Below are 113,962 nucleotides of genomic sequence, written 5' to 3' on the forward strand. Positions count from 1 at the left end.
TGGCGTCGAACACCAGCATGCTGGGTACCTCGCTGCCGCCGCTGCACGAGGGCGAGACGACGACCGTCGAGATCGACGTCGACAGCGCCCGCTTCAACCCCGGCAGCTACTGGGTCAACGCGAACCTGCACGGCATCAGCGAGTCGACCTCGCACGCCCTCATGCAGGGCGCGGAGTTCACGGTGCACGGCCGGTCGGACTCGCTGGGGTCGGTCCCCGCCGAGGTGCGCTTCCGCTGAGCTCCCGCCGACCCGCACCCGCGGGTCAGCGTCGCGGCTGCGCCTCCGAGGCGCGCACGGCGGCGTCGAGCAGGGTGCGCGCCCGCGCGTCGAACGAGTGCTCGGCGCGGACGCGCGCGCCGGCCGCGGCCAGCACATCGGCGTCGGGGAAGACGGCATCCACGTCGTGCGAGAGCATTCGGATGAGCTCGGGCACCTCGTCGTAGGTGGCGACGGCGCCGCCGAACAGCTCGTCGATCCCCTCGACCCGGTCGCTGATGGCCCGGCCGCCCGCGGCGACCACGTCGAAGAGGCGGTTGCCGATGAACCCCCGCTGCTGCATGGCGGGCCAGTGGTCGTTCAGCACCACGCCGGCGCTCTCGTACAGTCCCGGCAGGTCGTCGTTCGAGACGCCGGTGGCGCGGATGTGCGAGGCCGGGATCCAGCCGCGCCAATCCGGACCGATGACGGTGACGGGGATGCCGGCGCGGATGGGCTCGACGATCGAGGGGCGCAGGATGCCACGCGCCGTGCCCACGAAGAGGATGTCGCCGCCGCGCTCGCGCCCCTCGGGGCGGAAGCGCGTCGCATCGGTGCACTGCAGCAGGGGCGTGATGGCGACGCCGAGCTCGGCGCCGGTGGCGGCGGCCCAGGGGGCGGAGGCCGCGAAGACCCGGTCGAAGCCCGCGACGTCGGTCGCGGTGATCTCGTCGGGGTGGCTGATGACCCACAGCAGGGAGACGCCGAAGGGGGAGGCCTCGAGGGGCTCGGGGCCCCTCAGGGCGACCGTGACGTCGTCGAGGTGCCGCGTGGAGCGCGTGCGAGCGGCGTAGGAGTCGATCACGACCTCCTGCCCCAGCCGGCGGAGCGCCCCGGCCAGGGCGCGGGCGAAGTGCGTGTCGCCCCATCCCTCGGCCCGGACGCCGACCGGCGTCGCGGTCCGCAGCGCCCAGCGCAGCACGGGGACCTCAGTGCCGTCGGCGAGCTCGATCGTGCGCCCGGGGCGCCGCACCCGGGGGAGCGGACCGGAGAGCGTGCGCTCCCACCCCGCGCGGCGGAGGAGGTCGTCGGCACCGGCGAGGGGCCGCGGCGCCTCGGCAGACGCCGCGTCGCGGCCGGCGGATCCGGGAGTGCGGGAACCGGCATCCGGGGTCTGCGCGGTGGGGTCGGCGACGCGCGAGCGCGTGCGCGTCTCGATGTCGAGGGCGACGAGCGCGCGCGTGCCGAGGCGTCCCGCGGCATCCGAGCCCCGCAGCGCGGTGTCGATGTCGGCGCGACGGACGGCGACGGTGAGGCCCGCCAGGGCCGGGACCTCGAGCATCGTGGCGGGGGAGAGGGCGGTGAGGTCCTCCACGGGGTGCCCGGCGAGGAAGCGCCCCTCGGAGGTCGCTCCGACCGCGGCGATCGTGCCGTCGCCGTCGCGCCAGACCGGGGCGACGGCCGTTCCCGACGGCTCCGCGGCGACGCGCGCTGTCAGGACGACCGCGTCGGCGGCGGTCAGCGTCTCGTTGGGGCCGCGCAGCACCAGCACCTCGGCGGTCGAGGTCTGCACGAGTTCGTCGAGGGCGCGCGCGGCGTCGTCATGCCTCCGCCGACTGATACGGACGCGCGGGTGCGACGCGGCCATGATCGAGGCGAGCGTCCAGTCCTCGGGGCGGTCGTCGAGCACGGCGATCGCCACTCCCTGACCGTCGACGTCGGCGAAGCGCACGGCCTCGGCGATCGACTCGTCGAAATCCCACTCCTCGGGGCCGAGGGCGAGCAGCAGCTCGCGGGACAGGGGAGTACGGCCCGCCGTCGCGGCGACCTCTCCGCCGACGCGGGCGCGGGACGCCGCCGCGGTGATCGTGCGCGACAGCTCGGACCACGTCGCGACCGCGGGTTCCGCCGCGGGGCCGTAGGGCAGGGAGTGGGCCTCGCGCCGGCGCCACGCGTGTCCGACCGGTCCTCCCGGGGCGTCCCACGCGTCGGGATGACGGGTGCCGTACGCGACGGCATCCCACAGGGGGCTCACCTGCAGACCTCGCGGATCGGCGACGAGATAGGCGTACAGCGCGGGAACACGCCACGCCTCGGGGAGGTGGTCGCCGACCGCGGTGTCGACGAACAGCGGCGACAGACGCAGGCCGTCGCGATATCCGCCGTTGACATAGCGGCGCACGGCGGCGGCCTCGGAGAGCGGCGAACCCGTCTGCGCGCGGACGTAGTCGAGGTCGACGATGCCCGCCCGCCGGATGACGCGCGCCCACCAGACGCGGTCGAGGCGCGCGACCAGGGGGCGCAGGGGAGCGAGGTCGCGCGCGGCGCGCACGCGCGAGCGGAGAGCGGACAGCATGCGTCCGATTTTACGGAGCGACCGGCGATGCGGCCGACGGGGTCAGGCGCGCCCGGCCCAGTAGCCGTCGCCGCGCATGCGCAGCGAGGTGCGCAGATCGATCGTCGCGTCGACGGCGTCGAGCGGCAGGGGGAGTCGGGGCGCCCGCGCACCGCGGCGCCATCCCTCGATGCGGCCGCGCAGCGACACCAGGTCGCGCCGCAGCACGAGGCGCGCGACCGACACCACCGCTTCGACGGCGACGGCACGCAGTCCCCACCGCGAACGCAGCACGCCGTACTTGCGCAGCAGGTAGCCGCGGGCGAACCCTGACAACCGGCGCTGGCGCTCCGACTCGGTGCCCGCGCTCGCCCCGCCGAGGTGCGTGCCCACCGGCTCGGTGATCGCGACGCAGCCCCAGCGCGCCGCGCGCAGGCGGAAGGCCAGGTCGAGCTCTTCGCCGTACATGAAGATGTTCGTGTCGAACGTGCCCACCTCGTCGAGCGCGGCGCGGCGGTAGACCGCGACCGCGCCGTACGGACCGAGAACGGGCGGAACGCTGGCGTGCACCGCCGAGAGGGGCGCGCCGTGGAAGCGCACGAAGCCGGCGCCGGTGACGTCGGCGACGATGCCGTACGAGTCGACGGAGCCGTCGGGGGCGAGCAGCAGGGTCGCGGCGCTGCCGATGCGGGATGCCGGGTCGTCGGGTAGCGCGGTGATCGCCGCAGCGACCGCACCGGGCTCGAGCACGACGTCGCTGTTGACGAGCATGACCAGCCGCGCGTCTCCCGCCTCCATGCCCACGTTGCACGTGCGGGCGAAGCCGAGGTTGACCTCGTTGCGCAGCAGCGTGACCTCGGGGAAGGCCTTCTCGATGCGGTCGGCGGTGTCGTCGGGCGAGCGGTCGTCGACGACGATGACGCGTGCCGCGACGCTCTGGTCCAGCGCCGCGCGCACGCACGTGCGCACGAAGTCCCAGCCCCCGTACACGGGGATCACGATGTCGATCTCGGGATCGGCACTCATGCGCGACCGGCCTTTCGTTCGGACACCGGCACCCGGAGGGCAGCACGGGCGGGATGAGCCCCCAGTGTACGGCCGCACCCGTGGTCGACCCGGGTCGGTACGATGGGACCGCCTCCCCGGCGCACCCGCCCATGACCCCCACCGACCCCGCCGCCGCCCCGATCGAGGGGTACATCGTGCTGGCGGCGTACCGGCCCCCGGCGGAGCTGTTCGCCCGGCAGCTGCGCTCGCTCCAGGCGCAGACGCTCGGCGCGTTCCGCTGCCTCGTCGTCGCCGACGGCGGCTCCGACGCGGTGCGCGCGCAGATGATCGACGCCGTCGGCGACGACGACAGGTTCGAGGTCATCGGGTTCGAGGAGCGCGTCGGCTTCTACCGCAACTTCGAACGCGGACTGGCCGCGGTGCCCGCTGACGCCGCGTGGGTCGCGCTGAGCGATCAGGACGACGTCTGGATGCCGGACAAGCTCGCCACCCTCGTGCCGGCGCTGCAGGACGCAGCGCTCGTCAGCGGGCAGGCGCGGGTGGTGACGTATCCCGAGGGTGTGGTGGTCACGGCATCCACGGCGCGGCGCGAGGTGGACGCGGCCTCGCTGGTGCTGGAGAACCAGTTCTCGGGCGCCCTGTGCGTTCTGCGTCGTTCGCTGCTCGACGTGGCCCTGCCCTTCCCCGCCCTCCCCGGTCCCGCGCAGGTGCACGATCACTGGCTGGCCGTGTGCGCCGCCGCGACCGACGGCACCCGCGTGGTCGACCGGGTCGTGCAGGACTACGTGCAGCACACCGCCAACGTGCTCGGCGAGGCCGATGCCGCGCGCCTCGGCTGGCGCGAGACGCTGAGACGGCGCCGCGCGGCGCTCCCCGCCGAGGGCGGTGGTCCGCGCGCCCTCGCCCGCTCGCTCTACGTCGTCAACGCCGGCTGGGCCGAAGCCATGACCGACGCTCTGCGCGCTCGGGTCGACACCCCCGTCGCGCGCGCGCTCGCCGCCGCCTTCGGCCGTCGCCGGCGGGCCGGGGCGACGGTGCGCGCCGTTCTCGGGGCCGTCGGTCGCTCGGAGGCGACCCCGCGCACCGCCGTCGTTCACCTGCTCGGGGCGGCGCTTTGGAGCGTCACGGGCGGTCGGCGCGGAAACGCCGCGCGCTGAGCCGCCGCGGTCGGTGCGTCTGCCCGCGCCGTGCCCTCAGCCGCGGGTGAGGAGCCTGCGCTGCGCGCGGATCTCGCGGGTCGCGGCGATGCCGACGACCGTGAGCACCACGACCTCCGACACGGCCAGACCCCAGACGATCGCGGTCGCGCCGAGGGTCGCGCCGAGCACGAACATGGCCGGAAGGCCGACGCTCGCCGAAGCGACGATCGCCAGCAGCACGACGCGGTTGCGGCCCGCGGGCACCAGGACGTTGCGGATGAGCGGCGTCGTCAGCGAGATGATCAGGTACGTCACGCCGTAGGCGGGGAACATGGATGCCGGAGGGGCCACCGCCTCACCGAGGAACGCCGCCGTGAGCCAGGGTCCGAGCAGCACGAGCACCAGCAGGCCGATCACGCCGACCACGAGGTGCAGCGCGAGCGCGACGAGGTGGCGGCGGGTGCGGCCGGCCTCCCACGAGGCTTCGAGCACCCATTTCTGCAGGGTGTTGCCCACGATGAGGATGGCCGTGAGGCCGACCCGGTACAGCTTGTCGGCCGAGGTGAGCTCGGCCGCGGCCTGCGTGCCCACGACCCCCTGCGCGATCGGCACCGGCGCGGTGGTGTAGCTGCCGCCGAGGCCGTCGGCGCTGGCGAGGGGCAGGTTCTCGCGGAAGCTGCGCCCGATGCCGCCGACGTGGAACGGGGGGACGACGCGGCCGTACATGTGCACGTGCAGCGCGGCGAGACCGACGAGTACGCCCGCGATCATCATCAGCGGATACGCCACAAGCTGACCGGTGAGCTGCATGATCGCGGCGCTCGCGGCCGTGAACACGGCCATGGGGATCGCCTCGAACCACAGCACCATCCGCGCCCGGCCGGTGCCGACGGCGTACCACGACATCGTCAGGCCGGTGAGCCCCGTCGCGAGCACCACGAGAGCGGCCACCCCGCCGAACGCCCCGCCGACGAGGGCCGCGGCGATCGCGGCCGTCACGCCGCCGACGACGGCGAAGACGGCCAGACGCGACCAGAAGCTGTGCGCGTAGACGTCGCGACGCGCCTCGTCGTGCTCGGCCATCGCGATCCGGGCGCCGCCGGCGACGTTCCAGCCGTAGCTCGAGATCATCGCCAACAGGCTGCCGAGCGCCTGACCCGTTCCGATCGCCGCCCATCCCTCGGCGCCCTGGATGCGCGCCGCGATCGGCAGCACGAGCAGCGGTACGACCGCGACGATCATCGGGGCGGTGCCGAAACCGATCAGGCGCGCGAGCAGGACCTTCACCGTCGTCGCTCCCCGCGCGTGCGATCCAGCACCTCGGCCGTGGCGTCGGCCGCGTCGTCCCACGTGAAGCGCGACGCCCACCGCTGGGCGTCGGCCCGCGTGGCGGCATCCGGCGGCGCCGTCAGCGCGGAGGTGATCGCGGCGCCGAAGGCGGCGGCATCCGTCGCATCGGCGTACCGGGCGGCGTCGCCGCCGACCTCGCGCAGCACGGGCACGTCGTGGGCGAGCACGGCGACGCCGCGCCGCAGCGCATCGACCACCGGCAGCCCGAAGCCCTCGACCAGCGAGGGGCACGCGTACAGGTCGGCGATCTGGAACAGCGCCTCGAGCTGATCGTCGCTCACCCACCCGGGCAGCACCACGTCGCGCTCGAGGCCGAGTCGCCGCACGTCTTCGGCGAGCGGGTCGGGCAGGCGGCTGCCCGCGACGACCACGACGGGGCGCACGGCCGGGTCGATGGTGGCGCAGGCGGCGAGCAGGCCGGGGAAGTTCTTGTGCGGCATGCGATTACCCACGCTCAGCACGATCGGCCGGTCATCGGGCAGGCCGAGCGGAGCCAGGATGCCGGCGGGATCGGCGACCGGACGCGGTACGGTGCTGCCGTTGTGCACGACGTCGATGCGCGTGGCGTCGACGTCGAGGTGCGCCGAGATGCTGGCCGCGGCCGCGTGCGAGACGGTGAGGACGCGGTCGGCCGTGCGGGCCGACCGGCGCATGAGCGTCGAGGTCACCGCGCGCTGTGCCCGCTGGGCCAGGCCGCCCGGCACTTCGTCGTAGATGGCGTCGTGCACGGTCACCACGCGCGGGACGCCGCGGAACACCGGCCCGAAATTCGCCGGCGCCCACACGAGGTCGGCGCGGCCGCGACGGGCGACGGGGCCGGTGACGGCGACGGCGCCCAGCGCCCACGTCGCGGGGTCGGCGCCCACCCACGGCACCGTCTGCACGTGCCCCGGGAAGAACGACGACACGCGCTCGGCGCCGACGCGGCCCGTCAGGGCGGCGAAGCGCACGTGCGGCAGGCGCTCCGCCAGGCGCGGCAGAAGCTCGCGCACGTACGTCTCGGTGCCTCCGCGCGACCCGGTGAAGCCGAGCAGATCGACGAGGATGCGTCGGTCGGCCATCAGCTCTCGATGACGGCTTCGGGGCGCTGCTCGCGCCGGGGCGTGGTGAGTACGCCCGAGAAGAAGCTCATCATCACCGTCTGGAAGCCCAGGACGATCGTCAGGGCGCTGGGCACGGCGATGCGCACCGCCTGGGCGGCGTTCTGCGTGCCGAAGTCGAGGCTGCCCCACAGCGAGACCTGCACGATGGCGATCACGATGCCGAGCAGGAACAGGCCGACGCCGATGAGGAGGCCGCGCTCGGCGGACCACCTCGCCACGATCCGCCGATACCGCTCACTGGTGGGGAGGAAGCCCTCTTGCGTGGCGTAGAGCTTGGTCAGCCAGAAGAACAGCAGGGATTGGAACCCCGTCACGCACAGCGCGCTCGCGTAGACCATGGTCGTCACGTCGAACCCGACCCCGGCGATCTCGATGCCGCCGAACGACAGCACGCCGACGGTGATGGCCCCCAGGAAGAACGCCACCAGGCCCGGGTAGACGAAGAGCCAGCGCGGGGCGAACAGCAGCAGGAAGCGCAGGTGGCGCCAGCCGTCGTGCCAGCTGCGCAGGTGGGGAGGACGCGAACGCCCGTCCTTCTTCAGCGTGGTGGGCACCTCTTCGATGCGGTATCGCGCGAGCGACGCGCGCACCACCATCTCGGAGGCGAACTCCATCCCCGTGGTCTGCAAATCGAGCTCGCGGATGCGCGCGCGGTTGAAGCCGCGCAGACCGCAGTGGAAGTCGCGGATGCCCGGTCGGAAGAACAGCTGTCCGATGAACGACAGGACCGGGTTGCCGAGGTACTTGTGCAGCGGCGGCATGGCGCCCGGGGCGATGCCGCCGAGGAACCGGTTGCCCATCACCAGGTCGGCTCCCGCGCGCAGGCGCTCGACGAACGGCTCGAGGTTCTCGAAGTCGTAGCTGTCGTCGGCGTCGGCCATGATGACGTACTGCCCGCGCGCGGTCTCGATGCCGTTGATGAGAGCCGCGCCGTAGCCGCGCCGCGGCGCGTGCGAGACGCGGGCGCCCAGGCGCTCGGCGAGGGCCTGCGAGCCGTCGGTGCTGCCGTTGTCGGAGATCAGCACCTCGCCCCGGATGCCGCTGCGGGCGAGGAAGCCCTGCGCCTTGCGGATGCAGACCTCCAGCGTCTCGGCCTCGTTGAGGCACGGCATGAGGATCGTCAGCTCGACGTCCGTCGAGTCGGGAGTGGTCACGGGGTGTCTTCTTTCGTCTTCACCGCGGCGGGGGTCGGCAGCGGCAGTGCCGAGAGGATCCCTTCCACGGTGCGGCGGATGGTGCGGGTGCCCACGGCGGTGTCGTACCAGGCGCGCGAGGTGCGGCGCAGGTCGTCACCCCCGTCGGCGACGGCCCGGATCGCCCGGGCGAGGTCGTCGGGTCGGGTGGAGGGGGCGACGACGCCGTTGACGCCGTCGTCGATGAGTTCGGTGGCGGCGTTTCCCTCGTCGGCCACGAGCACGACGGGCGTGCCGTGGGCGTTGGCCTCGACGACGACGAGCCCGTACCCCTCGCGACGCGACGGGTTCGCGAGGCACAGGGCGCCGTGCAGGAGCGTGTCGAGCTCGGCATCCGAGACGAAGCCGGGGAAGTCGGTCCACTCGTCGCCCCCGACGCGGCGCACCTCGGCGCGGACGGCGTCGGAACTGGGTCCGGTGCCCAGCACGATCAGGCGCAGGTCGGGGATTCCCGCGCGGGCGGCGGCGACGGCGGCGGGCAGGGCCTCGACGCGCTTGTCGGGGATGTGACGACCGACGTACAGCACGTAGGGCGGCGTGGTCGCGGAGGAGGGGGCCGCCACGTCGACGGCGCCGTCGATGAGGCCCGGGCTCACCACGGGCGGGCGGCGGAGCCCTTCGCGGCGCAGGCGCGTGGCGCTGAGCTGCGAGTGACAGGTCGCGAGGGGCGTGATCGCGATCGCCGCGCGCTGCAGCACCCAGGCGATCGTGCCGGTGACGGTGCCGGAGTACTCGACCCACTGGCGGCGGTGCCACACCTCGAGGTAGTCGACCACCAGGCGCGTGCCGGAGCCGAGCAGCGCCAGGCGCGCGGCGAAGACGTTGAAGATCGGCAACCCGCTCACGATGACGGCGGCGTAGCGCCGGCGTCGACGCACGAGGGCGCGGAAGAGTGCGGCGGCGTAGCGCAGGGCCGCCGGGATGCGGCGCACGCCGTCGGCGGAGTACAGCGACAGGCGGCCGGTGACGGGACGGATGCGGAAGCGCTCCTCGACGGGGGTCGCGCCCTCCCACTGCACGGCGGTGAGGTAGTCGACCTCGAGGCCCCGCCGCCCCAGCTCGTCGGCGAACGCGCGGTACTGCCGCTCGCCCCCGCCCGTGGAGTACGGGAAGAGGCAGTCGTAGGCGACGGCGACCGTCGAGGAGCGGGGCACCTCAGCAGCCCTCGATACGGAACAGGCGCGCGGCGGGTCCCTGCTGGTCGACGAGCACGAGGTGCTCCGACGGGGTGAGGCCGTACAGTCCCTGGCGGTCGAGTCCGACGCCGGGGTTGTTCCACACGTTCTGCGCACCGAAGTCGAGGACGTAGTCGACGCCGAGGCGATCGACCGCCTCGCACACCCGGGGGTCGCTGTCGATGTCGCGCAGGGCGTTGTTGATGAGCTCTTCGTCGGGCCCGAACGCGCCGAAGACGTGCTTGCGCAGCACCTCGCGCTCGCCGATCGCGTAGGCGAGCGACGTGCCGGTCCAGGGGCTGCCCGCGATGACGGCGTCGGCGGGGGTGGTCTCGGGCAGGCGCTCGAGCAGGGCCTCTTCGTCGGCCGTGAGCAGGGGCGAACCCGCGTCGAGCGCGTAGGCGCCGCGGGCGTCCTGCACCGCGCGGACGATGTTGGGGCTCACCCCGACCGAGAAGACGACGACGGCAGCGACCGCGGCGATGGCCACGCGCAGGCCGCGTGACGCGCGGGCGCGCTGGAGCGATCGCGCCGCGAGGTCGACCAGCGTGATCGCGCCGAGCACCGCGACGGGGATCCCCGCGGCGGGGAGCAGTGCGGCCAAGCGGAAGGAGTCGTTGTACCAGGGGTTGGTGAGCAGCTCGCGCACCGGGTTGCCCGCGGCGGTGCCCGACACCAGCACGAACAGCACGGTGGCGACCACCATGGGGCCGGCGACCACCAGGCGGCGCGGGCGCCGGACGATCGCGACCACGCCGACGAGCAGCAGGAGCGAGATCGTCACGGTGACGGTGTAGCCGTGGGGCGACAGCAGCAGCGCCTCGCCGAGGGCCTGCGCGGTGGTCTGCCACGGCAGCCAGCGCGACATCTCGGCGTTGGTTCGCATGACCCGCCACAGCACCGCGAGCACGAGCAGCAGTCCGAGCAGCATCGCCGCCGTCGCCATCCACCGGCGGCGGGTGGGGAACGAGATCGCCGTGGTCAGCAGCTCGACGACGACGATCGCCGCGCCGAGGGCGACCATGCCGAGGAACGCGTTCGGGTGCGACAACCCGACCCCCGCCGAGGCGACGAGCAGCAGCACGGTGGCGCGGGCGCGGGCGGGCAGGCCGCGGCTGCGCAGCAGGTGCACCACGACGGCGACGCCGCCGGGCAGCACCGCGTAGCCCATGGCGTTCGGGTAGAGCACGCCGAAGAACATCAGCAGGATCGGGAAGGCGCCGAATCCGGTCGACAGCGCCGCGGAGCTCACCACGACCGCGGTGCGCTCCGACAGCAGGGCCGTGCTGAGCGCGACGACCGACAGCGGCCAGGCCACGGCCGACAGCGCGATGTTGGCCGCGTTGACGGCGAGGGGGACCGAGACCCCCGTGACGTTGGCCGCGAGGGCGGCGACGGTGTGCCAGCCGTTCGGGTAGAACCCGATGTCGGATGTCGCGCCGATGTGGAAGGCCGAGGCGTTGTCGGTGTCGACGGCGAAGGCGACGGTGTTGAGGTGGACGATCGCGTCGAAGGTCTGCGAGATGTGCGCCGGCCCGCCGAAGACGACCGCGAGCTGCAGCGCGATCACGACGGCTGCGATGCCGAGCGCCACCATGCCCCACACCGCGGTGGACGGAGGGGTGCGGTCGTCGCGTTCGGGGCCGACCCAGCGGCCCAGGCCGAAGGCGGCGGCGGCGGCGACGACCGTGAGGATCACCACCGGCAGCGGCGACCACCCCAGACCGATGAAGGGCGCCACGGTGGCGGAGACCGCGAGGATCGCGATCGACACGACCGGGGCCAGAGCCAGGATGCGCAGGCGACGCACGCCCCACCCGGCCGCGAGGACGACGATTCCGGGGACGGTGAGAGCGAGGATCGAGACGATGACGGGCATCACGATCACCGACCAGGAATCGCTCATGCACTCCCATTTCTCGCTGGACGACAGTCAGTCATGCTAACGGACGGTCCCTGACCCGCCCCTGAAGGCGTCGGCGAGGCCGCCGTTTAGACTGGACGGGTCGCGGCACCGTCTCCGCGCATCCGTCGACACGAAAGACGCTTCTCCGCATGGATCTTCTCATCGTCGGCTCGGGTTTCTACGGCCTGACCATCGCCGAGCGCGCGGCCGCCGCAGGTCGCAAGGTGACGGTCATCGACCGCCGCCACCACATCGGCGGCAACGCCTACTCCGAGAACGAGCCCGAGACGGGCATCGAGGTGCACCGCTACGGTGCCCACCTCTTCCACACGTCGAACCCGACGGTGTGGGAGTACGTCAACCGCTTCACGCGGTTCACCGACTACGTGCACCGCGTGTACACGACCCACAAGGGCGTCGTGTTCCCGCTGCCGATCAACCTCGGCACGATCAACCAGTTCTTCCAGGCCGCGTATACGCCCGATCAGGCGCGGGCGCTCGTGCACGAGCTCGCCGGCGAGTTCGAGGCCAAGGACGCCACGAACCTCGAGGAGCGCGGGATCGCCCTGATCGGCCGCCCCCTGTACGAGGCGTTCATCCGCGACTACACCGCGAAGCAGTGGCAGACCGACCCCAAAGACCTGCCGGCCGAGGTCATCTCGCGCCTCCCGGTGCGCTACACGTACGACAACCGCTACTTCAACGACACGTGGGAGGGTCTGCCGGTCGACGGCTACACCGCGTGGTTGGAGCGCATGGCCGATCACCCGAACATCGACGTGAAGCTGTCGACCGACTACTTCGACGAGTCGCAGCCCCTGAACAAGAAGGCCACCGTCGGCCAGGTGCCCGTGGTCTACACCGGCCCGGTCGACCGGTACTTCGACTACGCCGAGGGAGAGCTGTCGTGGCGCACGCTCGACTTCGAGCAGGAGGTGCTGCCGATCGGCGACTTCCAGGGCACCAGCGTCATGAACTACGCCGACGCCGACACCCCGTACACGCGCATCCACGAGTTCAAGCACTTCCACCCCGAGCGCGCCGACACCTACCCGACCGACAAGACCGTCATCGTGCGGGAGTACTCCCGCTTCGCCACGCGCGCCGACGAGCCGTACTACCCGGTCAACACGGCCGACGACCGCACCGGTCTGCTCGCGTACCGCGAGCTGACCAAGGGCGAGCGCGACGTGCACTTCGGCGGACGACTGGGCACCTACCAGTACCTCGACATGCACATGGCGATCGGCTCGGCGCTGACGATGTGGAACAACCAGCTCGCGTGACGTCGCCGTGCCTCTGACCCTCGGGTCGCGCACCCGCCCGGCACGCGCCGGACGGGCGGACGAGGGGCGCTGGGCGTATCGGCCCGACATCGACGGGCTGCGTGCCGTGGCCATCCTGCTGGTCGTCTCGTACCACGTGTGGTTCGGACGGGTCTCGGGCGGCGTCGACGTCTTCCTGATGCTCTCGGCGTTCTTCCTCACCCGCGGTTTCGTCCGGCGAATGGCCGGACATCACCCCGTGCGCCCGATCCGCCACCTGCTGGGAACCTTCCGCCGGCTCCTGCCGGCCGCCGCGGTGACCCTCGTCGGCGTGCTCGCGCTGGTGTGGACGCTGTACCCGCCCACCGCGTGGCGCATGGTGTGGGAGCAGACGTGGGCCTCGCTCGCCTACGTGCAGAACCGGGTGCTCGCGGCGGATGCCGTGGACTACTACGCGCGCACCGAGGTCCCGAGCCCGCTGCAGCACTTCTGGTCGCTGTCGGTGCAGGGGCAGGCGTTCCTGCTGTGGGTCGCGCTGCTGGCGCTGTGCCAGGTGCTCGTCCGTCGCCGGGGGCTGTCACCCGATCGCGTCGTCGGGGTGGTCTTCGGCGCGGTGTTCCTCGTCTCGTTCGTCTACTCGGTCATCCGCACCGCGGCCGCGCAGGAGGCGGCCTACTTCGACACCGGCGCTCGGCTCTGGGAGTTCGCGGCGGGCTCCCTGCTCGTGCTCTTGCTGCCGCACGTGCGCCTGGGCCGGGTGGCGCGCGCCGTCGTGGGGTGGACGGGGCTGGCGGGCCTGCTCGTGCTCGGCATGGTCCTCGATGTCCGCGGCGGTTTCCCGGGCTTCCTCGCGCTATGGCCGGTGCTCTGCGCCGCCGCGATCGTGGTCTCGGGCTCGACCTCCGACGGGGAACGCGATCTCGGTCCCGGGCGGCTGCTGGCATCCCGACCGCTGCGGGCGGTGGGACGCGACGCGTACGCCCTCTACCTCGTGCACTGGCCGATCCTGGTGACCTTCCTCGTCGTGAACGACCGCGTCGAGGTCGGGCTGGTCGGGGGCGCGGGCATCATCGTGCTGTCGCTGCTGCTGGCGCGCGCGCTCACCTGGGCCGTCGACCGCCCGGTCCGGGCGTGGCGGCGTTCCGATCCCTCCGCGCTCGTTCCGATCGCCGTGCTGGCGGTGGCCACCACGGTGGTCGCGGTGCCGGTGGCGAGCTGGCAGATCGCGTCGTGGAGCGAGCAACGCGTGATCGCTGCGCGCGCGGAGGTCGCCAACCCCGGCGCGGCCGTGCTCCGCGACCCGACCCTGCCCCGGACGCCCGCCGACGCGATGCTGCTGCCGCTTCCCACCCTGCTCGACGACGAGTGGACCCAGCTCGAGCAGGTGTGCTCGTCGGACCGGCTCGTCACCGAGCAGATCCTCGAGGGGACGTGCTTCGAGACCGCGGGCACCTCCCGCGCGTCGCGGACCGTCGCCGTCATCGGCGACTCGCACGCCCAGCAGATCACGGCCGCGCTGCTGCCGGTCGCCGACGCGCAGCGCTGGGGCGTGGTGTCGTTGGTGAAGGGCGGATGTTCGATGGGCCTCGACGAGCCGGGGCTCGATCCGACCTGCGACGACTGGCGCGAGGCCGCCATCGCGCACGTCGAGCGGATCGCGCCGGACGCCGTGATGACGGTGGTCACGCGCTCCGACGCCGGCGACGACGACGAGATGGTGCGGGCCGGCATCGAGGGGTTCCTCGACCGCATGGGCGATGCCGGGATCGAGGTCCTCGGCATCCGCGACAACCCGCGGTTCGCCTTCGACATGTTCGGCTGCGTGAACGAGTCCGCCGACCCGCTCGAGTGCGCGGTTCCCCGCTCGGCGTCCCTCGCCGACCGCAACCCGGCCGACGACCTCGATCGACCGGGGCTGAGCCTGGTCGATCTCACCCCGTGGATCTGCCCCGACGACCTCTGCGTCGGTGTCATCGGCAACGTCGCGGTGTACCGCGACGACAACCACCTGACCCGCATGTACGCCCGATCGCTCGGCCCGTCGCTGGCCGAGCAGCTCCCGGCCAGGCTCGGATGAGCGCCCCGCGTAGGATTTCCCCGTGACCCCCGCCGCCGTCGGCGCCCCCGGATCGGCGCGGCGCTCCCTCCACTCGCTGTGGCTGCTGTCGGCGCGCGATCTGCGCGTGCGCTACTCGACCAGCGCGTTGGGATACCTGTGGTCGGTGCTGGATCCCCTCGTGATGAGTGGCATCTACTGGTTCGTCTTCACCCAGGTCTTCCACCGCTCGGTGGGGGAGGAGCCCTACATCGTCTTTCTCATCACGGCCCTGTTGCCGTGGGTGTGGTTCAACTCCGCCGTGACGGATTTCACGAAGGCGTTCAAGAAGGACTCCCGCCTGGTGCGCTCGACATCGATCCCGCGGTGGATCTGGGTGAACCGCATCGTGGTGAGCAAGGGCGTGGAGTTCCTCTTCTCGCTCCCGGTGCTCGTGCTGTTCGCGGTCTTCGGCGGGGCGCAGGTGTCGTGGGCGCTGCTGGCCTTCCCGCTCGCCGTGCTGCTGCAGACGACGCTCCTGGTGGGGCTCGGTCTGATCGTCGCCCCGCTGTGCGTGATGTTCGGCGACCTCGAACGCACCACTCGTCTGGTGCTGCGCGCCCTGTTCTACGCGTCGCCCATCATCTACGGCGTCGGCAACCTCCCCGGCGTCTTCGCGGACATCGCGGCGTTCAACCCGCTCGCGGGGATCTTCACGCTCTACCGCGTCGGGTTCTTCCCCGACCAGTGGGACACCCTCACGGTCGTGGTGGGTGCGGCGGTGAGCCTCGGCATCCTGGGTCTGGGCCTGGTGGTCTTCCCGCGGCTCGAGCGTCCGGTGTTGAAGGAGCTGTGATGGCCGGTCCCGCGATCGACGTCCAGGGATTGGGGGTGCGCTTCCGCCGCAACCGCCGGGGCGGCCGCAGCCTCAAGGACATCTTCGGCGGCGCGGCGCGCCGTTCGCGCCCCGACGAGTTCTGGGCGCTGCGCGACGTGTCGTTCCGGGTGCAGCCGGGGGAGTCGATCGGCGTGGTCGGCCGCAACGGCCAGGGCAAGTCGACGCTGCTCAAACTCGTCGCGGGCGTCCTTCTCCCCGACGAGGGAGGGGTGTCCGTCGACGGCGGGGTCGCGCCGCTCATCGAGATCACCGGGGGCTTCGTCGGCGACCTCACCGTCCGCGAGAACGTGCGGTTGACCGCCGGGTTGCACGGGATGCCACGGGCCGAGGTCTCCCGACGCTTCGACGACATGATCGCCTTCGCCGAGATCGGCGACTTCGTCGACACCCCGTACAAGCACCTGTCGAACGGGATGAAGGTGCGCCTGGCGTTCTCGGTGGTCTCGCAGCTCGACGAGCCGATCCTGCTGGTCGACGAGGTGCTCGCCGTCGGCGACCGGTCGTTCCGCGAGAAGTGCTATCGCCGCATCGACGAGTTGCTCGCCGAGGGGCGCACCCTGTTCTTCGTCAGCCACAACGAGAAGGACCTGCGCCGGTTCTGCACGCGGGGGCTCTACCTCGACGGCGGCGAGCTGAAGCTCGACGCCCCGATCGCCGAGGTGCTCGACCGGTACAACGCCGACTACGCGACGGGCTGAGCGGGCTCCAGGGGAGGCATCGGCTTCCACGACGCGTCGCGGGTGATGCGGCGCCCGTCGCGGAGGCCGCGGAACAGGTGGCTCGTGCCGCGGAGCTTGCGCTCCACCACCACGAGGCGGATCAGTTCCTTCACGAAGGTCAGGGTGGTCCCCGCGCTGAACGGCAGGGCCCGGTAGACGCCGAGCTGGCGGTAGTACTTCTGCAGATACGCGCGGTTGCGCATGATGTAGTACCGGTACGCGTCGCTGGAGGCGTTCATGTGGCGGATGCCCATGTCCCACTGCTTGATCTCGCGGGTGCGGCGCAGCACGAACTCGTTCACGATCACCGAGGGCGTCTGGCGGGAGGCGAGCCACCCGTAGAGCTGGTCGTCCCAGTAGATGAAGAAGCGGGGATCGGGCAGGCCGATCTTCGCGACGATGTCGCGGTGGATGAACATCCCCTCGAAGCAGCCCGAGTTCATCGGTTTGAAGCCGGACTCGTCGAAGCCGGCGGGGGCGAAGGGGATGGGGATCGCCATCGACTCGGCGACGCGGTACTGCCAGTAGAACTCGCTGCCGTCGTAGTCGTAGCGCCGCCCCTGGATACTGCGGAATCGCGGTGCCCACCGGCCCATGCGGGCGAGACCGTCGGAGACGACCTCGACGTCGTCGTCCATGAGCCAGATCCACTCGGATCCGAGCTCGTACGCGACGCGCATGCCCTCGCTGAAGCCGCCGGAGCCACCGGTGTTCGTGTCGAGTCGCCGGTACACCAGCTCGGTGGGGAGGCGGTCCCGGAACGATTCGACGACGGCGGTCGTGTCATCGGTCGAGGCGTTGTCGATGACGACGAGGTGGCCGGGCGCCGGCTCCATCTGCGTGATGCTCTCGAGCAGGCGCGTCAGCAGGTGCGTGCGGTTGTAGGTGACGACGACGATCGTCGCCGTGGCCGGGTCGAACGCGTTCACGAGCGCTCCTCGAAGGTCGCGCGCCACTGGGCCTCGGAGACGAGGTCGGGAAGAGCCCGGCGGTACTGGGCGGACAGGCGGGGCCACTCGCGCTGCAGGCGTCGGTGCAGGCGCACGCTGTCGACGAGCATGCGGCGGAACTGAGCGCGATCGCGGGTGTAGATGTTCTTGCCCGAGCCGTCGGCGGCGCTCACGAGCGCGCTGTCGTACGTCGGGATGCGCCACCAGTGCGCGTCGTTCTTGCCGAACTCGACCTCGGGCTGGTCGACGTTGGCCGGATCGGGGGTGTGGAACCAGTGCGAGAGCAGGGTGCGCACGGTGAAGGTGCGCAGGGCGAGGCCGCGCGGGCTGTCGAACTCGTGCTTCTTCAGACGCTTGAACACCTGCCGGCCGCGACGGGCCCGCAGCGGAACGCCCGAGTCCTTGTGGACGACGGTCTCGGGGTGCTTCCGGGCGACGGCGCGGGCGTCGGGCATGGCGGTGGCCAGACCCGCGCGCATGTGCTCGGGGCCCGACAGGATGTCGCGCAGTGCCCGGTGCCGGAGTTCCACCGGGTAGTACTGCATCATCATGAGGTGCTTCAGATCGACACGTCGACTGTGGCGGATGAGGGTTCCGCCCAGCGGTGAGCGGGAGTGCAGTAGGGCCGCGACGATGCGGTTGCGGGCGTGGAAGTACGCCTGCCAGTCGATGGAATCGTCCTTGCCGATCCACGACACGTGCCACAACGCCACACCCGGCATCGACACGGTCGGGTACCCGGCATCCCGAGCCCGCACGCAGAACTCGGCGTCGTCCCACTTGATGAACGCAGGCAGCGACAGGCCGATGTCGCGCAGGATGCTCGTGGGGATGAGGCACATCCACCAGCCGTTGTAGTCGGCGTCGAGGCGCATGTGCAGCATGGGGCTCTGGCGCAGGTTGGCGACGCTGAAGTCGTGAGGGAGGCGCTCCTGGTAGAGCGCCCGCCACATGAAGGGGGCGTCGTCGACGACCTCGGCCCACGCGTGCAGCTTCGGGCGGTCGAGCAGATCGAACATGTGCGCGCCGACGATCGTGGGAACCGAGGCGTAGCGGCCGAACACCACCGAGCGGCGGATGGATTCCGGCTCGATGCGCACGTCGTCGTCGAGCAGCTGCACGAAGTCGCTGCCCGAGCGGGCGAGGGTCTCGACCATGGCCCGGGCGAACCCGCCCGACCCGCCGAGGTTCGGCTGACGCAGCACCTGCAGGGTCTCGCCCAGGCGTTCCGCCACCGCGGGGTAGGCGTCCTGATCCTCGACGAGGTCGGTGCCCTGGTCGATGATGAACACGCGGTCGACGACGTCGAGCACGTCGGGGGCGTCGGCGAGGGCCTGGAGCGTCTCGACGCAGTAGTCGGGCTTGTTGTAGGTCGTGACGCCGATGCTGGCCTTGCCGCCGCGCGCCGGCTCCTGCTCGGTGGTCCACTCGGCGCCCTCGAACATCGCGTCCGCGCGGTCGGCGGCGACGTCGAACCAGATCCACCCGCCGTCGCTGTACTGGTCGAGCACGAGGTCGAATGATGTCGCGACCTCGTCGCCCTTCACCTCGCGGGTCTCGATGCGCTGCTTCGTGCCGCTGCCGTTGGAGCGGTACACCAGGATCGTGGCGTTGCCCGAGGTGTGCACGGTCAGGCGCACCTGGCGGACGGCCGTCCAGTGCTGCCAGTACGAGGCGGGGAAGGCGTTGAAGTAGGTGCCGAACGACACGCGGCGCCCCGCGACGATGCGGGCGCGGTGGCGGTCGAGGATGTTGCTGAGCTGGGCGACGTTCGTGACGCGCACGGGCTCTTCGTCGATCGTCGACCAGGTCTCGGGGTCGACGTACAGCGGGAGAAGGTCGGGGTCGCGATCGAGCGGAAGCACGGCGTTCTGCAGGGTGTACGTCACGAAGAGGTCTTTCGTTCAGGGGCCGCGGCCGCGGGCGGCCAGCTAGCCAGCGGGAAGTCTACCCGGCGCGTCGCGGGCCGTCCTGAGCGTCGGCATCGCCGTCGGTCCCGTCGCCGGGGTCGTCGGTGCGGGGGGTGCGCGGGCCCGCCGCGGGGTTCTCGCCGGCCGCAGCGCCCGGCGGTGCGGCGGCGGCCATGCGCTGGTCGAGCTGCTCGCGCCACGAGCGGGACTGCCCCGCCCGCACCGCGCACAGCGCGAGCAGCAGCCACCCGGCCCCCGTCAGCGTGAAGCTCTCGAACACCGAGACGGTGAGCAGGGCGACCAGCGTCAACGGGGCCCACGCGTGCACGACCGCGCGGCGGGAGCCCGCGACGAGCCACCCGCGGGCCAGGCCGAGGCCGCCGAGGGCGCCGAAGAGCAGCAGCCCCACCCACCCGAGCTGCAGCAGCACGTCGAGGAAGGCGCTGAGCGCGGAGGCATGCCACGCGCCGAGCGCCAGGGTGATCAGGTCGAACGGCACGATGCCGGGTACCCACGCCCCGAACCAGCCGAACCCCTGCACCGGACGCAGCTCGGCCACGTCGAGCACGCGCACCCACAGATCGGTGCGCAGCGACAGGTCGGCGCTCGCGCCGAGCGCGGCGACGAGGGGAGCGCGCAGCGCGAAGACCGCCCCCGTCGCGACGACGACGCCCGCGCCCAGCAGCGTCTGCGCCGTGCGACGGCGAGCGGCAGGAACGCGCCGCACGGCCCACAGGGCCCCCGCGGCCAGCCCCGTCACGGCGGCGACGACGATGACGGTGGGCGAGCCGCTGAGCGCCGCGAGCACGCCGCCGAGCAGCACCGAGCCGATCGCGACCCCGGTCCCGACCGACCGGGTGCGCCACTCCACGAGGAAGGTGATCAGGGCCACGACCGTGACGAAACCGAGGGCGTTGCGCGTTCCGAACACGCCCTGCACGGGACCCAGGTCGGCGATCGCCCCCTGGATCTGCAGGAAGGGGATCGGAAGATCCAGCAGGATGCCGCTGAGCACCTCGAGCGCGAGCGACAGGCCCAGCAGCCACCGCAGCACGTCGCCGAGCGACCGCACCGTCTGCACCGCGTCGCGCACGAGCCCGATGACCACCGCGAGGAACGCCAGCGCGGCGAAGGAGAGCCATCCGCCGAGCGCCTCGGCGGGGGCCGTGCTCCAGAACACGCTCGCCCCCGCCCAGGCGACGAGCAGCACGAGTGTCGTGGGAGCCAGGCGCACGAGGTCGATCTCGTCGCGCCGGGCCCAGAGGATCGCGCCGCCGAGGGCGCAGAGCCCCGCGAACACCGTCGCGAGCGTCACCGACCCGGCGGCCGCCGCGATCGCGAAGCCGCCGAAGGCGGCGGCGAACACCGCGAGGGTGAAGGCGCGGGCCAGGGCCGGGGAGGCGAGCAGGGGGAGCGGCGCGGCCGGCGCCGAGGTCACGGCGCGGGTCTCTGCAGCTCGCCGCGTTCGATCGACAGGCTCTGCTCGCTGGGGCCGACCCCCACGAGCGGCGTCTGCTTGATCTTCGCGCCGAAGAGCACGACGAACATCCATCCCCACAGCAGCAGCGGCCCGGATTCGGTCAGGCCGAGCACGACCAGCAGTGCTCCGATCAGGGTCGGGAGCAGTGTGAGGGGCGAGTGCGGGCGATCGGCGCGCAGGTCCCACCGCGGTCGATCGACGGCGAAGAACCACGAGCGCCAGACGTACGCGAGGTACACCAGCGCGAGCAGCAGGACGCCGATGCCCCCCAGCTGCAGATACGCGTCGAACCACATGCTGTGCGCCTGCACGACGGTCTGCCCGTGGTCGACGATCCAGCCGTCGATGAGCGGTTCCGAGGCGATCCAGGGCGTCGAGAAGCCCCACCCGACGATCGGGTGCTGGTCGGCGCGCGCCACGACGTCGGCCCAGATGCCCTCGCGGCCCGTGAGGTCTGCGCCGCGGCCGAGAAGCCCGAACAGGGCGTCGCGGCCGAACCACAGCGCGGCGCCCGCGCCGAGCCCGACGGCGGCGTACAGCAGGTACCACCGCGTGCGTTCGCCGGGGCGACGGGCCGTGCGCATCACCAGCACCGTGCCGAGCACGAGGGCGACGAAGGCCGCCGCGATGAAGGCCGTCGCCGACCCGGCACGGACGAAGAGGAAGGCGGCGACCGCCATCCAGCCGATGAGAAGAGTGCGGCGGGGGGCTCCGGCGGCGAGGCGCACCGCGAAGACGATGAGGGCGACGAGCATGACCGCGGCCAGCAGGTTGGCGTTGCCGAACACGCCCTGGATGCGACCGCCGTCGAAGAGGTTGTCGCGCGACCAGTAGACGATCGGATCGACCCGTTCCGAGGGCACGACGAAGCCGGGCAGCAGCGGGCCGCGCACGAACACCGAGACCACGACCTCGAACAGCAGCGACAGGCCCACGATCCATTTGGCGGCCGACGCGACCGCCCGCACGACGTCGCGCCAGGTGAGCACGGCGCCGATGAACAGCGCCTGGAAGGTCGTGATGGCCAGCAGTAGCCACGTGAGCACGGATGCCGCGGGCCACGCGCTCCACGAGATCGAGGCCGCCGCCCAGGCGACGTATCCGAAGGCGAGCCAGGGCAGGCGGCGCACCGCCACCGGGGGACGCACCACGATCCACACGATCGCCGAGACCACGGCGGAGCAGGCGACGACGATCGCGGCGACGAGGGGACCGACCGCGTTGACGAGCCCGACGCCACCCAGGGCGAGCACGAGCACGAGCACGCACCAGGCGCGCAGCAGCAGGTGCCCGGTCGTCTCGCGCGGCGGTGCCGTCGGCAGCGCCGACACGGGGTGATTCGTGTACATCGCCATGGTGTGTTCAGGGTACCGGTCGGCATCCGGGGGCGCGGGGTGCTGCCACTAGGCTGACGCCCGTGCTTGTTGCGATCTCGAACACGCCCCGCGACTACGCCTGGGGCAGCCCGACGCTCATCGCCGACCTCGAGGGCCGCGAGCCCACCGGCGCCCCCGAGGCCGAGGTGTGGTTCGGCGACCACCCCGGCTGGCCCGCCGAGGTGCACGACGGCTCCGACCGCACGCTCGACGCCTGGCTCCCGGCCGAGGCCGCGGCGCACGGTGTCCCGGCGAAACTCCCGTACCTGCTCAAGCTGCTCGCCGCCGGCGCGCCCCTGTCGATCCAGGTGCACCCCTCGAAGGATCAGGCCGTCGAGGGCTTCGCCCGCGAAGAGGCCGCCGGTGTTCCCCGCGACGCGGGGTCGCGCAACTACAAGGACGACAACCACAAGCCCGAGGTCATCGTCGCCCTCAGCGACACGTTCACCGCTCTGGCGGGCCTGCGCGACATCGCGCGCACCCGGGCCCTGGTCGCCGCTCTCGGCGACGCGCCCGCGGTCACGGCGCTGCGCGAGCGCCTGGCCGCCGACGATGCGAGCGCGGCCCTGCGCTCGACGATCGGCTGGCTGCTGGGAGACGCCGATGCGGCGGAGATCGGGGAGATCGTCGACGCCGCGGCCTCGGCGCACTCCGACGAGTTCGCCGCGGAGCTGGCGTTGGCGGGCTCGCTCCACTCGGCGTACCCGGCCGACCCGGGCATCGTGGTGGCGCTGCTGATGAACCTCGTCGAACTGCGCCGCGGCGAGGCGATCTTCGTGCCCGCCGGCGTGCTGCACGCGTACGTCGCGGGTCTCGGCGTGGAGATCATGGCCGCCAGCGACAACGTGCTGCGCGGGGGGCTGACCCCCAAGCACATCGACGTCGCGGAGCTGCTCTCGCTCGTCGACTTCCGTCCGGCCGAGCCGCCGTTCCTGCCTCCGACCGTCGCGGACGGTGTCGAGGTGTTCGCCCCGGGGATCGCGGACTTCGCCCTCGGACACCTCCTGCCCGGCGCCGCGGCGCCGCTGGAGCTGCGCGGGGTGGCGATCGCCCTGGGTATCTCGGGTGAGACGGTGCTCACCGGCGCTGCCGGCGGCACGGTGACCCTGACGGCGGGTCAGGCGGCGCTCATCACGCCCGACGAGTCGCCGGTCTCGACGGACGGCGGCGGCGAGGTCTTCGTCGCGATGCCCGGAGCCTGACGACCCGACACGCCGTGGCGCGTCGTGAAGGTTCATCTCGGCCTTGAGGGTTTACGATCCGCGACTTGACCAAATCGAATGACACGGGTGTAATTACTTATGCGCGGCACCGCGCGTCACGGGGTTCGAACCAGGCGGAGGACGATATGGCGACATCGCAGTACCGGTCCGGTGTCCCGGACAACTGGTTCGTCGATCCGGTCGATCTCGGTGTTCCCGGAGTCCGTCGTGACATCGACTCCGCCGAAGAGAACACCCTCTCGTGGCAGACCGATGCGCTGTGCTCGCAGACCGATCCCGAGGCGTTCTTCCCCGAGAAGGGCGGCTCGACGCGTGACGCCAAGCGCATCTGCACCTCGTGCGACGTGAAGTCCGAGTGCCTCGAATACGCGCTGCAGAACGACGAGCGCTTCGGCATCTGGGGCGGTCTCAGCGAGCGCGAGCGCCGCAAACTCAAGCGCCGCGCCTGATCTCCGGCCGGCTTCACCCGCAACCGAGCGATCCCGTCGCCGACGGCGCGGCGTGCGTCATCGCGCAGGACCGCGCTTAGGCTGATCCGCGTCATGCCCGCTCGTGTACACGCCATCCTCGTCGTCCGCCCCGAAGGACGCACTCCCGCCGCGAACCATCTGCAGCGGACGCTCGCCGCGCTCGCCGCGCAAACGCGTCCCGTCGACGCCCTCACCATCGTGCTGTGCGGCGCCGATCCGGCACTGACCCAGCTCGCCGCCACCTCGGGCGCCGAGGGCGTGATCACCGCCCCCGCGGGAACCTCCTTCGCCGCCGCGACCGCACTCGCGACCCCACGCCTCACCGGTGACGCGGTGTGGCTGCTCGCGCAGGACACCGCGCCCGACCCCGACGCCCTCGTGCGACTAGCCGGTGCCCTCGAGCTGTCGCCCTCGCTCGTGGTCGCCGCCCCCAAGCTCGTGGCGTGGGACGAGCGCGACATGATCCTCTCGCTCGGCGTCAGCATGAACCACTACGGCAGCACCGTCGAGCTCGCCGCGGGCGAACTCGACCAGGGCCAGCACGACGGCGACGCCGACGTGCTCGGCACCGACGTGCGCGGCGTGCTCGTCCGACGCGACGCGTGGACCTCGCTCGGGGGCCTGGATCCCGCCCTGGGCGGCGCCGACGAGGGGCTCGACCTGGGCGTGCGCGCCCGCCTCGCCGGCACCCTCGTCTCGGTCGTGCCCGCGGCCCGCGTCGCGGTCGCCGGTGACGGTGTCGCGGCGATGGCCCGCGGCCGTCGACGGGCCCGACGACGCGCCTTCGCCACGCGCACCGCGCAGTTGCACCGTCGTCTCGCCTACGCACCGGCGCCCGCGGTGCCCCTGCACTGGTTGTCGTTCCTGCCGTTGGCGCTCTGGCGCACCGTGCTGCACCTCGTGACGAAGATGCCCTACCGGGTCCTTCCCGAGTGGGGCGCGACCCTGCTGGTCATGGCCCGGGTGGCCGCGGTCGCCCGCGCTCGCCGCCGCATCCGAGCCGTCCGCACGGTGGGGTGGTCGCGCATCGCCCCCCTGCGGGTCTCCCGTGCAGAGATGCGCCTGCGGTGGGAGGGTGACGGGGCCGACCCCGACGCCCCCGTGCGCTCGGAGCTGCGCTTCTTCGTCGGCGGGGGCGCGTGGACGGTCCTCGGCGCCCTCGCGGTGTCGGCGGCGCTGTTCGCCCCCCTCCTCGCCTGGCCGGTGCTCGGCGGGGGCGCCCTCGTGCCGCTGCGGGCCAACATCGCCCAGCTCTGGCAGGACGCCGCCTGGGGAGCGCGCCCCCTGGGCCTGGATGCCGTGGGCCCCGCCGATCCGTTCTCGGCCCTCGTCGCGCTGATCGGCACCCTGTCGCCCGGCGACCCCTCGCGGGCCTTCGTGGTGCTGTGGGTGCTGGCCCTGCCGCTCGCCGTGCTCGGCGCGTGGTTCGCCGCCACGCGCGTGACCGAGTCGTCGCTGCTGCGCATCACGGCCGCCCTCGCCTGGGCGCTCGCCCCGACGTTCCTCGCCTCGCTCGTCGAGGGTCGCCCGGCCGGGGTGCTGCTGCACCTGCTGCTGCCGTGGCTGTTCTACGCCGCGAGCGTCGCCCACCGTTCGTGGGCGCCCGCCGGGGCGGCATCCGTTCTGCTGGTGGGCGTGCTCGCGTGCGCCCCCTCGCTCGCTCCGGCCGTGGTCGTGCTCTGGTCGGCGGCCCTGGTCGTCGTGGCCCTCGTCGCCGGTCGCGGCGTGGCGCGCGTGGTCTGGCTGCTGGTGCCCTCGATCGTCGTGTTCGCGCCGCTGGTGTGGACGCAGGTGCGCACGGGCAATGTCTGGGGCCTGCTCGCCGACCCCGGCGTGCCCTACGCCGGCGCCGAGGTCCCGTCCGATCCCCTCGGGCGGGCGCTCCTGGCCGTCGGCTTCCCCACCTCCGACCCCGGCGGGTGGGCGTCGCTCACCGGCGGTCCCGTCTGGTGGGTGGGTCTTCTCGTGGCCCCGTTGGCGGTCCTCGCCGTGCTGTCGGTGCTCACCCCGCGGTGGGTCACCGGCTCCGCTCTGATCGTGGTCACCGCCGCCGGGCTGGCCACCGCCTTCGCCGCCGTCGGCGTGGCCGTCTCGTTCGATCACGCCGTCGCGGTGCCGCTCTGGCCCGGCGCCGGCCTGAGCCTGGCGTGGGTGGGGGTGGTCGGTGCGGCGGTCGTCGCGCTCGACGCCGGCATCGTGCCCCGCGTCTCGGCGCTGCGACCGATCGGCGCCCTGGTGGTGCTCGCCGCGCTGCTTGTCGCCGTCGCGCCCGCCCTGACGGCGCAGACGGGTAACGGCGACTCCGGGCGCTCCGTCGTGACCAACGGTCCCGTCTCGACCCTGCCGGCCTTCGTCGCCGCCGAGGGGCGCGGATCCACCGACGTCGGGACCATCGTGCTCGACCCGCGCGCCGACGGGCTGCGGGTCGACGTCGTCTGGGGCGGAAGCGCGACGTTGTCGGGGCAGAGCACCGTGCAGTCCACGCGCACGACCCCCGGCCCGGGCGACGTCGAGCTCGCCGCCCTCGCGGCGGATCTCGTATCGCCCTCGGCCGACGACGTCGTCTCGCGGCTGGCCGCACGCGGCATCGGTTTCGTGCTGCTGGAATCCGCCCCCGCGGGGGAGGACGACGTCATCCGCGGGGCGCGCCTGGGGGCGGCCACCTCGCTCGATCAGCGCGACCTGCTCGACCCGGTCGGGGCGACCTCCCGGGGCGACCTGTGGCGCGTCAACGCCCCGCTGCAGCCGCGCGCCGAGATAGACGCCCACCAGGTCGCCCTGCAACGGCTGGTGACGTTCGGATCGATCGGCGTGCTGCTGGTCGCCCTGCTGCTCGCCGTTCCCACCGCCGCGTCGCGCCGCGTCGCGCGCCGCACGCCGCGCATCGTCGGCCCGACACCGGGAGGATCCCGATGAGCAACCGTCGCTTGGCCCGCGTGGCGGCCACCAGCGCCCGCGTCGTGGCCGGCGCCGCCGTCGCCACGGCGGCGGTGGTGGGAACCGTGGTCGGCATCGCCGCCCCCTGGCCCGAGTACACAGCCACTCCCGTGCGTGTGGAGGCGACGCCCGCTCCCTCCGACACCGTGCTCGCGTGCGACGGCCCCCTGCTCGCCCTGGGGCGCAGCGCCGACGCCGCCGGAAACCTCAGCGCCGCCGCCGCCCAGCAGGTCGTCAGCGGACCCGCCGACAGTGCCGCGGCGGTCACCACGCTCACCGGTGCCACGGCCGACGCCTCCGGCGACGCCGAGGCCCTCCGCGCGGCACCGCTCGACGAGACGCAGACCCCTCTGGCCGCCGCGGGGTCGGCGACCGCCGTCTCGGACGATCTGACCGGGTTCGCGGCATCCGCGTGCCGCGCCCCCCTCGCGGAGTCGTGGTTGGTCGGAGGCGCGACGACCACCGGCGCGAACGACCTGGTCGTGCTCGCCAACCCCGGCGAGGTTCCCGCGACGGTGCAGCTGTCGGTCTACGGAGCGCAGGGCGTGTCGACGCCTCCCGGCGGGCGCAACCTCGTCGTGCCCCCCGCCGGTCGCCGCGTGGTGCCCCTGGCGGGGCTCCTGCTGGGCGAGGAGAGCCCGGTCGTGCGCGTGGTCGCCTCGGGCGCTCCGGTGCACGCGTCGCTGCAGTCTGCCCTCACCCGCGTGCTGCTGCCCGGCGGGAGCGACCAGGTCGCGCCGATCGCGCAGGCCGACACGCGGCTGGTGATCCCGGGCGTCGAGGTGCTCACCACCGGTCAGGGGCAGGCCGGCACGGTGCTGCGTCTGCTGTCGCCCGGCGCCGACGCCACCGCCAGGGTGACCCTGTCGCCGCTGGACGCCGCGGTCGCCGCCCCCGCTCCGAGTCAGGTTCCGCTGAGTGTCGGCAAACCCACCTCGCTCGACCTGTCGGGTCTGGCCGCCGGCGCGTACACCGTCGAGGTCGACGCCTCGGCTCCGGTCGTGGGCGCGACGTGGTCGACCACGGGATTCGGCGAGGGCGACGACTTCGCCTGGTACTCCCCGGCACCGCGCTTCATCTCGGCGAGCACCATCGCCGTGGCTCCCGGCGTGGGCGCCGCGGTCGTGCTGACCGCCGAAGCCCAAGACGTCACGGTGACCCTCGCCCCGACCGACGGGGGAGCGCCGATCGTGGCGACGGTCGCCGCGGGAACGAGCGTCGCGGTCCCCGCGGCGGCGGGTGCCTATCGTCTCGAGACGAGCGCCGCGGTGCATGCCGCGGTGACCTACTCGGGAGCGGGCGCGCTCGCGTCGTACCCGCTGTGGCCGGCGGATGCCGCCGCTTCGGCGCTGACGATCCTGCCCTGACGCGTCGCCGCGACGTCGCGCCCGTGCGGCGTGCGCGCGTAGATCAGAAGAAGCGGAAGCGCTCGGGGCCGAGGTCCCACGGGTCGCGGTCGAGGAACTCGGCCGCGGCGCGGAAGACGGCGCCCTCGATCACCATGCGGCGGTGCAGGTCGTCGTCGTGATGCGGATGCCCGAGGCGCTCGATGGGCACGCGGTAGAGGATGATGCGTTTCTCTTCGCGCAGCACCGTCCACCGGGGGATGCCATCGGTCGCGGCCGGCGGCATGATGCCGATCTCGAACGACACGTCGCGCAGCTCGGTCCAGGCCGAGCGCAGGAACTCCGCGGCGGCCCCCACGGCGACGTCGAAGCGCTCGACGCGCGTGTCGACCGGCGGCAGCGGCGGACGCACGACGGGACTGCGGTTCTCGCGCCCGTGGCGGCCGTGCCGCGACGGACGGACGACCGGCCGGGCTTCGCGGGATCGTCGACGCACCATGCGTTCATCCTATGGTTGCGGTGCGCGACGTCGGCAGCTCCGTCGGTACCGTCTGCATGATCCGCGGGCACCGCCACCGTTCGTTTCGACGCATGAAGTCGACGCATAAACGCGGATCCTGCGCATGAACACGCTGCCGTCACGTTTATACGCAGGATGAGCGTTTATGCGTGTGGGGGCGATGCGGGCCCGGAGCAGAGGGCGCGATGGTGCGGCTGTACCGCCGCTGTCGGGCGCGGCATCCGGGGGCGACGGCGCGGCGCGGCGGTCGCCAGGCGCCGGCTGAGTAGGCTGACCCGCGATGCGCGACAGACTCTGTTCGAAGGTGGCGTGCGCCCGCGAGGCGATGAGCACCCTCACCTACGACTACGGCGACCAGATGGCGGCCCTCGGCCCCCTCGGTCCCGTCGGAGACCCCCACGCGCACGATCTGTGCGCAATCCACGCCGATCGCCTGTCTGTTCCGCAGGGGTGGGTCGTCGTGCGGCACGAGACGCTGCGCGCCTGAGCCCGCCGCGTCAGACCCGCTCGGTGAGGGCGGCGGCGCGCTGATTCTCGAGCAGCAGCGCCCGGTACTCCCGGTCGCGCCGCACCGTCGACACGGCCCGCACGAGCGTCTCGGGGTCGGTCGGGGGCAGGGGCGACACGAACGGGCGGACCGCCTCGGCCAGCGCGGCGGCGACCCGCGCGCGCGAGACCGGGTCGAGCGCGTCGGCCCCGCGCACGAAGGTCGACATGCGCGCCGCCAGTCGGTCGGGCAGGCGCGAGACGTCGGCGATCGCGGCCCACGATTCGAGTCCCGGAGGGATGCCGGGGGCCGGCGGCGGCAGGGGACGCGTGCGCGTGCGCTCGCTCGAGGTGCCCGCGAGCAGATCGCCCAGGCGCTGGGAGCGGGGCGTGAACATCCCCACCACCGCCGCGATCGCCCCGAGGGTGAACCACAGTTCGAGCACGCCGACGAGGGAGCGGATGAACGCCTGACGGAACCCCGCCGCGCCGCCGTCGGTGCGGACGATGCGCCCACCGACCACGAGGCGGCCGAGGCTGCGTCCGCGCGACAGGGTCTCCACCGTCGTGGGCAGCGCGACCATGACGACGACGAGCAGGGTGACCACGGCGATCCCGACCGCGCTCTCGGGCAGCGTCGCTCCCACGACCATGGTCGCGATCAGCAGGCCCCCGCCGAGCAGGAGCGCGAATCCCACCACCATGTCGATGAGGCAGCCGACCGCCCGCAGGAAGAACCCGAGGGGTTGGACGTCGAGGGCGACGGCCTCGCCGGTGAGGGTCTCGTCCGCACCCGTGTGCACGAGTGCGACCGAAGGTCCGGGGGTCGACGACGATGCCATGCGTACAGTTGACCACATGGACCTCGACGCCCTCACGGCCGCCCGACGAGACGAGTGGTCCCGCCTCGACGATCTCGGCCGTCGGCGCCGGTTGAGCGGCCCCGAGGTCGACGAACTCGTCACGCGCTACCGCGCGGCATCGGCCGACCTGGCCGACATCAAGACCTCGGCCGGACGCACGCCGCAGGGCGACTACGTCTCGCTGCTGCTCGCCCGCACGCGTCTGCGGCTGACGGGCGTGCGGGAGAACGTGCTGAAGCAGTTCCCGCGCTTCTTCCTGCAGCAGCTGCCCGCGGCGCTGTACCGGGTGCGGTGGATGACGCTGGCGGTGACGGTGTTCTTCGTCGCCGTCGCCACCCTCGTCGCCCTCTGGATCTCGAACGACCCCGCCGCGGTGGCCGCGCTCGGCTCGCAGAGCGAGCTGCAGAACTACGCCGACGAGCGCTTCGTCGACTACTACCGCGAGAATCCCAACGCGATCTTCGCCGGGACGGTCTGGACCAACAACGCGTGGATCGCGGCGCAGTGCGTGCTGTTCGGGGTGACCGGGTTCTGGCCGGCGATGGTGATCATGCAGAACGCCGTGGGCGTGGGGCAGTCGGCCGCGATCATGATCGCCTTCGACCGCGCCGACGTGTTCTTCCAGTTCATCCTCCCGCACGGCCTGTTGGAGCTCACCGCGATCTTCGTCGCGGGAGCGGCGGGTCTGCAGATCTTCTGGGCCTGGGTCGCCCCCGGCCGGCGCACGCGCGCCGCGGCTCTGGCGGCGGCCGGACGATCGCTGGCCACGGTGGCGGTGGGGCTCGTGTTCGCCCTGGCGCTGTCGGGTCTGGTCGAGGGCTTCGTCACGCCCCGCGACTGGCCGTGGCCCATCAAGATCGCCATCGGCGCGGTCGCGCTGGGCGTGTTCCTGTTCTACATGCTGTGGGTGGGCCGCAGGGCTGCGGCCGCGGGCGAGACGGGCGATCTCACCGAGTACGAGGCGGGGACCCCGACCCTCACCGCCGGCTGACGGCATCCGGTCGTTCCCGGCCGTTCCCCGGCGTGTCATTTTTGATTCACTCAAAAATAGCTAGGGTGGAGGCATGCTCGACAGTCAGCCGGACGCCACCGCGGATGCCCTCATCCGCGGCGCGGGTCTGCGAGTGACGGCGACACGCGTCGCCGTGCTCGAGGCGCTCCGCGCCCGGCCGCACGCCACCGCCGACGCGGTGTTCGACGGGATCCGGGGCACCCTCCCCGGAACCAGCAAACAGTCCGTGTACAACGCGCTCGGTGACTTCGCCGACGCGGGACTCGCCCGCCGCATCGAACCCGCCGGCCACGCCGGCACCTTCGAACTGCGCGTGGGCGACAACCACCACCACGTGGTGTGCACCGGGTGCGGACGCATCGACGACGTGGACTGCGTCGTCGGCGCGGCTCCCTGTCTGCACATGCCGGAGCAGAGCGGCTTTCTCATCGAAACCGCCGAGGTGACGTTCTGGGGCGTGTGCTCCGATTGTCGAGCGAAGTCCGAAGCCGAAAAACCGAGAGGATCCCGATGAGCGACGCTCTGAACGGGTGCCCCGTCTTCCACGATGGAGCCGCCCCCGACGACAACCGACTGCCCGTGGGCGAAGCCCCCGCCGACAGCGAGCCCGCCGGCGCCCTGCCCCACCCGACCCAGGGTTCCGCCAACCGCGTGTGGTGGCCCGAGTCGCTGAACGTGAAGATCCTCGCGAAGAACAACGCGCTGCGCGACCCGCTCGGCACGGACTTCGACTACCGCGCCGCGTTCGAGGCGCTCGACCTCGCCGCCGTCAAGAGCGACATCCAGCAGGTCATGACGACCTCGCAGGACTGGTGGCCGGCCGACTTCGGGCACTACGGCCCCCTCATGATCCGCATGGCGTGGCACAGCGCCGGCACCTACCGCGTGACCGACGGTCGCGGCGGTTCGGGCGCGGGCATGCAGCGCTTCGCGCCGCTCAACAGCTGGCCCGACAACGTCAACCTCGACAAGGCTCGCCGCCTGCTCTGGCCCATCAAGAAGAAGTACGGCCAGTCGATCTCGTGGGCCGACCTCATGATCCTCGCCGGCAACGTCGCGCTCGAGGACATGGGGTTCCCGACCTTCGGCTTCGCCGGCGGCCGCACCGACGTGTGGGAGCCCGACGACGACGTGTACTGGGGCCCCGAGACCACGTGGCTCGGCGACGAGCGCTACACGGGCAACCGCGAGCTGGAGCGCCCGCTCGCGGCCGTCCAGATGGGCCTCATCTACGTCAACCCCGAGGGCCCCAACGGCAACCCCGACCCGCAGCTGTCGGCCCACGACATCCGTGAGACGTTCGGCCGCATGGCCATGAACGACGAAGAGACCGTCGCCCTCATCGCCGGTGGTCACACCTTCGGCAAGACGCACGGTGCCGCGAGCGACTCGCACGTGGGCGTGAACCCCGAGGCCGCCGACATCAACGACCAGGGTCTCGGCTGGAAGAACAGCCACGGCACGGGCAAGGGCGACGACACCATCACCAGTGGTCTCGAAGTCACCTGGACCTACCACCCGACCCGGTGGGACAACGAGTTCTTCCACATCCTCTTCGCGTACGAGTGGGAGCTCTTCCAGAGCCCGGCGGGCGCCCACCAGTGGCGTCCGAAGAACGGTGGCGGCGCCGACATGGTGCCCGAGGCGCACTCCGACGGACGCCGCGAGCCGCGCATGCTCACGAGCGACCTGGCGCTGCGCGTCGACCCGGCGTACGAGAAGATCTCGCGCCGCTTCGCCGAGGACCCGGCCGCCTTCCAGGACGCCTTCGCCCGCGCCTGGTTCAAGCTGACCCACCGCGACATGGGCCCGCGCGAGCGTTACCTCGGCTCCGAGGTCCCCGCCGAGGTGCTCGTCTGGCAGGACCCCGTGCCCGCCGTCGACCACGCGCTCATCGACGCCGCCGAAGCGGCGGCGCTGAAGCAGCGGATCCTCGACAGCGGCCTGACGGTGCCGCAGCTGGTCACCACGACCTGGGCGGCCGCCTCCACCTTCCGCGGCAGCGACAAGCGCGGTGGCGTGAACGGCGCTCGCATCCGCCTCGAGCCGCAGAAGAGCTGGACGGTCAACAACCCCGAGCAGCTGGCATCCGTGCTCTCGGTGCTCGAGAACCTCAAGGCCGACTTCGACGCGCAGGCGGCGGACGGCAAGAAGGTCTCGATCGCCGACCTGCTCGTGCTCGCCGGTAACGCCGGTGTCGAGCAGGCCGCTCGCGCGGGCGGTGTCGAGGTCGAGGTGCCCTTCACCCCGGGCCGTACCGACGCGACGCAGGAGCAGACCGAGATCGAGTCGTTCCGCTGGCTCGAGCCGGTCGCCGACGGCTTCCGCAACTACGCCTCGCGCGACGCGCGGCTGCCCGCGGAGTTCCTGCTGCTCGACAAGGCCAACCTGCTGACGCTCACCGCACCCGAGATGACCGTGCTGGTCGGAGGCCTCCGGGCCATCGGCGCGAACTGGGACGGCTCCGACTGGGGCGTCTTCACCGACACCCCCGGTGCGCTGACGAACGACGTGTTCGCGAACCTGCTCGACCTCGGCACGACGTGGAAGCCGCTCGACAGCGGCAAGCACGCGTTCCAGGGCACGAAGGACGGCTCCGGCGAGACGGTCGGGATCGGCACGCGCGTCGACCTGGTGTTCTCGTCGAACTCCGAGCTGCGCGCGCTCGCCGAGGTCTACGCCTCGGACGACGCGAAGCAGAAGTTCGTGCGCGACTTCGTCGCCGCCTGGCAGAAGGTCACCGAGCTCGACCGCTTCGACCTGGTCTGACCACCCGTCCCCGCTGCGGCGGGGCGCGCTGCGGCTCGGTACCCGCGGCATCCGGAAGGCCCGTCCCCTCGCGGGGGCGGGCCTTCCGTCGTGCGCGCGGCGCTGCTGCGGCTCACCGGCAAGCTGTTGCTGCCTTCGTCCCCCCGCCGGGGGGATGTCCCACTTCGTGCAGGTTTGCGGCTCTGTTGCTGCACGAAGTGGGACATGCGCGAGGTGGCGGCGGTGTCTGCCTGGGGGATGTCCCACTTTGTGCAGGTTTGGGGCACGGGCACTGCACGAAGTGGGACATGCAGGGTGCGGGCGACCGCCTCGCGGGGGCGGCGCGTGCGCAGGGGAGGATGCGGCCGGGCTCAGGCGAGCGACAGGCGGCGCAGACCCTCGTCGAGAGAGACCGCGGGCGTCCAGCGCAGGTCGCGGCGGATCTCGGTCTGGTCGAACCAGTGCGCGGTCGACAGTTGCTCGGCGAGGAAGCGCGTCATGGGCGGTTCGTCCTCGCCCGGGCGCACGGCCCAGACGCGCTCGACGAGGGCGCCGGCCGCGCGAGCCAGCCCCGCCGGCACGCTGAACCTCGGCGGTTCGACGCCCGAGGCGCGGCAGATCCCGGCGAGCAGGTCGCCGACCGGACGCGGCTCGCCGTTGGTCAGCACGTACGCGCGACCGCTCACCTCGTCGACACGGTCCAACGCCGCGACGATCCCGGATGCCGCATTGTCGACGTACGTGGAATCGATGAGCGCGGTTCCCCCATTGAGCAACGGGAGTCGACCCCGGCGGGCGCGGTCGACCACGCGGGCGATCAGCTGGGTGTCGCCCGGCCCCCACACGAGGTGCGGGCGGATCGCGACCAGGGCGGTCTCGCCGCCCGCGCGCGAGAGGGCGATCAGCTCGGCCTCGGCCTTGGTGCGGGCGTATTCGCCGTGCGCGGCCTCAGGGTCGGCGGGCTCGGCCCCGACCCCGGCCAGGGCGTGACCGGCGTGCGCGACCGACGGCGACGACACGTGCACGATGCGCCGGACGCCGGCGGCCGACGCGGCGTCGAGGAGCGTCCGCGTGCCCTCGACGTTCACGGCGCGGAACTGCGCGGGGTCTCCCGCCAGCGACACCTTCGCGGCCAGATGCACCACGCCGTCGACACCCTCGAGGGCGGATGCCACGGCATCCGGATCCGTCACGGAACCGAGGCGATCCTCGGCGCCGTCGACGCGCGAGGGGCGGCGCTGGAGCGTGCGCACCTGATGACCGGCGTCGTGCAGGGCACGCACGACCGCGCCGCCGAGGAAGCCGGACGCGCCGGTGGCGAGGACCCTCACGGCGCTGTCGGCTTCGCGCCGGCGAGCAGACGCTCGGCCCACGCGGCGAGGCGCGAGCGGTCGATTTTGGAGTTGTGGCGGATGTCGGTGGGCAGCGCCGGCACCACCAGCACGGCGGCCAGCGACTGCGCCGTCGAGGCGCGGACGGCCTCGGTCAGTTCCGGCGTCGCCAGCCCCGGGCGCCGCGCGCCGGCCTCGACCACGGCCACGACGACCTGTCGACCGACGGGGCCGACTCCGACCGCGGCCGCGCGTTCGACGGCGGGCACGGTTTCGGCATCCTGCTCGATGCCGACCGGGGTGACGGGACCCTCGGCGGTCGTGATGACGTGGGGGAGTCGCCCCTCGATCCACAGGCGTCCGTCGGCGTCGAGGTGACCCACGTCGCCCGTGCGGTGCCAGCGGTCGGCGACCCCGCGGCGGGCCTCGCGGTCGGTGAGGTAGAGGCGGAAGTATCCGCGCTTGAGGTGTGGGGCTGAGATGACGACCTCGCCCGTCACTCCGGCGTCGGTCGAGGGCTCTCCGGTGGCGCGGCCGTCGGGGCCGATCGCCGAGATGCGCACCTGGCCCGTGCCGAGGGGACGACCGACGCAGACGCCGCGGTCGCCGGTCACTGCCGCGCGCTCGATCTCGGGCAGGGTCACATCGGCGACGAGCAGGCACTCGGTCATGCCGTACGGGGTATGCGCGGTCGCCCGGGGCATGAGCTCCTGCGCACGGCGCAGCAGGTCGATGCCCACGGGGGCACCCGTCGAGAGGAAGGTGTCGACGCGGGCGAGGGCGGCGCGGTCGTCGGCGTCGAGGGCATCCGAGGTGGCGACGACGTTGTGCACCGCGGCGGGCGAGAGGAACACGATGCGGGCGTCGGAGGCGCGGACGGCTGCGGCCACGGCCGTGGCGGTGAGGGTGCGCGGCGCCGAGACGTCCATGTCGGGGGTCGCTGAACGCGTTCCGAGCGCCGGGCCCAGCAGTGCGAACGGCGCGAAGCCCGTCACCAGACCGGTGTCGGCCGTGACGCCGAAGTGCGCGGCCAGGGTGTCGCGCAGGGCCGTGAGTTGCGCGTGCGTGTACACGACGCCCTTCGCCGGTCCCGTGGACCCCGAGGTGAACAGGATCGCCGCGAGGGCATCGGCGTCGGGGGCGGCGGGCAGCGCGCGCCCGCGGCCGGCGCGCGCGAGGTCCGACAGGCTCGCCTCGACGCCGAGAGCGCGCGAGGTCACCGACGGGAGAGAGGCGGCCGACACCCGGCGTCCCGGCCATCCGAGCGCGCGGGCGGCGGCGAGACCGGCGACCTCGCCGATGACGACGTCGGGAACGGCGCCGCGCACGGCACGCGACAGACCCCGGATGCCGAGACCCCGGTCAGCCACGACCACGACGGCGCCGATGCGCAGGCAGGCATACAACGCCGCGGTCAGGGTGGGTCCGGGTGGCACCAGGAGCGAGACGCGGTCGCCCGCGCGCACGCCGAAGGCGTCGAGACCGGCGGCGAGCTCGTCGACGCGGGTCGACAGCTGCCGCCAGCTCACGCGCAGCGGCGCGCCGTCGCGCGCGGTGCTCATGTCGATCACGGCGGTGTCGTCGTCGTCTCGGCGGGCGACGAGGGCGTCCCACAGGCGACCGGCGGGGGCGGTGTCGCCCGCACCGTCGAGCTCTGCTTGCGCGCGTGCCGCCTTCGCGCGGCCCGCGCGGGTCTCGGCGGGGGCGGCATCGGCGGTGTCGGGGAGAGCGACGACCTTCTCGTCGAGCCAGTCGAGCACGACGTCGGCGTAGGGGCGCTCCTCGGCGATGAGGTGCCCGGCGCCTTCGAAACGATGCACGTCGGCGTGCGGCATCCGCTCGGTGAGATCGTCGAGGTGGCCCTCGCCGAACACGGGGTCCTTCGGTCCGCGCAGGAAGAGCGCGGGGACGTCGAGGTCGCGGAGCCCCGTCGACATCCGACGGAGCGCCGGAGTGCTCTCGTCGGTCGCGGTGGCCGGGATGTCGGCCACAAACCCGCCGATGCCGCGGCGACGGGCCACGGTGGCGTACGGGGAACGGAACGCCGCCCGCACGGCCGGGTCGAGATCGGCCAGCGCGAGGGTGGTGTCGAGGAACGCCGTGGTGCCGGTGGTGCCCGCGGCGAGCATTCCGCGCGCCGTCGCCACCCGCAGGGCGAAGGGCAGGGGGGCACCGTCGGGGTGATGCACGGCGGTGTTGAGGGCGATGACGGCCGCGAGGCGGTCGCGGTTCTCGACGGCCCAGCCGAGCGAGACGGGTCCGCCCCAGTCGTGGCCGATGGTGACGACCGGGCCGGCGAGGTCGAGCCTCGTCACGAGGGCGTCGAGGTCGGCGATGCGCTGCGCGAGCGTGCGGCGGAGCGTCGTGCGCTCCGAGAAGCCCATCTCGAGCTGGTCGACGGCGACGACGCGCCACGGGGTCGCCCCGGTCTCGGCGCGGTGGAGCGAGGCGTTCACCAGGGCGCGCCAGAGGTACGACCACGTCGGGTTGCCGTGCACCGCGACGATGGTGCCGCGGGGCTCGATGCCGCGTTCCGCGAGGGCGGGACCGGTGTCGAGCACGTGCCAGGTGCGCGTGCGCCCCGCGTCGGCGGCGGCGCCGGACACCTCGACCAGTCGAGAGAGCGACGGATCGAGCCCGGGCAGTCCGGCCGGAGGAAGCGTGGCGGCGGGGGCGGTGACCCTCACCAGGCCAGCTCCAGCATGCCGGTGTTCAGCCCGGAGCCCACCCCCATCAGCAGGACGCGATCACCCCGGCGGAGCGTGTGCTGCTCGTCGGCGAGGGTGATCGGGATGGATGCCGGACCGACGTTGCCCAGGTGGGGGTACGTGACGGGCACGCGGGTGCGGTCGAGCTTGGCGGCGCGGACGATCGCGGAGGTGTGCACGGACGAGACCTGGTGCGTGATGTACCGGTCCATCCCCGTCCACGAGAACTCGCCCTTGGCTTCTTTCCACGCCGAGACGACGAGGTCGAGTCCGCCCTTGAGCAGGGCTTTGGCGTCGGTGAACATGCCGTCGACGCTGCCGACGCAGAGGTCGTAGAACTCGGTCGCGGCGCGGGTGACGCCGCCGACCAGGCGGTGGCCCTCGGGATGGTCGCTCGCGCGTCCGAGCACGGCGGCGGCCGCGCCGGAGCCGAGGGTCAGCGACGCGAACTCCTGCATGAACGCGTCGCGATCGAGGTCTTCGCGCACGAGCCGGTTGATCGTGTTGACCTGGATCTCGTCGGCGTCCTCGCCGTTGACGATGAGCGCGTAGCGCACCTGGCCCGACTGGATCATGCCCGCGGCGAGGCTCATACCGTTGATGAAGCCGAGGCACGCGTTGGCCACGTCGAAGTTGATGGCCGAGCTGGGCAGACCGAGGCCGTGATGCAGGCGGACGGCGACCGAGGGCTCCAAGTGCTTGCGGGTGACGGAGGTGTTGATGATCAGGCCGATCTCGCTCGGATCCACGCCCGCCTCGGCCAGTGCCTGCTTGCCCGCGGCGATGGTCGCCTCGTCGGAGGACTCGCCCGCGGCCCAGTTGCGACGCTCGTTGACGCCGGCCACGCGACGGAGCAGACCGGGCTTCAACTTCAGCCGGTGCAACGCGGGAGCGAGCCGATCCTCGATGTCGTCCGACGTCGTGACCCGGCCGGGCAGAACGCTCGCCACCGATACGAGGGCCACATCGTCGAAGCGTGTCGTGGCGTTTCCTGGCAAGAGTTCTCCCGCATCCTGTGCGTAGACGGCGCAGCCGGGCGCGGAGGGGACGCGCCGACGGCTCGAAGGGTACCCCCCAGGATAAGCCGCGTCGTATGTCCTCGGCTGCATGGGGGCTGGGTGTGCTACAGGCGCCCGGCCGCCTTCAGCGCGAGGTAGCGGTCGGCGACGAGCGGCGGCAGATCGTCGGCCGACGCCGAGACGGCGTCGCCCCCGGCGCGGACCACGGCCGCCCGCACCCGGTCGGCGTCATGCCGCGCGCGCTCGATCGCGGCGGCGGCGTACACGTCGGCGGCGTCGCGGTGGGCCGGGGCGTCGCCCGGGCCGTCGGTCGCCGTCGCCACCAGCAGCCGCGATCGCGCCGCGACCGCCGGGAGCGACGCGAGGAACGCGCGTGCGGCTTCGGGGTCGTCGGCGGCCGTCAGCAGCACGACCAGCGCGGGGCGCACCGAGACACCCCGCACCTGCGCGAAGGCGGCGTCCCAGTCGGTGTCGATGAGTTGCGGGTCGACGGGCGCCATCGCCTCGACCAGCGCGGGCAGCAGCTGCGCGCCATCGGTGCGGGTGACGCGCGCGCGGGTCACGCGGTCGAACATGAGGAGGTGCACGTGGTCACCGGCGCGCGTCGCGAGCACTGACAGCAGCAGAGCGGCCTCCATCGCGGCATCCAGCCGCACGCCGTCACCCACGCGGGCGGCGGCCGTGCGTCCGGTGTCGATGACGATGACGACGTGCCGATCACGCTCGGGACGCCAGGTGCGCAGCATGGTCGTTCCGGCGCGCGCCGTCGCCCGCCAGTCGATCGAGCGCACGTCGTCGCCCCGCACGTACTCGCGCAGGCTGTCGAACTCGGTGCCCTGCCCGCGCACCTGCAGCGAGGTGTTGCCGTCGAGCTCGCGCAGGCGGGCGAGTCGCGAGGGGAGGTGTCGCCGGGAGGTGAACGGGGGCAGGACGCGCAGACGCCCGGGGGCGTCGACCACCGCCTGTCGGCCGGCGAGCCCCAGGGGACCCGCGGCGCGCACGGTGACGAAGGCGCTGCGCAACTCGCCCCGGCGCCGCGGGAGCAACGACAGCGCAGCTCCCCGTCGCTCGCCGGGCGGCACGGTGAAACGCTGCCGCTCGTCGGGCGCCCCGGCCGTCGGCTGCCACGCGTCGCGCACGACAGCGCGCAGCAGGCGGGTACCGAGGTTGCGCACCCGCAGTTCGCCGGTCACCGGCTCGTCGCGCAGCGCCCGCTCCGGCAGCGTGCGAGTGATCTCGACCCGGCGCGGGTCGGCGGCGAGGGCGATGTCGATCGCCGCGAGCACGACGCACAGAGCCACCCATCCGCCCGCGACCGCCCACGCCGGAGCCCCCGCGGTGCTGAGCAGCACGAGGGGCCCGACGCCGAGGGCGACGAGCAGGGCGAGACGGCCGGAAACGAACATCAGATGGGGACGCGCGTCTGCTGCAGGACCGACGTGAGGATCGCGTCGACCGAGACGCCCTCGATCTCGGCCTCGGGCCGCAGGCGGATGCGGTGACGCCAGACGGGCACGAGCATGGTCTGCACGTGGTCGGGCGTGATCGCCGGGTAACCGCCGAGCCAGGCCCACGCCTTCGCGGCGGCGAGCAGTCCCGTGCTGGCGCGCGGGCTCACGCCCAGCAGCACCGACGGGCTCTGACGCGTGGCGCGCGCGAGGTCGACCACGTAGCCGAGCAGGTCGTCGTCGACGGCCACGGATGCCGCGGCGCGCTGTGCCGCCAGGATCTGCGACGCGGTGACCGCCGGCGTCACCCCGGCCTCGTCGAGGTGCCGAGGGTCGAATCCTCCCGCGTGCCGGCGGAGCACGTCGACCTCGGCGTCGCGGCCCGGCAGGTCGACGACGAGCTTCAGCAGGAAGCGGTCGAGCTGGGCCTCGGGCAGGGTGTAGGTGCCCTCGTGCTCGATGGGGTTCTGCGTGGCGGCGACGAGGAACGGGTCGGGAAGCGCACGGCTCACCCCATCGGACGACACCTGACGTTCTTCCATGGCCTCGAGCAGCGCCGCCTGCGTCTTGGGGGGCGTGCGGTTGATCTCGTCGGCGAGCAGCACGTGCGTGAACACCGGACCCGCGCGGAACTCGAACTCCCCGGCCCGCGCGTCGTAGACCAGCGAACCCGTCACATCTCCGGGCATGAGATCGGGGGTGAACTGCACGCGGCGGGTGTCGAGACCGAGCGCGCGGCTGAAGGAGCGCACCAGCAGCGTCTTGGCGACGCCCGGAACGCCCTCGAGCAGCACGTGTCCCCGCGAGAGCAGGGCGATCAGCAGCCCTGTCACGGTGCCGTCCTGGCCGACGACGGCCTTGCCGACTTCGAGGCGCACCTGGTGCATGGCCTCGCGGAGGGCCGCGTGGTCGTCGGCGCTCGCGGTCGTGGTGTGGGGAGCTGCGGAGTTCTCGGGGCTGTCGGTCATCGGGTGGTCCCTTCGGTTCGGACGGCGGCGCGCACGCTCGCCTCGAGATCGCGGAGTCGGTCGGCGGCCGCGACGAGGTCACGGTCGGTACGCGGTGAGTCGTCGACGAGGATGCCGCGGACCAGGCCGCGGTCGGCGCCCAGTCGTTCGGCGACGGCATCGGAGGTGTCGACGGGGGAGGTGCGCGCCGCGAGGCCCAGCAGCCGACCGAGCCGGGCGCGGCTCGCGCGCCGCAGCTCGTCGAGCGCGTGCCCCGCGTCGGCCGAGGCGGCGTACAGCCGCGCGCGGCCCTCGGTGGTCTCGTTCGCCCGCACCGTGACGGGGAGGCGCTCGGTGACGAGCGGGCCGAACCGACGGCCCCGCCAGACGGCGGCGGTGAGCGCGGAGGCGAGCAGCAGCAGGATCGCCGGTGTCACCCAGGGGGGTGTCAGGTCGGCGAGGGTGGGGGCGGTGGTGCCCTGGTCGGCGTCGGAGGGGGAGGGCACGTACCAGACGAGAGCGTCGGTCTGTCCGAGGACACCGATCGCCAGCGCGGCGTTGCCGTCGGCCGTGAGGGTGGAGTTGGTGAGCACCGACAGACCGTCGAGGGCGGTCACCGTGCGTCCGCCCCGCTCGTCGGTCAGCAGGGCGTATTCGTCGCCGACGGGGTAGCAGCCCTGCACGCCGTCGCCGGGTACGAGCAGTTCGCCCACGCGGGCGTCTCCGGCGCCCCGGGCCGCGGGCACGTCGCACGCCGGACCCGTCGTCGCGTCGTCGGTGAAACCGCCCAGCGAGGAGCCGTTCAGGAGCACGCCGAGCGCCCGCGAGCGCGGTTCGACGAGCACGGTGTGCCGTGCCCGTTCCGCGAGGTTGCTCAGTGCGTCGTCGGAGAGCATCGGGGCGTCGCGCAGCACGAGCGTGGCGTCGCCTCCGCCGAGCGCGCGTTCGGCGGCCTGACGGTCGCGGGCGACGGTGACGCGGACGCCCTGCTGCTCGAGGATCCGGACCACCGCCCGGGTGCCGTCGGGGCCGGCTGACTCGGGGTCGAGCACCGCGCGCTGCTGGTAGCCGCCGTACACGAGGGAGCCGCCGACGAGCGCGACGAGCAGCAGGGCCACCACCAGCGCGATCCACCCCAGGGCGGCGCGTCGGCGGGGGTGTGCGGAGCGCGAGGCCGATGCGGGGCTCGCGACACCCGAGGGGGCGCTCATGAAGAGGCCGCCGCGCGGTCGGTGACGGCGCTGTCGGTGACGGCGCGGGCTCGGACGGCGGCCTCGTCGAGATCGGCGATCGCGCGATACCCGTCGGCGGTTCCGGGGCGGCGCAGATAGCGCACGTCGTCGAAGCTCGCGGCAGCGGTGTCCATCGCGGCGGCGAGTGCGGGCAGGGCGACCCCTGCGGCACGGCCGAAGGCGCGCGCCGTCGCCCCCGGCGGCGGGTCCACGAGGCCGCGCTCCGACAGACCGCGCGCGACGGCGCGGAAGCGCAGCACGATCGCGGCGTCCCATGCCCCGCGGGCGGCGGCTTCATCGGCCTCGCGTCGCAGTTCGTCGGCCGATCGCCCGTCGTCGTCGTCGAAGAGCGCGCGCGCCGCCGGCTGCGCGCGCACGAGACGGCGCGGGCGCCCCCAGATGAGCAGGGCGACGATGATGCCGACGGACAAGAGCACGGCCAGCACGATGAGGGCCGAGGGCCCCCAGTCGGCGTTGCCCGACGGCCGCAGCAGGTCGCCGATGAACGAGGCGACGGCCTGCGCTACACGGTCGATGAAGGTCGGCTCGGACGCCTGGTACGAGGGGTCTTCGAGCTCGCGCTCCGCCCACTCCCGCGCCTGGTCGGGGTCGGGGAGGAGCGGGAACACCGCGGCGGCGGCGGCGGTCGCGAGAGCGGCGGCCGTCATCGATCGGTCGGCGACCCGGGCGCAGCCCACGAGGTGGGCGCCGCGGGCGGGGCCACGTCGGGGCTCGGCGGGGCGGCCGGCGGGGGAGCCGCCGGACCCGAGACCGCGTCGTCGGCGGACCGATCGGCGGGCGTGACCGACCCCGCCGCGGGTGCGTCCCAGGCGGGAGCGGGGACCGGGGGAGCACCGTACGGCGCCGGGGCGCCGTATCCGGTGGGGGCGCCGTAGCCGGCCGGTGCGCCGTATCCAGCCGGTGCGCCGTATCCAGCCGGTGCGCCGTAGCCGGCGTACGGCGGTGCCGTGCCGACGGGCACGGGGGCGGGCCGCTCGACGACGCGACCGACGCCGACGAGGTACGGATCGGCGAGGTCGGTGGCCCCGGCATCGCGTGCCTCGACGTAGGTGTGCAGATCGTGGTCGAGTCCCTCGACCCGCATGCGGGCGTCGACGTAGACCAGCGCGGCCGAGGTCGACTGCACGACCAGCGCGATGCACTGCACGAGCAGGATGCCGAACTGGCCGATCACCTGCACCACGACCATTCCCACGACGGCCCCGATCTCGTCGGTGCCGGTGGGGGCGAGGATGCCCGGAATGATCCCCGCGATGAGGCTGAAGGGCACCGAGATGAGCTGGGCGAGCACGCTGAAGCCGAACGAGATGATCACGATCACGCCGAACGTCGACCAGAACCGCCGGCGGGTGAGCCGCCACGAGCGGGCGATCCCCGCGCGGATGCCGGCGCCTTCGAGGATGATCGCCGAGGGTACGAGGAAGAGCTTCGTTGTCAGCCACGCGTACAGCGGGATGAGCCCGAGCACGAACAGCACGCCGACGAGGATGCCGAGCCACAGCACCGAGATCACGAGCAGCGTCACGATGCCGGCGAGCACGCCGACGACCACCAGGCTGGCGAGCACCACCAGGGCGCTGTAGCCGATGAGTCGCCAGATCACCGGGCGCACGCGGGCCCAGACGGCCTTCAGGGTCGGCTTCTCGGCCACGACCGCGTGAGCGACCTCGGAGACGACGACGCCCTGCACCACCACGCTGAGCGCTCCGACCAGCAGGCTCAGCACCAGGGCGGCGGCGCCCGTGATGACGGTGGATCCGGCGAAGATCGCGCCCCAGTCGTCACCGCCGTAGGCAACGGTGTCGAGGCGCGAGAAGCTGGCGACGGCGATGGCGCCCACCGCGGCGGCCAGCACGATGTAGGCGACGGCCTGCACGACGAGCGCGAAGCCGAGCAGCACCTTCGGGTTGTGCCGTAGGGCGACGAACGAGCGGCCGAGGATCGTGCCGAAGCCGTACGGGTGCAGCGGCACTATGCCGGGTCGAGAGGCCGGGGTCCAGTTCGGATACGCGGTCACGGTGACGCCTCCTCGTTGCACGGCAGTGTCTTCATCGTGTCACACACCCCCGACACGCTCGGCCTCATCTCACCCTCGTCGACTACTCTCGGAGGAACGCGCCCTCACCCCGGGCGTTGTGCCCGTGCCGCACGGGTTCGAGACGGAAGACGTACCCCCGAATGACTTCACGGATCCTGGTGGTCGACGACGACACCGCGCTGGCCGAGATGATCGGCATCGTGCTGCGCACCGAAGGATTCGACACGGTCTTCTGCGCCGACGGCGCCCAGGCCGTCGACGCGTGGCGCACCGAGCGACCCGACCTCATCCTGCTCGACCTCATGCTGCCGGGGGTCGACGGCATCGAGATCTGCACGCGCGTGCGCGCCGAGTCCGGCGTGCCGATCATCATGCTCACCGCGCGCACCGACACCGCCGACCTGGTGAAGGGCCTCGAGTCGGGCGCCGACGACTACATCATGAAGCCGTTCAACCCGAAGGAGCTGGTGGCTCGCATCCGCACGCGTCTGCGGCCGTCCCAGGCTCCCGTCGACGAGACGCTGCGCATCGGCGACCTCGTCGTCGACGTCGCCGCGCACGAGGTGCGCCGTGGCGACAGCCCGATCGCGCTGACGCCGCTCGAATTCGAACTGCTCGTCGCCCTGGCCGAGAAGCCGCAGCAGGTGTTCTCGCGCGAGATGCTGCTCGAGCAGGTGTGGGGCTACCACTACAAGGCCGACACCCGTCTGGTGAACGTGCACGTGCAGCGCCTGCGCGCCAAGATCGAGGCCGACCCCGACAACCCGCGGATCGTCACCACCGTGCGCGGCGTGGGCTACCGCGCCGGCGCGGTGGCCTGAGCGCGCGATGACGGGCGCGGTGCGGACGCTCCCGCCGCGGGTCAGCAGCTGGCGCGATTGGCGGGCGGTCCGCGATCGGCTGGCGACGCTGTGGCGACGCTCCCTGCGCTTCCGCACGATCCTCATCACGGTCACCCTCACCGCCGTGACCATCCTCGTCACGTGCGTGGCGATGGCCCTCGTCATCCAGAACGAGCTGTTCACCGCCCGCAAGGACCAGGTGCTCCTCGAGGCCCAGCGCGCGACCGCGTCGGCGCAGGCCACGCTCGACGCGGCCGTCGACTCGACCGATCCGGCCGCGGCGCAGACGCTCATGAACGGCATCGCGACGCGGCTGTCGCAGCAGTCCTCGAGCGATCTGATCGCGCTGTACCGCATCGGTCCGCCCTCGCCCCTGGCGCCGCAGCCGTTCATCTCGCCCGCGTTCGAGTCGGGCCTCGTCTCCGACGCGCTGCGCAAACAGGTGCAGTCGAGTCCCGATCTGCAGTGGTGGCAGTCGGTGGCGTTGCCCTCCGACGGGGGCCGTGACGTTCCCGGCATCCTGGTCGGTCATCAATTGCGCTTCCCGGCCGAAGACGGGGTCGATTCCTACGAGCTGTACATGGGGTACGACCTCATCAGCGCCTCGCAGACCCTCGCGTTCGTCCAGGTGCTGCTGTGGGTGGTGGGTCTGATCCTGGTGGTGCTCATCGGTTCGATCGCGTGGTTCGTGCTGCGCTCGATCACCACGCCCATCGCGGATGCCGCCGAGACCAGCGCGAAGCTCGCGGCGGGCGATCTGGGCGTGCGTCTTCCCGTGCGCGGCGAAGACGAGCTGGCGACGCTCAACCGGTCGTTCAACGCCATGGCCGACAGCATCGAGTCGCAGATCAAGGAGCTGGCCGACCTCTCGCTCGTGCAGCAGCGCTTCGTGTCCGACGTCTCGCACGAGCTGCGCACGCCGCTGACGACGATCCGCCTCGCCGCCGACATCATCAACGACCAGCGCGAGGAGTTCGATCCGGTCACGGGACGCGCGGCCGAGCTGCTGCACGCGCAGGTGCAGCGCTTCGAGGTGCTGCTCACCGACCTGCTCGAGATCAGCCGGTACGACGCCGGCTCCGTGCAGCTCGAGCTCGAGGCGACGAGCCTCGCCCACCTCGCCGAAGACGTGATCCTCTCGATGGAGCAGCTCGCCGAAGGGCACGGCTCCGACGTGCGCCTGGTCGCACCCGGCGGGTACACCCCCGTCGACATGGACGCCCGCCGCGTGCGGCGCGTGGTGCGCAACCTGCTCGGCAACGCGATCGAGCACGGCGAGGGGCGGCCGATCGTCGTCTCGGTCGACAGCAACCGCGACGCCGTGGCACTCGGCGTGCGTGACTTCGGTCTGGGCATGAAGGCCGACGACGTCGAGCGCGTGTTCGACCGGTTCTGGCGGGCCGACCCGTCGCGGGTGCGCACGATCGGCGGCACGGGTCTGGGCCTGTCGATCGCCCTGGGCGACGCGCGGCTGCACGGCGGCACCCTGGCGGTGTGGTCGGAACCGGGCCGCGGATCCAACTTCGTGCTCACCCTGCCCCGAGATGGACGACCCGTGGGCGCCTCGCCCCTGCCTCTCGTCCCCGACGACGAGCAGGGCGGCGCCCTCGAGGCGCTGGGGCTCACCCAGCCCATCTCGCTCAACCGCTCGACCTTCGGGAGGATGCCGTGAGACGCGCCCTGGCCCTCGTCAGCCTCGCTCTCGTACTCGCCCTGACGGCGTGCACCGGATTGCCGACCACCGGGTACGTCAACCCCGGCCGCGGCCCGCAGAGCGACGACGCGCAGGCGTTCGCGTTCGTGCCCGACGGTCCGCAGGATGACGCGTCGCCGGCCGAGATCGTCGAGGGATTCCTGCGCGCCGGCTCGGGGCCGGCCGACGACTGGGCGACCGCGAAGCTGTTCCTCTCGCCCGGTGCCACCTGGGACCCCCGCGCCCGCGTGACGATCGACACGCTCGCCGCGCGCCGCGCCGCACCCTCCGCCGACGGCACGGTGGTGACGGTGTCGCTGTCGACGGTGGCGGGGGTGGATGCCGACGGCGCCTACGCCCCGGCCGCCACGGGCAGCGCCCAGACCCTGTCCTTCGCCCTCGCGCAGGTCGACGGCCAGTGGCGGATCACCTCCGCCCCCGACGGGGTCGTGCTGTACGAGGAAGTGTTCCCGACGGTCTACCAGTCGGCATCCATCGCGTACTTCGACCCGACGTGGAGCTTCATCGTCCCGGACGTGCGATGGTTCCCCCGTGCGCTGGTGGCCAGCCGCGTCGCGACGGCCCTGGTCGACGGTCAGCCGAGCTCGTGGCTGTCGGGCGCCGTGCGCAACGCCTTCCCCGAAGAGCTGTCGCTCGTGGGGCGCTCGGTGACGCTGTCGTCGGGGGGAGTCGCCCAGGTACAACTGCCGCGGGCGGCTCTGAGCCTGGACCGCACGACCCTCGACCGCATGCAGACCCAACTGGCGCGCAGCCTCTCGTCGGCCGGCATCAGCGAGGTGCAGATGACGGTGGAGGGCACCCCGGTCACCGCCTCCGAGGTCGCCGTGCGCGTGACGCGCATCGATCCCTCGCCGGCGGTGCTCACCTCGCTCGGCGTGTTCGGCGCCCTGTCGGGCGACCAGGTCGAGTCGATCCCGGGTCTGTCCGACGCGATCGAGTCCCTGGCGCCGACGATGGTGGAACTCGAAGCCGACCGCAGCCTGGCGGCGGTGCGCACGCAGCAGGGAACGGTGGCGAGTGCGCTCGCCGACGGTCGGACGTTCCTGCTCGACGACCGCCCGGGCCTCATCGCCCCCACGATCGACGCCGAGGGAGCGATCTGGAGCGTGCCGAGTGCGGCCCCCGCGCAGCTGCACGTCATCACGCCCGAAGGGGTTCCCCGCGACGTCGGCAATGCGTGGCCCGATGCCTCCGAGATCACCGCGATGCAGATCTCCCGTGATGGTACGAGGGTGGCGGCCATCGTCACCGTGTCGGGTGCGCGCGAGGTGTGGGTCGCCGGCATCCTGCGCTCGGCGGGCGAGATCGACCTCGGTCCGCCGCACGTGCTGTCGTTCTCGCAGCAGGGGGCGTTCGACCTCGCGTGGCTCGACGACACCACCATCGGCGTCCTCTCGTCGGTCGACGGTGTCAGCCGCTTGAGCGAGCTCAGCGTGGGCGGTCGCGGCACCGAGGCGCAGGCGCCCGAGGGGGCGCGCACGCTCGCCGCGGGGAGCACGAGCGTCCGCGTGCTCGACGATCAGGGGCGCCTCTACAGTCGGCGCGGAAGCTCGTGGACCCTGGTGGCCTCCAACATCCGGGTGCTGGCGGCGCAGCAGGGCACCACGTCCTGAGCGGGCGCGGCTTCTCCCCAGCGCGGTCGGCGTGACATCCGTCCACGGTTCGGGCCTCTCGCCCCGCGCCCGTGCGGGGCGTCCGCCACGATGGCCGCATGTCTCGTCCTGCGCTCACCGACACGATCTCGTCGGCCCTCCGCGATGCCCTGACCTTCTGGCTTCCGCTGGCGTGCGCCGGCTGCGGCGCGGTCGATGAGTCCCTGTGCTCCGGATGCCGCCGGGCTCTGGCCGCCGTCCCCGTCCCGCGCGAGGTGGGGCCGGGGGTGCCCGTGCTGTGCGCGCTCGAGTTCTCGGGGGTGCCGGCGCGGGTCCTGCGCGCCCTCAAAGAAGACGGTCGCACCTCCCTCGCCCGGGATCTCGCCCCGGCTCTCGCCGATGTCTTGCGTGCGGCCGTTGTCTCCGGTGCCCTCGTCGTCCCGGTGCCCTCGTCGGCTGCGGCCTTCCGACGCCGCGGCTATCGACCGGTCGAGCTGCTGGTGCGTCGGGCGGGGTGGCATCCGGAGCGCGTGCTGCGGGTGCGGCGCGCGCCGGCCGATCAGCGCGGCCTCGATCGCATCGCCCGACAGCAGAACGTCGGGGGAGCCTTCGCCGCGCGGTCCGTCGTCGGGCGCAGGGTGGTCGTCGTCGACGACGTGGTGACGACCGGGGCCACGCTCATCGAGGCGACGCGGGCCCTCCGAGCGGCGGGAGCCGCCGAGGTGAGGGCCGTCGCGCTCGCGTACACGCCGCGTCGCAGCGCATCAGAAGGTGAATCGCAGGTGATTGCTACGTGACAGGGCGGTGGCGTCGGACTAGCGTGGGGATGACTGAAGGCGACGGATGTTCCGCCCTTAGACCGGGCGGAACCCGGAACAAGGAGGTCACTGATGGACACCAACATCGTCGGAGTGGGAGTCGGTATCACCGATCGTTTCCGCACCGTGGTTGAAGAGAAGGTCAGTCGCATCGAGCACCTGGCGCCCCGCGCTCAGACTCTCGAAGTCAAGGTCACCCATCGCTCGTACCGCAACGGGCGCATGGAAGACGACACCGTGGAGCTGACCCTCGACGGCAAGGGCCCGGTGGCCCGAGCCGAGGCCACCGATGCCGATAAGTTCGCCGCTCTCGACCTCGCGGTCGACAAGATCTCCGAGCAGGTGCGGCGCGCGAAAGACAAGCGCGTCGACGCCCGAAACCACCCCCGCGGGGCACGCTTCGAGAAAGGCACCGGCGAACTGGCGGGCATCGACGTCGAGCCCGCTTCCGTCGAGGTGCTGCGCGCCGTCGCCACCGGTGAGGTGCCGGTCCAGGATTCCGATGTCGACGAGGCGGAGTACTCGCCCGTCGTCATCCGCCAGAAGGAGTTCGGCGCCGAGTGGATGACGGTCGAGGACGCCGTAGACCGCATGGAGCTCGTCGGCCACGACTTCTTCCTCTTCATCGACGCCCGCACCGACCACCCCAGCGTCGTCTACCGCCGCAAGGGCTGGGACTACGGCGTGATCGCGCTCGCCGCGCAGGCCTCACCGGCGGAGCAGATCGCGTCCTGACGCACCTGCCGCATGACGGAGCCCCTGTCCGGGTGGACAGGGGCTCCGTCATGCGGGGCCCGCGGGTTCGCGCAGCCGCACCCCGTAGCGCGGCAGCTGCGTCATCCGCCGTACGAAGCGGATCCGGCCGTGCTCAGCCGTCGAAGATGTCGCCGAGCAGCGAGCCGATGACGAGACCGCCCAGCATGCCGCCGACCATGTTGCCGCCGCCCATTCCGCCGCCGCCGCGGCCGTAACCGCCGCCGCGCCCGCTGCCGTCCCATTCGTTGGGTCGGGACTGCTCGATGTCGCGCTGGGCGATCTGCAGGGATTCCGAGGCGAGCGATCCGGCCCGGCGAGCGGTGGCCAGTACCGTCTCGCGATCGTCTTCGGCGACGGGCCCCAGGGGGAGTCCGGCGCGCAACCGCTCGGCCTCGACGAAGCGCGTCCGCGCGTCGGCTCCGATCCACCCGCGGTGGCCGGTGATCAGGCCGCGGGCGACGGCGAGCTGACGGTCGGCGTCGTCGATCGCGTGCTCGACCTGTTCCTGAGAGGGGACGGGACGTGAGGCGCGCTCGCGCGCGTGGTCGAGAGCGGCGTTGGCCTGCCGCAGGGACGACAGTGCCGCGAACGGGTCGGTGCGGGCTCCGGATGCCGGCAGTGCCGCCAGAGCACGCTCCAGGTCGGCCATGGCCTGCGTGACGGCGGGGGTCTGGGCGCCGCGACGGGCTTCGGCGAGATCGCCGCGCGAGTCCTCGACGACGGCGGCGAGGGTGGACTCCGCGCGGAGCGCTTCGATCTCGAACATGTCGACCGCGTCGAGCAGGGACTCCGCGCGCCGTGCCGATTCGGTGGCGGCTTCGAGGGCGACCGAGGCCTGCTCGCGCTGCCCGGCCTCGCGGCGACGCTCCGAGACGGCGGCGGTGTGCACGGCGAAGTCGAGCAGCTGCTCGATCTCTTCGGGATTCCCGCCGATCTGCTGCAGGGCGGAGTCGCTGTAACGGCGCGACAGCCGCTCGACGACCTCGCGGGCGTTCGGGACGCGCTCGGCGAGGCGGTCGCGGTCGGCGCGTACGCGAGCGATCGTCTCGGGTGCGCGGCGCACGGCGTCGATCTTGGGCTGGAGCACCTGCGTGCGCTCCTCGAGCAGGTCTTCGGCCCACTGCGACAGCTGGATGATGCGCGCGTTGCGCGTGCGCAGCTCGTCTTTGGTGTCGGGGATCTCGTCGTGGTTCAGCTGGTGCAGCCGGAACGCCTCGGCGAGGTGCGTGCGCACCGACTCGAGGGCGGCCGCGAGATCTTCGGTGGCCTTGTCGCCGAGCTCGGCGCGGGCGAAGTCCAGCTCGTCGGAGGTGAGGCGCACGCGCTCATCGGCGGCGACGATCGCGAGCTCCGCCCGGCGGGCGAGATCGGCGTCCGCCGCGTCTTGCTCTTCGCGCTTCCTCTTGCCCCAGAAACCGGCCATGGGTCGATCCTAGGCCGCGGGGTAGGGGCCGTCGCCGAGTGTTCGCTTTGGGCGCGAGTGCCGACTTTCGGATTGCGGCCGCCTCGCAGGTCACGAACGGGTAACACGGATAACATGGGCGATGTATGCCTGTTCGCAGGCCGGTGCCCACGCGGGCGCCGCACCCGACAGATGGAGATGCTTCGTGGCCAATCCGCTCGAGAAACTGCTGCGCGCCGGTGAGGGGCGCATCCTCCGCCGTCTGCAGGGCGTGGTCAAAGCGACCGGCGCGCTCGAGGAGGACTACGAGCAGCTCACCGACGACGAGCTGCGCAACGAGACCGTCGAGCTGCGCGCCCGCTACAAGGCCGGCGAGACGCTCGATCAGCTCATGCCCGAGGCCTTCGCCGCCGTGCGCGAGGCGGCCAAGCGCACCCTGGGTCAGCGTCCCTACGACGTGCAGGTCATGGGCGGCGCAGCCCTTCACCTGGGCAACATCGCCGAGATGAAGACCGGTGAGGGCAAGACGCTGACGGCGGCCCTCCCCGCCTACCTCAACGCCATCGCCGGTGAGGGTGTGCACGTCATCACCGTCAACGACTTCCTCGCGAGCTACCAGTCGGAGCTCATGGGCCGCGTCTACCGTGCTCTCGGCATGACGACCGGAACCGTCGTGGCCGGACAGACCCCCGAGGTGCGTCGGGAGCAGTACGAGGCCGACATCAGCTACGGAACGAACAACGAGTTCGGCTTCGATTACCTGCGCGACAACATGGCGTGGCGCAAAGAAGACCTCGTGCAGCGCGGACACTTCTACGCGATCGTCGACGAGGTCGACTCGATCCTCATCGACGAGGCGCGTACCCCGCTGATCATCTCGGGTCCGGCATCCGGCGAGGCCAACCGCTGGTTCGCCGAGTTCGCGAAGCTCGCCCGCACCCTCGAGGCCGGCGTCGACTACGAGGTCGACGAGAAGAAGCGCACGATCGGCGTGCTCGAGCCCGGTATCGAGAAGGTCGAGGACTACCTCGGCATCGACAACCTGTACGAGTCGGCGAACACGCCCCTGATCTCGTTCCTCAACAACTCCATCAAGGCGATGGCGCTGTTCAAGCGCGACACCGACTACGTCGTCATGAACGACGAGGTGATGATCGTCGACGAGCACACCGGTCGCATCCTCGTCGGGCGCCGCTACAACGAGGGCATCCATCAGGCGATCGAGGCCAAAGAGGCCGTGCCCGTCAAGGCCGAGAACCAGACGCTCGCCACCGTCACGCTGCAGAACTACTTCCGCCTGTACGACAAGCTCGCGGGCATGACCGGTACCGCCGAGACCGAGGCCGCCGAGTTCATGTCGACCTACAAACTCGGTGTCGTGCCCATCCCCACGAACCGTCCGATGGTGCGCAAGGACCAGTCCGACCTCGTCTACAAGAACGAGACGGCGAAGTTCGCGCAGGTCGTCGAAGACATCGTCGAGCGCCACGAGAAGGGCCAGCCGGTCCTCGTCGGCACCACCAGCGTCGAGAAGAGCGAATACCTTTCGCGCCTGCTGGCGAAGAAGGGCGTGCGCCACGAGGTGCTCAACGCCAAGAACCACGCGCGAGAGGCCGAGATCGTCGCCCGCGCCGGTCGCCTGGGGGCCGTGACGGTCGCCACCAACATGGCCGGCCGTGGAACCGACATCATGCTCGGCGGCAACGCCGAGTTCCTCGCCGTGCAAGAGATGAAGGCGAAGAACCTCGACCCGGTCGAGACGCCGGAGGCCTACGAGTCGGAGTGGGACTCGGTCTACAAGGGCACGCGCGACACCGTCGCCGAAGAGGCCGCCAAGGTGGTCGAGGCCGGCGGGCTCTACGTGCTGGGCACCGAGCGTCACGAGTCGCGCCGCATCGACAACCAGCTGCGCGGTCGTTCGGGTCGACAGGGCGACCCCGGCGAGAGCCGCTTCTACCTGTCGCTGACCGACGACCTCATGCGGCTGTTCCAGTCGGGTGCGGCCGAGGCGATCCTCGCGCGCACCAACTTCCCCGACGACGTCGCCATCGAGTCGGGGCTGGTGTCGCGCGCGATCAAGAGCGCGCAGTCGCAGGTCGAGGCCCGCAACGCCGAGATGCGCAAGAACGTCCTCAAGTACGACGACGTGCTCAACCGTCAGCGCGAGGCCATCTACGCCGACCGTCGTCACATGCTCCAGGGCGACGACATCGCCGACCGCGTGCAGCACTTCATCGAAGACGCCATCACCGCGGTGATCGACGACCACACCGGCTCGGGGCACACCGAGTCGTGGGACTTCGACGCCCTGTGGACCGAGCTGAAGACCATGTACCCGGTGAGCGTGTCGATCGACGAGGTCGTGGCCGAGGCCGGTGGGAACAAGGGGCGCATCACCCCCGAGGGCCTCAAGCGCGAGATCATCTCCGACGCCCGCATCGCTTACGAGAATCGCGAGAAGAGCCTCGGCGAGCAGGCGATCCGTGAGCTCGAACGCCGTGTCGTGCTGCAGGTGCTCGACCGCCGCTGGCGCGAGCACCTCTACGAGATGGACTACCTCAAAGACGGCATCGGCCTGCGTGCCATGGCTCAGCGCGACCCGCTGATCGAGTACCAGCGCGAGGGCTACCAGATGTTCCAGTCGATGATGGGGCAGATCAAGGAGGAGTCGGTCGGATACCTCTACAACCTCGAAGTCGAGGTGAAGAAGGTCGAGGGCGACAACGCCGAGGTCGAGGCCAAGGGCCTCACCGTCAGCCCCGTCGAGACGCAGCGCCTCGAGTACTCCGCCGCGAACGACGCGGGCGAGGTCGAGGTGCGCAACGATCGCGGACAGGTGCAGCAGGCAGCCACCAACCGCCTGCGTCAGTCCGGACAGGCCGCCGCTCCGGCGACCGAGGCGGCTCCGGCCGCGGCCCGCGGGGCGTTCGGGCAGCGGACCGACGGCGAGGAGCCGGCATCCGGGAACCGTGCCGACCGCCGCGCCGCCGGAAAGAAGAAGTAAGAACGACCCCGGATGCCGCGCCCCCACGTGGGGGCGCGGCATCCGTCGTTTCACCAGGGAGGTGCAGGAGCGGTCCACCGGGTGTCGATTGGCTGGATACCGGCGGGGATATCCTGAACCGATGAGCCCGCTACGCCCCCTCGACCAGTCCTCGAAGCTGAAGGATGTCCTCTACGAGATCCGCGGCGAGGCCCTCGTCGAGGCCGACCGGCTCGAGGCCGAGGGGCACTCGATCCTGAAGCTCAACACGGGCAACCCCGCCACGTTCGGTTTCGAGGCTCCGCATCAGATCGTGCGCGACATGATCCAGTCGATCCCCAACGCGCACGGCTACAGCGACAGCCGCGGCATCCTGTCGGCGCGGCGCGCGGTGGTCTCGCGATACGAGGAGGAGCCCGGGTTCCCCCACCTCGACCCCGACCACGTGTACCTCGGCAACGGGGTGTCCGAACTCATCACCATGACGATGCAGGCGTTGCTCGACGAGGGTGACGAGGTGCTCATCCCCGCGCCCGACTATCCGCTGTGGACGGCGATGACGAGCCTGGGCGGCGGCACGCCGGTGCACTACCTGTGCGACGAGCAGCGCGAATGGCAGCCCGACCTCGACGACATCCGCGCGAAGGTGACCCCCCGCACCAAGGCGATCGTCATCATCAACCCCAACAACCCCACGGGCGCGGTCTACTCGCGCGAGGTGCTCGAGGGGATCGCCGACATCGCCCGGGAGCACTCGCTGCTGCTCCTGGCCGACGAGATCTACGACCGCATCCTGTTCGACGATGCGGTGCACATCCCCATGGCCACGGTCGCGCCCGACCTGCTGTGCCTGACCTTCAACGGCCTGTCGAAGACCTACCGCGTCGCGGGCTACCGCTCGGGGTGGTTGGCGATCACCGGGCCCATGGATCACGCGCAGGGCTTCCTGCAGGGCATCAACCTGCTGGCATCCACGCGTCTGTGCCCCAACGTGCCGGCGCAGTTCGCGGTGCAGGCGGCGCTGTCGGGCGTGCAGTCCATCGACGCGCTCATCGCCCCGAGCGGTCGTCTGCACGAGCAGAGGGATGCCGCCTGGCAGGGACTCGAAGCGATCCCGGGTGTCTCGTGCGTGCTGCCCCGCGGGGCGCTCTACGCCTTTCCGCGGTTCGACCCCGAGGTGTACGAGATCCCCGACGACGGCAAGTTCGTGCACGACTTCCTCATCGCCGAGCACGTGCTGCTGGTGCAGGGGTCGGGCTTCAACTGGCCGGCCACCGACCACGTGCGCATCGTCACGCTGCCGGAGGCCCGTGTGATCTCGGATGCGATCGAGCGGTTGGGGAACTTCTTGTCGTCCTGGCGGCCGTGATCGAGGTCGGGCGCGGAAGTTTCCTGCACGTTTCTACGTAGATTCTGGTCTCGGCCTTCGCCGTCGACTACTCCGTGATCATTCTCGTCACGAGTGCGATCATGACGTCTTTTTCCTTCGGGTCGCTCATTGCAACGAGTAGGGCGGTCGCCGCCAGAGCATTGTTTGATATCCGCCTTATGCCGCCCGCTTTGTTCAGGATGCCGTTCCTGGCGAGGAAGGTGACGAACAGGGCAGCGGCGGTGCGTTTGTTGCCGTCCACGAGCGGATGATCTTTCACGACGAGGTAGAGCAAATTGGCTGCCTTTTCCTCGACGGTCGGGTAGAGGTCGTGGCCGTCGAAGCTCTGGTAGAGCGTTGCGATGATTCCGGTGAGTCTGTCGCCGCGTTCTCGTCCGAGTAGCGTGTCGGCGGGGAACTCCTTGCGGAGTTGCGTGACTACGTGGTGTGCGTCATCGAGGGTCAGTTCCCACGCGGGCATGACGGACGATTGGGCGTCAATCTTTCCGTCGTCGTAGTCGCGGAGGAGTGTGAGTCCGGGGAGATAGCTCTGGAGGACGTCAGCGACTCCGGACAGGAGTTCATCCGTTGAGCGGTGCAGGATGTGGACGATCGCGTCGAGTTGTTCGAGGCGCTGCTCGTTGACGACGTATCCGCGAACCAGGTATTCGCGTAACTGTCGGGTGGCCCAGATCCGGAACTGTGTGGCCGTGGCGCTCTTCACGCGGTAGCCGACGGAGAGGATGGCGTCGAGATTGTAGAAGGGAAGCTCGCGCGCTACACGGCGTGGGCCCTCAACGCGAACCTGTCGGAATTTCCGACAGGTTGCCGCCTCGTCGAGTTCACCCTCGTCGTAGACGTGCTGGATGTGTTCGACGACGTTCGTACGTGACGTCTGTAAAAGTTCCGCGATCTGCTGCTGGCTCAACCAGACGGTCTCCGCGTCGAATCGGACGTGGAGGGTCGGAGCACCATCCTCACGGTGGTACAAGATCACTTCGCCGGACGGCTGCGCGTCCGTCATGCGGTGTGCTCGCGACCTTGCATGTCATCATCTCGGCCTGGGATCTCCCCGATGCGTCGAGAGTGCAGCGTATGGTTCCGACGCCGGGATGACGGTGCCCACGGCGGAAGAGTGATGGGCGTGAACGTTGCGCCCATGTCGGGGCACCTCTGGGGAACATCGACCGTCGTCACAGAAGCGCCAACGCCGTCACACGCCATCGCCCGTCGAGGCCCTCGAGACGCAGGGCGATGGCGCGCGTGCGAGCGCGGGCGGCCGCGGTGACGGTGGCCTCGACGACCCCGTCGGCGGGCTGCGAGAGATGGACATTGCGGATCTCGTGCACATCGCGCAGGGCGGCCACGCGCCGCGCGCTGCGGGCACGTGCCGCGAGGTTCGCCCGCACTGATAGGGACCGGTAGACCTCCTCCGACAGCCAGCGCGCGAGTTGTTCCACCTCGCGGACACCGGCCAGCACCTCGAGCACGCCCCGCACGATGTTGCGGATGAACGTCTCGGGCGGGGGAAGGGCGTCCGCCGACGTCTTCTGCGGGCTGAAGAAGTCGTCGTGGCGGGCGGCGGTGCCCCCGGTCGCGGTCGAGCGTGTGAGCGGCAGCGTCATGCTTCCCTCCGTCGTCATGAATGGCGCCAACGAGCGGGGGGGATGAGGCCGAGAGTAAGCCAGCGGGAGAACACCCGCCGGGTCATTCGTCGACTCTGTGGACGAAACGCGGGAAGGGTGAGGTGGGGAGGGGGAGTGGATCCGGAGCGGGTTCAGTCGTCGTGGCGGATGTCTCCGCGTCCCCACAGTTCGGGGAAACTCGCCGCCTGCGACTGCCGCCAAAGAGCCGCCCGGCGAGCCGTCTCGCTCCGTTCGTCGAGGTAGGCGTCGACGCTGTCGAGGTCGATCCGCCATCGTGGCGGTTCCCCGATCTCGACGCCGCGCAGCTGCCCCTCGCGGGCGAGCGCGATGACGTCGGCGACACCTAAGCCCAGCGTCCGAGCGACCTGGTCTGCCGGGACGAATCGCTCGCGGGGTGAGGACGCGTCCGTCATCCGGTCAGTATGTCCCCATTTCGGTGGGCACACGAGAATCACCCGTGAGACGCGAACGAGAGGTGCGGCGTAACCCGCGCAGCGATGTGCGGGCGTTTCCGCTCGTCGGTGATGGTCTGTCGCTTCGCCCGCCCCAAGGAGGCGACCTGGCCAAGTTCACCTTCTAGTTCACCCACGCCCGGGGTTCCCGCGCGGGCGCGGTGAAGACCCCGCGAGTCCCGCCGGACGAGCCCTCTAGTCTGGAGGGGTGTCGACACTCAGTGAACTCGTCTACGCCCAGGGCCGCTCGAGCGAAGCCGATGTGGAGTGGCTGCACCGCCTCGCCGGCGATGGACAGTTGCTCGCCGACCTGGCCTTCGCCGACATCGTGATCTGGGTACCCACCCCCGACGACTCGTTCGTCGCCGTCGCGCACACGCGTCCCGGGGGAGCGGCGACGCTGTTCTACCGCGACATCGTCGGTGATCGCGTACGTCCGCAGTGGCGCACGCAGGTGCGGGAGGCGTTCCAGAGCGGCCGCATCGTGGATTCGGCATCGCCCGACTGGTTCGAAGAGACGCCCACCCGCGTCCGCGCCGTGCCGATCGTGCGCGAGCTCTCGCGCGAGGGTCACGCCGTGACCACCGTCGGCGTGCTGACGCGCCACACCAACCTGGGCGAGACGCGCACCCCCTCCCGCCAGCAGATCACCTTCAACGACTGCGCCGACGACCTCTTCGGAATGATCTCGTCCGCCGAGTTCCCCGACCTGACCGCCCCTACCGCTCCGCGGCGTGGAGCGCCCCGCGCCTCGGACGGCCTCATCCGCCTCGACGTCGACGGCATCACGACCTTCGCGAGCCCCAACGCGCTGTCGGCGTTCAACCGCATGGGCTTCGACGACGAGCTCGAGGGCGAGTCCCTCGCCGAGGTGACCGCGCGCATCCTCCCCGCCAAGCGCCAAGACGTCGACGAGTCGCTCCCCGTCGTCGTGAGCGGCCGGGCTCCGTGGCGGGCCGACATGGAAGCTCGCGGCGTGCAGGTGTCGCTGCGGACCATTCCGCTGCGCGACCGCGGCACGCGCATCGGCGCGATCGTGCTCAGCCGCGACGTCACCGAGATCCGCCACCAGGAGCAGGAGCTCATCACCAAGGACGCCACGATCCGCGAGATCCACCATCGCGTCAAGAACAACCTGCAGACGGTCGCCTCGCTTCTTCGCATCCAGGCTCGTCGAACCCACTCCGACGAGGCCCGGGACGCCCTCAGCCAGGCGATGCGTCGCGTCTCGGCGATCGCCGTCGTGCACGACACGCTCTCGGAGGGGCTGGCGCAGAACGTCGACTTCGACGACGTCTTCGCGCGGGTGCTGAAGCTCGTGGCCGAGGTCGCGGCGGCGCCCAACACCCGCGCGCGCACCCGCAGCACCGGCAAGTTCGGCACGCTGCCGAGCCAGTTCGCCACGCCGCTTGCCCTCGCTCTCACCGAACTCGTGACCAACGCCGTCGAGCACGGGCTCGCGGGGCAGGAGGGCGACGTCGAGATCGCCGCCGAGCGCGGCGACGAGATGCTCGAGGTGAAGGTCCGCGACACCGGAGTGGGCCTTCCCGAGGGTCAGGTGGGTCGCGGCCTCGGCACGCAGATCGTGCGCACCCTCATCCAGGGAGAGCTCGGCGGCACGATCGACTGGCACACGCTCATGGGCAGCGGCACCGAGGTGACCATCGAGATCCCGCTGCGCTACATCGGTGGTTCGTCGGTCTGAGCTCTAGCCGAGGGCGCGCGGGTCGGACCGAAACGCCGAGAAGGCCCACCCCAGAGGGATGGGCCTTCTCGGTGACGACGTCAGGAGGCGCGGCGGGCGCGCGCGGCGCGGCGCTTGAGGGCGCGACGCTCGTCTTCGCTGAGGCCACCCCACACGCCCGAGTCCTGACCGGACTCGAGGGCGTACTGCAGGCAGACCTCGGTGACGGTGCAGCGCGCGCAGACCGACTTGGCCTTCTCGATCTGGTCGACCGCGGGGCCGGTGTTGCCGACCGGGAAGAACAATTCGGGGTCGACGGTCAGGCAGGCTGCTTTGTCGCGCCAATCCATAGGGGTGCTCCTTGTAACAGAAAAATGATCGATTCGGCACCGAGATTCGGGTCCGGTACCCTGGTGGGAACGCGAGCGATTGCTCGCCCCACTTCGCTGTGGGAGCACACGGCTTGTTCCATGCTCCCATAGCGTTTCCGCCTGATCAAGAGGTAACCGGTAGGTTTCCGGAACGTAACGGCGCCGCTGCGCCGTCGGGAGGGCCTGTTCGATGCCTGTTCGTCTCACGGCCGCCGCTCTTCTGGCTCTCGAGGCCGTCGGCATCCTGGCCCTCGCCGGCTGGCAGATCGTGGCGTTGCTCGGGGGTGACACCGACTCGATCGTCAGCTCCCTCGCGCTCATCGTGCTCACCGTCATCGGCGCGGCCATCGTCGGCGCCTTCGCCGTCGCCACCGCGCGCGACGTGTCGGCCGGGCGCTCGGGCGGAATCGTCACCCAGCTGCTGATCCTGTCGGTCGCGATCGGTGCGATCACGGGGGAGTGGGCGGCGCCGGGCATCGCCCTGCTCATCGCGGTCCCCGGGGTCATCGGCCTGGTGCTGCTGGTGCTCGCGGTGCGGGCCTCTGCGCCGCGCCGGCGCGACGACGAGTCCTGAGCGCTCCGCCCGGCACCCACGCGAAGACCCCGCCGCCGCCGGAGCGGGACGGGGTCGTGGCAGCGCGGGTCAGGCGGCGGCGAGACCGAGGGTCTTGCGCAGACGCGCGACGTGGCCGGTGGCCTTGACGTTGTAGAGCGCCTCGGCGATGGTGCCCTCTTCGTCGATCACGAAGGTCGAGCGCAGCACACCGGTGACGGTCTTGCCGTAGTTCTGCTTCTCGCCCCACGCGCCGTAGGCCTCGTGCACCGTGTGGTCGGCGTCGCTCAGCAGCGGGAAGGTCAGCCCGTCGCTGTCGCGGAACGCCCGCAGCTTCTCGGGCAGGTCGCGCGAGAGGCCGAGCACGGTGTATCCGGCGCCCTGAAGCGATGCGAGGCTGTCGCGGAAATCGCAGGCCTGCGTCGTGCAGCCGGGAGTCTGGGCCGCGGGGTAGAAGTACAGGATCACGCGGCGGCCACGGAAGTCGCTCAGCGAGACGGGGTGCTCGTCTTGATCGAGCAGGGTGAAATCGGGCGCAGTGTCGCCCTTCGCGAGGTTCGTCACCCCTCCAGCCTAGAACGCTCGATGGCCTGAAACGTGGTCAGCAGGCGATGCAGGGAGTCGAGGCGCGCCGCAGCCCCGGGACCCAGGCGACCGGATGCCACGGCTTCGGCGATCGCGCAGTCGGGCGCATCGGGAAGATGCGTGCAGCCGCGCGGGCACTCCTCGGCGGCTTCGGCGAGGTCGGTGAAGGCCCCCAGCACGTGCGCGGGGTTGACGTGGCCGAGGCCGAAGGAGCGGACGCCCGGGGTGTCGATGACCCACCCCGACCCCGCGGGACCGCGATAGCGCAGCGACACCGCCGACGACGAGGTGTGCCGCCCGCGTCCGGTGACCACGTTGACGTGACCGATGGCTCGCTCCGAACCTGTCAGCGCGTTGACGAGGGTGGACTTGCCGACGCCGGAGTGTCCGACGAAGACGGTGGAGTGCCCCGCGATGGCTTCGCCGATGGCGTCGAGGGGCATCGCCCCCTGCGCGCTCGTGAACACGCGCAGGTCGATGCCGTCGAAGTGCGACAGGAACTCGGTGGGGTCGGCGAGGTCGGTTTTGGTGACGACGAGCAGGGGACGGATGCCGGCGTCGAGGGCCGCGACGAGATAGCGGTCGACGAGGCGCTCGCGGGGCTCGGGGTCGGCGGCGGCCACGACGATCAGCATCTGGTCGGCGTTGGCGACGATCACCCGCTCCACCTGATCGGTGTCGTCGGCACTGCGGCGCAACAGAGACGTGCGCTCCTCGAGACCGATGATGCGCCCGAGGGTGCCCTCGTCACCCGACTGGTCGCCGACGACGCGGGCCCGGTCGCCGTTGACGATGGGCTGCTTGCGCAGCTCGCGCGCCCGCGTGGCGAGCACGCGTCGTTCGTCGGGCCCGTCTTCGTCGATCAACACGGTGTAGCGGCCGCGGTCGACGCCGAGCACCCGGGCGATCTGCGCGTCGGCGTGCGCGGGTCGACGCTTGGTGCGCGGCCGGTTGGCCTTCGGGTTCGGGCGCGTTCGGATCGACGACTCGTCGTACTCCAGGTCGTCGTCGTCGCTGTCGTCGAGCCAGCTCACGCGTCAGCCCACGGCATCCGTCGATCCGTCCGGATCGAGCATTGCGCGCCAGAGCGCGGCGAACTGGGGGAGGGTCTTGGCGGTCGTGCCGATGTCGTCGACCTGCACGCCGGCGACGCGCAGACCGAGCAACGCGCCGGTCGTCGCGAGGCGGTGGTCGTGGTGGGCCTTCCACTCGCCGCCGCGCAAAGTCTGCGGCACGATGCGGATGCCGTCTTCGAGCTCGTGGGCCTCGCCCCCGAGCGAACGCAGGTTGCCGACCAGCGCCGCGATGCGGTCGGTCTCGTGACCGCGGATGTGCCCGATGCCGTGCAGCGTGGTGGGACCGTCGGCGAAGGCCGCGAGACCGAAGAGGGTCGGCGCGAGCTCGCCCGCGGCCGAGAGGTCGAGCTCGACCCCGCTGATGCCCTCGCCCGCGGCGACGGTGAGCGCTCCCGCCCGGCGGCTGACGCGCGCGCCCATCTCGGCGAGGATGTCGCCCAGCAGGGCCCCCGGCTGGGTGCTGTGCAACGGCCAGCCCGTGACGGTGACCGAGCCCCCCGTGACCATCGCGGCGGCGAGGAACGGTGCGGCGTTGGAGAGGTCGGGCTCGATCGCGACGTCTTTCGCGCGGACGGGTCCGGCGGGCACGATCCACTCGCCGGGCGCCGGGCGCTCGACGTGGATCCCCCGGTGGGCGAGGGCCTCGACCGTCATGTCGATGTGCGGGATGCTGGGCAGCCGCGAGCCCACGTGACGCAGGTGCAGCCCGACGTCGAAGCGCGGGGCGGCCAGCAGCAGGCCCGAGACGAACTGGCTGGATTGGCTCGCATCGATCTCGACCTCTCCGCCGCGCACGTGGCCGTGGCCGCGGACCGAGAACGGCAGCGCCCAGTGCCCGCCGTCGTCGATGTCGACGCCCACCTCGCGCAGGGCGCGGATCATCGCGCCCATGGGGCGGTGCAGCGCGCTCTCGTGCGCGGTGACGTGCACGTCGCCGCGGGTGAGGCCCGCGAGGGGGGCGACGAACCGCATGACGGTTCCGGCTTGGCCGCAGTCGACGGTCGAGTCGCCCGTGAACGACGCGGGCGGGGTGATGAGCAGGTCGGGCCCGAACGGGGAGTCGGTCTCGACCTCGTCGATGCCGACGCCGAGGGCTCGGAGCGCATCGATCATGCGCGCGGAGTCGTCGGAGTGCAGGGGCGCGTGCAGGGTGCCCGGGCCGTCGGCGATGGCGGCGACCACGAGTTCGCGGTTGGTGAGGGACTTGGACCCGGGCACCGTGACCGTGGCATCCACGGGATGGGCGGCGGTGGGCGCGTTCCACGCACCGCGGGGAGTGGCGGTTGAAGGGGAATACCCGAGGGGAGTCATCGGTTCCTAGCCTAGTGAAAGGGGACGACACGTGACCGCACTTCTCGAGCGCGAGAGCAGGGTAGGGGCCACTCCGGTGAGCCTCGCGATGCCCGACGTAGACTGGCGCGCAATGGACGACACGGCGAACGCGAGCCCACTCCACGTGGAGCCTCGTGAACAGTTCGAAGAGCAGGCGCTGCCCTTCATGGATCAGCTCTACGCCGCGGCGATGCGCATGACGCGTAATCCCGCCGATGCGGCCGATCTCGTGCAGGAGACCTTCGTAAAGGCCTTCGGCTCGTGGGCGTCGTTCACGCAGGGCACGAACCTGAAGGCGTGGCTTTACCGCATCCTGACGAACACGTACATCAACACGTACCGCAAGAAGCAGCGCGAGCCCTACCAGAGCGCCATCGACGATCTGGAGGACTGGCAGCTCGGCGGTGCCGAGTCGACCACCGCGAGCAGTTCCCGTTCGGCGGAAGCCGAAGCGATCGACCACATGCCGGCATCCGTGGTCAAGGACGCGTTGCAGTCGATCCCCGAGGATTTCCGGATGGCGGTGTACCTCGCCGACGTCGAGGGCTTCGCCTACCAGGAGATCGCCGACATCATGAAAACTCCGATCGGCACGGTCATGAGCCGTCTGCACCGCGGCCGGCGGCTGCTGCGCGACCTGCTGTCGGACTACGCCAGAGAGCGCGGCATCCAGACCGCCACGGGAGAGACGAAATGAGCGACTGCGGCTGCGACCAAGCACGACGCGACCTCGAAGAGTACCTGCGCAATGAGGTCTGCAAGACCCAGCACAAAGACATTCGCGAGCACCTCGAGAGTTGCCCGGGATGCCAGGACGAGGCCCTCGTGGCCCGCACGCTGACCGACGTGGTCGCGCGTGCGTGCAAAGAGACCGCGCCCGACGAACTGCGCGATCAGGTGCTCTCGCGCCTGCGGGCGATCCAGGCGACGCACTGACCCTTCCGGGCCCCGGCTCGGCGCGTGTCGGAGGCCGTCCGTAGGCTGGGGGCATGGCGATCATCGACACGCTCCCTCTTCCCGCGGATGCCGAGTCCTCGGCGACCCTGTCTGACTCCGGCTTCGACTACGCGGTGGTCGACCCCGACGGGTCGGGGTTCGTCGACTTCCTGAGATCGGTCTCGCGCGGTTTCCTCGGTGAGGAGCCGTCGGACGACGAGGTCGAGAGTGCCCGTCGCGCGCTGCGTTCGCGTCGACTGGTCGGCGTGTTCGACCCCGCCGGCGCAGAGCCCGCCTCGCCGGTGGCGACGGTGGACTCCTGGCCGGCTGAGTTGACCGTGTCTCCGGGGCGCATCGCGCCGCTGTACTCGATCAGCGCCGTCACCGTCGCGCCGACCCACCGCCGACGCGGCATCGCGCGCGCCATGCTGACCGGCGAGCTGCGCACCGCGGTGTCGGCCGGGTACGCGATCGCGGGGCTCACCGTCACCGAGGCGACCATCTACGGGCGCTGGGGCTTCTCGCCCGCCGCCTGGGCGAGCGACGTCGTCGTCGACACCCGGCGGGCGCGCTGGACCGGCCCCGTGGCCCCCGGCCGTCTCGACTTCGTCCCGCGCGAGAGCCTCCCCGAGCGGTTGGCTGCGGTGCACGAGCGCATCCGTACGCGTCGGCCCGGATCCGTCGCCGGGTGGGAGGGCCGCTGGCGGGGGATGGCGGGACTCACCCCCGATGCGAAAGACGGCAAGAAGGTGCGGGCGGTCGCGTATCGCGATCTCGACGGCGTGGAACGCGGCATCCTGGTCTACACGATCGGCGAGGATCCGGGCGACGACTACACGGCGCACGAACTCAGCATCCGCGCCCTCTTCGCCGACGGTGACGAGGCGTACGCGGCGCTCTGGCGTTACGCGATCGAGCACGACCTCGTCGCGCGCGTGACGGCATCGCTGCAGTCGGTCGTGCCTCCGGTGCAGTGGATGGTGTCCGATCGCCGCGCTGTCACCGCCACCCTCACCGACCATCACTGGCTCCGCATCCTCGACGTCGCCGGCGCGCTGACCTCGCGCCGCTACGCCGGAACGCTCGATCTCGTGCTCGCCGTGCACGACCCGCTCGGTTTCGCCGACGGTTCGTGGGCCGTGCGCATCGATGAGTCCGGAGAAGCGACGGTCGCCCCGGCCGGCGACGACGCCCCCGACGTCGAGCTGAGTGTGGGGGCCCTCTCGTCGTTGCTCCTGGGTGGCGTGCGCGCAACGGAGCTGGCGGCCGCGGGAACGGTGCTCGGCGACGCAGAAGCCCTCGCCGCCCTCGACGGTGCTTTCACCCCCGAAGCGACCCCGCTCCTCGACATCTGGTACTGACCCCTCGTCCATAGCCTTTCCCCGTAAAATCCGGGGCGATGTCCGAACCCTCCCCACCCCTGTCCGCTGAGCGGGCGCCGTCGCGCCTCCGCGCGCGGCTGCGCACCCTCGGCGCGGTGTCCCGCCGGTACGTGCGAGATCACCCCGTGTCGCTCTGCGTGGTGGTGGCCGTGCTCGCCACCGCGGCCGCGACCGGGTCGCTCTGGGGCGAGGACGCCCTCGTTTGGGGGGCGGGTCCGCTCGCCACCTTCGCCAACGGACGGTGGTGGACCCTGGTCACCGCGCTGGTGGTCCCCGACTCGACGATCGACGCCGTGTCGTCGGTGCTGCTCGCGCTGACGGTGCTGGCGTACGCCGAACGCCTGCTCGGCTCGCGCCGGGCCGCTCTGCTGCTGGTCGTGCTGGGACTGAGCGGTCTCGTGGTCGGGATCGGCCTGCACGCGGCGGCGTGGACGGTGACCGATCTGCGTCCGGTGGTCGCCGCCGAGGTTCCCGTGCTCGATCCCACGACCCCCATCGCCGGGGTGGTCATGGCGGCATCCGCCTTCGCCCCGACGCTCTGGCGTCGACGGCTGCGGCTGGTGGGCTTCGCCCTGCTGGCGTTGTTCGCGCTCTACGCGGGCGACGCCGACTCGTGGTACCGCCTGACCGCCGCGGTCATCGGCCTCGGCGTCGGCGCCGTGCTCGCGCGGGGACGCGAGCGCCGTTCGTGGCATCGCAGCTCGACACGCGAGACCCGCACGCTGTTCGCGATGCTCGTCGCGGTCGTGGGCAGCGGCCCCCTCGTGGCCCTCGTCAGCGGCGGTGGTCGCGGACCCCTCTCGCTCGTCGTCGAGGCCTACACCCAGTACGACGATGCAATGCTCAGCCGATGCGGCCGGGTCGCCGAGGCGGTGTGCGATGAACAGATCGCCCTCCTCATGACCCGGGGCGCCGGCCCCGCTCTGCTGGCGATCGTGCCGCTCGTGCTCCTGCTGATCGCGGCGTGGGGCTTGCGCCGAGGGCGGCGGGCGGCGTGGGTCCTCGCGATGCTGGTGCTCGTGGCATCCGCCGTGCTGCCGGTGATCTCGCTGCTCGACGGCCGCCTGCAGATCGACCCGTGGGTCGACGGCAGCGGCGCCGAATACGTGCTCTGGGCGATCGCGACCATCGTCATCCCGCTCGCTTTGGCGGCGGCTCTCGTCGTCACCCGCGCGCGCTTCTCGGTGCGCGCCACGCGCAAGGCCGCCGCAGTGGTCACCGCCGTCGTCGCCGTCGCCTTCGTCGCCTGCGGGACGACGTTCTTCGTCGTGGAGTCGCTCAACCGCCGCTCGTTCAACCGCGACCTGTCGCTTCCCGAGATGCTCGGCCTCACCCTGCGGCGCTTCCTGCCGCCGTCGTTCACCCACCCCGGTGGCTCGTCGGCCTTCCCGCACCAGGGTCCCGCGCTGTTCGTCTACCAGTGGATCGGGGTGCTGTTCTGGGCCGTCGTCGTCGCCGCGATCCTCTGGCTCTACCGTCGTGCCCGCCGTCCCGTCGCGGGGGGACACGCGCACTACCGCGAGCTGCTGCGGCGCGGGAGCGACACCCTCGGCTTCCTCGGCACGTGGGAGGGCAACCGCCACTGGTACTCGGACGACCGAGAGTGCGCCGTCGCCTACCGGCTGACCGGTGACGTCGCCCTGGCCGTCGCCGATCCTCTGGCCCCCGCGGGGCGCCGGATCGAGGCGCTGCGCGGGTTCACCGACTACTGCCTTGAGCACGGCTGGATCCCCGCCTTCTACAGCGTGCACGGCGACACCCTCGACGACCTCGTGAGCCTCGGGTGGCGGCACGTCCCCGTCGGGGTCGAGACGGTCATGGACCTCGCGGGTCTGACCTTCGCCGGCAAGACCTGGCAGAAAGTGCGCCAGCCGCTCACCCGCGCCGAACGCGAGGGCTACACCGCGGTGTGGACGCGGTGGCACGAGCTGACCGTGGGTCAGGCGTCGCAGGTCGTCGCGATCGACGAGGAGTGGGTGGCCGACCGCGCGCTGCCCGAGATGGGTTTCACGCTCGGCTCCCTCGACGAGCTGCGCGACAGCGAGGTGCGCCTGCTCCTCGCTGTCGGCCCCCACGACCGTGTCGAAGCGGTGACGAGCTGGATGCCGAGCTGGACCGACAGCGAGATCACCGGATGGACCCTCGATTTCATGCGCCGTCGCACCGACGGACCCAACGGCATGATGGAGTTCCTCATCGCGAAGGCCGCGTTGCAGTTGCAGGAGGAGGGCGCCACGGTGCTCAGCCTGTCGGGCGCTCCGCTCGCCGACGACCCGGCCGAGCCGGTCGACGGCGACCCCGCCCCGCTGCGGGCACTGCTGCGCTGGCTGGCGGAGGTGCTCGAGCCGGCGTACGGTTTCGCCTCGCTGTTCCGCTTCAAGGGCAAGTTCCGCCCCCGGTACCGTCCGCTCGCCCTGGCGTACCGCGACCCGCTCCAGCTCCCCGCGATCGGGGCCGCCGTCGGACGCGCCTATCTGCCCGACGCCTCCCGTCATGAGATGGTCGCTCTGGCGAGGAGCGCGTGGGAGGGCCGCCGATGAACCGTTTCCTGCTGTCTTTCGAGCTGATCGACAGTCCGCTGCTGATCGTGTGCGCGGTCGTCGCCGGGGTGGGTGCGCTCGCCGTGGTGTCGTGGGCTCCGCGCCGCGTGGTCCGCACGCTCGTCATCGGCGTCGCCGCGGGGGTGGTGATGTACATCGTCGCCCACATCCTCGAGGCCATGAACCTCTTCCAGGGTCCGCTGCCCGCCGGGGCCGCCGTCTGGGCGGCGAGCGGCGTCGCCGCGGCCGCGGTGGGCGTCGTGGGCATCTGCCGCCGCCCGTGGGGGCGTCGGATCGCCGGTGCGCTGACGGTGGTGGCGGCTCTCCTGGCCGCCGCGCTCGGCGTCAACACCGCCTACGGGGTGACGCACAACCTCGCCGCCATCCTCGGCGTGCAGGCGCTCGATCCCGCGGCTCTTCCCGCGCAGGCCGCCGTCGCGGGAGACCCGGCGACGCTCTACGAGACCTGGGAGCCACCCGCGGGGATGCCGACGCAGGGGGCGCTGAGTGCTCTGTCGGGGAACGCGAAGATCCCCACCGGGCAGTTCGCGGCGCGAGACGCCTCGCTGTACCTTCCGCCCGCAGCACAGGTCGCGAACCCGCCGGCCCTCCCGCTGCTCGTCTTCATGATGGGGCAGCCCGGTTCACCGGATCCGACGGCGCTGGCCAAAGCGCTCGATGCTTTCGCGGCGAAGAACAGGGGCCTCGCCCCGATCGCCGTCGTCGTCGACCAGCTGGGGGCTCCCGACCGTGATCCCGCGTGCGTCGACTCCGCGAAGTACGGCGCCGTGTCGACCTACATCAACCAGCTCGTGCCGCAGTGGGCCGAGAAGAACCTCAACATCGTGAAGGACCACCGGTACTGGACCATCGGGGGCTTCTCGAACGGCGGTTCGTGCGCCGCGATGTACGGCTCGAAGTACCCGGACGTGTGGGGGCAGATGCTCGACGTCATGGGCAACGAGTTCCCGGGATCGGAGCACGTCGCCGAGACCGTGGCCGACACGTACAACGGCGACGCGGGCGCGTTCCAGGCCAACAAGCCGTCGGTGATCATGGCGGCCGCTCCCGCCGGGACCTACACCGGCCACCTGGCCATCTTCACGTGGGGAAGCGCCGACACCACGTACGGTCCGGGACAGCAGGCCAACTCCGAGGCCGCGCAGGCCGCGGGATTCACCGTGCTGACGCACATCGTCGAGGGCGCGGGCCACACCGGCGAGGCGCTCGACGCGAGCCTCGCGTTCGCCATCCCCGCGCTGGCTCCGACGCTCGGACTGGCGCCGCCGGCATCCTGACGCGTCGGCGGTCTCGGCATCCTGACGCGAGGAATCCGCCCACGCGAAAGGGCCCGGTCGACGATATCGACCGGGCCCTTCGACGTACGGATCAGCGCGCGAGCGCCTCCGCCATGATGGCGGCGTGCTCGTTCGCGTGCACCTTGGGCGAGCCGGTCGCGGTCGACGCCGCAGAGGCACGCGAGATGTTGCGGATCGAGCGGCCACCGAGCTGGTCGGCGATCTCGAGCGCGATGAACGGCCACGCGCCCTGGTTCTCGGGCTCGTCCTGGACCCACACCAGTTCGGCGTTCGGGTACTGCTCGAGCACGCGGGTCAGCTCTTCGATCGGCGCCGGGTAGTACTGCTCCAGGCGCACGAGGGCGATGTTCGGGTTCGGGTTCTTGTCGAGCTCGGCGCGCAGATCCCAGTGGATCTTTCCGGCGTGCAGCAGCACGCGCGTGACGGCGCCGCGGTCGACACCGCGGTTGTCGTCGAGCACCGGCTCGAAGCGACCCTCGAGGAAGTCCTCGACGGGGCTCGTGGCTCCGCGCAGACGCAGCATGGCCTTCGGGGTGAAGACGATGAGCGGACGACGCGGACGCTGGTACGCCTGGCGGCGCAGCAGGTGGAAGTACGAGGCCGGCGTCGACGGGCGCGCGACGATCATGTTGTCCTGCGCGCACATCTGCAGATAGCGCTCGATGCGGGCCGACGAGTGGTCGGGTCCCTGGCCCTCATAGCCGTGGGGGAGTAGCAGCACGACACTCGACTGCTGAGCCCACTTCTGATCGGCCGACGAGATGAACTCGTCGATGACCGACTGCGCGCCGTTGGCGAAGTCGCCGAACTGCGCCTCCCACAGCACCAGGGAGTCGGCGCGCTCGACCGAGTAGCCGTACTCGAACGCCATGGCCGCGTACTCGCTCAGCAGCGAGTCGTAGACCCAGAAACGTCCCTGGTTCTCGCTGAGGTTCGCCAGCGGCAGCCATTCCTGACCGTTGTCGCGGTCGTGCAGCACCGAGTGGCGCTGGACGAACGTGCCTCGGCGCGAGTCCTGACCGGCCAGGCGCACCGGGGTGCCCTCCATCAGCACCGAGCCGAAGGCGAGGAGCTCGCCGAAGGCCCAGTCGATGTTGCCGTTGCGGCTCATGTCGAGACGCTTGTCGAGCAGCTGCTGCAGCTTGTTGTGCACGGTGAAGCCGTCGGGCTTGTTCACGAACGCGTCGCCGATGTGCTGCACGACCTCGCGCGAGACGCCGGTGGTCTCGGGCGCGCCCGTGGGCACGTCGTCGACCGCGTCGGCCGTGACGACGGGGGTCGTACCGGTCTCGGCTTCGTGGGTGTCGGCGAACGCGACTTCGAGACGGTTCTGGAAGTCCTGCTTGGCCTGCTCGTACTCGTCCTCGGTGATGTCGCCGCGACCGACGAGCGACTCCGTGTACAGACGGCGCACCGAGCGCTTGGCCTCGATGAGGTTGGTCATCAGCGGCTGCGTCATCGAGGGGTCGTCGCCCTCGTTGTGGCCGCGTCGGCGGTAGCAGACCAGGTCGATGATGATGTCGCGGTGGAACTCTTCGCGGTACAGGAACGCCAGCTCGGCCGCGCGGACGACGGCCTCGGGGTCGTCGCCGTTCACGTGCAGCACGGGGGCCTGGATGGTCTTGGCCACATCGGTGGCGTACACGGAGGTGCGCGCGTCGGTGGGGGTGGTGGTGAAGCCGACCTGGTTGTTCACCACGACGTGGATCGTGCCGCCGGTGCGGTATCCGCGCAGCTGCGACATCTGCAGCGTCTCGACGACGACGCCCTGACCCGCGAACGCGGCGTCGCCGTGCACGAGGATGGGCAGCCACGAGAACGTGCCGATGGGCTTGCGGTCCTGCTTGGCGCGGACGATGCCCTCGAGCACGCCGTCGACGGTCTCGAGGTGCGAGGGGTTGGCCGCCAGGTAGACGGGGAGCTCATCGCCCTCGTCGCCGACGAAGGTGCCCTCGGTGCCGAGGTGGTACTTCACGTCGCCCGAGCCGCGCTTGCTTCCGGTGGCGACCGCACCCTCGAACTCGCGGAACACCTGGCCGTACGTCTTACCGCCGATGTTGGTGAGCACGTTCAGGCGACCGCGGTGGGCCATGCCGATCGCGGCTCCGTCGAGGCCCTTGGACGCTGCGCCCTGGAGGATCTGGTCGAGCAGCGGGATGAGCGACTCGCCGCCCTCGAGGCTGAAGCGCTTCTGGCCGACGTACTTGGTCTGCAGGAACGTCTCGAACGCCTCGGCTTGGTTGAGCTTCGACAGGATGCGCAGCTGCTCGTCGTGCCCGGGCTTGGTGTACTTGACCTCGATGTTGCTCTGGAACCACTGACGCTGGATCGGGTCCTGGATGTGCATGTACTCGACACCCATGGTGCGGCAGTACGAGTCGCGGAGCACGCCGAGGATGTCGCGGAGCTTGGCGACGCGCTTCGTGCCCAGACCGCCGGTGACGAACTCGCGGTCGAGGTCCCAGAAGGTCAGACCGTGCGACTCGATCTCGAGGTCGGGGTGGGTGCGCTGCACGTATTCGAGCGGGTCGATGTCGGCCATGAGGTGGCCGCGCACGCGGTACGAGTTGATGAGCTCCTGCACGCGGGCGCTCTTGTCGATGCGCTCCGAGAGGTCGACGCTGATGTCGGCCGCCCAGTGGATGGGCGCGTAGGGGATGCGCAGCGCCGCGAAGATGTCGTCGTAGAAGCCGCGCTGCCCGATGAGCAGTTCGTGCACCTTCTTGAGGAACTCGCCCGACCCCGCGCCCTGGATGACCCGGTGGTCGTAGGTGCTGGTGAGCGTGATGGTCTTGCCGATCGCCAGCTCGTTGAGCGTCTTGTCGCTCGCGCCCTGGAACTCGGCGGGGTAGTCCAGCGCACCCGCGCCGATGATGGCGCCCTGACCGCGCATGAGACGGGGGACCGAGTGCACGGTGCCGATGCCGCCGGGGTTCGTCAGCGACAGCGTCGTGCCCTGGAAGTCGCCGGGCGTGAGCTTGTTGCCGCGTGCGCGACGCACCAGGTCCTCGTACGCGTCGAGGAAATCGCTGAAGCTGAGGGTGTCGGCGCGCTTGATGCTGGGCACCAGCAGCGCGCGGGTGCCGTCGGGCTTGGGCATGTCGATCGCGATACCCAGGTTGATGTGCGCGGGGGCCACCACCGAGGGCTTGCCGTCGATCTCGGCGTAGTATACGTTCTGGCTCGGGAACTCCTTGAGTGCCTGGATGAGCGCCCAGCCGATCAGGTGCGTGAAGCTGATCTTGCCGCCGCGCGTGCGCGACATGTGGTTGTTGATGACGATGCGGTTGTCGATCATCAGCTTCGCCGGCACGGTGCGGACGCTGGTCGCGGTGGGGACCGTGAGCGAGTCGTCCATGTTGGAGGCCAGGGCCTTCGGCATCCCCTTGAGGACGGTGACGCGGTCCTCTTCGGTGCTCGGGGCTGCGGCCGCGGGTGCCGAGGCGGGGGCCTGCGCCGGGATCGGCTGCGGCTTCGCGGGCTTGGCGGTGGTGCGCGCGACGGGGGCCTGACCGACCACCGGGATCGGCGCGGTGACCGGCTTGGGCTCCGAGGGCGGCGCTGCCGCGGCGGACCCGTCGACGACCGGGTGGTACGCCTCCAGGATCGGCCACCAGGCCTTGTCTACGGAGTGCTTGTCGACTTTGAACTGCTCGTAGAGTTCGTCTACGAGCCACTCGTTCGCGCCGAACTCGCCCTCGCTCGAAGTACCGACGCCCGCCACCTGGCTCGACACAGTCGATCGCCTGCTTTCCTCGATGAAGATTCCTGTGGATACGCGCGAACGTCACCGTCCGGCGCGTCGTCAAGCCTAGCCGAGGTTCCTGGGCGGTCTGCGGGTCTTTACGTTCCCTTGATGTGGTGAGGTGGATGCCATGGAGTTCTCCGGCGCTCAACCCGATGTCGATCTGACCTACTCGGACGTGTTCCTGGTCCCGCGTCATTCCGAGGTGCGCAGCCGCCTCGACGCGGACCTGGCACCCGGAGACGGGAGCGGTGCCACCCTTCCGCTCGTGTCGGCGAACATGAACTCCGTCACGGGAACCCGACTCGCGGCGACCCTGGCGCGCCGCGGCGGACTCGGCGTGCTCCCGCAGGACCTCGCGCTGCCCGACCTGCTCGACGCCGTCGGCTGGGTCAAGGCACAGCCGACGGCCTGGGACGCCCCGCTCGTGCTGCCCCCGACCGCGACGGTCGCCGACGCGCGCCTGGTGCTGCCCCCGGTGCCCGGGCGCGGCATCGTCGTCGCCGAGACCCGAGACGACGGGGTCGTCGCCCTCTCGGCCTTCCGCGGGATCGTGCCGGCCACGCGCCTCGCCACGGCGCTCCCGGATGCCACGCTCGGCGACATCGCGCGGGGTGACGCCCCGGTGGTCTCGGTCGATCAGCTGGGGGATCCCCGTGCCGTCTTCGCGCTGGTGGGGGAGGCCGACATCGTCGCCGTCGTCGACGCGGACCGCGTGGTGGGCACGCTGTCGGCGCGGAGCGCCGTGCGCGACTCGATCTACCGCCCGGCGGTCGACGCCGAGGGACGCCTGATCGTCGCGGCCGCGGTGGGGATCAACGGCGATGTCGCCGGCAAGGCCCGCGCCCTCGCCGACGCCGGTGTCGACGTCCTCGTCGTCGACACCGCCCACGGTCACCAGGCGCAGATGCTCCGGGCGCTGCGCGAGGTCGCCGCGTTGGATCTCGGCATCCCGATCGCCGCCGGCAACGTCGTCACCGCCGAGGGCGTGCGCGACCTCACCGACGCGGGTGCGACGATTCTCAAGGTCGGGGTGGGGCCGGGGGCGATGTGCACGACCCGCATGATGACCGCCGTGGGGCGGCCGCAGTTCTCGGCCGTGCTCGAGACGGCGGAGGCCGCGCGCAGCGTCGGGGCGCACGTCTGGGCCGACGGCGGAGTGCGGTATCCGCGCGACGTCGCCCTGGCGCTGGCGGCGGGTGCGGCATCGGTCATGGTCGGTTCGTGGTTCGCCGGGACGATCGAGTCGCCCGGGCGCCTGCGTGCCGACGCGGACGGCCGGGTCTACAAGGAGTCGTGGGGCATGGCCTCGACCAAGGCCGTGCACGGGCGCTTCGGGGCACTCGACCCGTTCGAGCGCGCCCGCAAGGAACTCTTCGCCGAGGGCATCTCGTCGTCGCGCATCTACCTCGACCCGCAGCGCCCCGGTCTGGAAGACCTGCTCGACATGATCACGTCGGGCGTGCGCTCCTCGTTCACCTACGCCGGCGCCGCCACCGTCGCCGAGTTCCACGAGCGCGCTCGTGTGGGCCTGCAGTCGGCGGCCGGGTACGACGAGGGCAAGGCGCTTCCGGTCAGCTGGTGAACACCCGCTCGAGGTCGGCCGCGGCCTCGAGCGTGATCCACGCCCCGACCTGCACCGACAGATCGAGGTCCTCGCCCTCTGCGCGCGCGGGGCGGCGGGGATCGGCCGGGAACAACCCGCCGCGGCGTGCGTCCCAGAGCGCGTCGGCGTTGCGCTGGACGAGGCGCCGCGCGGTGCGCGAGAGGGCATCGCCCTCGGCGTCGCCGCTCTCGGCGAGATCCATCGCCGCCTCGGCGAGATAACGCGCCAGGATCCCGGCGAACAGGCCGCCGTCGCCCCCGCCCGCCGCGGGGAACAGTCCGTCGTCGGCGGCGCACCACCGTTCGACCGCGGCGACGAGAGCCCGGGCACGCTCCACGTGCGCCCACGCCGGGTGCGCGTCGTCGGCCAGGGCCCGCTCGCCCAGCAGCAGGGCGAGCCCCAGGGCCGCGCCCTGGTTGTACGTCCACAGTTCGCTCCGCACGACGCCGTGCTCGACGCCGTCGCGGACGAGGCCCGTGTCGGACTGATCCAGGGTGGATGCCATCCACGCGTCGAGTGCGACGGCCTCGGCCCGGTGGCCGGTCAGAGCGAGCACCATGGCGCCGGGCGCGTTCGCCGGAGCGTTGAAGAGGTCACTGTCGACGCACCAGGGCAGTGCGCCCACGCGCGGATGGATCGCCCGGTGCAGCACCCGCGAGATGCGGCGCAGGGCGCGGGCGTTCAGGTGCGTGCGCGCGAGCGCCAGGCCCATCCAGGCGATGTCGTCGTAGTACGGGGTCGTCCATCGGCCGATCGTGCGCAGGGTCACCCCCCGGGCCAGGCGACGCATCATCCGTCGACGGCGCGCGTCGGGCCGGTTGCGCTCGGCGTCGCCGAGCACGTGCAGCACGTGCGCGTGCCACCAGTAATGCCACGTGCGCTCGCCGGTGGCGCCGGGCAGTGCCGCCCTCGCCCAGGCCACCGGGCCGTAGCGGTGCACGAAGCGGTCCGTCACCTGACGTTCAGCGGTGGCGGCGCGCTCGCCGGCCGGGGTCTCGGCATCCATGCACCCATCCTCCCCAGGTGCCGGGATCCGCAGAATCCGGATGCCAGGGGCCCGGGGCTGCAATAGAATCGAGCGCACGATGGACGACCCTCCCAGTTGTAGACCCAGGCCCCGACGCCGCCCCTTCGACACCGACCCCCGGTCGAGCGGAGGTGATGCCTGATGGATTACGTCATGCTCGGCGTGGGGCTCATCCTCACCGTCGGAACGGGACTCTTCGTCGCCAGTGAATTCGCCCTGGTCAACCTCGACCGCGCCGACCTCGAAGCCCGCCGCGAGGCGGGCGAGCCGCGGCTCTCGCTCACGATCGATGCGCTGCGCATCACCTCGACGCACCTGTCGAGCGCCCAGCTCGGCATCACCCTGACGACGCTCCTCACCGGTTACACGATGGAACCGGCCATCTCGAATCTGCTGCGGCCGGTCTTCCAGGCGTGGGGACTGCCCGAGGCGGTCATCGTCACCCTCGCCGCGATCATCGGCGTCGGTTTCGCCACCGTGCTGTCGATGATCCTGGGCGAACTCGTTCCCAAGAACTTCGCCCTCGCGATCCCGCGGCAGACGGCCAAGCTCGTCCTGCCCTTCCAGATCGCGTTCACCGCCGTGTTCAAGCCCGCCATCCTCGTGCTCAACGGCAGCGCCAACGGGGTGCTCCGCTCCATCGGCGTCGAGCCGAAAGAGGAGCTCTCGGGCGCCCGTTCGGCCGAGGAGCTCTCGAGCCTCGTCAAGCGCTCGGCCAGCGCCGGCATGCTCGAGAAGGACACCGCCTCGCTGCTCGATCGCAGCCTCACCTTCGCCCGCCTCAGCGCCGCCGACGTGATGACCCCGCGCCCCAGCGTGCACGCGCTCGCCGCGGGCGACCCCGCCGACGACGTCGTGCAGTTGGCCCGGCGCACCGGGCACAGCCGCTTCCCCGTGTACGGCGAGTCGATGGACGACATCATCGGCGTCGTGCACCTCAAGGCCGCGATCGGCGTGCCGCGCGACAGGCGCGGCGACGTGCCCGTGGCCGCGCTGTCGACGGAGCCGCTGCGCGTCCCCGAGACGGTGCACCTCGACACCCTCGTCTCGGAGCTGCGTTCGCGCGGCTACCAGATGGCGATCGTCGTCGACGAGTACGGCGGGACCGCGGGCGTGGTCACCCTCGAAGACCTCGTCGAAGAGATCGTGGGCGAGGTGCTCGACGAGCACGACCGCTCCCGCGCCGGGGTGGTGCGCTCCGCGGCATCCGTGATGTTCCCCGGAGACCTGCGACCCGATGAAGCCCTCGACCGCGCGGGCGTGCGCGTGCCCGAAGGAGAGGTCTACGACACCGTGGGCGGCTTCATCATGGCCGAGCTCGAGCGGATCCCGGCGGTGGGCGACACCGTCGAGACCGACGAAGGGGTCTTGAGCGTGCACCGCATGGACGGCCGTCGCGTCGACCGCGTGCAGTTCACCCCGAAGCCGGTGGAGCAGAACGTCGGCGACCTCGTGCGCGCGGCGAAGGGCGGTGATCAGCGATGAACGATTGGGCGGGAATCGCCTGGCTGGTCGTGCTGCTCGTGGCCAACGCCTTCTTCGTCGGCGCCGAGTTCGCGGTGATCTCGGCGCGGCGATCGCAGATCGAACCCCACGCCGATCGCGGCTCGCGGGCGGCGAAGACCGCGCTGTACGCGATGGAGCACGCCACGCTCATGTTGGCCACGTGCCAACTCGGCATCACGATCTGCTCGCTGCTGATCCTGAACGTGTCAGAGCCCGCCATCCACCACCTGCTGGCGGGGCCCCTCGGCCTCACCGGTCTGCCCGAGGCGGCCGTCGACGTGGTGGCGTTCATCGTGGCGCTGCTGATCGTGTCGTACCTGCACGTCGTGTTCGGCGAGATGGTTCCGAAGAACCTGGCGTTCTCGCTGCCCGACCGCGCGGTGCTCATGCTCGCGCCGCCCCTGGTGGCTGTGTCGAAGGCGTTCTACCCGATCATCGTCGCCCTCAACTGGACGGCGAACCACGTGCTGCGCCTGTTCCGCGTCGAGCCGAAGGACGAGGCCGCCTCGACCTTCACCCTCGACGAGGTCGCGACGATCGTGAGCCAGTCACGGCGAGAGGGCATGCTCGACGACGCGTCGGGAACCGTCAGCGCGGTGGTGGAGTTCACCGAGAAGACCGCCGCCGACGTCGCCGTCCCCATGAGCGACCTCGTGACGCTCCCCGCCCGCACCACTCCGGGCGAGATCGAGCGTGCCGTCGCGCAGCACGGATATTCGCGGTACGTGATCGTCGATGACACCGGCAACCCCACCGGGTACGTCCACCTCAAGGACGTCCTGCGCGCGGCCGACGGGACGGCCGCCGACATGGCGCGTCCGATCCCCGCCAAGCGCATCCATCAGATGGTGTCGGTGCTCGAGACGACCGATCTCGAAGACGCCCTGGCGCTCATGCGCCGCTCGGGTCGCCACCTGGCGCAGGTGCGCGACGAGAGCGGCGACGTGAAGGCCGTGCTGTTCCTCGAGGACATCATCGAGGAGCTCGTCGGCGAGGTGCAGGACGCCACCGAGCGCCGTCGCTTCGTCTGAGGCCTGACACACCGGATGCCACGGCCCCGAGGGGTCGTGGCATCCGGTGTTCTCATTCGCGGGGGTGAGTGCTCGCCGATCCGCCGTCGGGCGGGACCCGGGTCAGGACGTCGCGGCGCGGCTCAGTACGCGCGGGTGTACTGGGCCGGCGCGGGGGAGTCAGCGCCGAGCGCGGCGGCGGCGCGCAGGCCGTAGTGCGGGTCGCGGAGCCACTCGCGGCCCGACAGCACGGCGTCGGCCCGGTCGTCGGCGACGATGTTCTCGGCCAGGGAGGGGTCGTCGATCATGCCGACGGCGGCGACCCGCAGTCCCGTCTCGCGGCGCACGGTCGCGGCGTACTCGACCTGGTAGCCGGGGCCTGTCACGATGCGCTGCTGCGGCACGAGGCCGCCGCTGGAAACGTCGATCAGGTCGGCGCCGACCGCACCCACCAGCCGTGCGGCGGCGACGGTGTCGGCGACGCTCCAGCCGCCCTCGGCGGCGTCCGTCGCCGAGAAGCGCACGAACAGGACGACGTCGGGGATGGCCGCGCGCACGGCCTCGGTCACGCGCACGAGCAGGCGCACCCGGTTCTCGAACGAGCCGCCGTACTCGTCGTCGCGGTGGTTCGTGAGCGGTGACAGGAACTGGTGCAGCAGGTAGCCGTGGGCCGCGTGCAGCTCGACGACCTCGAACCCGGCCGCGACGGCCCGGCGGGCGGCATCCGCGAAGTCTTCGACGACCTTCTCGATGCCCGCGGCATCGAGGGCGACGGGCTCGGCGAACGTGTCGTACGCGAGCGCCGAGGGGGCGAGCGTGGTCCAGCCGCCGGCCTCGGGCGCGACGGTGCCGCGGCCGCCGGTGAGCGGGGAGGTGGTCGACGCCTTGCGGCCGGCGTGGCCCAGCTGCACGCCCGCGACGGCGCCCCGCGCGCGGATCGCCGCGACGATGGGGGCCCAGGCCTCGGCCTGCGCGTCGGTCCAGATGCCGGCGTCTTCGGGCGAGATGCGGCCTTCGGGCGACACCGCCGTGGCCTCGGCGATCACGAGACCGGCGCCGCCCGCGGCGAACTGGGCGAGGTGCACGTGGTGCCAGTCGTTCGGCACGCCGTCGACCGCGCTGTACTGGCACATCGGCGAGACCCACAGCCGGTTGCGCATCTCGATACCGCGGATGGACAGGGGTGTGAAGAGGGCACTCATGGAAGACCTTTGCGCTTTAGGGTGACGCCATGACGGCGAAGGACTGGACCGGGCGCGATGCCGGTCGCACACTGCGGTGGCCAACGGCGCACGACGACAAGTATTCCCGCGGGGTCGTGGGGCTGCGCACGGGGTCGACCCGGTATGCGGGCGCGGCGATGCTGGGAGTCGAGGCCGCGTGGCGCACCGGAACGGGCATGGTCCGCTACCTCGGACCCGAGCGCGCGCAGAACCTCGTGCTGCAGCGTCGGCCCGAGACGGTGACCGCCGACGGGCGGGTGCAGGCGTGGGTGATGGGATCGGGAACGGATGCCGCGGAGCGCGCCGCCGCCGAGACCGCGGCGTTGCGCGGCATCCTGCGCGCCGACGTGCCGGTCGTCGTCGATGCGGGAGCCCTGGACCTGGTCGCCGGGGCTGCGGCACCGGTCATCGTGACGCCGCACGCGCGAGAGCTCGACCGACTGCGCGAGAGCCTGGGCCTCGAAGCGTCCGATCCGCGCGACGACGACGCCCGCGAGGCGGCCGCGCGCGAGACCGCCGAGGCCATCGGCGCGGTGGTCCTGCTGAAGGGCGCCGTCACGATCGTCGCCGCCGCGGGCGGGTGGACCCGCCGCGTGACGACGGGCACGCCGTGGCTCGCGACCGCCGGCACCGGCGACGTGCTCGCGGGCGTGCTCGGCGCCGTCACCGCCGGGTCGGTCGCCGCCGATCGCACCTCGCTCGACGACCTCGCCGCGTGCGCGGCCACCGCCGCGTGGCTGCACGGAACGGCCGGCACACGGGCATCACAGGCCTACGGCGGCCTCGGCGGGCCGATCACCGCGCTCGACATCGCCGGGGAGCTGCCCTCGGTCGTGGCCGGGCTGCAGGCGGACTCGATCGGGTAACGGTTGTCGTCGCGACCCGCGCGACGGCGGGGGAGCGCGAGCCGCGCGTCCGGGACGCTCAGGGGCGCCCGCTTAGGATGATGCGGTGGTGAGGCGTGTCGTTCCCTTGTTGATCGCGTTCGTCGCCGTACATGTCGTCGTCGGCATCCTGGGCTATCAGCAGCCCAACGAGCCGATGGGCGATGTGTACCTGGTGTACGAACCCTGGTCGCGCTGCGCGCTGTTCGGCGGCATCGACGTCACCTCGTGCACGCGCTCGGACGCGTGGGCCTGGCCGGGCATCACCGAGAAGTGGATCTATCCGCAGCTCGCGTTCCTGCCCATGACGTTCGCCTGGCTGTTCGCCTGGGCCGTCGGGTACACGCCCGCCTGGGTCATCACCGTCGCGCTCGCCAACCTGGTCGCCTTCGTCGTGCTCGTGGGCAAGGGACGCTCGCGCGGTCGTGTGATCGCCGCCTGGTTCTGGCTCGCGGCCATCCTGCTCATCGGGCCGGTCGGCCTGTACCGCATCGACGGCATCACGGTGCCGTTCGCGATCCTCGGCAGCATCTGGCTGCTGCGCCGCCCGTTCGTGGCCTCCCTGCTGCTGTCGATCGCCGTGTGGATGAAGGTGTGGCCCGCGGCGATCCTGGCCGCCGGTCTCATCGCCGCCCGCCGTCGCCTGGCCCTCATCTGGGGTGCCGTCGCGGTGTCGGTGACCACCGTCATCGCGGTCGTCGCCCTGGGCGGTGCGCCGTACGTCTTCGGCTTCGTCGGCGACCAGACCACCCGCGGCATCCAGATGGAGGCCCCCGTCGGCGGGCTGTACATGTTCCTCGCCGCCTTCTACGTTCCCGGCTCCGAGGTGTACTACGACGGCGGCGTGCTCACCTTCCAGGTGACGGGACCCGGCGCCGACCCCCTCATCGCCGCGATGACGCCCATCATGCTGCTCGTCATGGTCGGGATCGCCATCGTCGGCATCGTGAAGCTGCGGCGCGGGGCGACCTTCGTGAGCCTCTTCCCGCCGCTTTCGCTCGCTCTCGTCACCGCCTTCATCGCGCTGAACAAGGTCGGCTCGCCGCAGTACTACGTGTGGCTCTTCGCTCCCGTCGTGCTGGGGCTGATGATCGATCGCCGCCGCTGGTACGGATTCGCGGGCATGACCCTCGTGATCGCGGCGCTCACGCAGTGGATGTACCCGCTGCTGTACGACGGGCTCATGGCGACGCACCCGAACCCGTTCCCCGTCTTCGTGCTCGAAACCCGGAACCTGCTCGCCCTCGTGCTGCTGGTGTGGGCCGTCGTGCGCGTCGTCCGTGCGCCGATCGACCGCGTCCGTCCCCCCGCCGGGCTGCACGAGATCGTGACCGGGCGGCGTCCGGCGCGAACGCGGATCGCTCCGCGCGGCTGACCCGGGGTTGGCGTCTAGGCGCGGTGCTGCCGCGAGACGGTGCGCCGCGACCGGGGTGCACGCGGCGTCGTCCGACGCAGACGCGGCGCTTCACTTCGCGGTGCGGCGCGGCGTGTCGCTGCGCAGCGCTGTGCGGCGCGGTGGCGACGCGGCCCGTTCCGCCGAGGCCGCCCGCGGCCTAGTCTCGAATCATGCTCATCGCCTTCTCTGTCGCTCCCTCGGGTGTCGGAACCGTCGCCTCGGAGAACCCCGACGCGTCGGTGCACGACGCCGTCGCCGCAGCCGTCGCCGTCGTGCGCGCCTCGGGTCTGCCGCATCGCACGACCTCGATGTTCACCGAGGTCGAGGGGGAGTGGGACGAGGTGTTCGACGTCGTCAAATGGGCGACGGATGCCGTGCTGCCCTACGGATCGCGGGTGTCGCTGGTGCTGAAAGCCGACATCCGCCCCGGACGCACGGGCGAGATCGACGGCAAGATCGAGCGACTCGAGGACGCGCTGGAGCGTCACGTCGACTGAGCCGATCGGCTGAGCCGTGACGGGACAGCGGTCGACGGTTGCGCGAAGGGGTGCAGCTGCGGCGGGTTCACCCGGCGGGCGGGTCGTTCCAGATGCGCCTGGTGATGGCAGTGACGTCGGCGTCGATGCGGGCGAGGTCTCCGCGCAGGCGGCTCTCGACGCTGTCGATCTTGGCGCTCAGGCCGGCTTCGACGGTGTTGATTCTGGCGGTGAGGCCGGCTTCGGCGCTGTCGATCTTGGCGGTGAGAACGGTCTCGACGCTGTCGATCCTGGTCCTCGTGACGTGGATCTCGGCCACCGTCTCGTACCGCACGGCGTCGAGACGTGCCTCGAGCCGGTCTGTGTTCGCCGTGATCACTTTCGTGAGCGATCCCATGATGAGGTTCGTGCTGAACGTCATGCCGCCCAGAACAGTCGCGGCGAAGGTTCCGATGAGCACCCATACTTGCGGTTCCGTCACGTCCGGCATCCCTTCATCCCGCGGTGAGGAAATCCAGACTGTCAGCTTTCCGTGGGGGTGGAACCGCTCGACCGCGGAGATCGGGAGAAGTTCACCCGCGGTGCGGGTGGGGAGGAGCAGTCCGCGGGGTGCACGGTCGACCGTGACGCCGACCTCACCCGCCGCACCCGGCCCTCGAAACGATTCGACGCTCGCGGCCGCGCGGACTAGCATCGCAAGGTGACCTCTTCGACTTCCTCGAGAGGTGCGGCGATGCGGGCGCTCCTTTCTCTCGCCATCGGCAGCTTCGGCATCGGCATGACCGAGTTCGTGGTGATGGGCTTGCTGCCCAACATCGCCCGCGAACTCGTCCCCGGCGCGTGGGCGGCCTCGCCCGACGACGCCATCGCCCAGGCCGGCTGGCTCATCTCGCTCTACGCGCTCGGCGTCGTCGTCGGTGCGCCCACGATCGCCGGCTCCGTGGCACGGTTCCCGCGTCATCGCGTGATGATCGTGCTCGCCGCCGCGCTGGCGTTCTTCACCCTGCTGACCGTCATCGCCCCCACGTTCGAGCTCGTCGCGGCATCCCGATTCCTCGCCGGACTTCCGCACGGCGCCTACTTCGGCATCGGAGCCCTGGTGGCCGCCGACGCGCTCGGCCCCGGCAACCGTGCCAAGGGCGTGGCGTTCGTCCTCACCGGGCTCACGATCGCCAACGTCGTCGGTGTGCCGCTGGGCACCCTTCTCGGCCAGCAGGTCGGCTGGCGCGCGGCGTTCGCCGTGGTGACCGGGATCTTCCTGCTCGCCACGATCTGCATCGCCCTCTTCGTACCGAAGCACCCCGGTTCGCCCGGTCGTCGATTGCGTGACGAACTGCGCGTGTTCCGCATCGGTCAGGTCTGGTTCGCCCTCGGCATCGGCGCCGTCGGGTTCGGCGGATTCTTCGCGATGTACAGCTACATCGCGCCCATGATCACCGATGTCGCGGGCCAGCCCGAGTGGGCCGTCTCGCTCGTGCTCGTGCTCGTGGGGATCGGCATGACGATCGGCAACATCGTCGGCGGCGCGCTCGCCGACAAAGACCTGCGGTTCTGGTTGTACGTCGGGCTCGTCGCCCTCGGTGCGGCATCGGTGGGCCTGGCTCTCACGGCCGGGTGGATCGTGGCGCTGGTGCTGTTCGCGTTCCTGGTGGCGTTCTGCGGTGCCGCCCTGAGTCCGGCGATCCAGACGCGACTCATGGACGTCGCCGAGGACAACCAGTCCATCGCCGCAGCGCTGAACCACTCGGCGCTCAACATCGGCAACAGCCTGGGCGCCTTCCTCGGCGGCCTCGCCATCGCCGCGGGCCTCGGACTCGTCGCCCCGGCGTGGGTGGGAGCGCTGCTCGCCCTGGGCGGACTGGTCGTCGCCGTGGTGTCGTACCGCGTCGAGGACCGCAGCGGACGCCACCCCGAACATCGGGTGCCGGCGGCCGAAGCCGCGCAGACCGCGATCACCGGTTCGATCCCGACGCAGCGCTGAGCGCGCGTCGTGTCGACCACGGGCCGGCGGCTGACGCGGCGCTGAACGTTGGCGCGAGTGTCCCGGACACGCCGCCTTGGGGTCCGGGGATGCGGAGTGTTCTGGACACTCGACGGTGTGTGCGGGCGGTCGCGGCGACGGCGCGCCGCTCGGGTGAGTGTCCGGAACGCGCCGGGCATGCGTCCAGGTGCCGGCTCGCCGCGGCAGCGGCGCGGCCCTAACACGGAACGCACGACCTCTTCCCCGACCGACGAGGGGCCGGAGGGAACGGATGCCGCGGTGCCCGGCATCCGGGATCATCAGGTCGCGAAAAGGCGACGCAGGTGCAGGGCGACGGCGGCGGTCTCGATGAGGAAGCCGTCGTGGCCGAAGTCGCTCGAGAGCACGACGGCGTCGTCTCCGTCGAGCGTGTTCGGGATGCCGCGGGCGATGCGATGCTGCCCGTCGATGCGGAACAGGCGGTCGCTGTCGATGCCGAGCACCAGGGTCGTCGCCGTGACGCGTCCCAGGGCGTCTTCGACGCCGTCGCGGTCGCGGCCGACGTCGTGCGAGTTCATGGCCTCGACGAGGGTGAGGTAGCTGTTCGCGTCGAAACGGCGGGTGAACTTGTTGCCGTGGAAATCGAGGTACGACTCGACGGCGAAGCGTCCGCCGCGGCCCAGCGGGCTCACCCCCGACTGCCATGAACGTTGGAATCGCTGGTTGAGCTCGGTCGGGCTGCGGTAGTTCAGCAGTGCCATGCGCCGAGCGAGGGCGAGTCCGCGGTGCGGGCCGTCGCCGTCGCCGGCGTCGTAATACTCGCCGCCGGCGAAGCGGGGGTCGATGCGCACGGTGTCGAGCTGCACCGAGTTCAGGGCGATCTGGTCGGCGGTCGTGATCGGCGGGGCCGAGAGGATCGCGGCGCGGGCGACGCGGTCGGGGTGGCCGACGGCCCACTCGATCGCGTGCATTCCGCCCATCGACCCGCCGACCACGGCGAACCACCGCTCGACGCCGAGCTCGTCGGCGAGCAGGGCCTGAGCCTCGACCTGGTCGCGGATCGTGAGGTAAGGGAAGCGCGAAGCCCACTCGTAGCCGTCGGGGGCGATGCTCGCCGGTCCCGTCGAGCCCTGGCATCCGCCCAGCATGTTGGGGGCGACCACGAACCAGCGGTCGGTGTCGATGGCCGCACCGGGGCCCACGAGGTCGCTCCACCACCCGGCGGTGGGGTGCCCCGGACCGGCGGCACCGCGCACATGGCTGTCGCCGGTGAGCGCGTGGAGGATCAGCACGGCGTTGTCGCGGGCGGGCGAGAGCTGTCCCCACGTCTCGTACGCGAGACGCACGTGGGGCAGCGACTGCCCGGTCTCGGTCGCGAACGCGCCGAACGAGGCGAATCGGCGGTCCCCCGCGGGGTCGCCGTCGCGCCACGCGCCGGTCGCCGGGGGGCGTCCGAGCAGCGATCGGGCATCGGCCTCCGTCACCGGGGCCGAGGGCACCGTGTCTTCGGAGATCTGCCAGTCCATGGCATCCATTCTCGTCGGTCGCCGATGGTCCGACCGGACTGTTACGTCGATGTCGGAGACCGCGCGTACGATTCGGCGCATGGGTGCATGGAGCGCAGAACCGTTCGGGAACGACACCGCCGCCGACTGGGCGTACGAGCTCGAAGGGCAGACCGACTGGAACGTCGTGCATGACGCACTGCGCGTCGCCGCCGATACGGAGGGCTCGCAGCTCGACTCCGACGCCGCGACGGTGGCGATCGCGGCCGCCGAGGTCGTCGCGCGGGGGCTGGGGCGGGTGCCCGGCCGGGCCTTCTCCGACGCGGTCACGGCGTTCGTGGCGCGCGCGTCGGCGCCGTCCGCCGAGTTGGTGTCGTTGGCTGACGCCGCGGTCGTCCACGCGACCTCCGATGACGGTGAACTGGCCGAGCTCTGGGAGGACGACCCCGACTGGCACGCCGAGAACGAACGCCTGCGCGCAGCGCTGACCACCGTCTGACCTCCTTGTCCAGCCCCCGCCTCCGGCGCGGAGGGCTGGCCAGAATCGCCGCATGGCGACCTTCCTTCTCATTGCGGCCTCGAGCGACATCGGCGGGGCGACCGCGACCCGACTGCGCGACGCCGGTCATCGCGTTGTCACGACGGCGCGGGATTCCTCGGTCATCGAGCCCGACTTCGTTCTGGATGCCACGGACTTCGACGCCGTCGACCGCGTGGTCGGCGAGGTGGGCGAGCTCGACGGCATCGCGGTGTTCGCGGGCTCGATGCTGCTCAAGCCCGCGCACCTGACCTCGCGCGAGCAGTACGACGGCCTCATCGCCGCCTCTCTGACCACGTCGTTCGCCGCCGTGCGCGCCGCCGGGACGCACATGCGCGACGGTGGCTCAGTGGTGCTGGTGTCTTCGGCCGCGGCCCTGGCGGGACTGCCGAACCACGACGGCATCGCCGCCGCGAAGGCCGGGGTCATCGGGCTAACGCTGTCGGCCGCCGCCAGTTACGCGTCGCACGGGCTGCGGGTGAACGCCGTCGCGCCGGGCCTGGTTGAGACGCGGCTGACCGCGAAGCTCACGTCGACCGACATGTCTCGGAGAGTGTCGGGGGCCATGCACCCCCTCGGACGTCTGGGAGAACCCGAGGACGTGGCTCGGGCGGTGGAGTTCCTGCTCTCGCCCGAGAACGCGTGGATGACGGGGCAGATCATCGGGGTCGACGGGGGCCTCGGGAGCCTGCGGCCGCGCCAGAAGGTCTGACGCGGGCGTCGCGCGGTGCGCGGCGCGTGATCAGCGGAGGGCGTGGGGCGGGGTGAGGGTCGCTGCGCGGTGAGGGTCCTCCCGTCATCCCTCGCCCTCCGCTCGTCACCCGACGCCGACCTGCGCGCGCTGCGCAACGCCGAGCTGCCCGCGCGCTTCGCGACGCGACGCGCCGGACACGAAGACGACGCGTCCCTCGACGCCGTTTCGCGAGCGCGAGTCAGACGCGCGAGGCCTCGGACAGGCGCCGCGCGGCGGCGAGGGCCTGGTCGAGGTCGGCCTTGAGGTCGGCGATGTTCTCGAGACCCACCGACAGGCGCACGAGGCCCGGCGTGACACCGGCGGTGAGCTGCTGCTCGGGCGTGAGCTGGGAGTGCGTGGTGGATGCCGGGTGGATGACGAGCGAGCGCACGTCGCCGATGTTGGCGAGGTGGCTGAACAGGCTCAGCGAGTTGACGAACTCGCGACCTGCCTCGACACCGCCCTTGAGCTCGAACGAGAGCACGGCACCCACGCCCTTGGGGGCGTAGTTGTTCGCGGCGGCGTACCAGGGCGAGGTGGGCAGGCCCGAGTAGTTCACGGTCGCGACATCGGGGTGCGACTCGAGCCACTCCGCGATCTCTTGCGCGTTCTGCACGTGACGCTCGACGCGCAGCGACAGGGTCTCGATGCCCTGGATGAGCTGCCAGGCGCTCTGCGGCGCGATGGAGGCACCCAGGTCGCGCAGCAGCTGCACGCGCGCCTTGATGATGTACGCGAGACCGTCGCCGACCGCCTGCGTGTACACGGCGCCGTGGTACGAGGGATCGGGCGTGGTCAGGCCCGGGAACCGGTCGGAGTGCTCCGACCACGGGAAGGTGCCGCCGTCGACGATGACGCCGCCGATCGTGGTGCCGTGGCCGCCCAGGAACTTGGTCGCGGAGTGCACGATGATGTCGGCGCCGTGCTCGAAGGGACGGATGAGGTAGGGCGTCGCGATCGTGTTGTCGACGATGAGCGGCACGCCGGCCTCGTGCGCGACATCGGCGACCGTGCGGATGTCGAGCACGTTGATCTTCGGGTTTCCGATGGTCTCGGCGAAGAAGAGCTTGGTGTTGGGACGCACGGCGGCACGCCAGGCGGCGGGGTCGTCCTGGTTCTCGACGAACGTCGTCTCGATGCCGAGCTTCGCGAGGGTGTACTTGAAGAGGTTGTAGGTGCCGCCGTAGATCGAGCTCGACGACACGATGTGGTCGCCGGCCTGTGCGATGTTGAGCACGGCGATGGTCTCGGCCGCCTGGCCGCTGGCGACGAGCAGAGCACCCGTGCCGCCCTCGAGCCCCGCGACGCGCTGCTCGACGACGTCTTGCGTGGGGTTCTGGATGCGCGTGTAGATGTTGCCGAACTCGGCCAGCGAGAACAGGTTCGCGGCGTGGTCGGCGTTGTCGAACACGTACGAGGTGGTCTGGTAGATCGGCGTGGCCCGCGCCTTGGTGACCGGATCGGGCTGGGCACCGGTGTGGATCTGCTTGGTCTCGAAACGCCAGTTCTCGGATGCCGACATGGCCGCTCCTCAGCTCGGGTGGCCTGGGCGGTCGCCGTGGCCTGATGCGAGCGTAGACACCGCCTCCGACATCGACAACAGGGGAGGACACGGGCCGTAACACCCGTGTCGGAGGTGCCCGGTAGCGTGGATGCCATGACGCGACGTGCAGTGGTGACCGGGGCCAGTTCGGGTATCGGAGAGGCGACGGCGCGACTGCTGCGCTCGCGCGGGTGGGACGTGGTGGGCGTTGCCCGCCGGGCCGATCGGCTCGCGGCGCTCGAGGCCGAGACCGGTGTCGTCGCCCGCGCGGCCGATCTCACCGTCGCCGACGACATCGCCGACCTGTCGGCCTGGCTCGCCGAGACCGGTGGCGTCGACGCGCTGGTGCAGGTGGCCGGTGGGGCGCGCGGCACCGACCGGGTCGAAGACGGTGACGCCGACGACTGGCGCTGGATGTTCGAGGCCAACGTGCTCTCGTCGCAGCGGCTCGTGGCATCCCTTCTCCCGCTCCTCCGCGAGGCCGCGACGCGCGTCGGGCACGCGGACGCGTTGTTCGTCACCTCCACCGCCGCGCAGACGGCGTACCCGGGCGGGGCGGGGTACAACGCCGCCAAGGCGGGCGAGGCCATGCTCGTGAACGCCCTGCGGCTCGAACTGAACGGCGAACCGATCCGTGTGATCGAGATCGCGCCGGGCATGGTGCGCACCGAGGAGTTCACCCTCAACCGCGTGGGCGGCGACCACGATGCCGTCGACAAGCTCTACGAGGGTGTCGGGGCCCCCCTGGTCGCCGACGACGTCGCCGACGTCATCGCCTACGCGCTCGATGCACCGGGGCACGTCAACCTCGATCTCGTGACGATGCGCCCCGTCGCGCAGTCGGCGCAGCACCTGCTCGCGCGGGGGCCGCTGCGCCCCCGTCAGAGCGAGCGCCCGGAATAGCCGAGAGGCCGTCTCCGCCGCGATCACCGCCAGCCCATCGATCCTCGGCCGGTCGAGCCCGAGGTAGTCGTTCAGGCCACCTCGCCGCGTGCGGCGTGGGCGGCGGTCTCGGTCTCGGCACTGTCGGCGAACGCCACTTTCGGCACGAAGAACAGCAGCACGGCCGCGGCGAATCCGCCCGCCGCGCAGATCGCCCACACCGTCAGGTAGCCCGCGAGCGGTGCGGCGGTGGCGGCCACGGCCGCCCCGGCTCCACCGGCGAGGACCACGCCGAAGACGGCGGACGACATCGTCCCGCCCACGGTCTTGGTGGTGTTGGTGAGGGCGGATGCCACCCCCGTCTGCCCGCGAGGAGCGGCGGCGGCCGCGGCCGCGGGCATCGCCGCGACGAGGGCGCCCGAGCCCATCCCGGCGATCGCGAGGCACAGCAGCACCTGCCAGAGCTCGACGTGCAGGGGGAGCAGGAGCGCGTATCCCGCGCCCACGAGCGTCGCCGCCCCGATCAGCATCGCGCGCGGACTCGCCCACCGCGAGGTCACGGCGAACAGCACGGCGCCGACGATGAGCGAGACGAGGTAGACGCCGATGACGTTCGACCGGTCCGCGGCGTCGAGCCCCAGGCCGTAGCCGAGCGCGCGGTCGGTGCCGGCGTAGGTCGCGAGCGGGCCCTGCGCTCCCAGCAGGCTGATGCCCACGAGGAAGGCCGTGGCCTGCACCGGCCACATCTCGGGCCGGCGCAGCACGCGGATGTCGATGGCCGGATCGCGTTGGCGAAGCTCGAACAGCACGAAGACCACGCCCAGCACGAGGCCCGCGGCCAGCAGCCCGACGATCGCGATCGGACCCGGGCCGTCGGGGAGCCGCACGAACGACAGGGCGCCGGTGACGCAGAGCAGGGCGCCGGCGAGGATCGTGAAGCCGCCGATGTCGAGGCGGCGGTCGCTCGTCGACGGCTCGGACTCGGGCACGCCCCACCAGATCACCAGGCAGATGAGCGTCACGACGATCGCGGGGACGGCGAGCGAGAGGCGCAGATCGCCCCCGGTCGCGGTGAAGAGGCGCCCCGCGGCCAGGGCGCCGATGATCGCGCCGGCCTGCAGTCCCACGACGAGCAGACCTGCGGCGCGGCGGGTCTGCGACACCCCCCGCTGCTGCCGGCGTCCACGGTCGAAGATGAGGGCGATCTCGAGCGGCAGCCACACGACGTAGAAGCCCTGCAGGGCCCAGGCCAGCAGGAACGTCGTGAACGAGTCGGCGAAGACGAGCCACCAGCTCGCCGCCGCGGTCGCGATCGCCGAGAACAGCAGCACGCGCTTGTGCCCGAACATGTCGCCGAGTTTGGCCAGCACCGGCAGCACGAGCGCCGACAGCAGAAGCTGCGCGGCTTCGAACCAGTTGACGTCGGCGTCGCGGATCCCCAGGTGCGTGACGATGTCGGGCAGCAGGGGGACGTAGAACCCCTGAAGGATGCCGCTGGCGAGCTCCACCAGCACGAACCACCCGATGAGCCCCGCGGTCACCCCGAGCGCCGAGGTGCGCACCCGTCCGACCGCACCCGAGATGCGCGACATGGCGCGACGATAGCACCGCCGCCGTCCTCGGCATCCGCAATCGACTCCCCGCCGGGGTGCCACGATCGCACCGGGCACCCCGCGATGAGGCGGCATCGGGCGCGGCGGCGTCTCGATCACGCCCTAGGGTGAGACGAGTCGACGAGAGGAGTCCGGTGTGACGGACGAGCGCGAGCGGTTGAGCTGGGACGATTTCGGGGTCGCCACGCGCGACATCTCCCGGGCGATCGTCGCCGACGGGTTCCACCCCGAGGTGGTCGTCGCGATCGCCCGAGGCGGACTGCTGCCGGGCGGCGCCATCGCGTACGGACTGGGTGTGAAGAACTGCGGCGCTCTCAACGTCGAGTTCTACACCGGCGTCGGCACCGTCCTCGATGCGCCCGAACTGCTGCCCCCCGAGCTCGACCTGTCGTACCTCACCGGACGACGGGTGCTCCTCGTCGACGACGTCGCCGACAGCGGTCGCACCCTCGACCTCGCCGTGAAGCTCCTCGGCCGGCACGGCGCCGAGACCCGTTCGGCCGTGATCTACACGAAGCCGTCGACGATCATCACCCCCGACTACGCGTGGAAGGACACCGATCTCTGGATCGACTTCCCCTGGTCGCACCAAGGGTCGGTGCACGAAGAAGACGCCGCGTGAGCGGCAAGACTCTCGCGCAGCTCGCCGATGCCGGCCTGATCGACGCGTCGTGGCTGACGCCCCTCGCCCCCGTCGCCGACGACATCGCGGCGCTCGGGGAGCGCCTGCGCACCGAGGGGCAGCCGTACCTCCCCGCCGGTGACCTCGTGCTGCGTGCGTTCCGCACGCCGATCGACGCGGTGCGCGTGCTGATCGTCGGCCAGGATCCGTACCCCACCCCGGGGCACCCGATCGGCCTGTCTTTCGCGGTCGACCCGCACGTGCGGCCCGTGCCGCGGAGCCTGTCGAACATCTACCGCGAACTCTCCGACGACCTCGGGATCGCCCCCGCGCCGCACGGCGACCTGTCGGCCTGGGGCGCGCAGGGCGTCATGCTGCTGAACCGCGTGCTCACCGTGGCGCCGGGCTCCCCGGCATCCCATCGGGGGTGGGGGTGGGAGCGCGTGACCGACCACGCCATCCGCAGCCTCGTCGCCCGCGAGGCTCCGCTGGTCGCGGTGCTGTGGGGGAAGGATGCCATGAACCTGGCCCCCCTGCTCGGTGACACCGCCATCGTGTCGTCGCCGCATCCGTCGCCCCTGTCGGCCAGCCGGGGGTTCTTCGGCTCGAAGCCGTTCTCGCGGGTCAACACCCTGCTCGAGGAGCAGGGCGCGGACCCCGTCGATTGGCGTCTCCCGGCCTGACGACGTCGCCGCGCGGCCCGGGGTCACACGCTCGAAACGCCGCTGTGCGTAAAGTGTCGAGCGTGCTGGAAGAGGAGTACGAGAAGGCCCGCCGTCGGTTGCCCACGCACCTGCGGCGTGCGCCGGAGCCCGAACGACCGTTCACGTATGAGATCCGCCCGGCCACTGAGGCCGACATCCCCCACATCCGCGAGATCTACAACTATTACGTGCGCAATTCCGTCGTGACCTTCGACGAGAAGGCCTGGTCGATCGCGAAGTGGCGCGACAAGTTCGCCACGCTGAACAAGCTCGGACTGCCCTTCCTCGTGGCGGAGTCGCCCAGCGGTCAAGTGCTCGGGTACGCGCTGGTGCAGCCCTGGCAGTCCAAGTCGGCGTACCGGTACACGGTCGAGAACTCGATCTACCTCGGTCAGGCCGCGGCGGGCAAGGGACTCGGCCGCGCCCTGCTGGAGGCGCTGATCTCCGCGTGCCAGGAGCTCGGCATCCGCGAGATGGTCGCCGCGATCAGCGACAAGGGCGCCGACGCGTCGATCGCCCTGCACGAGAAGCTGGGGTTCACCGAGGTGGGTCGCATGGGCCGCGTGGGCTTCAAGTTCGGCCGCTGGCTCGGGGTCGTGTACCTGCAGAAGAGCATCGTGTCGAAGAAGAAGCGTCGGAGGCTGTTCGGCTGACGCGAGCCGCGCGCCTCTCGGGTCAGCGCCGCCGCGGCGTCGACGGTGCGGCCCGGCGCACTTCGTCGACGAGCGTGCGCCAGGGACCGTCGACCTGACCGTCGCCGAGTCGCACCCGCCGCACGGCGATGCCTCCGCGATGCACCTCGATGCGCCACTGATAGCGGTCGGCACCCGACGACGTCGAGGGGGCGGCATCCCACGGGCAGCTCTCGACGAGTTCGCGCCACTGAGCAAGACGCGCCGGGTCGGGCTCGGCCCGCCACTGCTTCTGGAGCCCGGCAAGGCCACCCGAGCGCACGACGACCACGGCGAAGCGCTCGTCGTTCGCGGCGTCAGGCTGCGGCATCCTCCTCGACGCCGACTGCGACCCATGCGGCGCGGACGGCGGCGACCTCCTCGGACTCCTCACCGTACTCGCTGGCGGCGGTGGCGCGCGTGGCGGCGGCGAAGGCGGCGAAGTCGGCGGTGGGCGAGAGGGTGCCCGCGGTGAGCGTGCGGTACCAGATGAGTCCGGCGCGCTCCCAGGCGAAGCCGCCCAGTGTCGTCGCCGCGACGTGGAAGGCGCGGTTGGGGATGCCGGAGTTGATGTGCACACCCCCGTTGTCGTCGTCGGTCTCGACGTAGTCGCGCATGTGTCCGGGCTGCGGGTCGGTGCCGAGCACGTCGTCGTCGTAGGCGGTGCCGGGTGCTTTCATCGACCGCAGTGCTTCGCCCTGCACGTCGGGCGCGAAGATGCCCGCGCCGATCAGCCACGACGCTTCGTCGGCGCTCTGGCCGAGCCGGTGCTGCTCGGCGAGGGCGCCGAACACGTCGGACAACGACTCGTTCAGGGCGCCGGACTGCCCCTGGTACTCGAGACCCCCGGCGGCCTCGGTCACCCCGTGGCCGAGCTCGTGCGCGATGACGCTGAGCGAGCGGGTGAACCCGACGAACACCTCGCCGTCGCCGTCGCCGAACACCATGCGCTCGCCGTTCCAGAACGCGTTGTCGTAGTCGTCGCCGAAGTGCACCGTCGCGAGCAGCGAGCCGCCCGCCGCGTCGATGCCGTCGCGCGCGAAGGCGTCCCAGAAGAAGTCGTAGGTGGCACCGAGACCGTCGTACGCCTCGTCGACGGCGGCGTCGCCGACGGGCTCTTCGTCTTCGCTGCGCACGCGTCGACCGGGCAGGTTCTCGCTGTTCTGCGCGTCGGAGATGATGCGATCGGGGGCGGGAACCGCTTCGGCGACGAGCGCGTCGCCGTCGATCGACAGCCGGAGCCGGGTGCGTGTGGGCCGCGGCGGGCGCGGCATCGCCAGGGTCTTGCGTGCCGCGGCGGCCGCGCGTGCGAGCCGCGGGTCGTCGGTGGACGCGAGCCGATCGAGCAGGAACGGGGGAACGATGCCGGGGTACATGCGCCGAGGTTAGCGCCGACCTCCGACATCGCGGCATCCCTTGCTCACGCGCACGACGGCGCTCCGCAGCGCACGGGATGGGGCCATCCGCGCGAAGACCGCCGCGCCGAAGCCCGTTCCCGGGGCGGCGGTGAAACTTCAGCGCGGCAGGGTCGGGATCGACGCCAGCAGCTGCCGCGTGTACGCCGCCTGGGGCTGCAGCAGCACCTTCTCGGTCGGGCCCTGCTCGACGACCTTGCCGTCCTTCATCACCACGACCTGGTCGCACACGCTCTGCACGACGCCGATGTCGTGCGAGACGAGCACCAGGGTCAGGTCTTCTTCGGCGCGCAGGCGCGCGAGGAGGCGCAGGATCTGCGCGCGCACGGTCACGTCGAGGGCCGACAGCGGCTCGTCGCCGACGAGGATCCGCGGGCGGTGCACGATGGCGCGCGCGAGCGCGATGCGCTGGCGCTGACCGCCCGAGAACTCGTGGGGGAAGCGCGAAGCCATGTCGGCATCGAGGCCGACCTGCACGAGCACGTCGCGCACCCGGGCGCGCCGGCCGCCGTCGACGCCCAGGGCCCAGAGGGGTTCGCCCACGATGCGACCGACGTCCATGCGCGGATCGAGCGACGCGTACGGGTCTTGGAACACCATGCCGGTGGTGCGGCGCAGCCAGTGCAGCGAGCGGGCGGAGCCGCCGGCGACGACGGGGCGCCCCGTCACCTCCACGGTGCCCGCCGACGGGGTGTCCAGGCCCAGCAGCAGCCGGACGAGCGTGGACTTGCCCGATCCCGACTCGCCGATGATCCCCACCGCCGAGCCCGCGAGCACCGACAGGTCGACGTCGTCGAGGGCCGTCGTGCGTTCGGGCCGGGCGAAGCCCTTCCGCGGTGCGGGATAGGTGCGCGAGAGCCCGCGCGCGTGGATGAGCGTCTCGGTCATGGCGTCTCCCCACCGGTCGGCGCGGCGTCGGGGGCGGCGGCGGTCGCGCCGGACCCGCCCGCGTCGCGCTGTGCGGGCTCGACCGGCACGCCGGCCGGGGTCGCGGCATCGTGACCGGCGGTCTCGGGATGCCAGAGCGTCGCCGTCGCGTCACGCAACAGCGCTCGCGTGACCGGCGACGACGGTGCCCGCAGCAGGTCGGCGACCGCTCCGTGCTCGACCACGCGGCCGTGCTCGAGGACCACGGCGTGGGTGGCGACCTGCGCCAGCACCGCGAGGTCGTGGGTGATGAAGACGAGGGACATCCCGGCGTCGTGGACCAGGGACCGCAGCAACGACAGGATCCCGGCCTGGATGGTGACGTCGAGGGCCGTGGTCGGTTCGTCGGCGATCAGCAGACGGGGACGGCACGCGAGCGCCATCGCGATCGCGACCCGCTGGCGTTGACCGCCCGAGAGCTGGTGCGGATAGCGCGCGACGATGCGCTCCGGATCGGGAAGGGCGACGCGTTCCGCCTCGATCACGGCGCGGCGGGCCGCCTCGCGGCGGGAGACGCCCTCGTGGATGCGCACCGATTCGCCGATCTGGCGCCCGACCGTGCGGATGGGGTTGAGAGCTGTCCGCGGCTCCTGGAAGACCATGCCGATGTCGTCGCCGCGCAGTCTCGCGAGCTCGCGGTCGTCGAGACCCAGGATCTCGCGGTCGTTCCATCTCACGCTCCCCGAGGCCCGGGCGTCGTCGGGTAGCAGCCCCAGGATCGCCAGGGCGGTGAGGGACTTGCCCGAGCCCGATTCGCCGATGATGCCCACCCGCGCGCCGTCGGGCACCTCGAACGACACGCCGTCGACGACGGCGCGGCCGCCGATCTCGACGCGCAGGTCTTTCACGACGAGGCTCATGCGACCACTCCCGGAACGTGGGTGCGGGCGGCGGGTGCACGCTGGGCCAGCGTCGGGTCGGCGGCTTCGCGCAGGGCGTCGCCGAGCAGGTTGAGCCCCAGCACGGTGAGGGTGATCGCCAGCCCCGGCCAGACGACGGTGAGCGGGTGCACCGAGATGTACGACTGCAGATCGCTCAGCAGGACGCCCCACGACGGTTGGGTGACCGGGGCGCCGAAGCCCAAGTACGACAGTCCGGCCTCGGCGAGCACGGCGACCGCCATGCCCCACGACAGCTGCACGATGAAGACGGGGGCGACGTTGGGCAACAGGTGGCGGGTGAGGTTCTGCCAGGGGGTCAAGCCGCTGGCACGCCCCGCGAGCACGAAGTCGCTGTGCAGCACGCGACGCAGTTCCGGGCGCGTCACGCGGGCGATGTTGACGCCGAAGCCGATCCCCACCGACCAGATGACCACGGCGAGCGAGCCGCCCCAGACGGCCGAGATCATCATGGCGATGATGAGCACGGGGAAGGCGATCAGGATGTCGACGAGCACGGCGATGCTCTCGCGGATCCACCGCGCGGTGAGCGAGCCGAGGGCGGCGAGGGCGAGGCCGAGCACCGACGCGACCATTCCGGCCCCGACCGCGACGACGATCGTCGTGCGCGCCCCCGCCATGAGCAGGCTCGCGATGTCGCGACCGTTGTTGTCGGTGCCGAGCACGTGCGGCCACGAGGGGGAGAGCCAGCGCGCACGCGCGTCGACGGCGGCGGGATCGAACGGCGTCCACACCAGCGACACCACGGCCGTGATCACCAGGAGCACGACGATCAGGATGCCGAACCGGCCGGTGCCCAGATTCCACAGGCGTTTCAGGGTGCTCACGAGGCCTCCCGCTGGCGGGGATCGATCAGGCGGTGCACGAGGTCGACGACGAAGCCGACGAGCAGCACGAACCCGGTGAGGGCGAGCAGCTCGCCCTGCACCTTCGGGAGGTCGCGCGCCGCGACGTCGGCGACGAGCATGCGGCCGACGCCGGGAAGGGTGAACAGCTGCTCGATCACGACGGCGCCGACGATGATGCCGGCGATCTGCAGTCCGAGCACCGTGATCACCGACAGTCCGACGTTCGGCAGTCCGTGGCGCACCAACGCCCGCGTGCGGGTCAGTCCCTTCGCCGCGGCCGTGCGCACATAGTCCTGCCCGAGGGCTTGCAGGGTGGCGCTGCGGACAAACCGCAGGAGCATCGCGCCCTCGACCACGCCGATGGTGAGCGCGGGGAGCACGAGGGCGCGGAACGCCGCCCCGGGGTCGTTCCACCCGGCGCGGGGAAACCCCTGCGGCGGCAGCCAGCCCAGCCAGACGGCGAACACGACCACCAGCAGCATCCCCGCCCACACCACCGGCACGGCGGCCAGGGCCTGTGACGCGACGCTGAGGGCGGTCCCCCCGGCGGTGCGCCGGCCGAGGGCCGACAGCACTCCGAGCGGGATGCCGATGAGCAGGGCGACCGTGAGCGACATGACCGCGAGGGGTACGGTGACCCGCGCCTTGTCGAGGAGTTCGGCGGCGACCGATTCGCCGGTGACCAGGGAGGTACCCAGATCGCCTCGCAGCAGCCCGCCGATCCAGTCGAAGTACTGCGTCCACAGCGGCACGTCGAGGCCCAGGCTCTCGCGCAGGGCGGCGACCTGTTCGGGGGTCGACTGCGTTCCGGCGATCAGCTGCGCGACGTCGCCGGGGAGCACCCGCAGCGACAGGAAGATCAGCGCGCTGGCCACGGCCAGGCCCAGGAGAAGCAGGCCCAGCCGTGTCAGCGCGTAGCGGATCACTCCGAGGAGACCGTCACGCCCGCGAGGGGCAGGCGCACGTTGAGCGAGTTCTTCGGGAAGTTCGCGACGTTCGTGCCGACCGCGGTGCGCGGGGTGGCCAGGAGCAGCCAGTCGGCGGCATCCTCGTCGTCGACGATGCGGGCGGCCTCGGCGAGCAGGTCGGAGGACTGCTGCTCGTCGGTGGTCGCCTGGGCCTGCGCGTACAGGCTCTGCACCGTCGCGTTGTCGTACCCGAAGTAGTACGTGGGGTTCGCCCAGTTGCCGAAGTCCCGCGCCTCGACGTGACGCACGAAGCTCAGGTCGTAGTCGTGGTTCGTGTAGACGTCCTGCAGCCAGGTCGAGAAGTCCACCGATTCGACCTTGAGCGTGACGCCCACGTCGGCGAACGACGACACGAGGAACGTCGGGATCGACGTGGGGTAGACGTTGGGGATCGTCAGCGTCAGCTCGAGGTTCTCGGCACCGGCCTGGGCGAGCAGGTCGCGGGCGCGGTCGGGGTTGTACGACACGCTGCCCGTGAGGTCTTCGTACCCGGGGTCGAGCGGGGGGATCGGACCGTTCAGGGTCTGCGCGGCGATGACCGTCTCGACGAGGGCGTCATGGTCGATGGCCAGACGCAGGGCTTCGCGCACCCGCTGGTCGGTGAGGGGGGCGCGCTGGTTGTTGAACGCCAGAGTCGCCTTGTCGGTGGTCAGGCCCGTGTCGATCGTGAAGTTCCCGGTGCCCTCGACCTGGCTCTGCAGTTCGGGGTCGACCTCGAGGGCGACGTCGAGGTCGCCGCTGACGGCGGCGTTGACGGCCGCGCTGCGGTCGGGGATGTAGTCGAGGACGACCTCGGCGACGCCGGCCTTGTCGCCCCAGTACCCGTCGTATCGGGCGAGCGTGAGGCTCTGACCGGTGTTGCGCGACGCCACCGTGAACGGCCCGGTGCCGTTCGCGGCGGTCTGGAAGTTCGTCGTGTCGGCGTTCTTGAACACGAGTCCGGCGCGGCCGGTGAGGGTGAACAGGAAGTCGATGTTCGGCTGCGCGAGCGTCAGTACGACGGTGGACGCGTCGGGCGAGGCGATCGAGGCGACGTTGGCGAGGTCGGCGCTGTTCTGGATGGTCGCGTCGTCCTTCGCCGTCTGCAGCGAGGTGACCACGTCGTCGGCGGTCATCGCGGTGCCGTCGTGGAAGGTCACGCCCTCTCGCAGGGTGAAGGTGTAGGTCAGCCCGTCGGGCGAGATGGTCCACTCCGTGGCCAGGGCCGGGACGATCGCGTTGTCGTCGTCGCCGTTGCGGGTCACGAGACCCTGGTAGACGTTGTCGACGAGGGCCTGTTCGAGGGCGGCTCCACTCGTGTGGCGGATGTCGAGGTTCGACGGTTCCAGCGACAGACCCACCGTGAGGGTGGCGTCGGGGTCGACGGCACCGGTCGGGGCCGATGCGGTGTTCCCGCCGGTGCAGGAGGTGAGGAGGAGGGCTCCGATCAGGAGCGCGCTCGTGGCGAGGGCGGTGCGGCGCAGCATTGCGGGGATGTCCTTTCGCAGGCCGAGGGCATCCGAGTGCTGTGGATGCCGTGCATGGGGTGGGAACAGCCTACTTTCACCCGCATTCCCTCCACGTCCTTCATGACGGTGCGCGACGCCGTATGACGAGGAACCCGCCTTCGGGTGAGCCCCGCGGGCCGCGCCGAGGCTCAGGCGGGGGCGGCCGCGTCGCGGATGATGTCGTCGAGCGCCGCCGGGTCTTCCTCCTGCGCGTTGTGGCCGGTGGGGAGCACGCGCACGGCGGCACCGGGCACCCGTTCGACGAACTGGTCGGCGTCGGCCGCGGTGACGAAACCGCGTTCCCCGCGGATCAGCGTGATCGGGGCGGAGACACCGGCCACGTCGTCCCACCCGGTGCTCGAGAGCACCGCGCGAACGGCATCCGGGGTCGTCGCGTCGGCACCGGCGTTCGCCGCCGCTGCGGCGAGGTGGGCGAAGTGGTGCTTCCACTCGACGCGGCCGTCGGCCCGCACGCGCGAGTTGAGGAAGACCCCGCGTTCCGCGGCGTCGCGCGTGCCGCCGAGCCCGAACGACAGGGCGCGGTCGACCAGCTCGTCGCGCGACGCCCAGTCGGTGGGGCCGGCGAAGAACGCGCGGATCTGCGCGGGCCCGGCGCTCGGATCGACCCCCGGGGTGATGTCGACGACCACGAGACGCGCGACGAGCTCGGGACGGGATGCCGCGACGGCGGCCGCCGTGAGCCCGCCGAGCGAGTGCCCGACCAGCGTCTGCGGGCCCTCGGTCCAGGCTTCGAGGGCGATCGCGACGTCGGGGGCCAGCACGCGCGCGACATAGGCGGCGTCGTCGCGCCACGAGGAGTCGCCGTGGCCCGGCAGGTCGAGGGCGAGGGCGGGGACCCCCAGGTGGAGCAGCGTCGTGTCCCACGTGTGGGCGTTCAGCCCGGCACCGTGCAGCAGGGTGACCACGGGCGGAGCGTCGCCCCACCGCAGGCCGCTCAGCGTGCGTCCGTCGGGCAGGGTGAGCTGCACCCGCTCGACGGAGGGGACGTCGAGGCCGAGATCGTCGGCCTGCGCGGGAAGGAACGAGAACTCGTCGACCTCGGGCATGACAGCCACCCTGTCATCGCGGGCCCGGATGCCGCCACCTCGGCGCCTCGGGGCGTCACGGCGGGCGTCACGGTCGGCGCCCGATCGACGGCAGGACGCGACCGGTGGGTCGGCGAAGGCGGCACCGGCCGCACCCGCCCGCCGTAGGCTGTCGCCATGGGCGAGGAACAGCGCGTGCACCTGTCGAAGAAGGCTCCCGAGGCCTATGCGGCCCTGCGATCGTTCTCGAACACGGTCGGCCGGATCGCCGCCGAAGCCGGCATCGACGCGCGGCTGCGCGAGATCGTGCAGATCCACGCGTCGCAGCTCAACGGCTGCGCCTTCTGCGTGCGCGTGCACGTCGACGCGGCGGTGAAGGCCGGCCTCGACGCCGACGTCATCGCCCAGATCGCCACCTGGCGTGAGTCGGGGGTCTTCGACGAGCGGGAGCGGGCGGCGCTCGAACTGACCGAATCGTTCACGTTCATCCACGAAGACGGCATTCCCGACGAGGTGTACGACCAGGCCGGCGGCATCTTGAGCGAGCAGGAGTACGTCGCCCTCAGCTGGGTGCTCGTGGCGATCAACGCCTTCAACCGCGTGGCGATCGCGGGTCGGTACCCCGTTCCCCCGCGCGGGGGGTCCGCCGGGGGCGTCGCCGACGGCCCCGCCCCCGCCGCCCACCTCCACGGCGAGGACCCCGCGTGACCGGGTCGCCGGAGTCGCGATCGTCCGCGTCGCGATCGCTCGTGTCGGGTGCGACGAACTTCCGCGACGTCGGAGGTCTGCCGACCCGAGAGGGACGCACGCGCGAGGGGGTGCTGTTCCGCTCCGGCAACCTCGTGCACCTCGACGACGTCGGGGTGCAGACGCTGCGCGAGCTCGGCATCCGGCGCGTGATCGACCTGCGCGACGAGGCCGAGGTGGCCCACGCACCCAGCCGCTTCGACGACGTGCCGGTCGACGTGCAGCACACCCCGCTGTTCCTCGGATCGGTGGCGTCGTTCTTCGCGCGCGATCTGAGCCTCGCCGACATGTACGACGGCATCGTCGACGACTCCGCCGACCGCGTCGTCGAGGTGGTGCGCGGCCTGCTCGACGCCCAGCCCGTGCTCGTGCACTGCACCGTCGGCAAGGACCGCACGGGGGTCACGGTGGCGATTGCGCTCGCCGCGGCGGGGGTGGATCGCGAGGCCGTCATCGCCGACTACGCGCGCACCGAGGCTCTGCTGCCCGCCGAACGCAACGCCGCCGTGCTCGCCGCGATCCGCGCGGTGCACCCCGGCAACGTGCACGTCGAGGACTTGGCGACCCGGTCTCCGGCGCCGGTGATGCGCGCACTGCTCGACCGGCTCGACCGCGAGTACGGCTCGCCGGCGGGCTACCTGCGGGCGCACGGGCTGAGCGACGACGAGCTGCGCCGGCTGCGTGCGGTGCTGCTGGGTTGAACCGCGGGGGCCGAAGCCCGCCGTCTCGTCGACGTCGAGATACAAAGGGGGAACTCAGGTTAGGCAACCCTTCACTCGCGGTATAGTGGGAGCCATCATGACCACCTCCACCGAGCACAACGACGCCGCGTGCCGCACGTCGCGGCACACCCGCGTGCAGCACCTGGTGACCGCCGACGAGACCTCTCTCGTCGAGCTCCAAGCTCTGCTCGCGACGTTGCCGATCTGCTCGACCGGGCGGGTGTTCGTCGAGGTGCCCGACGAGTCGTGGATCGGACGCATCGCCGCCCCCGCGCGCATGACGCTCTCGTGGCTCGACCGTTCGCGCCGCGGCGGCGCCCCCGGCACCGGGCGCGGTTGCGCCCCGGGCGAGGCCCTGGCGCGGGCCGTCGCCGGCTGGTCCGGCGAGATGCTGTGCTGCGACGACGACGCCACGCGCGTGTTCCTGCTGGGCGGCTACCTGGGTACCGCCGAGATCGTCGACGACCTGGTCGCGCGTCACGGCGTCGACGCGCAGTCGATCCACACGCCCGAGCGCTTCGGTCTGGCGACCGCGCGCTGACGCGAGCCTCGCGGCCTCGCGGCCTCGCGAAGACGCCGCAGCCGTCGACACCGACGCTGATGGGGCGGCTCAGCTGCCCCGCGGCACGTAGTTGCCCTCGATCAAGCCGGCCTCGATCTCGAAGCGGTTGCGCAGCGGATCGCGGCCCGCGAGCGCGTAGAGCACGGGCATGAGAAAGCCGTAGCGACGCCACTGGCGGTGATGCACGGCCTCGTGTCCGAGGACGACGTCGGTGGGGCGGGCGTCTCCGGTGAGGAAGCATCCCCCGACGCACACTCCGCCGCGCGGGAACGCCCACGAGGGCAGGCCGCGGAACACCCAGAGGCCCTGCCGCTTCTCGATGCGGCCGGTGCTCCACAGCGATCCCCACACCCACCCGACCGTGCAGCCGTACCAGTAGCCGACGCGGCTGACGGGGGAGTCGAGCAGCACGGCGGGAATGAAGCGGTCCCAGACGCGACCGCGCGCGACGGCGCGGTCCGCGCGCTCGCGCCAGCCGGCCGGAGGGGGCGGGAGGGGGCTCATGCCAGGGCTCCGATCAGTCGAAGGATCGTTCCGAGATCGTCCACGGCGGCGGCGGGCGACGACGGGGAGAACTCGGTCAGGGTCGCCCCCGCCATCGGCATCCGTTCTCTCAGACGACGAATGGATGCCACGACGTCGGCCGTGCGCGCGCCGAAGGGCACGGGGTGGGCGACGCCAGAGATCTCGGCGGGATCGAGGACGTCGAGATCGACGTGCACGTAGACGCGCGAGGCCCCGGTGGCGACGACCGCGTCGGCCAGGGCGTCGGGGTCGGCCAACGCGTCGGCCGAGACGACGCGCACGGCGTTGTCGTCGACGTAGCGCTGCTCCTCGTCGTCGAGCGATCGGGTGCCCGCCAGCACGAGACGCGAGGCGGCGATGCCGGGGTGCAGGCGCAGGGGGTCTTCGCCCTCGCCCGTGATCGCGCGCAGCACCATGCCGGTGAACGCGCCGCTGGGGGAGGACGCGGGGGTGTGGAGGTCGGGGTGCGCGTCGATCCACACGACGGCGAGGTCGTCGTCGGCCACGGCCGCCACCGCGCCGAGGGCGACTCCGCAATCCCCGCCCACGACGATCGCCGGTTCGACGGAACCGCGTACGGCATCTTCGATCCGCTCGCGCATGCGCCAGAGGGCGGTGAGCCGGTGGACGCGCGTGCCCTGGGCGTCTCCTGCCTCGGTCGGGGCCTCGAGCACCATCGTCGAGGCACGGGGCAGGTCACCGGCGATGGCGTCGGCGCCGTCGATGAGCTGCATCGCCCGCGACGACGACGAGCCCTGCCACTGCGGGGCGACGATGAAACGCGTCATGGGTGTTCCTCGCGAAGAGACGAGAGTGCATCGCCCGGCGGGCCGGGCGATGCACTCTCGGTGTCGATCAGAGGTCGGGGCTGGGCGCGTCGATCGCGGCGCGCTGGGGGCCGCCGACCTTCAGCGCGGCGAGACGTGCCTCGACCTCGGTGAGCTCGCCCACGTCGTCGAGCGCGTTGAACTGGGCGTCGATGCTGGAAGCGGCGAGCTCCTGCTTGCCGGCGGCGAGGGCTTCTTCGCGACGGATCTTGTCTTCGAAACGGCCGAGCTCGCTGGTGGGGTCGAGCACGTCGATCGACTTGACGGCGTCGTGCACCTTGTTCTGGGCCTCGGCGACCTTGGCACGGGCCAGCAGCTCGCTGCGCTTGGAGCGCAGCTGCTCGAGCTTGCCCTTCATGCCGTTGAGGCCGTCCTTGAGCTTGTCGACGACCTCGGTCTGCGACGCGATCGTGGGCGCGGCCGACTTCGCCTCGCTCTCGGCGGTGATCTGACGCTGCAGGGCGATCTTCGCGAGGTTGTCGAACTTGTCGGCCTCGCTCGCGTTGCCGGTGGCGCGCAGCTCGTCGCCCTTGCGGCTGGCGGCGAGGGCCTTGTTGCCCCACTCGGCCGCCGCCTGCACGTCTTCTTGGTGGTCGCGCTCGAGCAGACGCAGGTTGCCGATGGTCTCCGCGATGGCCGACTCGGCGTCGGCGATCGAGTTCGAGTAATCGCGCACGAGCTGGTCGAGCATCTTCTGCGGGTCCTCGGCCTGATCGAGGAGCGAATTGATGTTCGCGCGAACGAGGGTCGAGATGCGACCGAAGATGGACTGCTTGGCCATGCGGGGTGTTCCTTCCTGAGGGCGACGATGTCGAGTCTGGTGTCGGATGCTACGAATTCTCTGTGATCGGCCCGGTCGCCGATAGGGGTGGATCAGCGTCGATTGACACGTCCTCCGCCGGAACGGCTGCGTCCGCCGCCGCCCCCGGCCCTGCCGCCTCCGCTGCGGGAGCGTCCGCCGCCGCCGAAGCCCCCGAAGCCGCCCGAGCCGCCGCTCCGTCCGCCGCCGCCGAAGCCGCCGAGGCCACCCAGGCCGCCGCCGCCGAAGCCGCCGCGTCGGCCACCGCCGCCGAGCAGAGAGTTGATCGCGATCCCGCCGAGCAGAGCGCCCATCATGTCGCCGCCTCCGCCCTGACCCCCGCCGCCGCCGAAGGCGCCGACGTCGTTCTGGGCGAGCGACCCCGCCTGCGAGCCCAGCTGCGCGGCGCGCTGGGCGAGCGACAGCGCCGCCGCCGGGTCGGTGGAGCGCGTCTGCTCCGCCTGCACGAGGGCGGCGCCGGCCTCGGCCAGGCGCGTGCGTGCGGTGGGCCCCACGGCTCCGCGCCGCGCCGAGATGAAGTCCTCGGTCGCCGACACCTGCGCGCGAGCCTGGGCCAGCGTGCCGTCGAGCTGGCTCTCGGCGCGGCGGCGTCGCTCGGCGGCGTCACGGGCTTCGTCGAGCACCGCGTCGATGGTCGCGTTGGCCTGCTGCAACTCCTCGAGGGCGCGCAGGGGACTGGGTCGCGGGGACGCCAGGGTCGCGCGGGCGGCGTCGAGCTGCGATCGCGCCGAGGCGGCCGCCCCGGCGATGCGTCCGTCGGTGTCGGTGAGCTGCGCCGCCGCCGCGAGGTCGCCCTCGATCTCGGCGACGAGTGCGCCGGCCCGCTGCTGCGCGTCGGCGAGGTCGGTGCCGAGAGTGGTGATCGCGCGCTCCAGCACGTCGGCCTGGGCGACCGCGGCTTGGGCGGCGCGGATGGCGACCGCCGCCTCGCCCGTGCGCCCGGCGCCGAGGGCCGCCTGCGCCGCGGCCGTCTGCTCAGCGGCGAGGTCGAGTCGGGCGCGCGCCTGCACGGGGTTGTCGGCGACGGTGGTCAGGGCGTCGTCGGCATACTGCGCACGCAGACGCGCGAGATCCGCCTCGGCCGCAGCCAGGGCCGCCGCGACGGCCGTCTGCTGCTGCGTCGTGGCGGCCAGGGCGGCGGGGGCGTCGGCCTCCAGCGCCCGCAACTCGTCGAAGGCCGCGGTCTTGGCATCGAGTGCCGCGTCGGCGGCGGCGCACAGGCGCAGGATCTCGGCGTACCCGGCGCGCTGCTGCTCGGGGGTCTCGGGGGTCTCGTCGTCGAGCTGCTGCTGGATCGAGAAGGCCGCGTCGAGGTCGGCCTTGGCCTGGGCCAGCACCTCGACGAACGGTGCGGCGGCGGCGTCGCCGAACTGGGCGCGGGCGAAGCCGAGCTCCTGCTCGCTGGTCTTGACGGCGTCGTCGGTGGCGACCAACGCCGACCCCGCGCGCCGGGAGAGGTCGTCGATGCTCTCGGCGGGGCCTCCCGCGGCGCCCGCCGTCGCGCGCCGACGACGCAGGCCGAACCACACGAGTCCGCCCGCGATGGCCACGAGGAGCAGGCCCACCACCACGATGGGTCCGATCGCCGGTCCGCTCTGCGTGGCGGGAGTGGGCGGGGGAGCGGGCTGGTTGCCCCCCGCTTCGGAGTAGGCGGCGCGGATGCCGTCGGCCGCCGAGATCGCCGCCCCCGCGTCGTCGCCCGCGGCGAGCAGGGGCTGCACGCGTTCCTGTTCGATGGCGCCGAGCTGCGCGGCGGTCAATGCGCCGTCGTCGACGTCGCCCGAGAGGTAGAACGTGGCGGCGCCGTCTTCGATCGCGACGGCGAGCAGGTACTGGTGGGGTCCGAGCTGGTTGCGGTTGGCCGTCTCGTTCGCCCAGTCTTCGGCGGCGGGCGGGTCGGTGAACCCGTCGACGTACACGACCCACAGGTCGAGCCCCGTCTGCGTGGACAGCGTGATCATGCGCGACTGCACCTGCGCCTCTTGCGCGTCGGTGAGCACGTCGGCCTGGTCGACGACGTAGCTGGAGCCCAGCGAGGGAGGGGGGACGGCGAGGGCCGCGAGAGGCCCGCCGAGGATTCCCCCCACGGCCAGCAGCAGAATCGCCAGCACGTGTGCCGCCTTCGGCTTTCGCATGCCTCCCCTTTCGACGACCCGAAGTCCCCAGCCTATAAACGACCGCCGACACCGGGGAAGGACCGGCGCGTCCGCTGTCAGCGCACAATCGCGCCGCCTAGGCTCGAGCGTTCGGAGGTACCCATGGACGACCGTTACGGCACCGATGTGCTCGCCCGCGGCTGGCGCGACGCCGGACGCACCCCGCCCGCCCGCGTTGCGGCATCCGCAGACCTGGTCGTCGAAGTGGTCGGCGACGGATTCTGCGGGGCGGTGACCCGCGTCGACGGCATGAACGTCGAGCTCGAGGACCGCTTCGGCAAGCGACGCCTGTTCCCCCTCGGCGGCGGCTTCCTCGTCGACGGCGCCCCGGTCGTGCTCGACGCGCCGGCGGCGGCCCCGAAGGGACGCACGCGCACGGCCTCGGGCTCGTTCGCCGTCGCCGATCAGCGCGCCCGCACGGCCCGCGCGAGCCGCATCTTCGTCGAGGGCAAGCACGACGCCGAGCTCGTCGAGAAGGTCTGGGGCGCCGACCTGCGCGCCGAGGGCGTGGTCGTGGAGTTCCTCGAGGGCGTCGACCTGCTCGAGCAGGCACTGGATGCCGAGCCCCCCACCGCCGAGCGTCGCTACGGCGTTCTCGTCGACCACCTCGTGCCGAACTCCAAGGAGTCGCGGATCGCCGACAAGATCGCCCGAGGCCGCCACGGCGCGCACGTGCGGATCGTCGGCCACCCCTTCGTCGACGTCTGGCAGTGCGTCACGCCCCGCGCCCTCGGCATCGCCGCGTGGCCGGAGGTGCCCCGCGGCATCGAGTGGAAGGTCGGCGTCTGCCGCGCCCTCGGCTGGCCCGCCGAGGAGCAGGCCGACACGGCCCGCGCCTGGCAGCACATCCTGTCGCGCGTCACCACGTTCCGCGACCTCGAACCGGCCCTGCTCGGCCGCGTCGAGGAACTCATCGACTTCGTGACCGTCCCGTGAGCGGCCGCAAGCGTGCCACCTCGCGAGAGTCGCCGGAATCTGTCGCTCCCGCCGACGAGAAGCGACAGAATATGGCGACTCGCGCGGCGGATAGCCTGGATGCCATGGATGCCGCGCCCGTCTTCCGCGACAAGCCCGTGTCGTTCGTCCGGCGCAGCGGACGCATGTCCGAGGCGCAGGACCGCGCCTGGGCGGAGTTCTCGCCGACCTACCTGCTCCCCGTCGAGCGGGGCGCGGCCACCACGAGCGTCAAAGAGGGATCGGCGATCGACCCGGTCGAGGTCTACGGCCGTCGCGCCCGCCTGACCGTCGAGATCGGTTCGGGCCAGGGGCACCAGATCGTGTCGGCCGCCGCCGCCGATCCCGACAACGACTTCCTCGCGGTCGAGGTGTTCACCGCCGGCCTCGCCCGCACCATGCTCGACGCCGACCGCGCGGGGGTGAAGAACCTCCGACTCGCCGAGGCCAACGCCCCCGAGGCGCTGGAGCACCTGCTGCCGGCCGGCTCCGTCGACGAGCTGTGGGTGTTCTTCCCCGATCCCTGGCACAAGAACAAGCACACCAAGCGGCGACTGATCGCCCCCGATTTCGTCCGCGTCGCCGCCCTGGCGCTGGGGCCCGGGGCGACGCTGCGCCTCGCGACCGACTGGCAGGACTACGCCGACCAGATGCGCGAGGTGCTCGACGAGGCGCCCGAGTTCTCGCGGGCCTTCTCGGGCGACTGGGCGGAACGCTTCGAGGGCCGCGTGCTCACCGCGTTCGAGCAGAAGGGGCTGCGGGTGGGCCGCGACATCCGCGACCTGACGTACACGCGGGTGGCGCCGTGACCGCGCACGCCGCGGTCGCCGAGCGCGAGCGTTCCACGCTCTCGCTGAAACTCGTGCCGGCGCTGCTGGTCTGCCTCGCCGCCCCGGCGCTGTTCGTCGTACAGGTCATCTGGCTCGGCTGGCTGCTGCTGGCGCTGGCCGTGGCATCCGGAATCCTCGTCGACCGGCGCGCCGGCGTCGCCGTACTCCCCGGTCGCGACCCCGAGCCGAGCATCGCCCGCGACGTCTCGCTCGTCGCCCTCGGTCAGTTCATCGTCAGCCTCATCCCGCTGCAGGCCGAGCTCGACAACGCCGCCTTCCTGCGTTTCACGCTCGCCCTGGGCGGGGCCGTGCTCGTGCCGTACGCGATCTCGAGGTTCGTCTACCGCGACCACGCGATCCGTTTCCCGTGGCGGGGCGGCGGGCGGTGGACGTGGTGGCAGTGGGCGTGGCTGGGCGGCGTGATCGTGCTCGGCTACCTGATCCTGCCGTTCTACTTCATCACCTCCGGCGTCTACATGAACTGGCCGGTCGTCGACACCCCCGAGATGATCGCGCGCCTGTTCGTCGGCGTGGGCGCGGTGGGGATCTGGGACGAGCTGTTCTTCATCTGCACGGTGTTCGTGCTCCTGCGCCGGCATTTCCCCGACCTCACGGCCAATCTGCTGCAGACGATCGTGTTCGTGTCGTTCCTGTGGGAGCTCGGCTACCAGGCCTGGGGTCCGGCGCTGACGATCCCGTTCGCCCTCATCCAGGGCTTCCTCTTCTTGAAGACCCGGTCGCTCTGGTACGTCGTGACGGTGCACCTGCTGTTCGACGCCGTCGTCTTCGGAGTGCTGGTGCACGCCCACAACCCCGGCGCGGCGTCGATCTTCCTCATCTGAGGTCGATCCCGGATGCCGGGTCCCGGCGTCGTTCGCGTCGTCCGACCCGTGCACGGGCGCTGCCCAGGCGCGCTCGCTAGCCTGAGGGTCGGACGCCTCCCGCGTCCCCGGACGACGGATCAGTACCCGGACTGCGACAAGACTGGCCAAGGAGCACAGCCATGTCGTGGATCGTCCTCATCGTGTCCGGTGTCCTCGAGGCCGTCTGGGCCACCGCCCTCGGGCGTTCCGAGGGCTTCACCAAGCTCTGGCCGAGCGTCGTCTTCGGCGTCGCGCTGGTGGCATCCATGGGCGGGCTCGCCTATGCGATGCGGGACATCCCCACCGGCACGGCGTACGCGGTGTGGGTCGGCATCGGCGCCGCACTGACGGTGGTGGTCGCCATGATCAGCGGCGCCGAGGCGATCTCGGTCGTGAAGGTGCTGCTCGTGCTGGGCCTCGTCGGGTGCGTGATCGGCCTCAAACTGGTGGGCGACGCCCACTGACCAGGGGATTTCCTGAAAGTCAACCGCAGGGAACGTTCGGGTTGATCCGCTACTATTTGGCTTCACTGCACTTGTCCGGGCCCGACACCGTCGTCACTCGCCCACATCTTCCCCTGTGAAAGGTTCCGAGTGAGCGCACCGCCGAGCGAGCTTGCCTCCCCGACGCGTCCGTCGCGCGTCATCGAGCGACCGAGTCGACTCGACCGCTTGCGCGACTCCCGAGTGGGTCGGGCACTGCGTCAGTACGGGCACGACGTGCTGCGTACGCCCGAGGGCATCGTCCCCGTCGAGCGCGGCGCGTTCACGCGCGTGCTGCTGCTGTGGGCCATCGCCCGCGCGGTCAACTTCGGTTTCCTGTGGGGCTTCTACTCCATCGCCAAGGCGGCGCGGTGGGGCTTCGGTCCCGACAGTGAGCGCCTCGGCACGTTCTTCGACTACCTGACCGGGTGGGACGCCGACCGCTACGGCCAGATCGCCGCGCAGGGCTACCCCACCTCGCTGCCGATGAACGTCTCGGGCGACATCCTTCCGAACAACTGGGCGTTCCTGCCGGTGTTCCCCACGATGGTGCGCGTGCTCTCGGGCGCGACGGGCCTGGGGTGGCAGCCGGTCGCGATCCTGCTGAGCATGGGCGCGAGCCTGGGTGCGACGTGGCTGCTCTTCCTGCTGCTGCGCACGGTCACCAAGCCGCAGCCGGCGTGGTGGGCCGTGGTGTTCTTCTCCTTCGCCCCGATGTCGTTCCTCTTCGTGATCGGCTACAGCGAGGGCCTGTTCATGCTGCTGATGTTCGCCGGCATGCTGCTGGCGATCAAACGGCGGTATCTCTGGATCCTGCCGATCGGTCTGATGACGGCGTACACGCGTCCCGGGGTCCTCGCCCTGGGGTTGGCGCTCGGCATGGTCTTCCTGGTGCGGTTCTTCCGCCGCCGGGTCGACCCGTTCCCGGTGCGCGAGTGGGCCTCGCTCATGGTGAGCGGGCTCGTCATCGCCGCCGCGGGACTGTCGTGGAACCACATCGCGCAGCACTTCACGGGCACGCACAACGCCTACATCCGCACCGAGCTCGGATGGTGGCTCGACTACGTCGGAAACGACGAGTTCACCCCGTTCACGCCGTGGTTCCGCCAGGCGGGAACGCACCTGGGCGTCGTGGGCATCATCCTGGTCGTCGCCCTGATCGTGGCCTTCCTGGCCCTGATGTGGTCGCGTCCCGTTCGCCGCATGGGCCTCATGGTCGTCACCTACGGCTTCAGCTACGGCATCTATATCCTGGCCGTGTTCCTCCCGCAGCAGAGCACATTCCGACTGCTCATGCCGATGGCGCCCCTGATGGGCGACGAACGGTGGTCGTCGACGCCCCGGCGTCGCACGGCGATCCTCGTCGGATGCCTCGTGTTGCAGGTCGTGGCGATCCTGCTGCTGTGGACCCGCGGCAACCCGTGATCCGCTGACCTCCGAACGACGAAGGGGCGACGCCGTGACGGCGTCGCCCCTTCGTCGTTCTCACGGGCGTCAGTCGGGTCGGCCGGCCGGATCGATGGCGTCGATCATGTCCTGCTCGACGGCGTTGTCGGCATCCATCTCGGCCGTGCCGACCGCGCCGCTCTCGTCGTCGGCGAAGGCTCCCGCGGAGTCGTCGTCGTGACCGGCCGGTGCGGGCGCGGTCTCGGGAGCGAGCGGCACCGTGGGTTCGGCGGGGGTCGGGACCGTCGGTTCCGACGGGGTCGGAGCGAGCGGTTCGTCGGGAATCGACGGGGTTCCCGGGTCGGAGGGAGCCTGGGGGAGGGGGGTCGGGGTGCTCATGCCCCCACTCTGGGTGCCGCGTGCCGATCGGGCGACCCCCTTTCCGCCGGACCCCGCGGGGTGTACCGGCGCTAGGCTCGACGACGGGGGAACGACGTGAAGGGAAAGACGTGTCCACGGCGCACGATGTGACGCGACGCGAGGCGATCGCGCAGTACCGACTCGTCGGCGAACCATCCGAGCCCGATCTTCAGGGGCTCGTCGAGCTCGCGGCGACCATCTGCGGGGTTCCCACCGCGGTGATCAACATCATCGACGATCGCATGCAGCACCAGATCGCGGCGGTCGGCATTCAGGCGGCGTCGTGCGCCCGCGAGGACTCCATGTGCGCCGCGGTCATCAGCACGCCCGGACGCGTCGTCGTGCCCGACGCGCGTCTCGACGAACGGTTCGCGCGGAGTGGTTTTGTCACGGGCGAGATCGCCCACGTGCGTTTCTACGCGTCGAGCCCCCTGATCACCCCGGCCGGTGTCGCGATCGGAACGCTGTGCGTCTTCGACGACGTGGTCGGAGAACTCTCGGATGCCAGCAGCCGCGCCCTCGATCTGCTCGCCCACCAGGTGATCGACGTGCTCGAGCTGCGTCGCGTGCAGCGCGACCTGATCGAATCGAACGCGTCGCTCGAGCACTTCGCCGTGCAGGTCAGTCACGACCTGCGCAACCCGCTGACGGCGCTGACGGGCTTCATCGAGCTCGCCTCGGACAGCCCCGAGATGGCGGCCGCACCGCGCGCGGCGCAGTCGCTCGTCCGCGCAGAGGCCGCCGCCGGACGCATGACGTCGATGGTCACCGACCTGCTCGACTTCGCGCGCATGGGGGGCACGCGCCCCCACCTCGTCGAGGTCGACGTCGCCGACACCGTCGATGCGGTGCTCGAAGACCTCGATGGCGCTCTCGTGCGCACCGGCGCCGAGGTGACCGTCGACGCCTCGGCCCGGGTGATCGCCGATGACACTCTGCTCCGCGTGCTGCTGCAGAACCTCATCGCCAACGCGGTGAAGTTCACGGTGGCCGCCGAGAAGACGCCGACCATCCGCGTGAGCGTCGAGGTCCTGCCCGACGGCTGGCGCATCAGCGTCGACGACAACGGCGAGGCGGTCGAGCCCGAGCTGCGCGAACGCGTGTTCGAGCCCATGCAACGCGGCCACGGTGGCGAGGTTCCGGGCATCGGCATCGGTCTGGCGACGTGCCGGCGCATCGTCGACGCACATCGGGGATCGATCGGACTCGACGCCTCGCCCGCCGGAGGTACCCGGGCGTGGTTCGTGCTCCCTCTGCAGGACGCCGCCTGACCGTTACCGGCCGCAGCCGCCGGACGCAACCATCGCGACACGGTGCCGCGCGGGCCGTAGCGTGGGCCCATCGAGACGCGGCGCCCCGTCATCCGTCTCGCCCGAACCCCCGCCGCCGAGGAGGAGCGTCCCATGGCCCGCAATGTGCGACTGATGCGCTGCACCCCCGACGACGTCTTCCGCGTGCTGGCGAACGGGTGGCTCTACCCCCTGTGGGTGGTGGGGACCTCGCGGATGCGCGACGTCTCCGAAGCCTGGCCGGCCGAGGGCTCCACGCTTCACCACTCCTTCGGGTCGTGGCCCGCCCTGATCAACGACACCACCACCATGCGCGTGTGGGAGCCGCCGTATCGCGCGGTGCTCGAACCGCACGGCGGGCCCATCGGTGTCGCCCGCGTGGCGATCGACGTGAAGGCGCGCGGT

100 protein-coding genes and 1 riboswitch (2 of these 101 only partly in view) are annotated in these 113,962 nt (G+C 71.6%); of the genes, 51 read left to right on the forward strand and 49 right to left on the reverse strand.

From position 1 onward, the window contains the following. Window positions 1-239 carry the final stretch of an ABC transporter ATP-binding protein gene (locus IFR11_RS03200; protein ID WP_055835915.1) on the forward strand. The gene continues 970 nt to the left of window position 1, outside the view, so the window shows 239 of its 1,209 coding nt (coding positions 971-1,209); the start codon falls outside the window, past its left edge; the stop codon is at window positions 237-239. Window positions 240-264: 25 nt separating this feature from the next. Here the strand turns inward: IFR11_RS03200 and IFR11_RS03205 are convergent, their stop codons facing one another. Then, window positions 265-2,553, reverse strand: coding sequence for a glycosyltransferase (locus IFR11_RS03205; protein WP_191915196.1), 2,289 nt, complete (start codon window positions 2,551-2,553; stop codon window positions 265-267). A 42-nt stretch (window positions 2,554-2,595) separates the two neighbouring features. Next, complete coding sequence (locus IFR11_RS03210; RefSeq protein WP_191915197.1) at window positions 2,596-3,558, reverse strand: glycosyltransferase family 2 protein; 963 nt, start codon at window positions 3,556-3,558, stop codon at window positions 2,596-2,598. Between the two features lie 131 nt (window positions 3,559-3,689). On the opposite strand from IFR11_RS03210, the gene IFR11_RS03215 reads away from it, so the two are divergent. Continuing rightward, a complete protein-coding gene (locus tag IFR11_RS03215) occupies window positions 3,690-4,697 on the forward strand; it encodes a glycosyltransferase (RefSeq protein ID WP_191915198.1) in 1,008 nt (335 codons plus the stop codon). Window positions 4,698-4,733: 36 nt separating this feature from the next. Here IFR11_RS03215 and IFR11_RS03220 read toward each other — a convergent pair whose 3' ends face one another. Genes IFR11_RS03220 through IFR11_RS03240 form a run of 5 tightly spaced genes read right to left on the reverse strand, consistent with a single transcriptional unit; the run spans window position 4,734 to window position 11,406 of the window. Then, window positions 4,734-5,966 carry a lipopolysaccharide biosynthesis protein gene (locus IFR11_RS03220; RefSeq protein WP_055834496.1) on the reverse strand — a complete coding sequence of 411 codons (1,233 nt, stop codon included), beginning with the start codon at window positions 5,964-5,966 and terminating at the stop codon, window positions 4,734-4,736. Continuing rightward, window positions 5,963-7,090 carry a glycosyltransferase family 4 protein gene (locus IFR11_RS03225; RefSeq protein ID WP_191915199.1) on the reverse strand — a complete coding sequence of 376 codons (1,128 nt, stop codon included), beginning with the start codon at window positions 7,088-7,090 and terminating at the stop codon, window positions 5,963-5,965. Before IFR11_RS03225 ends, IFR11_RS03220 begins: the two co-directional genes overlap by 4 nt. After that, window positions 7,090-8,286, reverse strand: a complete 1,197-nt coding sequence (locus IFR11_RS03230) for a glycosyltransferase family 2 protein (RefSeq protein WP_082516491.1) — start codon at window positions 8,284-8,286, stop codon at window positions 7,090-7,092. Before IFR11_RS03230 ends, IFR11_RS03225 begins: the two co-directional genes overlap by 1 nt. After that, entirely contained in the window at window positions 8,283-9,479 is a 1,197-nt protein-coding gene (locus IFR11_RS03235; protein WP_191915200.1) for a glycosyltransferase, read from the reverse strand. Before IFR11_RS03235 ends, IFR11_RS03230 begins: the two co-directional genes overlap by 4 nt. Before the next feature lies 1 nt (window position 9,480). Next, window positions 9,481-11,406, reverse strand: coding sequence for a DUF6541 family protein (locus tag IFR11_RS03240; RefSeq protein ID WP_191915201.1), 1,926 nt, complete (start codon window positions 11,404-11,406; stop codon window positions 9,481-9,483). A 149-nt stretch (window positions 11,407-11,555) separates the two neighbouring features. Between IFR11_RS03240 and glf the strand changes: the two genes are divergently transcribed. From glf to IFR11_RS03260, 4 genes are read left to right on the forward strand one after another with little or no spacing between them, the layout of a single operon-like run. Then, entirely contained in the window at window positions 11,556-12,692 is a 1,137-nt protein-coding gene (gene glf / locus IFR11_RS03245) for a UDP-galactopyranose mutase (RefSeq protein ID WP_055834508.1), read from the forward strand. Between the two features lie 7 nt (window positions 12,693-12,699). After that, a complete protein-coding gene (locus IFR11_RS03250; RefSeq protein WP_191915202.1) occupies window positions 12,700-14,748 on the forward strand; it encodes an SGNH hydrolase domain-containing protein in 2,049 nt (682 codons plus the stop codon). Window positions 14,749-14,770: 22 nt separating this feature from the next. Further along, the gene (locus tag IFR11_RS03255; protein WP_055834512.1) at window positions 14,771-15,562 is read left to right on the forward strand and encodes an ABC transporter permease; all 792 of its coding nucleotides are present in this window, start codon (window positions 14,771-14,773) and stop codon (window positions 15,560-15,562) included. Continuing rightward, a complete protein-coding gene (locus IFR11_RS03260) occupies window positions 15,562-16,302 on the forward strand; it encodes an ABC transporter ATP-binding protein (protein WP_191915203.1) in 741 nt (246 codons plus the stop codon). The genes IFR11_RS03255 and IFR11_RS03260 overlap by 1 nt, the downstream gene beginning before the upstream one ends. On the opposite strand, the gene IFR11_RS03265 is transcribed toward IFR11_RS03260, so the two are convergent. From IFR11_RS03265 to IFR11_RS03280, 4 genes are read right to left on the reverse strand one after another with little or no spacing between them, the layout of a single operon-like run. Beyond that, entirely contained in the window at window positions 16,287-17,252 is a 966-nt protein-coding gene (locus IFR11_RS03265; RefSeq protein ID WP_055936635.1) for a glycosyltransferase family 2 protein, read from the reverse strand. The genes IFR11_RS03260 and IFR11_RS03265 overlap by 16 nt on opposite strands. After that, a complete protein-coding gene (locus IFR11_RS03270) occupies window positions 17,249-19,162 on the reverse strand; it encodes a glycosyltransferase (protein ID WP_055834521.1) in 1,914 nt (637 codons plus the stop codon). The genes IFR11_RS03265 and IFR11_RS03270 overlap by 4 nt, the downstream gene beginning before the upstream one ends. A 58-nt stretch (window positions 19,163-19,220) precedes the next feature. Then, window positions 19,221-20,621, reverse strand: a complete 1,401-nt coding sequence (locus IFR11_RS03275; RefSeq protein ID WP_191915204.1) for an O-antigen ligase family protein — start codon at window positions 20,619-20,621, stop codon at window positions 19,221-19,223. Continuing rightward, on the reverse strand, window positions 20,618-22,018 hold the full coding sequence (locus IFR11_RS03280) for an O-antigen ligase family protein (protein WP_055834525.1): 1,401 nt from the start codon (window positions 22,016-22,018) through the stop codon (window positions 20,618-20,620). The genes IFR11_RS03275 and IFR11_RS03280 overlap by 4 nt, the downstream gene beginning before the upstream one ends. Window positions 22,019-22,080: 62 nt before the next feature. Between IFR11_RS03280 and manA the strand changes: the two genes are divergently transcribed. The 4 genes from manA (at window position 22,081) to IFR11_RS03300 (ending at window position 28,036) form a co-directional block, all read left to right on the forward strand. Continuing rightward, entirely contained in the window at window positions 22,081-23,241 is a 1,161-nt protein-coding gene (gene manA / locus IFR11_RS03285) for a mannose-6-phosphate isomerase, class I (RefSeq protein WP_191915205.1), read from the forward strand. Between the two features lie 146 nt (window positions 23,242-23,387). Then, window positions 23,388-23,711: a WhiB family transcriptional regulator gene (locus IFR11_RS03290; RefSeq protein WP_191915206.1), complete on the forward strand. Its 324-nt coding sequence runs from the start codon at window positions 23,388-23,390 to the stop codon at window positions 23,709-23,711. A gap of 93 nt (window positions 23,712-23,804) precedes the next feature. Continuing rightward, on the forward strand, window positions 23,805-26,648 hold the full coding sequence (locus IFR11_RS03295) for a glycosyltransferase (RefSeq protein ID WP_191915207.1): 2,844 nt from the start codon (window positions 23,805-23,807) through the stop codon (window positions 26,646-26,648). Beyond that, entirely contained in the window at window positions 26,645-28,036 is a 1,392-nt protein-coding gene (locus IFR11_RS03300; protein WP_191915208.1) for a DUF5719 family protein, read from the forward strand. The genes IFR11_RS03295 and IFR11_RS03300 overlap by 4 nt, the downstream gene beginning before the upstream one ends. A gap of 43 nt (window positions 28,037-28,079) precedes the next feature. Here IFR11_RS03300 and IFR11_RS03305 read toward each other — a convergent pair whose 3' ends face one another. Further along, on the reverse strand, window positions 28,080-28,514 hold the full coding sequence (locus IFR11_RS03305) for a hypothetical protein (protein WP_191926293.1): 435 nt from the start codon (window positions 28,512-28,514) through the stop codon (window positions 28,080-28,082). 301 nt (window positions 28,515-28,815) lie between these two features. Here IFR11_RS03305 and IFR11_RS03310 point away from each other — a divergent pair, with 301 nt between their 5' ends. Then, entirely contained in the window at window positions 28,816-29,022 is a 207-nt protein-coding gene (locus tag IFR11_RS03310) for a DUF3499 family protein (protein ID WP_055834540.1), read from the forward strand. 10 nt (window positions 29,023-29,032) lie between these two features. Here IFR11_RS03310 and IFR11_RS03315 read toward each other — a convergent pair whose 3' ends face one another. After that, window positions 29,033-29,863 carry an RDD family protein gene (locus tag IFR11_RS03315; RefSeq protein ID WP_055936663.1) on the reverse strand — a complete coding sequence of 277 codons (831 nt, stop codon included), beginning with the start codon at window positions 29,861-29,863 and terminating at the stop codon, window positions 29,033-29,035. A 16-nt stretch (window positions 29,864-29,879) separates the two neighbouring features. Here IFR11_RS03315 and IFR11_RS03320 point away from each other — a divergent pair, with 16 nt between their 5' ends. The 3 genes from IFR11_RS03320 (at window position 29,880) to katG (ending at window position 33,665) form a co-directional block, all read left to right on the forward strand. After that, on the forward strand, window positions 29,880-30,875 hold the full coding sequence (locus IFR11_RS03320) for a stage II sporulation protein M (protein ID WP_191915209.1): 996 nt from the start codon (window positions 29,880-29,882) through the stop codon (window positions 30,873-30,875). Window positions 30,876-30,948: 73 nt separating this feature from the next. Next, window positions 30,949-31,410: a Fur family transcriptional regulator gene (locus IFR11_RS03325; RefSeq protein WP_055834549.1), complete on the forward strand. Its 462-nt coding sequence runs from the start codon at window positions 30,949-30,951 to the stop codon at window positions 31,408-31,410. Further along, window positions 31,407-33,665, forward strand: a complete 2,259-nt coding sequence (katG, locus tag IFR11_RS03330) for a catalase/peroxidase HPI (protein ID WP_191915210.1) — start codon at window positions 31,407-31,409, stop codon at window positions 33,663-33,665. Before IFR11_RS03325 ends, katG begins: the two co-directional genes overlap by 4 nt. Window positions 33,666-34,015: 350 nt before the next feature. Here katG and IFR11_RS03335 read toward each other — a convergent pair whose 3' ends face one another. The 8 genes from IFR11_RS03335 to IFR11_RS03370 all read right to left on the reverse strand — a co-directional run bounded on the left by IFR11_RS03335 (window position 34,016) and on the right by IFR11_RS03370 (window position 44,367). Continuing rightward, window positions 34,016-34,975: an NAD-dependent epimerase/dehydratase family protein gene (locus IFR11_RS03335; protein WP_191915211.1), complete on the reverse strand. Its 960-nt coding sequence runs from the start codon at window positions 34,973-34,975 to the stop codon at window positions 34,016-34,018. Further along, window positions 34,972-37,662 (reverse strand): alpha/beta fold hydrolase, encoded by a 2,691-nt coding sequence (locus IFR11_RS03340; RefSeq protein ID WP_191915212.1) that lies wholly within the window; start codon window positions 37,660-37,662, stop codon window positions 34,972-34,974. The genes IFR11_RS03335 and IFR11_RS03340 overlap by 4 nt, the downstream gene beginning before the upstream one ends. Further along, window positions 37,659-38,681: a 3-oxoacyl-ACP synthase III gene (locus IFR11_RS03345; RefSeq protein ID WP_055936675.1), complete on the reverse strand. Its 1,023-nt coding sequence runs from the start codon at window positions 38,679-38,681 to the stop codon at window positions 37,659-37,661. The genes IFR11_RS03340 and IFR11_RS03345 overlap by 4 nt, the downstream gene beginning before the upstream one ends. A 125-nt stretch (window positions 38,682-38,806) precedes the next feature. Then, a complete protein-coding gene (locus tag IFR11_RS03350) occupies window positions 38,807-40,108 on the reverse strand; it encodes a DUF58 domain-containing protein (protein ID WP_191915213.1) in 1,302 nt (433 codons plus the stop codon). Further along, a complete protein-coding gene (locus tag IFR11_RS03355; RefSeq protein ID WP_055834561.1) occupies window positions 40,108-41,118 on the reverse strand; it encodes an AAA family ATPase in 1,011 nt (336 codons plus the stop codon). The genes IFR11_RS03350 and IFR11_RS03355 overlap by 1 nt, the downstream gene beginning before the upstream one ends. Further along, window positions 41,115-42,308 carry a DUF4350 domain-containing protein gene (locus IFR11_RS03360; protein ID WP_055834564.1) on the reverse strand — a complete coding sequence of 398 codons (1,194 nt, stop codon included), beginning with the start codon at window positions 42,306-42,308 and terminating at the stop codon, window positions 41,115-41,117. The genes IFR11_RS03355 and IFR11_RS03360 overlap by 4 nt, the downstream gene beginning before the upstream one ends. Next, entirely contained in the window at window positions 42,305-42,997 is a 693-nt protein-coding gene (locus IFR11_RS03365) for a DUF4129 domain-containing protein (RefSeq protein WP_191915214.1), read from the reverse strand. Before IFR11_RS03365 ends, IFR11_RS03360 begins: the two co-directional genes overlap by 4 nt. Continuing rightward, a complete protein-coding gene (locus IFR11_RS03370; protein WP_191915215.1) occupies window positions 42,994-44,367 on the reverse strand; it encodes a glycerophosphoryl diester phosphodiesterase membrane domain-containing protein in 1,374 nt (457 codons plus the stop codon). The genes IFR11_RS03365 and IFR11_RS03370 overlap by 4 nt, the downstream gene beginning before the upstream one ends. A 161-nt stretch (window positions 44,368-44,528) precedes the next feature. On the opposite strand from IFR11_RS03370, the gene mtrA reads away from it, so the two are divergent. The 5 genes from mtrA to hpf all read left to right on the forward strand — a co-directional run bounded on the left by mtrA (window position 44,529) and on the right by hpf (window position 50,089). After that, on the forward strand, window positions 44,529-45,209 hold the full coding sequence (mtrA, locus tag IFR11_RS03375; RefSeq protein ID WP_055834573.1) for an MtrAB system response regulator MtrA: 681 nt from the start codon (window positions 44,529-44,531) through the stop codon (window positions 45,207-45,209). Window positions 45,210-45,216: 7 nt separating this feature from the next. Beyond that, the gene (gene mtrB / locus IFR11_RS03380; protein WP_191915216.1) at window positions 45,217-46,902 is read left to right on the forward strand and encodes an MtrAB system histidine kinase MtrB; all 1,686 of its coding nucleotides are present in this window, start codon (window positions 45,217-45,219) and stop codon (window positions 46,900-46,902) included. Beyond that, complete coding sequence (locus tag IFR11_RS03385; protein ID WP_055834578.1) at window positions 46,899-48,557, forward strand: LpqB family beta-propeller domain-containing protein; 1,659 nt, start codon at window positions 46,899-46,901, stop codon at window positions 48,555-48,557. The genes mtrB and IFR11_RS03385 overlap by 4 nt, the downstream gene beginning before the upstream one ends. Before the next feature lie 98 nt (window positions 48,558-48,655). Continuing rightward, the gene (locus IFR11_RS03390) at window positions 48,656-49,333 is read left to right on the forward strand and encodes a ComF family protein (RefSeq protein WP_191915217.1); all 678 of its coding nucleotides are present in this window, start codon (window positions 48,656-48,658) and stop codon (window positions 49,331-49,333) included. Between the two features lie 93 nt (window positions 49,334-49,426). Continuing rightward, entirely contained in the window at window positions 49,427-50,089 is a 663-nt protein-coding gene (hpf, locus tag IFR11_RS03395; protein WP_191915218.1) for a ribosome hibernation-promoting factor, HPF/YfiA family, read from the forward strand. 133 nt (window positions 50,090-50,222) lie between these two features. Here hpf and IFR11_RS03400 read toward each other — a convergent pair whose 3' ends face one another. Continuing rightward, window positions 50,223-51,533 (reverse strand): hypothetical protein, encoded by a 1,311-nt coding sequence (locus IFR11_RS03400; protein WP_055936691.1) that lies wholly within the window; start codon window positions 51,531-51,533, stop codon window positions 50,223-50,225. Between the two features lie 184 nt (window positions 51,534-51,717). Here IFR11_RS03400 and secA point away from each other — a divergent pair, with 184 nt between their 5' ends. Next, the gene (gene secA / locus IFR11_RS03405) at window positions 51,718-54,516 is read left to right on the forward strand and encodes a preprotein translocase subunit SecA (protein WP_055834588.1); all 2,799 of its coding nucleotides are present in this window, start codon (window positions 51,718-51,720) and stop codon (window positions 54,514-54,516) included. A gap of 121 nt (window positions 54,517-54,637) precedes the next feature. Then, window positions 54,638-55,864, forward strand: coding sequence for a pyridoxal phosphate-dependent aminotransferase (locus tag IFR11_RS03410; RefSeq protein ID WP_055834591.1), 1,227 nt, complete (start codon window positions 54,638-54,640; stop codon window positions 55,862-55,864). Window positions 55,865-55,931: 67 nt separating this feature from the next. Here the strand turns inward: IFR11_RS03410 and rhuM are convergent, their stop codons facing one another. The 3 genes from rhuM to IFR11_RS03425 form a co-directional block, all read right to left on the reverse strand. Next, window positions 55,932-56,888, reverse strand: coding sequence for a RhuM family protein (gene rhuM / locus IFR11_RS03415; protein ID WP_055936696.1), 957 nt, complete (start codon window positions 56,886-56,888; stop codon window positions 55,932-55,934). A gap of 169 nt (window positions 56,889-57,057) precedes the next feature. Further along, window positions 57,058-57,489, reverse strand: coding sequence for an Rv3235 family protein (locus IFR11_RS03420; protein WP_191915219.1), 432 nt, complete (start codon window positions 57,487-57,489; stop codon window positions 57,058-57,060). A 152-nt stretch (window positions 57,490-57,641) separates the two neighbouring features. Further along, on the reverse strand, window positions 57,642-57,923 hold the full coding sequence (locus tag IFR11_RS03425; RefSeq protein ID WP_070408350.1) for a helix-turn-helix domain-containing protein: 282 nt from the start codon (window positions 57,921-57,923) through the stop codon (window positions 57,642-57,644). 247 nt (window positions 57,924-58,170) lie between these two features. Between IFR11_RS03425 and IFR11_RS03430 the strand changes: the two genes are divergently transcribed. Then, window positions 58,171-59,667 (forward strand): sensor histidine kinase, encoded by a 1,497-nt coding sequence (locus IFR11_RS03430; RefSeq protein WP_055834603.1) that lies wholly within the window; start codon window positions 58,171-58,173, stop codon window positions 59,665-59,667. 80 nt (window positions 59,668-59,747) lie between these two features. Here IFR11_RS03430 and IFR11_RS03435 read toward each other — a convergent pair whose 3' ends face one another. Next, window positions 59,748-59,996, reverse strand: coding sequence for a WhiB family transcriptional regulator (locus IFR11_RS03435; protein ID WP_013583608.1), 249 nt, complete (start codon window positions 59,994-59,996; stop codon window positions 59,748-59,750). Window positions 59,997-60,207: 211 nt separating this feature from the next. Here IFR11_RS03435 and IFR11_RS03440 point away from each other — a divergent pair, with 211 nt between their 5' ends. Continuing rightward, window positions 60,208-60,591 (forward strand): hypothetical protein, encoded by a 384-nt coding sequence (locus IFR11_RS03440; protein ID WP_055834606.1) that lies wholly within the window; start codon window positions 60,208-60,210, stop codon window positions 60,589-60,591. 69 nt (window positions 60,592-60,660) lie between these two features. Here the strand turns inward: IFR11_RS03440 and bcp are convergent, their stop codons facing one another. Genes bcp through aroA form a run of 3 tightly spaced genes read right to left on the reverse strand, consistent with a single transcriptional unit; the run spans window position 60,661 to window position 63,542 of the window. After that, window positions 60,661-61,134, reverse strand: coding sequence for a thioredoxin-dependent thiol peroxidase (bcp, locus tag IFR11_RS03445; protein WP_191915220.1), 474 nt, complete (start codon window positions 61,132-61,134; stop codon window positions 60,661-60,663). After that, the gene (rsgA, locus tag IFR11_RS03450) at window positions 61,131-62,189 is read right to left on the reverse strand and encodes a ribosome small subunit-dependent GTPase A (protein WP_055936713.1); all 1,059 of its coding nucleotides are present in this window, start codon (window positions 62,187-62,189) and stop codon (window positions 61,131-61,133) included. The genes bcp and rsgA overlap by 4 nt, the downstream gene beginning before the upstream one ends. A 3-nt stretch (window positions 62,190-62,192) precedes the next feature. Then, complete coding sequence (aroA, locus tag IFR11_RS03455) at window positions 62,193-63,542, reverse strand: 3-phosphoshikimate 1-carboxyvinyltransferase (protein WP_191915221.1); 1,350 nt, start codon at window positions 63,540-63,542, stop codon at window positions 62,193-62,195. Window positions 63,543-63,654: 112 nt separating this feature from the next. On the opposite strand from aroA, the gene IFR11_RS03460 reads away from it, so the two are divergent. Genes IFR11_RS03460 through IFR11_RS03480 form a run of 5 tightly spaced genes read left to right on the forward strand, consistent with a single transcriptional unit; the run spans window position 63,655 to window position 69,719 of the window. Continuing rightward, window positions 63,655-64,260, forward strand: coding sequence for a sigma-70 family RNA polymerase sigma factor (locus IFR11_RS03460; protein WP_235560549.1), 606 nt, complete (start codon window positions 63,655-63,657; stop codon window positions 64,258-64,260). After that, window positions 64,257-64,499, forward strand: coding sequence for a zf-HC2 domain-containing protein (locus IFR11_RS03465; RefSeq protein ID WP_055834618.1), 243 nt, complete (start codon window positions 64,257-64,259; stop codon window positions 64,497-64,499). The genes IFR11_RS03460 and IFR11_RS03465 overlap by 4 nt, the downstream gene beginning before the upstream one ends. A 53-nt stretch (window positions 64,500-64,552) precedes the next feature. Beyond that, window positions 64,553-65,860 carry a GNAT family N-acetyltransferase gene (locus tag IFR11_RS03470; protein ID WP_191915222.1) on the forward strand — a complete coding sequence of 436 codons (1,308 nt, stop codon included), beginning with the start codon at window positions 64,553-64,555 and terminating at the stop codon, window positions 65,858-65,860. A 38-nt stretch (window positions 65,861-65,898) separates the two neighbouring features. Continuing rightward, window positions 65,899-68,421, forward strand: a complete 2,523-nt coding sequence (locus IFR11_RS03475) for a bifunctional lysylphosphatidylglycerol flippase/synthetase MprF (protein WP_191915223.1) — start codon at window positions 65,899-65,901, stop codon at window positions 68,419-68,421. Next, the gene (locus IFR11_RS03480) at window positions 68,418-69,719 is read left to right on the forward strand and encodes an alpha/beta hydrolase (RefSeq protein WP_191915224.1); all 1,302 of its coding nucleotides are present in this window, start codon (window positions 68,418-68,420) and stop codon (window positions 69,717-69,719) included. The genes IFR11_RS03475 and IFR11_RS03480 overlap by 4 nt, the downstream gene beginning before the upstream one ends. Window positions 69,720-69,810: 91 nt before the next feature. Here IFR11_RS03480 and IFR11_RS03485 read toward each other — a convergent pair whose 3' ends face one another. Next, a complete protein-coding gene (locus IFR11_RS03485; RefSeq protein WP_082516495.1) occupies window positions 69,811-73,476 on the reverse strand; it encodes a multifunctional oxoglutarate decarboxylase/oxoglutarate dehydrogenase thiamine pyrophosphate-binding subunit/dihydrolipoyllysine-residue succinyltransferase subunit in 3,666 nt (1,221 codons plus the stop codon). 139 nt (window positions 73,477-73,615) lie between these two features. Between IFR11_RS03485 and guaB1 the strand changes: the two genes are divergently transcribed. Further along, window positions 73,616-75,070 (forward strand): GMP reductase, encoded by a 1,455-nt coding sequence (gene guaB1, locus IFR11_RS03490; RefSeq protein WP_191915225.1) that lies wholly within the window; start codon window positions 73,616-73,618, stop codon window positions 75,068-75,070. Here the strand turns inward: guaB1 and IFR11_RS03495 are convergent. Then, complete coding sequence (locus IFR11_RS03495) at window positions 75,060-76,097, reverse strand: glycoside hydrolase family 76 protein (protein WP_191915226.1); 1,038 nt, start codon at window positions 76,095-76,097, stop codon at window positions 75,060-75,062. The genes guaB1 and IFR11_RS03495 overlap by 11 nt on opposite strands. 162 nt (window positions 76,098-76,259) lie before the next feature. Here IFR11_RS03495 and IFR11_RS03500 point away from each other — a divergent pair, with 162 nt between their 5' ends. Both IFR11_RS03500 and IFR11_RS03505 read left to right on the forward strand, forming a co-directional pair. Further along, on the forward strand, window positions 76,260-77,603 hold the full coding sequence (locus IFR11_RS03500; RefSeq protein WP_191915227.1) for a hemolysin family protein: 1,344 nt from the start codon (window positions 76,260-76,262) through the stop codon (window positions 77,601-77,603). Then, complete coding sequence (locus tag IFR11_RS03505) at window positions 77,600-78,655, forward strand: hemolysin family protein (RefSeq protein ID WP_055936734.1); 1,056 nt, start codon at window positions 77,600-77,602, stop codon at window positions 78,653-78,655. The genes IFR11_RS03500 and IFR11_RS03505 overlap by 4 nt, the downstream gene beginning before the upstream one ends. A 122-nt stretch (window positions 78,656-78,777) precedes the next feature. On the opposite strand, the gene IFR11_RS03510 is transcribed toward IFR11_RS03505, so the two are convergent. Further along, window positions 78,778-79,836 (reverse strand): NADH:flavin oxidoreductase/NADH oxidase, encoded by a 1,059-nt coding sequence (locus tag IFR11_RS03510; protein WP_191915228.1) that lies wholly within the window; start codon window positions 79,834-79,836, stop codon window positions 78,778-78,780. 29 nt (window positions 79,837-79,865) lie between these two features. Here IFR11_RS03510 and IFR11_RS03515 point away from each other — a divergent pair, with 29 nt between their 5' ends. The 3 genes from IFR11_RS03515 (at window position 79,866) to IFR11_RS03525 (ending at window position 82,634) form a co-directional block, all read left to right on the forward strand. Continuing rightward, window positions 79,866-80,723 (forward strand): ADP-dependent NAD(P)H-hydrate dehydratase, encoded by an 858-nt coding sequence (locus IFR11_RS03515; protein WP_191915229.1) that lies wholly within the window; start codon window positions 79,866-79,868, stop codon window positions 80,721-80,723. A gap of 85 nt (window positions 80,724-80,808) precedes the next feature. Next, window positions 80,809-82,116 carry a glycosyltransferase family 87 protein gene (locus IFR11_RS03520; RefSeq protein ID WP_055936744.1) on the forward strand — a complete coding sequence of 436 codons (1,308 nt, stop codon included), beginning with the start codon at window positions 80,809-80,811 and terminating at the stop codon, window positions 82,114-82,116. A gap of 191 nt (window positions 82,117-82,307) precedes the next feature. Beyond that, entirely contained in the window at window positions 82,308-82,634 is a 327-nt protein-coding gene (locus IFR11_RS03525; protein WP_191915230.1) for a thiamine-binding protein, read from the forward strand. A 67-nt stretch (window positions 82,635-82,701) separates the two neighbouring features. Here IFR11_RS03525 and IFR11_RS03530 read toward each other — a convergent pair whose 3' ends face one another. After that, window positions 82,702-83,103 carry a hypothetical protein gene (locus IFR11_RS03530; RefSeq protein ID WP_206755288.1) on the reverse strand — a complete coding sequence of 134 codons (402 nt, stop codon included), beginning with the start codon at window positions 83,101-83,103 and terminating at the stop codon, window positions 82,702-82,704. A 243-nt stretch (window positions 83,104-83,346) separates the two neighbouring features. Between IFR11_RS03530 and IFR11_RS03535 the strand changes: the two genes are divergently transcribed. Continuing rightward, a complete protein-coding gene (locus IFR11_RS03535; protein WP_070408333.1) occupies window positions 83,347-84,594 on the forward strand; it encodes an MFS transporter in 1,248 nt (415 codons plus the stop codon). 299 nt (window positions 84,595-84,893) lie between these two features. Here the strand turns inward: IFR11_RS03535 and metX are convergent, their stop codons facing one another. Beyond that, the gene (metX, locus tag IFR11_RS03540) at window positions 84,894-86,099 is read right to left on the reverse strand and encodes a homoserine O-acetyltransferase MetX (protein WP_191915232.1); all 1,206 of its coding nucleotides are present in this window, start codon (window positions 86,097-86,099) and stop codon (window positions 84,894-84,896) included. 79 nt (window positions 86,100-86,178) lie between these two features. Between metX and IFR11_RS03545 the strand changes: the two genes are divergently transcribed. Beyond that, window positions 86,179-86,577 carry a DUF4259 domain-containing protein gene (locus IFR11_RS03545; RefSeq protein WP_191915233.1) on the forward strand — a complete coding sequence of 133 codons (399 nt, stop codon included), beginning with the start codon at window positions 86,179-86,181 and terminating at the stop codon, window positions 86,575-86,577. Between the two features lie 52 nt (window positions 86,578-86,629). Next, a complete protein-coding gene (locus IFR11_RS03550) occupies window positions 86,630-87,328 on the forward strand; it encodes an SDR family NAD(P)-dependent oxidoreductase (RefSeq protein ID WP_191915234.1) in 699 nt (232 codons plus the stop codon). A gap of 220 nt (window positions 87,329-87,548) precedes the next feature. Here IFR11_RS03550 and IFR11_RS03555 read toward each other — a convergent pair whose 3' ends face one another. Next, window positions 87,549-88,871 (reverse strand): bifunctional o-acetylhomoserine/o-acetylserine sulfhydrylase, encoded by a 1,323-nt coding sequence (locus tag IFR11_RS03555; RefSeq protein ID WP_191915235.1) that lies wholly within the window; start codon window positions 88,869-88,871, stop codon window positions 87,549-87,551. Between the two features lie 135 nt (window positions 88,872-89,006). Between IFR11_RS03555 and IFR11_RS03560 the strand changes: the two genes are divergently transcribed. Then, a complete protein-coding gene (locus IFR11_RS03560; RefSeq protein WP_191915236.1) occupies window positions 89,007-89,795 on the forward strand; it encodes an SDR family oxidoreductase in 789 nt (262 codons plus the stop codon). A gap of 71 nt (window positions 89,796-89,866) precedes the next feature. Here IFR11_RS03560 and IFR11_RS03565 read toward each other — a convergent pair whose 3' ends face one another. Beyond that, window positions 89,867-91,366, reverse strand: coding sequence for an MFS transporter (locus tag IFR11_RS03565; protein ID WP_191915237.1), 1,500 nt, complete (start codon window positions 91,364-91,366; stop codon window positions 89,867-89,869). Between the two features lie 157 nt (window positions 91,367-91,523). Here IFR11_RS03565 and IFR11_RS03570 point away from each other — a divergent pair, with 157 nt between their 5' ends. The 3 genes from IFR11_RS03570 to IFR11_RS03580 all read left to right on the forward strand — a co-directional run bounded on the left by IFR11_RS03570 (window position 91,524) and on the right by IFR11_RS03580 (window position 93,366). Further along, window positions 91,524-92,009, forward strand: a complete 486-nt coding sequence (locus tag IFR11_RS03570; RefSeq protein WP_055834678.1) for a phosphoribosyltransferase — start codon at window positions 91,524-91,526, stop codon at window positions 92,007-92,009. Beyond that, complete coding sequence (locus IFR11_RS03575) at window positions 92,006-92,692, forward strand: uracil-DNA glycosylase (RefSeq protein ID WP_191915238.1); 687 nt, start codon at window positions 92,006-92,008, stop codon at window positions 92,690-92,692. The genes IFR11_RS03570 and IFR11_RS03575 overlap by 4 nt, the downstream gene beginning before the upstream one ends. A gap of 62 nt (window positions 92,693-92,754) precedes the next feature. Continuing rightward, window positions 92,755-93,366 carry a GNAT family N-acetyltransferase gene (locus IFR11_RS03580; protein WP_191915380.1) on the forward strand — a complete coding sequence of 204 codons (612 nt, stop codon included), beginning with the start codon at window positions 92,755-92,757 and terminating at the stop codon, window positions 93,364-93,366. 22 nt (window positions 93,367-93,388) lie between these two features. Here the strand turns inward: IFR11_RS03580 and IFR11_RS03585 are convergent, their stop codons facing one another. From IFR11_RS03585 to IFR11_RS03620, 8 genes are all read right to left on the reverse strand, one after another. After that, a complete protein-coding gene (locus IFR11_RS03585) occupies window positions 93,389-93,715 on the reverse strand; it encodes a protealysin inhibitor emfourin (protein ID WP_191915239.1) in 327 nt (108 codons plus the stop codon). After that, window positions 93,702-94,760 (reverse strand): M4 family metallopeptidase, encoded by a 1,059-nt coding sequence (locus tag IFR11_RS03590; protein ID WP_055936772.1) that lies wholly within the window; start codon window positions 94,758-94,760, stop codon window positions 93,702-93,704. The genes IFR11_RS03585 and IFR11_RS03590 overlap by 14 nt, the downstream gene beginning before the upstream one ends. A gap of 138 nt (window positions 94,761-94,898) precedes the next feature. After that, window positions 94,899-95,687 carry an ABC transporter ATP-binding protein gene (locus IFR11_RS03595; protein WP_191915240.1) on the reverse strand — a complete coding sequence of 263 codons (789 nt, stop codon included), beginning with the start codon at window positions 95,685-95,687 and terminating at the stop codon, window positions 94,899-94,901. Further along, window positions 95,684-96,586 carry an ATP-binding cassette domain-containing protein gene (locus tag IFR11_RS03600; RefSeq protein WP_082509303.1) on the reverse strand — a complete coding sequence of 301 codons (903 nt, stop codon included), beginning with the start codon at window positions 96,584-96,586 and terminating at the stop codon, window positions 95,684-95,686. The genes IFR11_RS03595 and IFR11_RS03600 overlap by 4 nt, the downstream gene beginning before the upstream one ends. After that, complete coding sequence (locus IFR11_RS03605) at window positions 96,583-97,452, reverse strand: ABC transporter permease (protein ID WP_055834690.1); 870 nt, start codon at window positions 97,450-97,452, stop codon at window positions 96,583-96,585. Before IFR11_RS03605 ends, IFR11_RS03600 begins: the two co-directional genes overlap by 4 nt. Further along, window positions 97,449-98,399, reverse strand: a complete 951-nt coding sequence (locus IFR11_RS03610) for an ABC transporter permease (RefSeq protein WP_070408325.1) — start codon at window positions 98,397-98,399, stop codon at window positions 97,449-97,451. The genes IFR11_RS03605 and IFR11_RS03610 overlap by 4 nt, the downstream gene beginning before the upstream one ends. Next, window positions 98,396-99,907, reverse strand: a complete 1,512-nt coding sequence (locus IFR11_RS03615) for an ABC transporter substrate-binding protein (RefSeq protein ID WP_070408324.1) — start codon at window positions 99,905-99,907, stop codon at window positions 98,396-98,398. The genes IFR11_RS03610 and IFR11_RS03615 overlap by 4 nt, the downstream gene beginning before the upstream one ends. A gap of 170 nt (window positions 99,908-100,077) precedes the next feature. Beyond that, window positions 100,078-100,995: an alpha/beta fold hydrolase gene (locus tag IFR11_RS03620; RefSeq protein ID WP_191915241.1), complete on the reverse strand. Its 918-nt coding sequence runs from the start codon at window positions 100,993-100,995 to the stop codon at window positions 100,078-100,080. A gap of 156 nt (window positions 100,996-101,151) precedes the next feature. Here IFR11_RS03620 and IFR11_RS03625 point away from each other — a divergent pair, with 156 nt between their 5' ends. The 3 genes from IFR11_RS03625 to IFR11_RS03635 all read left to right on the forward strand — a co-directional run bounded on the left by IFR11_RS03625 (window position 101,152) and on the right by IFR11_RS03635 (window position 102,984). Beyond that, window positions 101,152-101,682: a carboxymuconolactone decarboxylase family protein gene (locus IFR11_RS03625; protein ID WP_244630556.1), complete on the forward strand. Its 531-nt coding sequence runs from the start codon at window positions 101,152-101,154 to the stop codon at window positions 101,680-101,682. Between the two features lie 41 nt (window positions 101,683-101,723). Next, complete coding sequence (locus IFR11_RS03630) at window positions 101,724-102,422, forward strand: tyrosine-protein phosphatase (protein WP_342030238.1); 699 nt, start codon at window positions 101,724-101,726, stop codon at window positions 102,420-102,422. Window positions 102,423-102,519: 97 nt separating this feature from the next. Continuing rightward, window positions 102,520-102,984: an SIP domain-containing protein gene (locus IFR11_RS03635; protein WP_055834704.1), complete on the forward strand. Its 465-nt coding sequence runs from the start codon at window positions 102,520-102,522 to the stop codon at window positions 102,982-102,984. Between the two features lie 69 nt (window positions 102,985-103,053). Here IFR11_RS03635 and IFR11_RS03640 read toward each other — a convergent pair whose 3' ends face one another. The 4 genes from IFR11_RS03640 to IFR11_RS16520 form a co-directional block, all read right to left on the reverse strand. Then, window positions 103,054-103,509 (reverse strand): Fe-S oxidoreductase, encoded by a 456-nt coding sequence (locus IFR11_RS03640; RefSeq protein ID WP_191915243.1) that lies wholly within the window; start codon window positions 103,507-103,509, stop codon window positions 103,054-103,056. Further along, window positions 103,506-104,318, reverse strand: a complete 813-nt coding sequence (locus IFR11_RS03645; RefSeq protein ID WP_191915244.1) for an arginase family protein — start codon at window positions 104,316-104,318, stop codon at window positions 103,506-103,508. Before IFR11_RS03645 ends, IFR11_RS03640 begins: the two co-directional genes overlap by 4 nt. 67 nt (window positions 104,319-104,385) lie before the next feature. Continuing rightward, complete coding sequence (locus IFR11_RS03650; protein ID WP_055834714.1) at window positions 104,386-105,138, reverse strand: PspA/IM30 family protein; 753 nt, start codon at window positions 105,136-105,138, stop codon at window positions 104,386-104,388. 92 nt (window positions 105,139-105,230) lie between these two features. Next, window positions 105,231-107,312: a TPM domain-containing protein gene (locus IFR11_RS16520; RefSeq protein ID WP_191915245.1), complete on the reverse strand. Its 2,082-nt coding sequence runs from the start codon at window positions 107,310-107,312 to the stop codon at window positions 105,231-105,233. 123 nt (window positions 107,313-107,435) lie between these two features. Between IFR11_RS16520 and IFR11_RS03660 the strand changes: the two genes are divergently transcribed. The 5 genes from IFR11_RS03660 (at window position 107,436) to IFR11_RS03680 (ending at window position 111,887) form a co-directional block, all read left to right on the forward strand. After that, entirely contained in the window at window positions 107,436-108,269 is an 834-nt protein-coding gene (locus IFR11_RS03660) for a DUF3097 domain-containing protein (RefSeq protein WP_191915246.1), read from the forward strand. 104 nt (window positions 108,270-108,373) lie between these two features. Continuing rightward, the gene (trmB, locus tag IFR11_RS03665; RefSeq protein ID WP_055936799.1) at window positions 108,374-109,096 is read left to right on the forward strand and encodes a tRNA (guanosine(46)-N7)-methyltransferase TrmB; all 723 of its coding nucleotides are present in this window, start codon (window positions 108,374-108,376) and stop codon (window positions 109,094-109,096) included. Then, window positions 109,093-109,959 carry a CPBP family intramembrane metalloprotease gene (locus IFR11_RS03670; protein WP_191915248.1) on the forward strand — a complete coding sequence of 289 codons (867 nt, stop codon included), beginning with the start codon at window positions 109,093-109,095 and terminating at the stop codon, window positions 109,957-109,959. The genes trmB and IFR11_RS03670 overlap by 4 nt, the downstream gene beginning before the upstream one ends. An 86-nt stretch (window positions 109,960-110,045) precedes the next feature. Then, a riboswitch (guanidine-III (ykkC-III) riboswitch) is annotated at window positions 110,046-110,110 on the forward strand. A 10-nt stretch (window positions 110,111-110,120) separates the two neighbouring features. Further along, entirely contained in the window at window positions 110,121-110,444 is a 324-nt protein-coding gene (locus tag IFR11_RS03675) for a DMT family transporter (RefSeq protein WP_055834729.1), read from the forward strand. Window positions 110,445-110,651: 207 nt separating this feature from the next. Beyond that, window positions 110,652-111,887, forward strand: coding sequence for a hypothetical protein (locus IFR11_RS03680; RefSeq protein WP_191915249.1), 1,236 nt, complete (start codon window positions 110,652-110,654; stop codon window positions 111,885-111,887). Window positions 111,888-111,956: 69 nt separating this feature from the next. Here IFR11_RS03680 and IFR11_RS16525 read toward each other — a convergent pair whose 3' ends face one another. Next, entirely contained in the window at window positions 111,957-112,247 is a 291-nt protein-coding gene (locus tag IFR11_RS16525; RefSeq protein WP_191915250.1) for a hypothetical protein, read from the reverse strand. Between the two features lie 110 nt (window positions 112,248-112,357). Here IFR11_RS16525 and IFR11_RS03690 point away from each other — a divergent pair, with 110 nt between their 5' ends. Together IFR11_RS03690 and IFR11_RS03695 are read left to right on the forward strand one after the other, a co-directional pair. Then, window positions 112,358-113,539: a sensor histidine kinase gene (locus IFR11_RS03690; protein ID WP_070408314.1), complete on the forward strand. Its 1,182-nt coding sequence runs from the start codon at window positions 112,358-112,360 to the stop codon at window positions 113,537-113,539. 132 nt (window positions 113,540-113,671) lie between these two features. Continuing rightward, window positions 113,672-113,962: the 5' portion of an SRPBCC family protein gene (locus IFR11_RS03695; protein ID WP_055936815.1), read on the forward strand. The gene runs 213 nt beyond the window's last position; the window shows 291 of its 504 coding nt (coding positions 1-291); it begins with the start codon at window positions 113,672-113,674; its stop codon lies beyond the right edge, outside the window.

The organism is Microbacterium sp. CFBP 8801 (assembly GCF_014839455.1).
In the GTDB taxonomy this organism is placed as follows: Bacteria; Actinomycetota; Actinomycetes; order Actinomycetales; family Microbacteriaceae; genus Microbacterium.

Bases quoted from the DNA above. Each gene is read 5' to 3' on its own strand.
- IFR11_RS03205 (WP_191915196.1), bottom strand. From the start codon at position 2,553: ATGCTGTCCGCTCTCCGCTCGCGCGTGCGCGCCGCGCGCGACCTCGCT.
- IFR11_RS03210 (WP_191915197.1), bottom strand. From the start codon at position 3,558: ATGAGTGCCGATCCCGAGATCGACATCGTGATCCCCGTGTACGGGGGC.
- IFR11_RS03215 (WP_191915198.1), top strand. From the start codon at position 3,690: ATGACCCCCACCGACCCCGCCGCCGCCCCGATCGAGGGGTACATCGTG.
- IFR11_RS03225 (WP_191915199.1), bottom strand. From the start codon at position 7,090: ATGGCCGACCGACGCATCCTCGTCGATCTGCTCGGCTTCACCGGGTCG.
- IFR11_RS03240 (WP_191915201.1), bottom strand. From the start codon at position 11,406: ATGAGCGATTCCTGGTCGGTGATCGTGATGCCCGTCATCGTCTCGATC.
- glf (WP_055834508.1), top strand. From the start codon at position 11,556: ATGGATCTTCTCATCGTCGGCTCGGGTTTCTACGGCCTGACCATCGCC.
- IFR11_RS03260 (WP_191915203.1), top strand. From the start codon at position 15,562: ATGGCCGGTCCCGCGATCGACGTCCAGGGATTGGGGGTGCGCTTCCGC.
- IFR11_RS03280 (WP_055834525.1), bottom strand. From the start codon at position 22,018: ATGGCGATGTACACGAATCACCCCGTGTCGGCGCTGCCGACGGCACCG.
- IFR11_RS03290 (WP_191915206.1), top strand. From the start codon at position 23,388: ATGGCGACATCGCAGTACCGGTCCGGTGTCCCGGACAACTGGTTCGTC.
- IFR11_RS03295 (WP_191915207.1), top strand. From the start codon at position 23,805: ATGCCCGCTCGTGTACACGCCATCCTCGTCGTCCGCCCCGAAGGACGC.
- IFR11_RS03300 (WP_191915208.1), top strand. From the start codon at position 26,645: ATGAGCAACCGTCGCTTGGCCCGCGTGGCGGCCACCAGCGCCCGCGTC.
- IFR11_RS03305 (WP_191926293.1), bottom strand. From the start codon at position 28,514: ATGGTGCGTCGACGATCCCGCGAAGCCCGGCCGGTCGTCCGTCCGTCG.
- IFR11_RS03310 (WP_055834540.1), top strand. From the start codon at position 28,816: ATGCGCGACAGACTCTGTTCGAAGGTGGCGTGCGCCCGCGAGGCGATG.
- IFR11_RS03315 (WP_055936663.1), bottom strand. From the start codon at position 29,863: ATGGCATCGTCGTCGACCCCCGGACCTTCGGTCGCACTCGTGCACACG.
- IFR11_RS03320 (WP_191915209.1), top strand. From the start codon at position 29,880: ATGGACCTCGACGCCCTCACGGCCGCCCGACGAGACGAGTGGTCCCGC.
- IFR11_RS03325 (WP_055834549.1), top strand. From the start codon at position 30,949: ATGCTCGACAGTCAGCCGGACGCCACCGCGGATGCCCTCATCCGCGGC.
- katG (WP_191915210.1), top strand. From the start codon at position 31,407: ATGAGCGACGCTCTGAACGGGTGCCCCGTCTTCCACGATGGAGCCGCC.
- IFR11_RS03350 (WP_191915213.1), bottom strand. From the start codon at position 40,108: ATGTTCGTTTCCGGCCGTCTCGCCCTGCTCGTCGCCCTCGGCGTCGGG.
- IFR11_RS03355 (WP_055834561.1), bottom strand. From the start codon at position 41,118: ATGACCGACAGCCCCGAGAACTCCGCAGCTCCCCACACCACGACCGCG.
- IFR11_RS03360 (WP_055834564.1), bottom strand. From the start codon at position 42,308: ATGAGCGCCCCCTCGGGTGTCGCGAGCCCCGCATCGGCCTCGCGCTCC.
- IFR11_RS03365 (WP_191915214.1), bottom strand. From the start codon at position 42,997: ATGACGGCCGCCGCTCTCGCGACCGCCGCCGCCGCCGCGGTGTTCCCG.
- mtrA (WP_055834573.1), top strand. From the start codon at position 44,529: ATGACTTCACGGATCCTGGTGGTCGACGACGACACCGCGCTGGCCGAG.
- mtrB (WP_191915216.1), top strand. From the start codon at position 45,217: ATGACGGGCGCGGTGCGGACGCTCCCGCCGCGGGTCAGCAGCTGGCGC.
- IFR11_RS03390 (WP_191915217.1), top strand. From the start codon at position 48,656: ATGTCTCGTCCTGCGCTCACCGACACGATCTCGTCGGCCCTCCGCGAT.
- hpf (WP_191915218.1), top strand. From the start codon at position 49,427: ATGGACACCAACATCGTCGGAGTGGGAGTCGGTATCACCGATCGTTTC.
- IFR11_RS03400 (WP_055936691.1), bottom strand. From the start codon at position 51,533: ATGGCCGGTTTCTGGGGCAAGAGGAAGCGCGAAGAGCAAGACGCGGCG.
- IFR11_RS03410 (WP_055834591.1), top strand. From the start codon at position 54,638: ATGAGCCCGCTACGCCCCCTCGACCAGTCCTCGAAGCTGAAGGATGTC.
- rhuM (WP_055936696.1), bottom strand. From the start codon at position 56,888: ATGACGGACGCGCAGCCGTCCGGCGAAGTGATCTTGTACCACCGTGAG.
- IFR11_RS03420 (WP_191915219.1), bottom strand. From the start codon at position 57,489: ATGACGCTGCCGCTCACACGCTCGACCGCGACCGGGGGCACCGCCGCC.
- IFR11_RS03425 (WP_070408350.1), bottom strand. From the start codon at position 57,923: ATGACGGACGCGTCCTCACCCCGCGAGCGATTCGTCCCGGCAGACCAG.
- IFR11_RS03435 (WP_013583608.1), bottom strand. From the start codon at position 59,996: ATGGATTGGCGCGACAAAGCAGCCTGCCTGACCGTCGACCCCGAATTG.
- IFR11_RS03440 (WP_055834606.1), top strand. From the start codon at position 60,208: ATGCCTGTTCGTCTCACGGCCGCCGCTCTTCTGGCTCTCGAGGCCGTC.
- aroA (WP_191915221.1), bottom strand. From the start codon at position 63,542: ATGACTCCCCTCGGGTATTCCCCTTCAACCGCCACTCCCCGCGGTGCG.
- IFR11_RS03460 (WP_235560549.1), top strand. From the start codon at position 63,655: ATGGACGACACGGCGAACGCGAGCCCACTCCACGTGGAGCCTCGTGAA.
- IFR11_RS03465 (WP_055834618.1), top strand. From the start codon at position 64,257: ATGAGCGACTGCGGCTGCGACCAAGCACGACGCGACCTCGAAGAGTAC.
- IFR11_RS03470 (WP_191915222.1), top strand. From the start codon at position 64,553: ATGGCGATCATCGACACGCTCCCTCTTCCCGCGGATGCCGAGTCCTCG.
- IFR11_RS03475 (WP_191915223.1), top strand. From the start codon at position 65,899: ATGTCCGAACCCTCCCCACCCCTGTCCGCTGAGCGGGCGCCGTCGCGC.
- IFR11_RS03480 (WP_191915224.1), top strand. From the start codon at position 68,418: ATGAACCGTTTCCTGCTGTCTTTCGAGCTGATCGACAGTCCGCTGCTG.
- guaB1 (WP_191915225.1), top strand. From the start codon at position 73,616: ATGGAGTTCTCCGGCGCTCAACCCGATGTCGATCTGACCTACTCGGAC.
- IFR11_RS03495 (WP_191915226.1), bottom strand. From the start codon at position 76,097: ATGGATGCCGAGACCCCGGCCGGCGAGCGCGCCGCCACCGCTGAACGT.
- IFR11_RS03500 (WP_191915227.1), top strand. From the start codon at position 76,260: ATGGATTACGTCATGCTCGGCGTGGGGCTCATCCTCACCGTCGGAACG.
- IFR11_RS03505 (WP_055936734.1), top strand. From the start codon at position 77,600: ATGAACGATTGGGCGGGAATCGCCTGGCTGGTCGTGCTGCTCGTGGCC.
- IFR11_RS03510 (WP_191915228.1), bottom strand. From the start codon at position 79,836: ATGAGTGCCCTCTTCACACCCCTGTCCATCCGCGGTATCGAGATGCGC.
- IFR11_RS03515 (WP_191915229.1), top strand. From the start codon at position 79,866: ATGACGGCGAAGGACTGGACCGGGCGCGATGCCGGTCGCACACTGCGG.
- IFR11_RS03525 (WP_191915230.1), top strand. From the start codon at position 82,308: ATGCTCATCGCCTTCTCTGTCGCTCCCTCGGGTGTCGGAACCGTCGCC.
- IFR11_RS03530 (WP_206755288.1), bottom strand. From the start codon at position 83,103: ATGCCGGACGTGACGGAACCGCAAGTATGGGTGCTCATCGGAACCTTC.
- IFR11_RS03535 (WP_070408333.1), top strand. From the start codon at position 83,347: ATGCGGGCGCTCCTTTCTCTCGCCATCGGCAGCTTCGGCATCGGCATG.
- metX (WP_191915232.1), bottom strand. From the start codon at position 86,099: ATGGACTGGCAGATCTCCGAAGACACGGTGCCCTCGGCCCCGGTGACG.
- IFR11_RS03545 (WP_191915233.1), top strand. From the start codon at position 86,179: ATGGGTGCATGGAGCGCAGAACCGTTCGGGAACGACACCGCCGCCGAC.
- IFR11_RS03550 (WP_191915234.1), top strand. From the start codon at position 86,630: ATGGCGACCTTCCTTCTCATTGCGGCCTCGAGCGACATCGGCGGGGCG.
- IFR11_RS03555 (WP_191915235.1), bottom strand. From the start codon at position 88,871: ATGTCGGCATCCGAGAACTGGCGTTTCGAGACCAAGCAGATCCACACC.
- IFR11_RS03560 (WP_191915236.1), top strand. From the start codon at position 89,007: ATGACGCGACGTGCAGTGGTGACCGGGGCCAGTTCGGGTATCGGAGAG.
- IFR11_RS03565 (WP_191915237.1), bottom strand. From the start codon at position 91,366: ATGTCGCGCATCTCGGGTGCGGTCGGACGGGTGCGCACCTCGGCGCTC.
- IFR11_RS03585 (WP_191915239.1), bottom strand. From the start codon at position 93,715: ATGCCGCAGCCTGACGCCGCGAACGACGAGCGCTTCGCCGTGGTCGTC.
- IFR11_RS03590 (WP_055936772.1), bottom strand. From the start codon at position 94,760: ATGTACCCCGGCATCGTTCCCCCGTTCCTGCTCGATCGGCTCGCGTCC.
- IFR11_RS03595 (WP_191915240.1), bottom strand. From the start codon at position 95,687: ATGACCGAGACGCTCATCCACGCGCGCGGGCTCTCGCGCACCTATCCC.
- IFR11_RS03600 (WP_082509303.1), bottom strand. From the start codon at position 96,586: ATGAGCCTCGTCGTGAAAGACCTGCGCGTCGAGATCGGCGGCCGCGCC.
- IFR11_RS03615 (WP_070408324.1), bottom strand. From the start codon at position 99,907: ATGCTGCGCCGCACCGCCCTCGCCACGAGCGCGCTCCTGATCGGAGCC.
- IFR11_RS03620 (WP_191915241.1), bottom strand. From the start codon at position 100,995: ATGCCCGAGGTCGACGAGTTCTCGTTCCTTCCCGCGCAGGCCGACGAT.
- IFR11_RS03625 (WP_244630556.1), top strand. From the start codon at position 101,152: ATGGGCGAGGAACAGCGCGTGCACCTGTCGAAGAAGGCTCCCGAGGCC.
- IFR11_RS03635 (WP_055834704.1), top strand. From the start codon at position 102,520: ATGACCACCTCCACCGAGCACAACGACGCCGCGTGCCGCACGTCGCGG.
- IFR11_RS03640 (WP_191915243.1), bottom strand. From the start codon at position 103,509: ATGAGCCCCCTCCCGCCCCCTCCGGCCGGCTGGCGCGAGCGCGCGGAC.
- IFR11_RS03645 (WP_191915244.1), bottom strand. From the start codon at position 104,318: ATGACGCGTTTCATCGTCGCCCCGCAGTGGCAGGGCTCGTCGTCGTCG.
- IFR11_RS03650 (WP_055834714.1), bottom strand. From the start codon at position 105,138: ATGGCCAAGCAGTCCATCTTCGGTCGCATCTCGACCCTCGTTCGCGCG.
- IFR11_RS16520 (WP_191915245.1), bottom strand. From the start codon at position 107,312: ATGCGAAAGCCGAAGGCGGCACACGTGCTGGCGATTCTGCTGCTGGCC.
- IFR11_RS03660 (WP_191915246.1), top strand. From the start codon at position 107,436: ATGGACGACCGTTACGGCACCGATGTGCTCGCCCGCGGCTGGCGCGAC.
- trmB (WP_055936799.1), top strand. From the start codon at position 108,374: ATGGATGCCGCGCCCGTCTTCCGCGACAAGCCCGTGTCGTTCGTCCGG.
- IFR11_RS03675 (WP_055834729.1), top strand. From the start codon at position 110,121: ATGTCGTGGATCGTCCTCATCGTGTCCGGTGTCCTCGAGGCCGTCTGG.
- IFR11_RS16525 (WP_191915250.1), bottom strand. From the start codon at position 112,247: ATGAGCACCCCGACCCCCCTCCCCCAGGCTCCCTCCGACCCGGGAACC.